Annotated in this window: 97 protein-coding genes, 1 tRNA gene, 4 pseudogenes, 2 CRISPR repeat arrays and 1 riboswitch (2 of these 105 cut by a window edge); of the genes and pseudogenes, 59 read left to right on the forward strand and 43 right to left on the reverse strand. The window is 70.7% G+C overall.

The window, feature by feature from the left end; translation table 11 throughout:
* From gpmI to MVG78_RS00835, 5 genes are all read left to right on the forward strand, one after another.
* A protein-coding gene (gene gpmI / locus MVG78_RS00815) for a 2,3-bisphosphoglycerate-independent phosphoglycerate mutase (protein ID WP_247557348.1) crosses the window boundary here: on the forward strand, positions 1-808 show its 3' portion. 722 nt of this gene lie to the left of the window's left edge; 808 of the gene's 1,530 nt are visible here — the last part of the coding sequence; its start codon lies beyond the left edge, outside the window; its stop codon occupies positions 806-808.
* Entirely contained in the window at positions 809-2,191 is a 1,383-nt protein-coding gene (locus tag MVG78_RS00820) for a murein hydrolase activator EnvC family protein (RefSeq protein ID WP_247557351.1), read from the forward strand. It begins immediately after the preceding gene.
* A 46-nt stretch (positions 2,192-2,237) separates the two neighbouring features.
* Complete coding sequence (locus tag MVG78_RS00825) at positions 2,238-3,629, forward strand: S41 family peptidase (RefSeq protein ID WP_247557354.1); 1,392 nt, start codon at positions 2,238-2,240, stop codon at positions 3,627-3,629.
* Between the two features lie 416 nt (positions 3,630-4,045).
* Positions 4,046-5,158 (forward strand): divergent polysaccharide deacetylase family protein, encoded by a 1,113-nt coding sequence (locus tag MVG78_RS00830; RefSeq protein WP_247557356.1) that lies wholly within the window; start codon positions 4,046-4,048, stop codon positions 5,156-5,158.
* On the forward strand, positions 5,155-5,649 hold the full coding sequence (locus MVG78_RS00835; protein ID WP_247557359.1) for an RNA pyrophosphohydrolase: 495 nt from the start codon (positions 5,155-5,157) through the stop codon (positions 5,647-5,649). Before MVG78_RS00830 ends, MVG78_RS00835 begins: the two co-directional genes overlap by 4 nt.
* Positions 5,650-6,063: 414 nt before the next feature.
* On the opposite strand, the gene MVG78_RS00840 is transcribed toward MVG78_RS00835, so the two are convergent.
* The 6 genes from MVG78_RS00840 to MVG78_RS00865 form a co-directional block, all read right to left on the reverse strand.
* Positions 6,064-7,185 carry an endo-1,4-beta-xylanase gene (locus MVG78_RS00840; RefSeq protein WP_247557362.1) on the reverse strand — a complete coding sequence of 374 codons (1,122 nt, stop codon included), beginning with the start codon at positions 7,183-7,185 and terminating at the stop codon, positions 6,064-6,066.
* A gap of 406 nt (positions 7,186-7,591) precedes the next feature.
* Positions 7,592-8,005, reverse strand: a complete 414-nt coding sequence (gene atpC, locus MVG78_RS00845; RefSeq protein WP_247557364.1) for an ATP synthase F1 subunit epsilon — start codon at positions 8,003-8,005, stop codon at positions 7,592-7,594.
* A 4-nt stretch (positions 8,006-8,009) separates the two neighbouring features.
* A complete protein-coding gene (atpD, locus tag MVG78_RS00850; protein WP_247557367.1) occupies positions 8,010-9,437 on the reverse strand; it encodes a F0F1 ATP synthase subunit beta in 1,428 nt (475 codons plus the stop codon).
* 55 nt (positions 9,438-9,492) lie between these two features.
* Positions 9,493-10,389, reverse strand: a complete 897-nt coding sequence (locus MVG78_RS00855; protein WP_247557370.1) for a F0F1 ATP synthase subunit gamma — start codon at positions 10,387-10,389, stop codon at positions 9,493-9,495.
* Positions 10,390-10,415: 26 nt separating this feature from the next.
* Positions 10,416-11,948 carry a F0F1 ATP synthase subunit alpha gene (gene atpA / locus MVG78_RS00860; protein WP_247557373.1) on the reverse strand — a complete coding sequence of 511 codons (1,533 nt, stop codon included), beginning with the start codon at positions 11,946-11,948 and terminating at the stop codon, positions 10,416-10,418.
* Between the two features lie 2 nt (positions 11,949-11,950).
* Positions 11,951-12,532 (reverse strand): F0F1 ATP synthase subunit delta, encoded by a 582-nt coding sequence (locus MVG78_RS00865; protein ID WP_247557375.1) that lies wholly within the window; start codon positions 12,530-12,532, stop codon positions 11,951-11,953.
* Between the two features lie 346 nt (positions 12,533-12,878).
* On the opposite strand from MVG78_RS00865, the gene MVG78_RS00870 reads away from it, so the two are divergent.
* Entirely contained in the window at positions 12,879-13,097 is a 219-nt protein-coding gene (locus MVG78_RS00870) for a hypothetical protein (RefSeq protein ID WP_247557378.1), read from the forward strand.
* A 47-nt stretch (positions 13,098-13,144) separates the two neighbouring features.
* On the opposite strand, the gene MVG78_RS00875 is transcribed toward MVG78_RS00870, so the two are convergent.
* Entirely contained in the window at positions 13,145-13,636 is a 492-nt protein-coding gene (locus MVG78_RS00875; RefSeq protein WP_247557381.1) for a hypothetical protein, read from the reverse strand.
* Between the two features lie 346 nt (positions 13,637-13,982).
* The gene (locus MVG78_RS00880; RefSeq protein WP_428480720.1) at positions 13,983-16,235 is read right to left on the reverse strand and encodes a primosomal protein N'; all 2,253 of its coding nucleotides are present in this window, start codon (positions 16,233-16,235) and stop codon (positions 13,983-13,985) included.
* Positions 16,236-16,272: 37 nt separating this feature from the next.
* Here MVG78_RS00880 and fsa point away from each other — a divergent pair, with 37 nt between their 5' ends.
* Positions 16,273-16,929 (forward strand): fructose-6-phosphate aldolase, encoded by a 657-nt coding sequence (gene fsa / locus MVG78_RS00885; protein ID WP_247557387.1) that lies wholly within the window; start codon positions 16,273-16,275, stop codon positions 16,927-16,929.
* 84 nt (positions 16,930-17,013) lie between these two features.
* On the opposite strand, the gene MVG78_RS00890 is transcribed toward fsa, so the two are convergent.
* Entirely contained in the window at positions 17,014-17,982 is a 969-nt protein-coding gene (locus MVG78_RS00890; RefSeq protein WP_247557389.1) for a CorA family divalent cation transporter, read from the reverse strand.
* Between the two features lie 143 nt (positions 17,983-18,125).
* Here MVG78_RS00890 and MVG78_RS00895 point away from each other — a divergent pair, with 143 nt between their 5' ends.
* Genes MVG78_RS00895 through MVG78_RS00905 form a run of 3 tightly spaced genes read left to right on the forward strand, consistent with a single transcriptional unit; the run spans position 18,126 to position 21,798 of the window.
* A complete protein-coding gene (locus MVG78_RS00895) occupies positions 18,126-19,508 on the forward strand; it encodes a xanthine dehydrogenase small subunit (RefSeq protein WP_247557392.1) in 1,383 nt (460 codons plus the stop codon).
* Entirely contained in the window at positions 19,508-19,975 is a 468-nt protein-coding gene (locus MVG78_RS00900) for a hypothetical protein (protein WP_247557395.1), read from the forward strand. The genes MVG78_RS00895 and MVG78_RS00900 overlap by 1 nt, the downstream gene beginning before the upstream one ends.
* Complete coding sequence (locus tag MVG78_RS00905; protein WP_247557398.1) at positions 19,966-21,798, forward strand: xanthine dehydrogenase molybdopterin binding subunit; 1,833 nt, start codon at positions 19,966-19,968, stop codon at positions 21,796-21,798. The genes MVG78_RS00900 and MVG78_RS00905 overlap by 10 nt, the downstream gene beginning before the upstream one ends.
* Before the next feature lie 164 nt (positions 21,799-21,962).
* Here MVG78_RS00905 and MVG78_RS00910 read toward each other — a convergent pair whose 3' ends face one another.
* Entirely contained in the window at positions 21,963-22,811 is an 849-nt protein-coding gene (locus MVG78_RS00910; protein WP_247557400.1) for an EcsC family protein, read from the reverse strand.
* Between the two features lie 321 nt (positions 22,812-23,132).
* Entirely contained in the window at positions 23,133-23,984 is an 852-nt protein-coding gene (locus MVG78_RS00915; RefSeq protein ID WP_247557403.1) for a LysR substrate-binding domain-containing protein, read from the reverse strand.
* A gap of 126 nt (positions 23,985-24,110) precedes the next feature.
* Here MVG78_RS00915 and MVG78_RS00920 point away from each other — a divergent pair, with 126 nt between their 5' ends.
* Positions 24,111-24,731 carry a pyridoxamine 5'-phosphate oxidase family protein gene (locus tag MVG78_RS00920; protein WP_247557405.1) on the forward strand — a complete coding sequence of 207 codons (621 nt, stop codon included), beginning with the start codon at positions 24,111-24,113 and terminating at the stop codon, positions 24,729-24,731.
* A gap of 4 nt (positions 24,732-24,735) precedes the next feature.
* Here MVG78_RS00920 and MVG78_RS00925 read toward each other — a convergent pair whose 3' ends face one another.
* Positions 24,736-25,854, reverse strand: a complete 1,119-nt coding sequence (locus MVG78_RS00925) for a THUMP domain-containing class I SAM-dependent RNA methyltransferase (RefSeq protein WP_247560563.1) — start codon at positions 25,852-25,854, stop codon at positions 24,736-24,738.
* A gap of 134 nt (positions 25,855-25,988) precedes the next feature.
* Between MVG78_RS00925 and MVG78_RS00930 the strand changes: the two genes are divergently transcribed.
* From MVG78_RS00930 to MVG78_RS00960, 7 genes are all read left to right on the forward strand, one after another.
* A complete protein-coding gene (locus tag MVG78_RS00930) occupies positions 25,989-26,645 on the forward strand; it encodes a hypothetical protein (RefSeq protein ID WP_247557408.1) in 657 nt (218 codons plus the stop codon).
* Positions 26,642-27,607 carry a tyrosine recombinase XerC gene (locus tag MVG78_RS00935; RefSeq protein WP_247557411.1) on the forward strand — a complete coding sequence of 322 codons (966 nt, stop codon included), beginning with the start codon at positions 26,642-26,644 and terminating at the stop codon, positions 27,605-27,607. Before MVG78_RS00930 ends, MVG78_RS00935 begins: the two co-directional genes overlap by 4 nt.
* A gap of 201 nt (positions 27,608-27,808) precedes the next feature.
* On the forward strand, positions 27,809-28,993 hold the full coding sequence (locus tag MVG78_RS00940; protein WP_247557414.1) for a glycoside hydrolase family 108 protein: 1,185 nt from the start codon (positions 27,809-27,811) through the stop codon (positions 28,991-28,993).
* Between the two features lie 72 nt (positions 28,994-29,065).
* Positions 29,066-29,142, forward strand: a tRNA-Arg gene (locus tag MVG78_RS00945).
* Positions 29,143-29,189: 47 nt separating this feature from the next.
* Positions 29,190-29,921, forward strand: coding sequence for a helix-turn-helix transcriptional regulator (locus MVG78_RS00950; RefSeq protein ID WP_247557417.1), 732 nt, complete (start codon positions 29,190-29,192; stop codon positions 29,919-29,921).
* A 71-nt stretch (positions 29,922-29,992) separates the two neighbouring features.
* Positions 29,993-30,349 carry a VOC family protein gene (locus MVG78_RS00955; protein ID WP_247557419.1) on the forward strand — a complete coding sequence of 119 codons (357 nt, stop codon included), beginning with the start codon at positions 29,993-29,995 and terminating at the stop codon, positions 30,347-30,349.
* A gap of 154 nt (positions 30,350-30,503) precedes the next feature.
* A complete protein-coding gene (locus MVG78_RS00960) occupies positions 30,504-31,400 on the forward strand; it encodes a DMT family transporter (RefSeq protein WP_247557422.1) in 897 nt (298 codons plus the stop codon).
* Between the two features lie 375 nt (positions 31,401-31,775).
* On the opposite strand, the gene ligD is transcribed toward MVG78_RS00960, so the two are convergent.
* The 3 genes from ligD to MVG78_RS00975 all read right to left on the reverse strand — a co-directional run bounded on the left by ligD (position 31,776) and on the right by MVG78_RS00975 (position 35,887).
* Positions 31,776-33,386, reverse strand: coding sequence for a non-homologous end-joining DNA ligase (ligD, locus tag MVG78_RS00965; RefSeq protein ID WP_247557424.1), 1,611 nt, complete (start codon positions 33,384-33,386; stop codon positions 31,776-31,778).
* Positions 33,387-33,474: 88 nt separating this feature from the next.
* Positions 33,475-34,308, reverse strand: a complete 834-nt coding sequence (locus tag MVG78_RS00970) for a VOC family protein (RefSeq protein WP_247557427.1) — start codon at positions 34,306-34,308, stop codon at positions 33,475-33,477.
* Between the two features lie 232 nt (positions 34,309-34,540).
* On the reverse strand, positions 34,541-35,887 hold the full coding sequence (locus tag MVG78_RS00975; protein ID WP_247557430.1) for an LLM class flavin-dependent oxidoreductase: 1,347 nt from the start codon (positions 35,885-35,887) through the stop codon (positions 34,541-34,543).
* A 442-nt stretch (positions 35,888-36,329) separates the two neighbouring features.
* Between MVG78_RS00975 and MVG78_RS00980 the strand changes: the two genes are divergently transcribed.
* The 3 genes from MVG78_RS00980 to MVG78_RS00990 all read left to right on the forward strand — a co-directional run bounded on the left by MVG78_RS00980 (position 36,330) and on the right by MVG78_RS00990 (position 38,246).
* Positions 36,330-37,007, forward strand: a complete 678-nt coding sequence (locus MVG78_RS00980; protein ID WP_247557433.1) for a GntR family transcriptional regulator — start codon at positions 36,330-36,332, stop codon at positions 37,005-37,007.
* 34 nt (positions 37,008-37,041) lie between these two features.
* Positions 37,042-37,104, forward strand: a riboswitch (Fluoride riboswitch).
* 81 nt (positions 37,105-37,185) lie between these two features.
* A complete protein-coding gene (crcB, locus tag MVG78_RS00985; RefSeq protein WP_247557436.1) occupies positions 37,186-37,617 on the forward strand; it encodes a fluoride efflux transporter CrcB in 432 nt (143 codons plus the stop codon).
* A gap of 164 nt (positions 37,618-37,781) precedes the next feature.
* Entirely contained in the window at positions 37,782-38,246 is a 465-nt protein-coding gene (locus tag MVG78_RS00990; RefSeq protein WP_247557439.1) for a hypothetical protein, read from the forward strand.
* A gap of 24 nt (positions 38,247-38,270) precedes the next feature.
* Here the strand turns inward: MVG78_RS00990 and MVG78_RS00995 are convergent, their stop codons facing one another.
* The 4 genes from MVG78_RS00995 to MVG78_RS01010 form a co-directional block, all read right to left on the reverse strand.
* On the reverse strand, positions 38,271-39,521 hold the full coding sequence (locus MVG78_RS00995; RefSeq protein WP_247557442.1) for a D-amino acid dehydrogenase: 1,251 nt from the start codon (positions 39,519-39,521) through the stop codon (positions 38,271-38,273).
* A gap of 265 nt (positions 39,522-39,786) precedes the next feature.
* On the reverse strand, positions 39,787-41,487 hold the full coding sequence (ade, locus tag MVG78_RS01000; protein ID WP_247557444.1) for an adenine deaminase: 1,701 nt from the start codon (positions 41,485-41,487) through the stop codon (positions 39,787-39,789).
* Between the two features lie 417 nt (positions 41,488-41,904).
* Entirely contained in the window at positions 41,905-44,001 is a 2,097-nt protein-coding gene (locus MVG78_RS01005) for a YjbH domain-containing protein (RefSeq protein ID WP_247557446.1), read from the reverse strand.
* Positions 44,002-44,134: 133 nt separating this feature from the next.
* On the reverse strand, positions 44,135-44,731 hold the full coding sequence (locus MVG78_RS01010) for a DedA family protein (protein ID WP_247557448.1): 597 nt from the start codon (positions 44,729-44,731) through the stop codon (positions 44,135-44,137).
* 124 nt (positions 44,732-44,855) lie between these two features.
* On the opposite strand from MVG78_RS01010, the gene MVG78_RS01015 reads away from it, so the two are divergent.
* From MVG78_RS01015 to ahcY, 7 genes are all read left to right on the forward strand, one after another.
* Positions 44,856-45,371, forward strand: a complete 516-nt coding sequence (locus MVG78_RS01015; protein WP_247557450.1) for an HPr kinase/phosphorylase — start codon at positions 44,856-44,858, stop codon at positions 45,369-45,371.
* Positions 45,368-46,300 (forward strand): RNase adapter RapZ, encoded by a 933-nt coding sequence (rapZ, locus tag MVG78_RS01020; protein WP_247557453.1) that lies wholly within the window; start codon positions 45,368-45,370, stop codon positions 46,298-46,300. The genes MVG78_RS01015 and rapZ overlap by 4 nt, the downstream gene beginning before the upstream one ends.
* On the forward strand, positions 46,297-46,791 hold the full coding sequence (locus MVG78_RS01025; RefSeq protein ID WP_247557455.1) for a PTS sugar transporter subunit IIA: 495 nt from the start codon (positions 46,297-46,299) through the stop codon (positions 46,789-46,791). The genes rapZ and MVG78_RS01025 overlap by 4 nt, the downstream gene beginning before the upstream one ends.
* Positions 46,788-47,087 (forward strand): HPr family phosphocarrier protein, encoded by a 300-nt coding sequence (locus tag MVG78_RS01030; RefSeq protein ID WP_027282707.1) that lies wholly within the window; start codon positions 46,788-46,790, stop codon positions 47,085-47,087. Before MVG78_RS01025 ends, MVG78_RS01030 begins: the two co-directional genes overlap by 4 nt.
* Positions 47,077-48,954 (forward strand): phosphoenolpyruvate--protein phosphotransferase, encoded by a 1,878-nt coding sequence (gene ptsP / locus MVG78_RS01035; RefSeq protein ID WP_247557457.1) that lies wholly within the window; start codon positions 47,077-47,079, stop codon positions 48,952-48,954. Before MVG78_RS01030 ends, ptsP begins: the two co-directional genes overlap by 11 nt.
* A 206-nt stretch (positions 48,955-49,160) precedes the next feature.
* Complete coding sequence (locus tag MVG78_RS01040; protein ID WP_247557459.1) at positions 49,161-49,586, forward strand: hypothetical protein; 426 nt, start codon at positions 49,161-49,163, stop codon at positions 49,584-49,586.
* 187 nt (positions 49,587-49,773) lie between these two features.
* Complete coding sequence (ahcY, locus tag MVG78_RS01045) at positions 49,774-51,186, forward strand: adenosylhomocysteinase (protein WP_247557462.1); 1,413 nt, start codon at positions 49,774-49,776, stop codon at positions 51,184-51,186.
* Positions 51,187-51,383: 197 nt separating this feature from the next.
* On the opposite strand, the gene MVG78_RS01050 is transcribed toward ahcY, so the two are convergent.
* The 9 genes and pseudogenes from MVG78_RS01050 to nudC all read right to left on the reverse strand — a co-directional run bounded on the left by MVG78_RS01050 (position 51,384) and on the right by nudC (position 60,317).
* Positions 51,384-52,307 carry a LysR family transcriptional regulator gene (locus MVG78_RS01050; protein ID WP_247557465.1) on the reverse strand — a complete coding sequence of 308 codons (924 nt, stop codon included), beginning with the start codon at positions 52,305-52,307 and terminating at the stop codon, positions 51,384-51,386.
* Positions 52,308-52,375: 68 nt separating this feature from the next.
* Entirely contained in the window at positions 52,376-53,629 is a 1,254-nt protein-coding gene (locus MVG78_RS01055) for a hypothetical protein (protein WP_247557468.1), read from the reverse strand.
* Positions 53,545-53,988, reverse strand: a complete 444-nt coding sequence (locus MVG78_RS01060; RefSeq protein WP_247557471.1) for a hypothetical protein — start codon at positions 53,986-53,988, stop codon at positions 53,545-53,547. The genes MVG78_RS01055 and MVG78_RS01060 overlap by 85 nt, the downstream gene beginning before the upstream one ends.
* Before the next feature lie 290 nt (positions 53,989-54,278).
* A complete protein-coding gene (locus tag MVG78_RS01065) occupies positions 54,279-55,604 on the reverse strand; it encodes an MFS transporter (protein WP_247557474.1) in 1,326 nt (441 codons plus the stop codon).
* Positions 55,605-55,610: 6 nt separating this feature from the next.
* Positions 55,611-56,465, reverse strand: a complete 855-nt coding sequence (locus tag MVG78_RS01070; protein ID WP_247557477.1) for a PRC-barrel domain-containing protein — start codon at positions 56,463-56,465, stop codon at positions 55,611-55,613.
* A gap of 49 nt (positions 56,466-56,514) precedes the next feature.
* Positions 56,515-57,072 carry a DUF924 family protein gene (locus MVG78_RS01075; RefSeq protein ID WP_247557478.1) on the reverse strand — a complete coding sequence of 186 codons (558 nt, stop codon included), beginning with the start codon at positions 57,070-57,072 and terminating at the stop codon, positions 56,515-56,517.
* Between the two features lie 143 nt (positions 57,073-57,215).
* Positions 57,216-58,789 (reverse strand): annotated as a pseudogene (gene purH, locus MVG78_RS01080) (bifunctional phosphoribosylaminoimidazolecarboxamide formyltransferase/IMP cyclohydrolase).
* A 208-nt stretch (positions 58,790-58,997) separates the two neighbouring features.
* A complete protein-coding gene (locus tag MVG78_RS01085) occupies positions 58,998-59,363 on the reverse strand; it encodes a phosphoribosylamine--glycine ligase (protein ID WP_247557481.1) in 366 nt (121 codons plus the stop codon).
* Positions 59,364-60,317 (reverse strand): NAD(+) diphosphatase, encoded by a 954-nt coding sequence (gene nudC / locus MVG78_RS01090; RefSeq protein WP_247557484.1) that lies wholly within the window; start codon positions 60,315-60,317, stop codon positions 59,364-59,366.
* A gap of 147 nt (positions 60,318-60,464) precedes the next feature.
* On the opposite strand from nudC, the gene MVG78_RS01095 reads away from it, so the two are divergent.
* Positions 60,465-61,172, forward strand: coding sequence for a haloacid dehalogenase type II (locus MVG78_RS01095; RefSeq protein ID WP_247557486.1), 708 nt, complete (start codon positions 60,465-60,467; stop codon positions 61,170-61,172).
* A 10-nt stretch (positions 61,173-61,182) separates the two neighbouring features.
* Here MVG78_RS01095 and MVG78_RS01100 read toward each other — a convergent pair whose 3' ends face one another.
* Positions 61,183-62,058, reverse strand: a complete 876-nt coding sequence (locus MVG78_RS01100) for a bifunctional helix-turn-helix transcriptional regulator/GNAT family N-acetyltransferase (RefSeq protein ID WP_247557489.1) — start codon at positions 62,056-62,058, stop codon at positions 61,183-61,185.
* 108 nt (positions 62,059-62,166) lie between these two features.
* Between MVG78_RS01100 and MVG78_RS01105 the strand changes: the two are divergent.
* The 21 genes and pseudogenes from MVG78_RS01105 to MVG78_RS01205 all read left to right on the forward strand — a co-directional run bounded on the left by MVG78_RS01105 (position 62,167) and on the right by MVG78_RS01205 (position 88,197).
* Positions 62,167-62,558 (forward strand): annotated as a pseudogene (locus MVG78_RS01105) (PIN domain-containing protein).
* A gap of 57 nt (positions 62,559-62,615) precedes the next feature.
* Positions 62,616-65,291 (forward strand): CRISPR-associated helicase Cas3', encoded by a 2,676-nt coding sequence (gene cas3, locus MVG78_RS01110; RefSeq protein ID WP_247557492.1) that lies wholly within the window; start codon positions 62,616-62,618, stop codon positions 65,289-65,291.
* Positions 65,292-65,347: 56 nt separating this feature from the next.
* Positions 65,348-66,984 (forward strand): annotated as a pseudogene (gene casA, locus MVG78_RS01115) (type I-E CRISPR-associated protein Cse1/CasA).
* The gene (gene casB / locus MVG78_RS01120) at positions 66,981-67,526 is read left to right on the forward strand and encodes a type I-E CRISPR-associated protein Cse2/CasB (protein WP_247557495.1); all 546 of its coding nucleotides are present in this window, start codon (positions 66,981-66,983) and stop codon (positions 67,524-67,526) included. Before casA ends, casB begins: the two are co-directional and overlap by 4 nt.
* The gene (gene cas7e, locus MVG78_RS01125) at positions 67,523-68,599 is read left to right on the forward strand and encodes a type I-E CRISPR-associated protein Cas7/Cse4/CasC (RefSeq protein WP_247557498.1); all 1,077 of its coding nucleotides are present in this window, start codon (positions 67,523-67,525) and stop codon (positions 68,597-68,599) included. The genes casB and cas7e overlap by 4 nt, the downstream gene beginning before the upstream one ends.
* Positions 68,600-68,603: 4 nt before the next feature.
* On the forward strand, positions 68,604-69,371 hold the full coding sequence (gene cas5e / locus MVG78_RS01130; protein WP_247557500.1) for a type I-E CRISPR-associated protein Cas5/CasD: 768 nt from the start codon (positions 68,604-68,606) through the stop codon (positions 69,369-69,371).
* Positions 69,368-70,068, forward strand: a pseudogene (cas6e, locus tag MVG78_RS01135) (type I-E CRISPR-associated protein Cas6/Cse3/CasE). Before cas5e ends, cas6e begins: the two are co-directional and overlap by 4 nt.
* The gene (gene cas1e / locus MVG78_RS01140) at positions 70,068-71,033 is read left to right on the forward strand and encodes a type I-E CRISPR-associated endonuclease Cas1e (protein ID WP_428480721.1); all 966 of its coding nucleotides are present in this window, start codon (positions 70,068-70,070) and stop codon (positions 71,031-71,033) included. The pseudogene cas6e and the gene cas1e overlap by 1 nt, the downstream one beginning before the upstream one ends.
* Positions 71,014-71,346 (forward strand): type I-E CRISPR-associated endoribonuclease Cas2e, encoded by a 333-nt coding sequence (gene cas2e, locus MVG78_RS01145; RefSeq protein ID WP_247557503.1) that lies wholly within the window; start codon positions 71,014-71,016, stop codon positions 71,344-71,346. Before cas1e ends, cas2e begins: the two co-directional genes overlap by 20 nt.
* A 49-nt stretch (positions 71,347-71,395) precedes the next feature.
* A CRISPR array of direct repeats spans positions 71,396-72,707; the repeat unit is 29 nt; unit sequence GTGTTCCCCGCGAGCGCGGGGATGAACCG.
* Positions 72,708-72,789: 82 nt separating this feature from the next.
* Positions 72,790-74,018 (forward strand): IS3 family transposase gene (locus tag MVG78_RS01150; protein WP_226945907.1). Its coding sequence is split into 2 segments (ribosomal slippage): positions 72,790-73,105 and positions 73,105-74,018, totalling 1,230 coding nucleotides; the frame shifts between segments, so codons are not numbered across the junction.
* A 37-nt stretch (positions 74,019-74,055) separates the two neighbouring features.
* Positions 74,056-76,646: direct repeats of the CRISPR family, unit length 29 nt; unit sequence GTGTTCCCCGCGAGCGCGGGGATGAACCG.
* Positions 76,647-76,930: 284 nt separating this feature from the next.
* Positions 76,931-79,168, forward strand: a complete 2,238-nt coding sequence (gene glgX / locus MVG78_RS01155; protein ID WP_247560239.1) for a glycogen debranching protein GlgX — start codon at positions 76,931-76,933, stop codon at positions 79,166-79,168.
* 168 nt (positions 79,169-79,336) lie between these two features.
* A complete protein-coding gene (locus MVG78_RS01160; RefSeq protein WP_247557506.1) occupies positions 79,337-79,795 on the forward strand; it encodes an HNH endonuclease in 459 nt (152 codons plus the stop codon).
* Between the two features lie 87 nt (positions 79,796-79,882).
* The gene (locus MVG78_RS01165; RefSeq protein WP_247557509.1) at positions 79,883-81,145 is read left to right on the forward strand and encodes a 3-phosphoshikimate 1-carboxyvinyltransferase; all 1,263 of its coding nucleotides are present in this window, start codon (positions 79,883-79,885) and stop codon (positions 81,143-81,145) included.
* Positions 81,142-81,657 carry a hypothetical protein gene (locus MVG78_RS01170; RefSeq protein ID WP_247557511.1) on the forward strand — a complete coding sequence of 172 codons (516 nt, stop codon included), beginning with the start codon at positions 81,142-81,144 and terminating at the stop codon, positions 81,655-81,657. The genes MVG78_RS01165 and MVG78_RS01170 overlap by 4 nt, the downstream gene beginning before the upstream one ends.
* Before the next feature lie 109 nt (positions 81,658-81,766).
* Positions 81,767-82,408, forward strand: a complete 642-nt coding sequence (locus tag MVG78_RS01175) for a hypothetical protein (RefSeq protein ID WP_247557514.1) — start codon at positions 81,767-81,769, stop codon at positions 82,406-82,408.
* 233 nt (positions 82,409-82,641) lie between these two features.
* Positions 82,642-83,559 carry a polyphosphate kinase 2 gene (ppk2, locus tag MVG78_RS01180; RefSeq protein WP_247557517.1) on the forward strand — a complete coding sequence of 306 codons (918 nt, stop codon included), beginning with the start codon at positions 82,642-82,644 and terminating at the stop codon, positions 83,557-83,559.
* A 275-nt stretch (positions 83,560-83,834) separates the two neighbouring features.
* A complete protein-coding gene (dinB, locus tag MVG78_RS01185; protein ID WP_247560241.1) occupies positions 83,835-84,896 on the forward strand; it encodes a DNA polymerase IV in 1,062 nt (353 codons plus the stop codon).
* Positions 84,897-85,127: 231 nt separating this feature from the next.
* Positions 85,128-85,334: a TOBE domain-containing protein gene (locus MVG78_RS01190; RefSeq protein WP_247560243.1), complete on the forward strand. Its 207-nt coding sequence runs from the start codon at positions 85,128-85,130 to the stop codon at positions 85,332-85,334.
* A gap of 36 nt (positions 85,335-85,370) precedes the next feature.
* On the forward strand, positions 85,371-86,051 hold the full coding sequence (locus MVG78_RS01195) for a molybdopterin-binding protein (RefSeq protein WP_247557519.1): 681 nt from the start codon (positions 85,371-85,373) through the stop codon (positions 86,049-86,051).
* A 207-nt stretch (positions 86,052-86,258) separates the two neighbouring features.
* Positions 86,259-87,173, forward strand: a complete 915-nt coding sequence (cysK, locus tag MVG78_RS01200; RefSeq protein WP_247557522.1) for a cysteine synthase A — start codon at positions 86,259-86,261, stop codon at positions 87,171-87,173.
* Positions 87,174-87,579: 406 nt separating this feature from the next.
* Positions 87,580-88,197 (forward strand): trimeric intracellular cation channel family protein, encoded by a 618-nt coding sequence (locus MVG78_RS01205; RefSeq protein WP_247557525.1) that lies wholly within the window; start codon positions 87,580-87,582, stop codon positions 88,195-88,197.
* A gap of 46 nt (positions 88,198-88,243) precedes the next feature.
* Here MVG78_RS01205 and MVG78_RS01210 read toward each other — a convergent pair whose 3' ends face one another.
* On the reverse strand, positions 88,244-89,959 hold the full coding sequence (locus MVG78_RS01210; protein WP_247557527.1) for a DcaP family trimeric outer membrane transporter: 1,716 nt from the start codon (positions 89,957-89,959) through the stop codon (positions 88,244-88,246).
* Positions 89,960-90,319: 360 nt separating this feature from the next.
* Here MVG78_RS01210 and MVG78_RS01215 point away from each other — a divergent pair, with 360 nt between their 5' ends.
* The 8 genes from MVG78_RS01215 to MVG78_RS01250 all read left to right on the forward strand — a co-directional run bounded on the left by MVG78_RS01215 (position 90,320) and on the right by MVG78_RS01250 (position 96,636).
* Positions 90,320-91,189, forward strand: coding sequence for an SMP-30/gluconolactonase/LRE family protein (locus tag MVG78_RS01215; RefSeq protein WP_247557529.1), 870 nt, complete (start codon positions 90,320-90,322; stop codon positions 91,187-91,189).
* 260 nt (positions 91,190-91,449) lie between these two features.
* Positions 91,450-92,106, forward strand: a complete 657-nt coding sequence (locus MVG78_RS01220; RefSeq protein ID WP_247557531.1) for a LolA family protein — start codon at positions 91,450-91,452, stop codon at positions 92,104-92,106.
* Positions 92,107-92,215: 109 nt separating this feature from the next.
* Positions 92,216-93,013 (forward strand): gamma-glutamyl-gamma-aminobutyrate hydrolase family protein, encoded by a 798-nt coding sequence (locus MVG78_RS01225; RefSeq protein WP_247557533.1) that lies wholly within the window; start codon positions 92,216-92,218, stop codon positions 93,011-93,013.
* Between the two features lie 522 nt (positions 93,014-93,535).
* Positions 93,536-94,219 carry a fumarylacetoacetate hydrolase family protein gene (locus MVG78_RS01230; protein WP_247557535.1) on the forward strand — a complete coding sequence of 228 codons (684 nt, stop codon included), beginning with the start codon at positions 93,536-93,538 and terminating at the stop codon, positions 94,217-94,219.
* Positions 94,220-94,240: 21 nt separating this feature from the next.
* Complete coding sequence (locus MVG78_RS01235) at positions 94,241-95,041, forward strand: exodeoxyribonuclease III (RefSeq protein WP_247557537.1); 801 nt, start codon at positions 94,241-94,243, stop codon at positions 95,039-95,041.
* 107 nt (positions 95,042-95,148) lie between these two features.
* Positions 95,149-95,778, forward strand: coding sequence for a tRNA (adenosine(37)-N6)-threonylcarbamoyltransferase complex dimerization subunit type 1 TsaB (gene tsaB, locus MVG78_RS01240; RefSeq protein ID WP_247557539.1), 630 nt, complete (start codon positions 95,149-95,151; stop codon positions 95,776-95,778).
* Positions 95,778-96,263: a GNAT family N-acetyltransferase gene (locus tag MVG78_RS01245; protein ID WP_247557541.1), complete on the forward strand. Its 486-nt coding sequence runs from the start codon at positions 95,778-95,780 to the stop codon at positions 96,261-96,263. Before tsaB ends, MVG78_RS01245 begins: the two co-directional genes overlap by 1 nt.
* A 10-nt stretch (positions 96,264-96,273) precedes the next feature.
* A complete protein-coding gene (locus MVG78_RS01250) occupies positions 96,274-96,636 on the forward strand; it encodes a DUF423 domain-containing protein (protein WP_247557543.1) in 363 nt (120 codons plus the stop codon).
* A 46-nt stretch (positions 96,637-96,682) separates the two neighbouring features.
* Here the strand turns inward: MVG78_RS01250 and MVG78_RS01255 are convergent, their stop codons facing one another.
* The 9 genes from MVG78_RS01255 to MVG78_RS01295 form a co-directional block, all read right to left on the reverse strand.
* Positions 96,683-97,876 (reverse strand): M20 aminoacylase family protein, encoded by a 1,194-nt coding sequence (locus tag MVG78_RS01255; RefSeq protein WP_247557545.1) that lies wholly within the window; start codon positions 97,874-97,876, stop codon positions 96,683-96,685.
* A gap of 406 nt (positions 97,877-98,282) precedes the next feature.
* Positions 98,283-99,083, reverse strand: coding sequence for a hypothetical protein (locus MVG78_RS01260; protein WP_247557547.1), 801 nt, complete (start codon positions 99,081-99,083; stop codon positions 98,283-98,285).
* Between the two features lie 42 nt (positions 99,084-99,125).
* Positions 99,126-99,539: a DUF350 domain-containing protein gene (locus MVG78_RS01265; RefSeq protein ID WP_247557549.1), complete on the reverse strand. Its 414-nt coding sequence runs from the start codon at positions 99,537-99,539 to the stop codon at positions 99,126-99,128.
* Between the two features lie 25 nt (positions 99,540-99,564).
* Positions 99,565-101,187: a DUF2491 family protein gene (locus tag MVG78_RS01270; RefSeq protein WP_247557550.1), complete on the reverse strand. Its 1,623-nt coding sequence runs from the start codon at positions 101,185-101,187 to the stop codon at positions 99,565-99,567.
* A 140-nt stretch (positions 101,188-101,327) separates the two neighbouring features.
* Positions 101,328-103,106: a polysaccharide biosynthesis/export family protein gene (locus MVG78_RS01275; protein ID WP_247557552.1), complete on the reverse strand. Its 1,779-nt coding sequence runs from the start codon at positions 103,104-103,106 to the stop codon at positions 101,328-101,330.
* Positions 103,107-103,159: 53 nt separating this feature from the next.
* Complete coding sequence (locus MVG78_RS01280; RefSeq protein WP_247557554.1) at positions 103,160-104,359, reverse strand: KpsE/RkpR family capsule polysaccharide export protein; 1,200 nt, start codon at positions 104,357-104,359, stop codon at positions 103,160-103,162.
* Positions 104,322-104,969: an ABC transporter ATP-binding protein gene (locus MVG78_RS01285; RefSeq protein WP_247557556.1), complete on the reverse strand. Its 648-nt coding sequence runs from the start codon at positions 104,967-104,969 to the stop codon at positions 104,322-104,324. The genes MVG78_RS01280 and MVG78_RS01285 overlap by 38 nt, the downstream gene beginning before the upstream one ends.
* Before the next feature lie 4 nt (positions 104,970-104,973).
* A complete protein-coding gene (locus MVG78_RS01290) occupies positions 104,974-105,774 on the reverse strand; it encodes an ABC transporter permease (protein WP_247557558.1) in 801 nt (266 codons plus the stop codon).
* Between the two features lie 6 nt (positions 105,775-105,780).
* Positions 105,781-106,161: an RT0821/Lpp0805 family surface protein gene (locus tag MVG78_RS01295; RefSeq protein WP_247557559.1), complete on the reverse strand. Its 381-nt coding sequence runs from the start codon at positions 106,159-106,161 to the stop codon at positions 105,781-105,783.
* A gap of 118 nt (positions 106,162-106,279) precedes the next feature.
* Between MVG78_RS01295 and MVG78_RS01300 the strand changes: the two genes are divergently transcribed.
* Positions 106,280-108,091: a capsular polysaccharide export protein, LipB/KpsS family gene (locus tag MVG78_RS01300; protein WP_247557561.1), complete on the forward strand. Its 1,812-nt coding sequence runs from the start codon at positions 106,280-106,282 to the stop codon at positions 108,089-108,091.
* A gap of 397 nt (positions 108,092-108,488) precedes the next feature.
* On the opposite strand, the gene MVG78_RS01305 is transcribed toward MVG78_RS01300, so the two are convergent.
* From MVG78_RS01305 to MVG78_RS01320, 4 genes are all read right to left on the reverse strand, one after another.
* Positions 108,489-109,865, reverse strand: a complete 1,377-nt coding sequence (locus MVG78_RS01305; RefSeq protein ID WP_247557563.1) for a capsule polysaccharide biogenesis protein — start codon at positions 109,863-109,865, stop codon at positions 108,489-108,491.
* Complete coding sequence (locus MVG78_RS01310; RefSeq protein ID WP_247557565.1) at positions 109,862-110,929, reverse strand: GNAT family N-acetyltransferase; 1,068 nt, start codon at positions 110,927-110,929, stop codon at positions 109,862-109,864. The genes MVG78_RS01305 and MVG78_RS01310 overlap by 4 nt, the downstream gene beginning before the upstream one ends.
* A 149-nt stretch (positions 110,930-111,078) precedes the next feature.
* Positions 111,079-112,437 carry an aminotransferase class I/II-fold pyridoxal phosphate-dependent enzyme gene (locus MVG78_RS01315; protein WP_247557567.1) on the reverse strand — a complete coding sequence of 453 codons (1,359 nt, stop codon included), beginning with the start codon at positions 112,435-112,437 and terminating at the stop codon, positions 111,079-111,081.
* A gap of 25 nt (positions 112,438-112,462) precedes the next feature.
* A protein-coding gene (locus MVG78_RS01320; protein WP_345892868.1) for a type I polyketide synthase crosses the window boundary here: on the reverse strand, positions 112,463-114,471 show its 3' portion. The gene runs 454 nt beyond the window's last position; 2,009 of the gene's 2,463 nt are visible here — the last part of the coding sequence; its start codon lies beyond the right edge, outside the window; it ends in the stop codon at positions 112,463-112,465.

The following is a 114,471-nucleotide window of genomic DNA, read 5'->3' on the forward strand; positions in this document are numbered from 1 at the left end:
CATGAAGGACGGCGACGGGCTGCTCTGCTTCAACTTCCGCGCCGACCGCGTGCGCCAGATCCTGGACGCCATCCTGGACCCGGATTTCACCGGCTTCCCCCGTCCACGCCTGCCGAAGCTGGCCGGCGCCGCCGGCATGACCCAGTACTCCACCGAGCTGGACCGTTTCCTCGCCACGCTCTTCCCGCCCCAGTCGATGAAGGACATCCTGGGCGCCGTGGTCTCCGCCGCCGGCATGCGGCAGCTCCGCATGGCGGAGACGGAGAAGTACCCGCACGTCACCTATTTCATGAATGGCGGCGAGGAAGAGCCCTTCCCCGGCGAGGACCGGGTCATGGTCCCCTCCCCCAAGGTCGCCACCTATGACCTCCAGCCGGAGATGTCGGAGCCGGAGCTGGCGGCGAAGGCCGAGGCCGCGATCCGCTCCGGCCAGTACGACATGATCCTGCTGAACTTCGCCAATGCCGACATGGTGGGCCATACCGGCAGCCTCGCCGCCGCCATCAAGGCCTGCGAGGCCGCCGATGCCGGCCTCGCCCGCATCGTCTCCGCCATCCGCGACATGGGCGGCGCCCTGCTCGTCACCGCCGACCACGGCAATGCCGAGCTGATGCGCGACCCGGTGACGGGCGGCCCGCACACCGCCCACACCACCAACCCGGTGCCGGTGATCCTGCTGGGCGGGCCCCGGGACTGCACGCTGCGCCAGGGCCGGCTGGCCGATCTGGCGCCGACCCTGTTGCAGCTCCTCGGGCTGAGGCAGCCGGAGGCGATGACCGGCCAGTCGCTGATCCAGGGCGGAGGCTGATTGCCGGCGCCGCCTGATCCCCTGCCGCCTGGTGAAAACCGGCGGCGGGTCGGCCCGGGCGCCATCCCGCCCCCTTGCCCGTCCCTCTGGAAGGCCCGGCTGCAAGCCGCCGCACGGGCCACCGCCCTGGCGCTGCTGATGGCCCCCGCCTCCGCCACCATCCTCGCCGCCGCGCCCCGGAAGCCGGCCGAGCGCCCGCCCGGCCGCGAGGACCTGCACCGGGCGGAGCAGGAGGCGGCACAGGCGAAGGACCTCGCCGAGGCCGCCGCCCGCGCCTCCCGCGAGGCCCGGGAATACGAGGAACGCCTGTCCGCCGAGCGCGCCGAGCTGGGCCGCCGTGCCGTCGCGGCCGAGGAGGCGCTGGACGAGGCGCAGAGCCAGCTCGACGCCGCTCAGGCCGACCTCGCCGCCGCCGAGGCCGCGCTGCGGGAACAGTCGGCCCGGTTGGCCCCCCTCCTGCCCGCGATGCGGCGCATGTCCGCCTGGCCGGCCGAGACGCTGCTCGCTCTGCCCGTGCCTCCGGAGGAGGCGCTGCGCGGCGCCCTGGTGCTGCGTGGCCTGGGGCGGCGCCTGTCCGAGGAAGCAACCGCCTACCGCATCGCCCGCGAGCAGACCGGACAGGCCCTGGCCCGCGCCGCCGCCCGGCGCGAGAACCTCGCCCAGGCCCGCGACCGCGCCCGCGCCGCCAGCCAGGCGGTGGAGGCCAGCCTGTCCGAGGCCCGCACCGCGCGCGGGCAGGCCGATCACGCCGAGGAGCGGGCGGCGCAGCGGGCCGCCAGCCTCGCCGCCCGGGCCGGCAACTTGCGCGGCGCCATCGCCCGGCTGGAGCGCGAGGCCGCCGCCCGTGCCGAGCGGGAGGCGAAGGAGAAGGCCGCCCGCGAGGAAGCCACCCGGCAGGCCGCCCAGGCAGCGGCCACGGCCCGGGAGGATGCCCGCCGCGCCGCCCGCCGCAACCGGGAGGACGAGGAGCAGGTCGCCGCCCTGCCCTCCGCCCCCGCCATCCCCCGTGGCCGGGGCCGCGCCCTGCCCGTGGCCGGCCGCGTCATCTCCCAGTTCGGCGCCGGCGGCACCACCGGCCAGACCTGGTCCACGCCCCCCGGCGCCCGCGTCGTCAGCCCCTGCTCCGGGCAGGTGGCCTTCGCTGATACATTTCGTTCCTATGGCCTGCTGTTGATCATGGATTGCGGTGACGGGTACCATGTGGTCCTGTCTGGTCTCGATCGCCTGGACGCCGGGGTGGGGCAGAAGGTCTCGGCGGGCGAGGCGGTCGGCCAGATGGGGCGTCCCTCTTCCGGGCGCCCCAGCCTCTACGTCGAACTCCGGCGCAGGGGACAGGCGGTGGACCCGCGTCCCTGGCTGGCCGGCAATGGCCGCACGGGATAGGGGCGCCTTCTCTGATTTTTTCCTTGTCTCGGGGAGCCTCGGGCGGATGCGGCGCAAGTTCCGGACAGCAACGGGTGTGGCGGTGGCCTTTGTCGCGGGGGCCGTCGCGGGACCCGTGGTGACTTCGACGGTGGTGCCGGCGCTGGCCCAGGATTCCGGCCGGGCCGACACCTACCGGCTTCTCAACCTCTTCGGCGATGTCTTCGAGCGCGTGCGCGCCGACTATGTCGATCCGGTCAACGACCGGGATGCGATCGAGAACGCCATCAACGGCATGCTCCAGGGCCTCGACCCGCACAGCTCCTACATGAACGCGAAGAACTTCCGCGACATGCAGGTGCAGACGCGCGGCGAGTTCGGCGGCCTCGGCATCGAGGTCACGCAGGAAGGCGGCTACGTCAAGGTCATCTCGCCCATCGACGACACGCCCGCCCAGCGCGCCGGCATCAAGCCCGGTGACCTGATCACCAACCTCAACGGCACCTCCGTCCAGGGCATGAGCCTGCAGGACGCGGTGGAGCAGATGCGCGGCGAGCGTGGCTCCTCCATCCGCCTGACCATCCGGCGGGAGGGCGTGACCACGCCCATCGACCTCAGCCTGACGCGCGAGGTGATCCGCCCGCAGGTGGTCCGCGCCCGGCTGGAAGGCAACGACATCGCCTATATCCGCCTCACCTCCTTCAACGAGCAGACCGATCCCGGCCTGCGCAAGACCTTCCAGCAGCTCAAGTCCCAGGCGCCGAACGGGCTCAAGGGCCTGATCCTCGACCTGCGCAACAACCCGGGTGGGCTGCTCGATCAGGCGATCCAGGTCAGCGACGACCTGCTCGACCAGGGGGAGATCGTTTCCACCCGCGGCCGCCGGCCCGAGGACGCACAGCGCTGGAACGCCCGCGCCGGGGACATCACCAACGGCCTGCCGGTGGTGGTGCTGATCAATGGCGGCTCCGCCTCGGCCAGCGAGATCGTGGCCGGCGCGTTGCAGGACCACCGCCGCGCGGTGGTGCTGGGCGTGAAGTCCTTCGGCAAGGGCTCGGTGCAGACGGTCATGCCGCTGCCCGGCAACGGCGCCATCCGCCTGACCACGGCGCGCTACTACACCCCCTCCGGCCGCTCCATCCAGGCCACCGGGATCGAGCCGGATGTGGAGGTGCTCGGCCAGCGCGTGGACGCCGCCCAGCGCGACCGCGAGGCCGATCTTCGCCACGCCCTCAAGCACCCCGAGACGTCCTCCGCCACCCCGGTGGTGCCGCTGCCGCCGCTGAACCTGCCGCAAGGCTTGCTCGACCGCATCCAGCACACGCCGCCCGAAGGCGCCCCTGCCTTCGACCCGACCAAGCCGGAGACGGACTTCCAGTTGCAGCAGGCCCTGGTGCTGGTGCGTGGCATGGCCGCGACGCCGCAGCAGGCCCCGGCGCAGCGCCGCGCCAGCCGCTGATGCGCTGACGCGGCCCGGTCCATGGCCGGAACGGGCCATGGACCGGCCGGCAGGACCGGATGCCAGCATCATCCGGCCGGCCGAAGGATGGGGAACCGGCCCTGCGCCGCATGACCCGTCCGTGGCCAACCGCCCCGGCGATGGATCACCATCGCCTCGGGAACCCCGCAAGAACCTCCGTCCTTGCAACTTCCGGCTGCCGCATCAGGGTCGTTTACCGGGCATAAACGCCAAGGACGCCATAAAATTGTGGAAAGTGGCGGACCTGCCTGGAAATGGCCTCATTGATGAGGATACTCTCAAAAAGAGAGACTGCGGCGGAAGATCCGTCGCAGGAAGCCAGAAATCTGCCCCGGACCAGCCCCGATGCGCTGTCGCATCCCGGCTTTCCGGGCCAGGGCGAACGGACGGAAACCATGCGCGAGGCGATGGCTGGCGGCCCGGAAGCCAGCGAATGGACCGATGGCTGGGCCTGGCTGAGGCGCTTCTGGGGCTTCGTCCTGACCGCCACCCTGCTGGGCCTCGGCACGCTCGCCTATCTCGGCCCGCCGCCGCCCCGGGAAGCCGCCGCGCAGCCCCCTGCCGTCGTCACCCCCGCCGCTCTCCCTGACGCCGCCGCGCCGGTTGTCCCCGCCACGGCCGAGGCCCAGGCCGCCACCCTGACCGACCTCCAAGACCCCGCCCCCCCGCAGAACCAGGGGCAGCCAGGTCCGATCCCGCCACCGGACCCGCAATTGCTGGAGGCGACGCATCTCGGCGCCCTGCCCCGCGTGGCGCCGGATGGCCGGACCTCGATCCGGACCTATGGCCGCGCCTTCGCCCGTGGCGAGAAGCGGCCGCGCATCGCCATCGTGGTCGGCGGGCTGGGCCTCCATGCGGGGCTGAGCGACGAGGCCATCCGCCGCCTGCCGCCCACGACCGGCCTCGCCTTCAGCCCCTATGCCCAGAATATCCAGCCCCTGCTGAACCGCGCCCGCGCCCGGGGGATGGAGATGCTGGTGGCCCTGCCCATGGAGCCCGCCGGCTATCCGTCCAACGACCCGGGGCCCCGCGCCCTCCTCACCACGCTTCCGGCCGCCGAGAATGCGGAGCGGCTGCGCTGGGTGCTGACCCGGATGCAGGGCTATGTCGGCGCGGTCGGCGCCCTGGGCGGCATGCGCGGCGAACGTTTCGCCCAGGCGCCGGAACTGCTGGCCGGAGTGCAGGACGTGCTGCGCGACCGCGGCCTGCTCTATCTCGACCCGCGGCCCGAGGCGACCAACAGCAACCGCGCCTGGGGCCGCACCGCCGATGTGGTGATCGACGAGCCCGCGACGCGGGAGGGCGTGGAGCGCCGCTTGCAGGAACTCGAGCGTGTTGCCAAGGAATGGGGCTCGGCCCTCGGCGTGGCCGGCGATGCCTCGCCGGTGCTGCTGGACCGTATCACCAGTTGGGCGACAGGGTTGGAACAGCGGGGGATCGTGCTGGCCCCCGTCACCGCCATCCTCCGCCGCCCTGAGATCCCGCAGAAGGAAACTGCCACGCGATGAGCGACCTGCCCTACCGCCCCAATGTCGGTGCCGTGCTCTTCAACGCGGACGGGCTGGTGCTGGTGGCGCGCCGGGCGGACCAGCCGCATGGGGAGGCCGGCGCGGGCGCCTGGCAACTGCCCCAGGGCGGGCTGGACGAGGGCGAGGAGCCGCGCCAGGCCGTGCTGCGCGAACTGGCCGAGGAGATCGGCACCGACAAGGCCGAGATCCTGGCCGAACATGATGAATGGCTGCGCTACGACCTGCCGGAGCATCTGATCGGCAGGATCTGGGGCGGCCGCTGGCGTGGGCAGAAACAGCGCTGGTTCGCCCTGCGCTTCACGGGCCAGGATTCCGACATCCGCCTGGATGCCGACGCCCATCAGGAATTCGACGCCTGGCGCTGGGCCGCGCTGGAGGAACTCCCCGGCCTCGCCGTCCCCTTCAAGCGCCCGATCTACGAGGCCCTGGCCCGCGCCTTCGCCCGCTTCGCCGTTCCCATGGCGGAGTGATCTGGCTTTACCCTTGGCTCCCCGGGGGCAAGGCTCCGCCTTTCCCCCGGCCCCCCATCCGCCAGGACCCTGCGGGCCCTGGACCCGGTTCGTTGGTTCCTGCTGCGGCCGGATCGCGCCGGAGAGCTCGGCTCTCCGGCGACTGCCAATGCCACCAGTGCGGCCAAGGCGTTTTTCTTCTTTTCGGGAGCCCCGCTGGTCCACCTGCGCCAGGGATCGGGCTGTGGAACAACGGTATCCGCCGGCGCCCACGAAAGCCCGGGGTCTGGGGACCGGCTTCGGTCCCCCATCCTGGTCATGGGCGGAGAGGGTCCGGGAGAGGCGGCGCCTCTCCCGGGGGCCAACCACGGAAGCTGAGCCTGGAATCTGGAATCGAATCGCAACGAAACCCGACGGAGTGTCTCGAACCGAGACTCACCGCTCCTGGAACGCCTCCGCCAGAGCGTTCCAGAAGGGCTTGCGACTTCCCTCCCAGTCCAGCGGCAGGCCGCGATGCTTCAGCCCGTCCTTGCGCGCCACGCCAGGGTCGGAGACCAGCCAGGAATAGCGGTCGATCAACCCCCAGGTCAGGATGGTCTTCACGCCCCCGGCCAGGGCCGCCTCGGCGAACTCCTTCACCCGTGCCGCGACCAGCGCATCCCGCGCGGGGTAGCCATCGGGCACCTTCCAGGATTCCCGCACGTCCAGCTCGGTGATCAGGAGCTGCAGCCCCTCCCCAGCCAGTTCCTTGCAGAACGCCGTGAAGGAGGGCCCGCTGAAGGGCCGGTCCATCTGGAGATGCGCCTGCATCCCCACGGCATCCAGCGGCGCGCCGGCGCGGCGCAACTGCCGCACCAGGGCCAGCAGCCGCCGCCTCTTCTCCAGGCAATGCGGCGCCTCCTCCTCCACCCCGTACTCGTTCAGGGTGATCCGCAGCGTCGGGTCGCGCTCCCGCGCCAGCCGCAGTGCCAGCTCGATATAGGACGGCCCCAGCGCCCGCAGCCAGGGCGTGTCGCGCAGATCCCCGGCGCCCTGCGGCGTATCGCTGCCCGGGGGATCGGCGATCACCTCGTTCACCACGTCCCAGTCCCGGATGCCCTCGCGCGTATGCTCCAGCACGGCGGTGAAATGTGCCTCCATCACGGCACGCGCGCGCTGCGGCCCCTCGCCCAGCGCCTTTCCCAGCCAGTCGGGCATGGCGTGATGCCAGATCAGCGCATGGCCGCGCATCACCTTGCCTTCCCGCCGCGCCCAGGCGCCCATGCCGTCCAGCGGTCCAAAGTCGAACTTCCCCTCCTGCGGCTGCACCGTGCCCCATTTGCCCTCGTATTCCGGTACGAGCAGGGCGCATTCGGTGCGATAGGCGCGGGCATAGTCCGGGTTGTCGCGAAGCATCGCCGACTGCGCGGCCGCCCCGTAGCCATAGCCCCGCGACCGGGCGATCTCGCCCAGCCCGGGACCGGCCGGCTGAGCCCGTGGCGTGCCGGCCGGCATCGCCGCCACGCCTGCCCCGGCCAGCGCCGCGGCGATCAGCCGGCGCCGGTGCAGAAGATCCACGGGCGGGGTCAGGAGAAAGCCCGCGCGCGATGGGGGCCGCTCAGGAGGATTCGGGGTTCCACCACGATCCCCAAGCCGCCGGCCTCCGGCCCGTTGGTCCGCTTCGCCATGCCCATGTTCCCCATAGGACGCCACGGCGGAAACCCGCCGCAGGTCTCAAGCCGCGCCAAACCGATACCCGGATAACGTGCTGAACCTTCATTCATCACCATGCTCGGCAAAGGATCGCCCGTCACCCACGCTTTCAGGGATGTGATCGGTTGTCAGGCTCAATCTCCAGGAGATCGCACTCCTCCCGCCCTCAGCCTCCCAGGCTGACACCGGAAGGCACATATGGAAAAGGGCCGGTCCCCGAAGGAACCGGCCCTGGTCATGGTTCGGCCCGTCCGCGATGGGACGGGGACGCTCAGGCCGCGGTCGCAGCATCCCGCATGGCGCGTGCGGCGAGCACACGGCCATAGGCCTTGTCGCGCACCGCCTCGCTCTCCGCTGCGGCGGCATTCAGCTCCGTCTCGGCCTGCGCCAGGCGGCTCTCGGCCTCGGCACGCGACAGTTCGGCCACTGGCGTGGCCTCGTCGGCCAGCACCGTCACGCGGTCCGGCGTGATCTCGGCGAAGCCGCCGGCCACGAAGAGGCTTTCCGTGTCCCGCCCGCCTTCGCGCACCTTGATGAGGCCGCCCCGCAGGGCGACGATCATCGGAGCGTGCTTCGGCAGGATGCCCATCTCGCCCTCCCAGGCGGGGATGGTGACCATCTCCACCGGGCGGGAGAGCAAAAGCTTCTCCGGGCTCACCAGCTCGAGGTTGAAGGTGTCGGCCATGGCGTCAGGCCGCCTGCTTCAGGCCCTCGGCCTTCTTCACGGCTTCCTCGATGGTGCCGACCATGTAGAAGGCGGCCTCCGGCAGGTGGTCGTACTTGCCTTCCACGATGCCGGCGAAGGAGCGGATCGTGTCCTCCAGCTTCACGAACACGCCCGGCGTGCCGGTGAAGACCTCGGCCACGTGGAAGGGCTGGCTCAGGAAGCGCTGGATCTTGCGCGCGCGCGCCACGATCAGCTTGTCCTCCTCCGACAGCTCGTCCATGCCCAGGATGGCGATGATGTCCTGCAGCGACTTGTAGGTCTGCAGCACGCGCTGCACCTCGCGGGCGACGCGGTAGTGCTCCTCGCCCACCACGCGCGGGTCGAGGGCGCGGGAGGTGGAGTCCAGCGGGTCCACGGCCGGGAAGATGCCCAGCTCGGCGATCGAGCGGTTGAGCACCGTCGTGGCGTCGAGGTGGGCGAAGGACGTGGCCGGGGCCGGGTCGGTCAGGTCGTCGGCGGGCACGTAGATGGCCTGCACCGAGGTGATCGAGCCCTTCTTGGTCGAGGTGATCCGCTCCTGGAGCTGGCCCATGTCGGTGGCCAGCGTCGGCTGGTAGCCCACAGCGGAGGGGATGCGGCCCAGCAGCGCCGACACCTCGGCGCCCGCCTGGGTGAAGCGGAAGATGTTGTCGATGAAGAAGAGCACGTCCTGGCCCTGCTCATCGCGGAAGTATTCCGCCATCGACAGGCCCGAGAGCGCGACGCGCGCGCGGGCGCCCGGCGGCTCGTTCATCTGGCCATAGACCAGCGCCACCTTGGAGCCTTCGGTGTTGCCCTCGTTGAGCTTGATGACGCCCGCGTCGATCATCTCGTGATAGAGGTCGTTGCCCTCGCGGGTGCGCTCACCCACCCCGGCGAAGACCGACACGCCGCCATGGCCCTTGGCGATGTTGTTGATCAGCTCCTGGATGGTCACGGTCTTGCCCACGCCGGCGCCGCCGAACAGGCCGATCTTGCCGCCCTTCAGATAAGGCGCCAGCAGGTCGATGACCTTGATGCCCGTCACCAGGATCTCGGCCGCCGTCGCCTGCTCGTCGAAGGGCGGAGCCTCGCGGTGGATGGTGTAGGTCTTCTGGTGCGGCACCGCGCCCCGCTCGTCGATCGGCTCGCCGATCACGTTCAGGATGCGGCCCAGCGTGCCCTCGCCCACCGGCACGGCGATGCCCTTGCCCGTGTCCACCACCTCGGTGCCGCGGACGAGGCCGTCCGTGGTGTCCATGGCGATGCAGCGCACGGTACGCTCGCCCAGCTCCTGGGCGACTTCCAGCACCAGGGTGCGATCGCCGACCTTGGTGGTCAGCGCGTTCAGGATATAGGGCAGCTCCGAGGGGAACTGCACGTCCACCACGGCGCCCAGCACCTGGGTGACCTTACCGACGTTGTTCTTCATGTCCTGCTTTTCCCCAGGGCTTTTCAGCTGATGCGATTCACGCTTCGCGACCGCATCAGACGGCCGAGGCGCCGGAGATGATCTCGATCAGCTCCGTGGTGATGTTGGCCTGACGCGTGCGGTTGTAGCTCAGCGTCAGCTTGTTGATCATGTCGCCCGCATTGCGCGTGGCGTTGTCCATGGCGTTCATCTGCGCGCCATAGAACCCGGCCACGGATTCCAGCAGCGCGCGGTAGATCTGGATGGACAGGTTCTTCGGCAGGAGCTGCTCCAGCAGCTCCTCCTCGCCCGGCTCGTACTCGTACAGGGCGCCGTCGCTGCTCGCCGCGGCCTTGGCCTCGTCGCCCGAAGGCGCCGGGACCGCGGCCGGGATCAGCTGCTGCTCGGACGGGATCTGGGCGATCACCGACTGGAAGCGGTTGTAGATCAGCGAGCACACATCGAACTCGCCGGCCTCCAGCATCGCCGTCACCGTCGCCGCCACCGCATCAGCCTGCTCGAAGCTCAGGCGCTTGACCTGGGCATAGGAGACCTCCTCGACGAAGCGGCTGCCGAAGTCGCGGCGCAGATAGGTGGCGCCCTTGCGGCCGACCGTGATCACCTTCACGGTCTTGCCCTTGGCCTCCAGCTCCCGGATGCGGTTGCGCGCGAAGCGCCCCACATTGGTGTTGAAGGCGCCGGCCAGACCACGCTCGCCCGTCACCACGATCAGCAGATGCACCTGGTCGGCGCCGGAACCCACCAGCATCCGCGGCGCGTCGGGGCTGCCTGCCACCGCCGAGCCGAGGGAGGCCAGCATGCGCTCCATCCGCTCGGCATAGGGACGCGCCGCCTCGGCCTGCTGCTGCGCACGGCGCAGCTTGGCCGCGGCGACCATCTTCATGGCCTGCGTGATCTTGCGGGTCGACTTCACCGACGCGATGCGCGCCCGCAGGGCCTTCAGATTCGCCATCGGCCTTGCTCCTTACCTCTCGGGCCTCAGGAGAAGGACTTGGCGAAGCTGTCGAGGAAGGCCGTCAGCTTGTTCTCGGTCTCCTTGGAGATCACGCCCTCCGTGCGGATGGCCTCCAGGATGCCGGGCTGCGCCGCCCTCAGCTCGGACAGCATCCGCGCCTCGAAGCTGGTGACCTTGTTCACCTCGATCCGGTCCAGATAGCCGCGCGTGCCGGCGAAGATCGACACCACCTGCTCCTCCACCGGCATCGGCGAGAACTGCGGCTGCTTCAGCAGCTCGGTCAGGCGCGCGCCACGGGCCAGCAGGGCCTGGGTGGAGGCGTCGAGATCCGAGGCGAACTGCGAGAAGGCCGCCATCTCGCGGTACTGGGCGAGGTCGAGCTTGATCTTGCCCGCAACCTGCTTCATCGCCTTGATCTGCGCCGCCGAGCCCACGCGGGACACCGACAGGCCGACATTCACGGCCGGGCGGATGCCCTTGTAGAACAGCTCGGTCTCCAGGAAGATCTGGCCGTCGGTGATCGAGATCACGTTGGTCGGGATATAGGCCGACACGTCGCCCGCCTGCGTCTCGATCACGGGCAGCGCCGTCAGCGAGCCCGCGCCGAAATCGTCGTTCATCTTGGCGGCGCGCTCCAGCAGGCGGGAGTGCAGGTAGAACACGTCGCCCGGATAGGCCTCGCGTCCCGGCGGGCGCCGCAGCAGCAGCGACATCTGGCGATAGGCCACGGCCTGCTTGGACAGATCATCATAGATGATCAGCGCATGCATGCCGTTGTCGCGGAAATACTCGCCCATGGCGCAGGCGGAATAGGGCGCCAGGAACTGCATCGGCGCCGGCTCGGAGGCGGTGGCGGCGACCACGATGGAATACTCCATCGCGCCCTGCTCCTCCAGCGTGCGCACGAGCTGTGCCACGGTGGAGCGCTTCTGCCCGATGGCGACGTAGATGCAGTAGAGCTTCTTGCTCTCGTCCGTGCCCTGGTTGATGGGCTTCTGGTTCAGGATGGTGTCCATCAGCACGGCGGACTTGCCGGTCTGGCGGTCACCGATCACCAGCTCGCGCTGGCCGCGGCCGATGGGGATCAGGGCGTCGATGGCCTTGATGCCCGTCTGCATCGGCTCGTGCACCGACTTGCGCGGGATGATGCCGGGCGCCTTCACCTCGGCCAGGCGGCGCTCGGTGAACTGGATCGGCCCCTTGCCGTCGATCGGGTTGCCCAGGCCATCGACCACGCGGCCCAGCAGGCCCTTGCCCACCGGCACGTCCACGATGGTGCCGGTGCGGGAGACGGTGTCGCCCTCGCGGATCGCGCTGTCATCGCCCAGCACCACGATGCCGACATTGTCGGATTCGAGGTTCAGGGCCATGCCCTTCACGCCGGCGCCGGGGAAGTCCACCAGCTCACCGGCCATGACGTTCTGCAGGCCATAGACCCGGGCGATGCCGTCGCCGATGGTCAGCACGGTGCCGACCTCGGAGACATTCGCCTCGGAATCGAAGCCGGCGATCTGCTTCTTGAGGATCTCGGAGATCTCGGCGGGACGGATGTCCATGTTCAGGCGGCCCCCTTCATGGCGTAGCTCAGGCGCTGGAGCCTGGACTTGATGGATGTGTCGTAGAGGCGGGAGCCGATCTTGAGGATCATCCCCCCGAGGATGGACGGGTCGATGCGTTCGACCAGCCGAACGTTGGAATAGCCCGCCTCGGTCAGGCGGGCCGCGATCTGGTTCCGCTGCGTGTCGCTCAGCGGGTGGGCAGTCGTGACCTCGGCCGTCTGCTGGCCCCGGCTCTCGGCGAGCAGCAGGGCGAAGGAGGCCGCCACCTCCGGCAGGGCGGCGAGGCGGCGGTTGTTCACCAGCACGCCGACGAGGTTGCGCACATCCCCGGTGATGCCGGTGCGCTCCAGCACCGCGAAGGCGCCTTTCTGCTGCTGCGCGGCATCGAGCCGGGGGTCGGAAACGAAGGCGCGGAACGGCGCGTCGTCGCGCCACAGCGTCTGGAGGGTTTCCATGTCCGCCGCGACCTGGTCCACCGAGCGGTGCTCCCGGGCGAGGTCGAGGAGCGCCTGCGCGTAGCGTTGCGCGAGTCCGGTAGCGCGGGGCGCGTCGGGCGAAACGGTGGTCGCGTCAGAGGCCACGTGAGTTCCCGTATCGTGAGTTGAGCCACGGCCGAGAAGCCGGGCGCGCGCTGAGGGAAACCCTCTCGCAGCGCGGGCGCCTTAACATATGGAAAGCCGTTGCGGCAACTGGGCGAGGGGGCTTCCAAGGACTTCTGACGCGGCTTTGCGGCAACAGGATGCCCGGGCCGTGGCTTCCGGGCCAGGGAAAACCTCCATCCCCGCCTCCCCGGCCCTGTCCGGCGGGTCCCGGAGGCCGGAATCGCGAATCCGGCAACGCAACTTTCCCGCGTGTAACTTCTCGCTCATTGCAGCGATTGATTCGCATGGCCCACTTGTTGACCCCTTGCCCCGAGGAGCATGCGCCATGAGCGGAACCGAGAAGAAGAGCCCATCCCGCCAGGAAGAGGAGAAACTGGACGAGACGGTGGAGGAAAGCTTCCCCGCCTCCGACCCGGCCTCCCATACCGGCGTGACCGGCCCGGTCGTGGACCCGATCGAGGACCTGCCGCCCGAGGAACGCGAGAAGGACACCCCGCACGAAACGATCCGCGACTGGCGCGGCACCTATCCCATCGATGTCTGAGCGCGAGCCAAGGCCCTGAGGCACCCGGGGCGGGAGGCCGTCCCTACTCAGGGGCGCGGCGGAAGCGAGAGGCCGCTGCCGCCCAGGGCCACCGCCGGAATGCCCGATCCGGCCCGCCCCCAGGGGGCGGCCGGGCCGGACAGGCAAGGAGCGGTTGCCCCGCCCCCTGCCGCAACCTCCCCGTCATCCGCCCGCCCTTCATTCGCCCGGTGCCCGGGCAGGCAGCCGTCCACAGCCGGCCCGCGCCCGCGCACCCCCGGCACCCGTCCCGCCATCCGCCCCGATACCCAGCCGATGCCGAAGGCACCGATCAGGCCCCCCAGCAGGGGCAAGGCGGCCACCATCCCCTGCCCCGGACCGAACTCCTCCATGGCCTGGTCCGGGATGCCGGGAATGCTTCCAGTGCCGTAGCCACACAGGAAGCCCGCCACGGCCATCGCCAGGGCGATGGCCAGCGGGAAGGTCCTGCCCGGGCCGTTCGCCCCAGGCGTATCGGCGGGACCAGGCGTATGGGCGGGAAGGGTGCGCGTGTCGGCCATTGGATCGCTCCGCTGGTTCGCGAAAGTCGGGCACGCGCCGGGCGCGCGCCGGAACCTCCTGGGATGTGGGGACCCCCAACATGCGGAGCCGGGGACCATGCTCTGATCCACCCGGCACGGCCGGGCGGTTCGGTGAAGATGCGCATCGGTGGGCGGAGCCCATGGGCCCCGCCGGGGGAAAGCCGGCAATCCTTTTCAGGAAAACCCGCGCCGGCAGGCCGGGTCCAGGCGGATCATTCCTTCCCGGTCCCAGACACCGATGCCCGCGCGCGGGGACACATATCGCAACGCAGCGCGCCGCTTCAACCGCAAATCCGGCCTGTAGGAACCCCGGGGCGGCGCGCCCTCAGAGGAAGCTCACAGGGTCCACATCCACCTGGATGCGCACCGAGGCCGGCACCTCGACCCGCCCCAGCCAGTCCCAGAGCAGCGGCTGCACCGCCACGTCGCGCCGGGCCTTCAGCAGCAGCCGCCGCCGGTGCCGCCCGCGCAGCAGGGCGAGCGGCGCCGGGGCGGGGCCCAGCACCTGCACCCCCTCGCCGCCCGGGGCGGAAAGCCCCAGGTCGCGCGCCACCCGGTCCGCTGCCCGCTCATCCTCCGAACTGACGATCAGCGCCGCCAGCCGTCCGAAGGGCGGCCAGCCGCCGGGCCGGCGGGCGGAAGCCTCCTCCGCCATGAAGCTGTCCAGGTCGCCCGAGACGAGGGCCATCATCACCGGATGGTCCGGCACCCAGGATTGCAGCATCACCCTCCCCGGGCTCTCGGCCCGCCCCGCGCGCCCGGAAACCTGATGGAGAAGCTGTACCGTCCGCTCCGCCGCGCGCAGGTCGCCCCCGGCCAGCCCCAGATCGGCATCCACCACCCCCACCAGCGTCAGATGCGGGAAGTGCCAGCCCTTGGCCACGATCTGCGTGCCGATCACGAGGTCCACCTCGCGCTCGGCGATCTGCCGTGCCGCCTCCGCGGCGGCGGCCGGGCCGGGGATGGTGTCGGAGGCCATGACCAGCCGCCGCGCCTCGGGAAAGAGCAGGGCCGCCTCCTCCTGCACCCGCTCCACCCCCGGCCCGATCGCGGTCAGACTGCCCTCCGCCCCGCATTCGGGGCAGAATTGCGGGGTCGGCTCGGTATGGCCGCAGTGGTGGCATTGCAGCCGCCGCTGCGCCCGGTGCTCCACCAGCCAGGCGGTGCAGTTCGGGCAGCGCATCCGGTGGCCGCAGGTCCGGCACAGGGTCAGCGGCGCATAGCCCCGCCGGTTCAGGAAGAGCATCGCCTGCTCCCCCCGCGCCAGGGTCTGGTTCACCGCCTCCACCAGCGGCGGTGCGATGAAGCGCCCCCGCTCCGGTGGCGTCTTGCGGAGGTCGAGCACCGTGACCTCGGGCAGCCCCGCCGCCCCATGCCGGCGCGGCAGGTGCAGGGCGGTGTAGCGCCCCGTCTCCGCATTGGTCAGCGTTTCCAGCGAGGGCGTGGCCGAGACCAGCACGCAGCCCGCCTGGGCGAAGCGCGCCCGCACCACCGCCATGTCCCGGGCGTGGTAGATCACGCCCTCCTCCTGCTTGAAGGCGGTCTCGTGCTCCTCGTCCACGATGATCAGGCCCAGGTCGGGGAAGGGCAGGAACAGCGCCGAGCGCGCGCCCACCAGCACCTTCGCCTCGCCCTCGGCGACCGCGCGCCAGGTGTTGCGCCGCCGCCGCCCGCCCAGTTCCGAATGCCACATCGCCGGTTCGCAGCCGAAGCGCCCCTCGAACCGCTCCAGCCATTGGGTGGAGAGCGCGATCTCCGGCAGCAGCACCAGCGCCTGCCGCCCCTGCCGCAGCGTCTCCGCCACCGCGTCCAGGTAGACCTCGGTCTTGCCGGAGCCCGTCACCCCGGCCAGCAGCGTCACGCCGAATTTCCGCGAATCCACCAGTTCGCGCAGCGAGGCGGCCGCCTGCTCCTGCTCCGGCATCAGGGACAGGCCGGGATGCGCCGGGTCGGGCGTGGGGAAGGCCACCGGGCGCGGCATCAGCGCCGGCTCCACCAGCCCGTGATCCGCGAGCCCCCGCAGCACCGCCGCCGAGGTTCCGGCCTCATCCGCGATCTCCGCCCCGGAGCGGATCTCGCCCGGCAGCAGCACGTCCAGGATCCGCCGCCGCCCTTCCGTCAGCCGGTATCCCGGCGCCCCGTTCCGCGCCGCCTCCCCCGCGGCGGAAAGCCGCCACCCCGCCTGCTGCCCCGGCGGGTCGAGCGCCGAGGGCACGCTCATCGCCATGCGCAGCACCGCGCCGGGCGGCGCCATCGTATAGGCGGCCACCCAGTCCACGAATCGCCGCAGGCTGCCGGTCATCGGCGGCACGATCAGCGTGCCGAGCAGGTTCTTCAGCTTGCCTTCGGACAGCGTCGGGTCCGGCGCCCCGTCCCAGACCACGCCGCGCAGCTCCCGCCCGCCGAAGGGCACCTCCACGAAGGTGCCGGGCGGGGGCACGGCCATGCCTTCCGGCACGCCATAGTCATAGGCGCCGTCCAGCGGCAGCGGCAGCAGCACCTTCACGCGCGGGCGCACCGGGCCGACAAGGGAACCGACACGCTTCACATGTCCAGGCTTTCTGCGGGGGGCCGCCATGGGCTATGCCTGCGCAACCAGAACGGGACCGTGACCCATGAAATTCTTCGTCGACACCGCGGATGTTTCTGAGATCCGCTCCCTGGCCGAAACCGGCCTGCTCGACGGCGTCACCACCAACCCTTCCCTGATCGCCAAGGCCAACCGGCCGATGCGGGACATCATCGCGGAAATCTGCGACATCACCCCAGGTCCCGTCTCGGCCGAGGTCACGGCGCTGGACTATGACGGCATGATGCGGGAGGGCGAGGTCCTCCGGAAGATCGCGTCCAACGTCGTGGTCAAGCTGCCGCTCACGGAAGCCGGGCTGCGGGCCTGCAAACATATGGTGAACGACGGCGCCATGGTCAACGTGACCCTGTGCTTCTCCGCCGTGCAGGCCCTGCTCGCGGCGAAGGCGGGCGCCACCTTCGTCAGCCCCTTCATCGGCCGCCTCGACGACACCGGCCAGGACGGGATGCAGCTGATCGCCGACATCATGCAGATCTACAAGGCCTATCCGCACCTCAAGACCGAGGTCCTGGCCGCCTCGGTCCGCCACCCGGTCCACCTGCTCCAGTGCGCCAGGCTCGGCGCCCATGTCGCCACCCTGCCGCCCAACGTCATCCGCGCCCTGGTCAAGCACCCGCTGACCGACAAGGGCCTGGAAGGCTTCATGGCCGACTGGAAGAAGACCGGCCAGAGCATCCTCTGACCGGGCATCCCTGGTCACGGGCCGCGAGAGTTCCGGCTTTCGCGGCCCGGTATCGCGCGGGGTCGGCAGGGCGGCCGCCCTGCCTCAGATGATCCGCCGCAGCCTGAGCAGCAGCAGCGTCACCACCACCGAGCCGAGCATCAGCCCCCCGGCCCAGAGTGTGCCGCCCTCCGGCTCGGCCCAGGCCATGCCGCCGGTGTTCATCCCGAAGAACCCCGCCACCAGGCTTGGCGGCAGCAGCACGGCGGTGATCACCGACAGGGTGTTGACGTTGCGGTTGGTCTCCGTCGCCTGCCGCGCCGACAGCTCGTCCTGCAAGGCCCGCCCATGCTCCTGCAGCGCCCGCAGGTCGTCCAGCGCCGAGAGAATGCGGCGCCGCGCCACCTCGTGGCTCTGCGCCAGCACCCAGCCCGGAAGCTCTTCATCCTCCTCGCGCAGCAGCCGCACCACCGGCGCGACCAGCCGCACCAGCCGCGTCGCATCGCGCCGCGCCACACCCAGCCGCCGCCCGCTCTCGTCCAGCCTCCGCTTCGGCGTGTCGGACAGCAGGTCGTCCTCGATCCGCCTTGCCTCGCCATCGAGCACCGCGGCCCGCTGCGCCACCCCCGCCGCGAAATGCGCCAGCACAAGATCCACCAGCGCCGCCGGGCTCCCCGGTGCGTGCCCGTCACGGGCCGCCTGCCAGGCGTGGTACAGCCCGTCCACCGAGCTCCGCCGCCCGGTGACGATCCGGTCCTCCCGCATGGCGAATCGCCAGTACGCCGCCTCCTGGGATTCGAGCCCGGCCTGATGCGGAAAGTCCGGCAGGATCCCCATCACCATCCCGGCGCGCGACTGCAGGCGCGGCGTCTCGTCCTTGTCGCGCATCAGGGCGAGGACATCCTCCTCCCATCCTTCCGCCTGGATCGCGGGAAAGGCCGCGGGCGTCACCAGGTCGTAGTGGGTCCAGCGCCATCCGGGCATGTCCAGAGCCCAGACACGGCCATGGGTCCGGCCGCCCTCCTCCTGAAGCGGCGGGATCATGCGGGCCGGCGGCACGCGCCCGGGCGGCACGCGGAATCCAGGGATGTCATGCGGCCCGCACTACGCCCGGCACCGCCGCGCGGCGAGTGTCCGTTCCATGACAGGAGCCAGCCCCGGTGCCGCGCCATTCCCGCCATGGCGGGCCCGGCATCCGCCTTGCTAGGCTTCCGGCCATGCCGGCCCATATCGCCTTCCACCTGAACGACGAGCCGCGGCACCTGCCGCCGGAACTCTCGCCCACCACCACCCTGCTCGACTGGCTGCGCGGCCCCGCCGCCCTGACCGGCACGAAGGAAGGCTGCGCCGAGGGCGATTGCGGCGCCTGCACCGTGGTGCTGGAGGAAGCGGACGGCGCCCGCGTGGCGGTGAATTCCTGCCTCCTCACCCTGGGCCAGATCCATGGCCGCCGCCTGCGCACCGTGGAGGGGCTGCGCGCCCCCGACGGCACCGCCCATCCCGTGCCGCAGACCCTGGCCGCCTGCAACGGCACGCAATGCGGCTTCTGCACCCCCGGCATCGTCATGTCCGCCTGGGCGCACCAGACCGAGGGCGGCGACCCGCACGAGGCCCTGGCCGGCAATCTCTGCCGCTGCACCGGCTACCGCCCCATCCTGGAAGCCTTCGCCCGCCTTCCGGCCGAACCCGCCGCGCCCCCGCCCCCGGCGCCCCTGCCGCCCGCCCCGCTCCTGCAAAGCGGAAGCCAGCGCTTCCACCGCCCCTCCAGCCTCGCGGAGCTCACCGCCCTCCGCGCCGCCCATCCCGGCGCCTGGCTGCTCGCCGGCGGCACCGATCTCGGCCTGCGCATCTCCGAGCACCGGGAGGTACCGGAGGCGGTGATCTGCCCCCTCGATGTCCCCGAACTCGCCATCGCGGAGGTCACGCCCGAGGGGATGCGCATCGGCGCGGCCCTCCCCTACCGCCGCCTTCTCGCCCTCTGCGCCACGGAACCCGGCTACGCCCCCTTCGCCAGCCTGCTCCGCCGCCTCGGCTCCCGCCAGATCCGCGGCATGGGCACGCTCGGCGGCAATCTCGGCACCGCCTCCCCCATCGGCGACGCCCTGCCCCCGCTGCTCGCCCTCGGCGCCACCCTTCGCCTCGCCAGCCCGGAAGGCGAGCGCGAGATGCCGGTGGAGGACTTCCTCACCGGCTATCGCCGCAACGCCCTGAAACCCACGGGCGAGGTCATCCGCGACATCTTTCTCCCCCGCCCGCCGGATGGCGCCCTGCTGGCCTGCGAGAAGCTGTCCCGCCGCCACGACCAGGACATCACCGCCGTCGGCCTCAGCGTCCTGCTCACCCGCGACGGCGATCGCATCGGCCACGCCCGCATCGCCCATGGCGGCCTCGGCCCCAAAGCGGCCCGCGCCCCCGGCGCCGAGGCTGCCCTCACGGGTGCCCCCTTCGCGGAGGCCAGCTTCGCCACCGCCGCCGAGGCCCTGATGGCCGAGATCGCCCCGCTCGACGACCTCCGCGCCAGCGCCGCCTACCGCAAGCGCGCCGCCGGCAACCTTCTCCGCCGCCTCTGGCACCGCTGGTCCGGGCAGGAAGCCGCCTGATGGACACGAACCCGCCCACCAACCTCACCCGCACCGCCGGCGCCCCCGTCCCGCATGACAGCGCCCTCGCCCACTGCACCGGCCAGGCCCGCTTCGCCGACGACATCCCGGACCTCCCCGGCACCCTCCACGCCGCGCTGATCCTGTCCGACACCGCCCATGCCCGCCTGCTCGGCCTCCACACGGAGGAAGCCCGCGCGCATCTCGGCGTCGTCGCTGTCATCACCCCCGCCGACATCCCCGGCGCCAACGACATCTCCCCCGCCCACAAGCCGGGCGAGCAACTTTTCGCGGAAACCGAGATCCTCCACTGGGGCCAGCCGCTGGGCATGGTCGTCGCCACCACCCGCGACGCCGCCATCGCCGCCGCCAAGGCGGTCGCCGCCGAGGTGGAGAAACTGCCCCCCGTCCTTTCCATCGAGGACGCGCTGGAGGCGGGTGACCTCCTCCTCCCCCTATGGTCATGACCACGGGCGATGTGGCGCAGGCCCTCGCCACCGCCCCCCGCACCCTCTCCGGCGAGTTCCGCTGCGGCGGGCAGGAGCATTTCTACCTCGAAGGCCAGATCTGCCTCGCCATCCCCGGGGAGGATGGCGACCTCACCCTCCATTCCTCCACCCAGCACCCGACCGAGGTGCAGCACATCGCCGCCCGTATCCTCGGCTGCGACTACAACCGCATCACCGTCCAGACCCGCCGCATGGGCGGTGGCTTCGGCGGCAAGGAAAGCAACGCCTCCTGGGTCGGCGCCGCCGCGGCGCTGGCCGCCCACCGCACCGGCCGCCCGGTCAAGCTCCGCCTGTCCCGCAAGGCCGACATGGCCGCCACCGGCAAGCGGCACCCCTTCCTCTATCGTTGGACGGCCGGCTTCGACGACACGGGCCGCCTGCTCGCCCTCGACGCCTTCATGGTCGCCGATGGCGGCCACACCCTCGACCTCTCGACCGGCGTCATCTTCCGCGCCGTCACCCACGCCCTCAACGCCCTCGACGTGCCGCACACCCGCATCGACGGCCGCGTCGTCCGCACCAACACCGTCAGCAACACCGCCTTCCGCGGCTTCGGCGGCCCCCAGGGCGTGCTGCTGACGGAGGATGTCGTCCGCCATGTCGCCCGGGCCCTGGGCTCCACCCCCGAGGCCGTCCGCGCCCGCAACTTCGCCGGTGGCGAGAACAACGACAAAACCCCCTACGGCCAGACCCTGGAGGGCGACCTCATCCGCCGCGTCTGGGCCGAGACCCAGGCCCTCTCCGGCTGGGACGCCCGCCGCGCCGCCGTGGACGCCTTCAACGCCGCCCACCCCTACAAGCGGCGCGGCCTCGGCTCCTTCGTCCTCGCCTTCGGCATCTCCTTCGGCGTCCAGAGCATGAACCAGGCCGGTGCCCTGGTGCATGTCTATGCCGATGGCTCCATCCGCCTGAACCATGGCGGCACCGAGATGGGCCAGGGCCTCTTCATCAAGGTCGCCCAGATCGTCGCCGAGACCTTCGGCGTCCCCCTGTCCCGCGTCCGCATCACCGCCACCAGCACGGCGGAGGTTCCCAACACCTCCCCCACCGCCGCCAGCACCGGCACCGACCTCAACGGCTGGGCCGCCCAGATCGCCGCCACCGCCATCCGCGCCCGGATGATCGAGGCCGCCGCCGAGCACTGGTCCGTGGACCCCGCCGAGATCACCCTGGCCGATGACGAGGCCCGCGCCGGCAACCACCGCCTCGGCTTCGGCGAACTCGCCCGCCTCTGCCACGCGAAACGCGTCTCCCTCTCCGCCGCCGGCCACTACAAGACCCCCGGCCTGAGCTGGGACCCCGTCGCCATGCGCGGCGAGCCCTTCTTCTACTTCTCCTATGGCGCCTCGGTCGCGGAGGTGGAGGTGGACACCCTGACCGGCGAGCACCGCTGCACCGGCGCCTGGCTGGTCCAGGACTGCGGCCGCTCCCTCAACCCCGCCGTGGACCTCGGCCAGATCGAGGGCGCCTTCGTCCAGGGCCTGGGCTGGCTCACCTGCGAGGAACTCTGGTGGGACGCGCAGGGCCGCCTCCGCACCCTAGGCCCCTCCACCTACAAGATCCCCGGCTCCCGCGACGTGCCGGAGGTCTTCGAGGTGCGGCTGCTGGCGGATGCCCCCGCCCGGGCGGACACCATCTTCCGCTCCAAGGCCGTGGGGGAGCCGCCGCTGATGCTGGCGACGGCGGTGTGGAACGCGCTGGCCGATGCGGCGGGGGTGGAGCGGCTGGATGCGCCGGTGACGCCGGAGCGGATGCTGGAGGCGTTCGAGGGTGGGGGTTAGGTGGCGTGGCTTGCGGTTGGCTCTGGGGGAAAGGCCCCGCCTTTGCCCCCAGCCCCCCTTATCTGCCGCATCGTTAAGAATGTTATTCTTCTAGATTAACAAATGAAAAGGTAATATCAGAATAAAATCACCCGCAGCAGTGGCCACAAGATTAAATTGCCCATTTAAATTTCGGAACGCTGTGGGTTGCGACGCTCACGCGCCTGTCTTACCAATTGATCGAAACATGCACGGACAGAGCCATCCTCGTCATCACCATATTTTCGTTCCAAACTCCGGATGGTGAAATGCACCCTAGCCATCTCTTGATAGTAGTCCATAAAAATATAATTCAGCCCCCCGCCAGCAATACTTCCAGCTATCGGCACCGCCTGCGCAAGCGCCTTTTCTGATAAAGGCACAACCAATCTAGCAGCAATACGTTTGATGATTATTTCAATAGCCGTATGCGCAAGCACAGCGCGCGTGGACCAGTAACCAACTTCGATTTCATCATCTTCTTCGCCAGGCCCCCCGAACGCCAGCACCTCCAAACAAGCTCGTTTACCATCATCCGAACTAATATCTTCTCCATGCGCTCGTGCTATTTCGGCAACCGACCGCATAATCATCAAGGTAGAAGCCGGAATATCGATAGCCATTCCAGGAGCGCCAAAAAAACCACCTGCGGCCCCTGTGATCGAAGCAATAGCTTTGTTGAACCACGACCAAGGCTCTCTTTCACCTTGAGGGTCGAGGCCCAACGTCGCAATATCATGCCCTTTCCACAGTGCTTCTTCTGCAAGCCCTTGAATTTGGTCTCGCCAACCTTCACCCAAGATCTTGTCGCCAAAGCCTGCAGCTGCGCCTCCAATCTGTTCTACAACTCCCCCCAATAAGCTAGTAATCCTCACCACTAGTCCACGCTGATCAATGAGTATACACGCAGCCGACCATAATTTTTCCCGATCTTCAGGCGACAGAATAGCACATGAATTTCCCTTATAATTTGGGTATTTGGCAGGATATGACATCTAACATCTCATCATTAAATTCCACATAAAAGCACGGCTTTATTTCAACCTCAAGTGGTGCAGTTAATAAAAACACAACCTATCTAGCATGTTAGGCTTTGGGTAGAAGTTTTGATTGAATCTTCCAAGTCATAGGGTGATCAGAGAAAAATATTGCGCTCTCAAAGTAAATATCAAAAGAGGAGACAAGCGCGAGAAAATTCACTTCTATGAGCGACAGAAAATTATTCTCGCCCTCCTTGGTTACCAATTTTGTCTCTTGTTCTTCTTTTTCTATGTTTTCTAAATCTTACAATTTTATATTTTGACACCACTTAAATCCTAATCCAGCGCCCCCGCCAGCCACGTCACGAATTCCCGCCCTGCCCCCGTCTCCACGCTGTCGGAGAACGGAACCGCCCCCCACCGCTCCGGCAGGGCCGTGAAGCCGCAGGGCGCCACCAGCCGCCCGGCCGCCACATCCTCCGCCACCAGCCGCTGCTCGGCCACGGCCACGCCCAGCCCGGCCAGCGCCGCCCCGATGCACAGATGTGTGTGAGGAAACCGCAGCTCCCCCTCCCAGGCGGCAACGCACCCGGATTCCGCTGCCCACCCGTCCCAGGCCCGGTCCGTGTATTCATGCGCGATCCGCACCGGCATCCGCAGCCGCCCCGCCTCCATCCGCACCGGATAGAAGGGCGCGCAGACCGGCCCCACCGCCACCGGCCCGAACAGGATCGCCCGTGCCTGCTCGGCCGGCGGATAGGAGCCCCGGTCCCAGGCGATCACCAGCTCCGCCCCCTCGAACCGCACCTCCCGCGCCGTGGTCATGGAAAGCCGCAGCCGCACCCCCGGATGCCGCTGCTGGAAATCCGCCAGGCGCGGCACCAGCCAGCGCATGGCGAAGCTGGCGCTGCATGCGACATGCAGGACGGGCCCGCGCGCCTCGTCCAGCAGCCGCCCCCAGCCTTCCTCCAGCCCGTCCAGCGCCCCGGCCACCACGCGCAGCAGCGCCTCGCCGCGCGCGTTCAGCCGCAGCCCCGTCCCCGCCTTGTCGAACAGCGCGAAGCCCGCCGCCTCCTGCAGGCTGCGGATCTGCCGGCTCACCGCTCCATGCGTGCGCCCCAGCTCCGCCGCGGCCCGCGTGACGGAGCCCAGCCGGGCCGTGGCCTCGAAGGCCCGCAGCGTGGACAAAGGCGGCAGACGGCGCAGGACCGGGCCTCCGTGAGCTTTCCGCACAGATCGGCGAGAAGAATTCGATAGGCCCCCGCCCTCCCCTCGTCTAGCAACACCCTGTCCTGGGAGACGGAGCGGATCGCCATGGCCACCATCGCCACGATCGAGGAACTGGAACGGATCTACGGCGAATTCGGCGCCGTCGGAGAGGCCTCGACCGCCAAGGTCGCCGACCACATCACCCCGCAATACCGCCGCTTCATCGAGGCCGCGCCCTTCCTCGCCTTGGCCACCTCCGGGCCGGAGGGGCTGGACTGCTCCCCGCGTGGCGATGTGAAGGGCTTCGTCCGCATCGCCGATCCCGGCACGCTCCTGCTGCCCGACCGCCGCGGCAACAACCGCATCGACAGCCTGCGCAACGTCGTGCGCGACCCGCGCGTCGGGCTGATGTTCCTGATCCCCGGCATCGGCAACGCCATGCGCGTGAACGGCCGCGCCACCATCGATGACGACCCCGCTTTGCTCGAATCCTTCGCCGTGGAGGGCAAGGCGCCGAGGACGGTGATGGTGATCCGGGTGACGGAGGTCTATTTCCAGTGCGCCCGCGCGATCATCCGCTCCGGCCTCTGGCGCCAGGACAGCCAGGTCGATCCGAAGACCCTGCCCACCCCCGGCCAGATCCTGGCGGAGATGAGCCAGGGCCGGGTGGGCGGTGAGACCTACGACAGCAGTTGGGCCGAGCGCGCGCGCCAGACCATGTGGTGACGCCTCAGCCGAGCACCCCGGTCCGGTACAGCACCACCCGCACGCCGCCATGCGGCACCGGCGCCTCCGTGGGCAGGAAGGGCAGGCCCGTCGCCTGCGCCAGCCGCGCCTCGCTGGTCACGATCCCCACGCGCCAGCCGGCGAAGCGCTGCCGCAGCACCTGCCCGAGCGTCTGGTACAGCGGCAGCAGCGCCCCCCGGTCGCCGAGCCGCCCGCCATAGGGCGGGTTCACCATCACCAGCCCCGGCACCGCGCCTTCCGGCACCGCCAGCGCGCCGATCACCGCCTGATGGAAGCGCGTGAACGCCCCCACCCCGGCGCGCTCCGCATTGCTCCGGCTCATCGCCACCGCCCCGGCATCCCGGTCGCTGCCGAAGCACGGGGCCGCCGGTCCCCGCGCGCTCTTCACCGCCCGCATCGCCGCCCAGGCCTCCGCGTCGAAGCTCGCCAGCTTTTCGAAGGCGAAGTGCCGCCCCCGCCCGGGGTTCAGCCGCGCCGCGATCTCCGCCGCCTCGATCACGAAGGTCCCCGAGCCGCACATCGGGTCCAGCACGCTTTCGCTGCCGGTGAAGCCGCATTGCCGCAGGAACAGCGCGGCCAGCGTCTCCCGCATCGGGGCCGCGTTCACCTCGGGTTTGAAGCCGCGCCGGTGCAGAGGCTCGCCGGAGGTGTCGAGGCTGATCGTGCAGAGATCCCGCTCGATGCGCGCCCGCACCACGAGTTCCGCCTCCTCGGAGGCCGGCGCCCCCACCGTCTCGCGGATGGCCCGCGCGATCCGCTCCGCCGCCGCCCCGCTGTGATAGATGCGCGAGCCGGTGCAGCTGGCCTCGACCCGGAACGGCACATCCGGCCGCAGCACGCGCGCCCATTCCACCCGCCGCGCCCGCGCATCGAGCTGCGCCAGATGCGTCACGCGGAACGCATCCAGCCGCGCCAGCACGCGCCCCGCCCCACGGACCCACAGGTTGGCACGCCACACCTCCGGCCAGCCGCCGCGGATCGTCACGCCTCCCGGCACCGCCCTGGGCTGCTTGAATCCCTTGCCGCGCACCTCGTCGTGGAGCACGGCCTCCAGCCCCGGCGGGGCCGCCAGGAAGATCTCGAAATCCTGGTCCTTGGTCATCTCGTCCGCCCGATGGGGAGCCTGCCGCGCGCTGGTCATTCCGCCGCCTCCTACCACCCCGGGGAGGCCGCGCCCACCGCGCCCCGCATCGCGTGCTGGCCTTCTCCGGGCCGGAAAGGCAGGATCGCCCCCAGATGACCCTGCTTCCCCACCCCGAGGAGGAGGACGAGGCCGAGCGCATCGCCGCCTGGCTCGCCGCCCGGCCGAGTTTCCTGGCCGAGCGCCCCCTCCTCTACCGCCATCTCGCCCCACCCCGCCGCGTGCATGGGGAAAGGCTGGCCGACCACATGGCCGCGATGTTGGCGGCCGAGCGCCATGCCCTGCGCGACACCGCCCGGGCCGCGCGCTCCGGCGACAGCCTTGCCACCCGTGTCCAGGGCGCCGTCCTGGCGCTGATCGGCACCCAGGACCCGGCCGAAACCATCGCCCTGGAATGGCCCACCCTGCTCGGCCTGGATTCCGTGGCCCTGGCCGCCGAGGGCTTGCCGCGCCGCCATCTCCGCCCGCTCCGCCCGGGCATGCTCGACCGCCTCCTCCCCCCGGGCCGCCATCTGCTGCTGCGCGACCGCGCCGCTGGCTGCCTGCCCGACGACATCATTCTGCATGGCGAGACGGCCCCCCTCGTCTCACGCGATGCCCTGCTGCGCCTGCCCGGAACCGGCCTGCTGGCGCTGGGCACGCGCGAGCCCGCCCTGCTGCCCCTCCAGGGCTCCGGCCGGGCCCTGGATTTCCTCGCCCGTGCCGCGGCCGCGGCTCTCCTGGCCACGAAGGAAGGCGTGGCGGCCGGATGAAGCGTCCCGTCCCTGCCCCATCCGGCACCGCCCTGTCGCCGGAATCCGCCCGGCTGGACGCCATCGCCGCCCGCGCCGCCTTTCTCGAATGGCTCGCCGGGGAACGGCGCTCCAGCCGCCACACGATCACCGCCTACGGCCGCGATCTGGCGGATTTCCTGGGCTTCCTGACCCATCACCTGGGCCGCGAACCCGACCTCGCCGCCCTGGCCGCCCTCCGGCCCGCCGATCTCCGCGCCTTCCTGGCCCGGCGCCAGGAGGATGGCGCCGGCAATGCCACGCGCGCCCGCCAGCTCGCCGCCGTGCGGGCCTTCCTGCGCTGGCTGGCCCGCCACCACGGGCTGCCGCTGGACATGCTGGCGGGGCTGCGCGGCCCCCGGCTCAAGCCCCCCATCCCTAAGGCCCTCACCGCCACCCAGGCACGCGGCGTGGTGGCGGAGATCGGCCAGGGCCAGGACGATCCCGCCCTGTCCGCCCGGGACAATGCCCTCTTCACGCTGCTCTACGGCGCCGGGCTCCGCATCTCCGAGGCCCTGTCCCTCAATGTCCGCGATGCCCCGCAACCCGGTGGCACGCTCCGCATCCGCGGCAAGGGCGACAAGGAACGCCTCGTCCCCGTCCTGCCCGCCGTGGCCGCCGCCATCGCCGAATCCCTGCGTTACCGCCCCGGTGCCCGACCGGAAGACCCGCTCTTCATCGGGGCCCGGGGCGGTCGCCTGCACGACGCCCTGGCGCGCAAGCTGATCCAGAACCACCGGCGCCTCGCCGGCCTGCCGGAACACGCCACCCCGCACGCCCTGCGCCATTCCTTCGCCACGCATCTGCTGGGCGGCGGCGCCGACCTGCGCGTGATCCAGGAACTACTGGGCCATGCCAGCCTGTCCACCACCCAGCGCTACGCGGCGGTGGATGCCGCCGGGCTGCTGGAGACCTGGCGCAAGGCGCATCCGCGTGGCGGCTGATGGGTGCTGGGCTCGATTTCCTTGACTTTATAGGATTTATATCCTAACAAGTCAAGGCCAACGGGTGAACCACGCCCGGCGGTCCTCCCCCAGACCATCCCTGCACCGGAATTCCCGGCCGTCCCAACGCGGCCGGGGATGGCCGCGCCGCCATGCCTTCGGGCCCGGTTCCGCGCGGCCGGTGCGTCGCGCGAGGCCCCCATGCCCCTTCCTCATCTGCCCCTCGCGGTGGCTCTGTTGCCGGACATCGCCCGGCGGCTTGCCACCGATGCCTCCGGCCTTCTCGGCCGCCGGATTTCCGAGGCCGTCGCCCAGGCCACCGGCGCCACCGATGCCCAGGCGGCCCATGCCACCGTGGCGGCTGATCCCGGACTCGCGGCCAGCCTCCGGATGCGCCTGGCGGAGATCCTTCTGGCGCATCCCCCGGAAAGCGATGGCGCGGCCCCCGGTCGCAGTGAGAAGCCCGCCCCCGGCCATCTGGAGTTGCCACCCCTGCAACCCCTGCCCTGGGGGCCGGCCCTGATCTCCAGCCTGGTGATCCTGGCCTTCCTGGTGGTGATGGTGCTGCTGGTCTCCTTCAACCACGCCTTTCCGCCGGAAACCGCGGCGCTGGTGAACATCACCGTGGGCACGCTGGGGGCCGCCTTCGCCTCGGTGGTGAATTTCTGGATCGGCTCCTCACAATCCGCGCATGAGAAGGACCGCCTCGCCGGCGTGCTGCAACGGGCGCAGACGGCGCAGGCCGGGGCGCAGGTGCAGTCCGCCCTTTCCACCCTGCGCGACATGGCCGCGGCACCGCCCGGCACGGCCAGTCTGGCCAGCCTGCCCCGGAACGCCGTCTCCCCCGATTCGGCGGAGGCCCGCTTCGACCGCTGCCTCGCCATCGTGCTGCAACAGGAAGGCGGCTTCGTGAACGATCCGCAGGATCCCGGCGGCGCCACGAACATGGGTATCACGCGGGAGGTGCTCAGCGCCTTCCGCGACCGGGCGGTGAGCGTGGAGGAGGTCCGCGACCTGTCCCGCGCCGAGGCGCGCGAGATCTATCGCGCCCGGTACTGGACGCCGATGCGCTGCGCGGACCTGCCGCCGGGCGTCGATCTCGGCGTTTTCGATTTCGGGGTGAATGCCGGTCCCTCCCGCGCGGTGAAGATGCTGCAAAGGGCGGTGGGCGTCACGGCGGACGGTTCGGTCGGCCCCATCACCCTGGCCGCCGCGCGCACCCTGGAATCGGAGCGCCTGATCGCCTCCTTCTCCGAAGCCCGCCTCGCCTATTACCGCTCGCTGGACGGTTTCGCGCGTTTCGGCCGAGGCTGGACCAGCCGGACGGAGGCGGTGCGGACAGCGGCGCTCCGGATGGCCGGCACGCAAAGCCAGGCCGCCGCCTGAAGGACACGGCATCCGCTCGCATGGCGCTGGGGGCTTCCCCTCCCCGGCGCCATGCGCTAGACGGGCGCTGACGGACCCGTAGCTCAGCTGGATAGAGCGTTGCCCTCCGAAGGCAAAGGTCGTACGTTCGAATCGTATCGGGTCCGCCATTTCCCTTTCATATCCGCGCTTTGAGCCGGTTGGCTTGCCAGCCCGCATGGCTGCGCCCGACACTCGGCCTCCCCATCCGGGAGTCACGCCGCTGTCCCGTTCCGCCCGCCTGCTCGACCTGCTCCAGGCTCTGCGCCGCAGGCGGCATCCCGTGCGTGGGGCCGAACTGGCGGAGGAACTCGGCGTCTCGCTGCGCACCCTCTACCGCGACATCGCCACGCTCCAGGCCCAGGGCGCCGCCATCGAGGGCGAGGCCGGGCTCGGCTACATCCTCCGTCCCGGCTTCTTCCTGCCACCCTTGCGCTTCAGCGAGGACGAGATGGACGCGCTCCTCCTCGGCCTGCGCTTCGTCGCCCAGCGTGGCGACCCGGTGCTCGACGAGGCCGCCGAGGATGCCCTGGCCAAGATCCTCGCCGCCATGCCGCCGGAGGCAGAGGCCCAGGCACGCGACGGCGCCCTGCTGTCGGGCATGAACAGCAGTGCTGGCGCCCCGCACCTCGCCACGCTGCGCGAGGCGATGCAGCAGGAGCGGCGCCTGCATTTCCGCTATACGGACAAGAAGGGCGCGGCGAGCGAGCGCACCGTCTGGCCGGTGGCCATCGGCTTCTTCGGGGAGGCCGAGGTCCTGGCCGCCTGGTGCGAGATGCGGCAGGACTTCCGGCATTTCCGCCTCGACCGCATCGCGGCGCTGCGGATCGACGCGACCCGCTACCCACGCCGCCGCCGGCTGCTCCTGGCCGAATGGCGCCTGCAACAGGATCTCGAAGCCTTGTTCTGACCGCTGCTGACGGAAACTGTCACCGCCCCCGGCCATGCTGCCTTCCGAACCGCAGATCAGGAGATTCCGGCATGCCGCAACTCGACCTCACGATCCTCCATGTCGCCAGCGCCACGGACAGCGCGGCCTTCTATGCCCGGCTGCTCGGCCAGGCACCCGAGGAAGCCTCCGCCACCTTCGCCCTCTTCCGCAGCGGGCCCGGCGCTGGCATCGGCCTCTGGCAGCGGGACGGTGTGGAACCATCCTCCGCCGGGGCACCGGGCAATTCGGAACTCGCTTTCCTGGCCCCGGATGTGGACGCCGTCCATGCCGAGTGGGCCGCCGCCGGTGTCACCATCCTGCAACCGCCCACGGATATGGATTTCGGCCGCTGCTTCACCGCGCAGGACCCGGACGGCCATCGCCTGCGTGTCTTCCGCCCCGGCTGAATCAGCCCTTCCCCCGGAACATGGCCACGAAGAATTTCTCGTGACAGGGCTGGCCCCGGGGCGGCGGGGCTGACATTGCGTGGCGGACCCGGCGCCTCCGGTGCGCCATCCCCACCCGGTGCCATGATGACCACAGCCCGCCGACGCCCCCGCCATGGATAAGCGTGTCCTGAACGGCGTGCTGCTCGCCTTCCTCGCCTATGCGTCCTATGCGCTGAGCGATGCCTCGATCAAGCTGATCGAAGGCGCGCTGGACCCCTTCGAGGTCGCCTTCTTCGGCGCTGTGCTGGGGCTGGGGGCGGTCCCCTTCATCCTCGGCCCCGGTGACCGGCTGACGGATCTGGTGGTGTCGCGCCATCACGGCCTGTGGCTGCTGCGCGGCGTCTTCGCGGTGGTCGGCAGCCTGTCCAGCATCATCGCCTTCACCGCCCTGCCGATGGCGGAGGCCTTCTGCCTGATCTTCCTGCTGCCCGTCTTCGTCACGATCCTCTCGGTGATCTTCCTGAAGGAAGCCGTGGGATGGCGCCGCTGGTCGGCGGTGATCGTGGGCTTCCTGGGCGTGCTGATCGTGCTGCGGCCGGGCTTCCGGGAACTTACCGCCGGGCATCTGGCCGCCATCATCGGCGGCTTCTCCGGCGCGGTGACGATCATCATCCTGCGCGCCCTGGGAGGAAAGGAGAAGCGGATCTCCCTCTACGGCGCTGGGCTGATCGGACCGATCCTGGTCAGCTTCCTGCTGATGCTGCCCCGCTTCGCCTGGCCGAGCGGCGAGCAGTGGCTCTATCTCGCCGGCTACGGCCTCCTCGCCGCGGGCGGCAATGTGCTGATCATGCTGGCCTCGGCCAAGGCCCCCGCCAGCCTCGTGGCGCCGACGCAGTACAGCCAGATGCTCTGGGGCGTCGGGCTGGGCTACGCGGTCTTCGGCGACCAGCTGGACGGCTGGATGTTCCTCGGCATGGCGGTGATCGTGGGCTCCGGCCTCTTCACCTTCCTGCGCGAAACCCGCCGCACCACCTGGTGGCGCCGCGTACCGCCGGTCCATCCGCAATAGGCGCCGGCCGGGAAGGGCAAGGCCTGTCTGCCGGCCCGCTGCCTGATATCCCCGGGAGAGGCGGCGCCTCTCCCGGACCCTCTCCGCCGGGGACCGAAGCCGGTCCCCAGACCCCGGGCTTTCGTTGGCGCTGGCGGCTGCCGCCAGTCTGCGGGCCGATCCCTGAAAACAGGTGGATCGGCGGGGCGCCCGAGAAGAAGAAAGCCGCGGGGTCCGTGCTGGTGGCACCCGCAGTCGCCGGAGAGCATGGCTCTCCAGCGCGCCCCGGCCGACAGCAGGAGCCAACGAATGGGGCCCAGGGCCCGCAGGGTCCTGGCGGATAGGGGGTCCGGGGGAAAGGCGGAGCCTTGCCCCCGGAAAGCAGCGCCCGGCGGATCAGCGCAGCCGTTGCAGTGGCGGCAGAGGCCGGACCGCCGCCTCCATCCCGCCCCAGGGGTCCGGCGCCTCCAGCCGGGCCGGGGCGGTCGCGATGGTGAAGTGCCGGGGGTCGAGACCTTCCTTCACCTCCTCCCAGCCCAGCGGCATCGCCACCGGGGCGCCGGGCCTGGCGCGGGGCGACCAGGGCGCCACCGCCGAGGCCCCGCGCGCATTGCGCTGGAAATCCAGAAAGATCCGCCCTTTCCGCCCGGCCAGGGCGGATTGCGTGGTGAAACGCTCCGGTGCTGCCCGTGCCAGCCCTTCGCAGATCGCCTCCGCCACGGCGTGCAGCCGGTCCCAGCGCGCGCCCGCGGCCAGCGGCACCACCACATGGAGGCCCTTGCCGCCCGTGGTCTTGCAGAAGGGCACGAGATCCAGCGCCAGCAGCCGTTCCCGCAGCGCCAGCGCCGCCGCGACCACCGCATCGAAGGGCAGGCCCTCGGCCGGATCAAGGTCCAGCACCATCCGGTCCGGCTGCGCCAGACGGACGCTGCGGGCACCCCAGGGATGGATCTCCAGCACGCCGGACTGGGCCAGGGCCATCAGGGATTCCACCGAATCCACCTGGATCAGCGGCCTTTCCTCGCCGCGCGGCCGCACCGTGCCGACCAGCGGCGAGAGCCCCCGCGCGGCATGGCGCTGCACGAAGCGCGCCCCTTCGATCCCTTCCGGGGCCCGCACCAGGGTCAATGGCCGCCCGGCGATGGCCGGCAACAGACGCGGCGCCACCTTCTCCAGATAGAGGGCAAGGCCATGCTTGGTGACCGGCTCCTCATCGCCGGAAGCGGGCCAGTAGATCCGCTCCGGATGCGTCAGCACCACGCCGGCCACCCGGGGCGAGCGCACCCCGCCGCGCCCGTCCTCCGGGGATGGCATGGTGCCGGTCCTGCGCGATGCCGTCACGCTCCGCTTCCGGCTTCTGCCGCCTTCCGGCGGTGCATCCTCCAGTGGTTCACGCCTGGGCTTCGGCGTCTTCCCCGGCCTGGGCGGCGCACCACCGGCGATACCCGCCAGGTCGCGCCCGGACACGATCGAGGTGGTCGCATCCTCCAGCAGCGCATCGCCCGAACCTGGCCGCGCCTCGTCGTCCCGGTCCTTGATCAGCAGCCAGTTCCGCCGTGTGCCACGGCTCCGCATCAGCACGAGGTGCCAGTCGCCTTTCAGCCTCTGCCCATGCAGGCGGAAATGCAGGCGGCCCTTGGCCAGTTCCTCCTCCGGATCGTCGGAAAGCGGCTCCCAGCGGCCGCGATCCCACAGCATCACCGTTCCGGCGCCATAGCCGGAGCCGATCTGGCCCTCGAAGCCGCCATATTCGATGGGGTGGTCCTCCACCTCCACCGCCAGCCGCTTCTGCTCCGGATCGAGGCTCGGCCCACGCGTCACCGCCCAGGATTTCAGGACCCCGCCCATCTCCAGCCGGAAGTCGTAGTGCAGCCGGGTGGCGTCATGCTTCTGCACCACGAAGAGTCCGCCGCCCGCATGCGCGCGCGGCTCTGCACCGGCGGGTTCCGGCGTTCGGCGGAAATCGCGCTTGCGGCGATAGGAGGCGAGCGGAGCGGGTTCGGCCATGGCAACGGGAAAACGCCCATCCCCGGCCCGGGTTCAGCCGTCTGGCGGAGCGGGCTTCCGCTCCGCCGTCATTCCCGGGGCGGGACGCTCACGCCGTGAAGGCCAGGGCGAGGCCGGCCGCCTCGGCCGGCGGCACCACCAGCCGCGTGCCGTGCTGCGAGGTGGGGATACCCTGGTCCGAGAGCAGCGACGCCGTGCCCTCCAGCGAAGCCGTGTGCAGGGTCAGCGCCACCATGCGGTCCCGCCCTTCCTCCCGCGCAGGGATCTCACCGAAGCGCCGCGCGGCGGCATCCGGATGCAGGACGAGCACCGAGGCCGGCCCGGCCGGCAGGCAGAGGCCGCCCTCCGTTTCCCGCACCGATTCCGGTCCGAAGAGGCGGCGGAACAGGCCGCCCATCCGCTCGGGAGCCTCGGAGGCAAAGACGAATTCCGCCACCCCGGTCACGCCATTCGGGTGCCGGCGCCATTCGTCGCGCCAGACCAGTTCGGGCGTGTAGTGGTAGCAGAAGAAGATCCTTCCGCTCTGCAAGGCCGGGTCGGTGACATAGGCGGTGCGGAAGCGGGCATCCCGCGCGCCCTCCGGCAGGCTCACCGGCCGGCTGAACTCCCGCGCCTCGCCGACCGGGGCGCCACGGGCCCGCAGCCGCTCGGCGAAATCGGGCGCGCCGGGCTTGAAGACCAACCCGCTCAGCCCTGGCGGCTCGCTGTGCAGGCCGGCCTGCTGCGGTGCCCGGCCCGGCTCGTAGCCCAGGAGCTCCAGGTAGTCCTGGCCGAAGATGGCGAGATGGTTGCTCGACCCCAGCGTGTGATGGCCACGCTCCGTCATGTCGAAGCCGAGGCGGGCATACCGGTCCCGCGCCTCGTCGAGCCGGTCGGCCACGGTGATGACCACATGGTCGATGGCGGGAGAAAGATCGGTCATGGCGCCCCTCGGATCAGGCCGGATTCCAGCCCCCTATCTGACGCCCCTGCCCCGGGCCGGTCCATCCCGATATCGCGAAAATCGGATAATGATAATCACTTGCATTTAACGTCAGGCCGTGCTTAAACCTGTCCCGCGGGCAGCACTACCCCGCATCCCATCGAATGCCTCCTGCATTCAGACGTCGGAAACTCCCTCAGCCCGGTCGGCAACGACCGGGCTGCTTTTTGGGTCAGCGCTCCGGAAGGACGGCCCCGCCATAGCGGCTCGCCGGCACCGGCACGCCCAGATTCCCCCGCAGGGTGCGAGAGGCGTATTCCGTGCGGAACATCCCGCGCCGCTGCAGTTCCGGCACCACCTGCGCCGCGAAATCCTCCAGCCCCACCGGCAGGGCGGCGGGGCAGATGTTGAAGCCGTCCGCCGCCTCGGCCTCCACCCAGGCCTCCATCTCGTCTGCGATCTGCCTCGCCGTGCCGATCAGGATGCGCGAGCCGAAGCCCGCCGCGATGGTGGTGTAGAGCTGGCGGATGGTGAGGTTGTCGCGCCGCGCCAGCTTCAGCAGGTTCTGCGCGATGCTGCGCACCTTGGGGTCGTTCGGCTCCGGCACGGGACCGTCCAGCGGATGGGCGGAAAGGTCGCCCATCTGGCCATAGAGGTAGGACAGCCCCAGTTCCGGCGCGACCAGCGCGTTCAGCAGGTCGTATTTCTCGCGCGCCTCGGCCTCCGTCCCCCCGATGAAGGGGGTGATGCCGGGCAGGATCTTCATCCCCTCCGGGTCCCGCCCCTTGCGCGCGGCGCGTTCCTTGAGGTCGCGGTAATAGCTGCGGCCGGTGTCGATCTCGTGCGGCACGGCATAGATGACCTCGGCGCTCTCCGCTCCGATCTCCATGCCGGCTTCGGAAGCGCCGGCCTGCACCAGGACCGGGCGCGCCTGCGGGCTGCGCGCCACGCTGAGCGGCCCCTTCACCTTGAAGTGCCTGCCCTGGTGGTTCAGCACATGCAGCTTCGCCGCGTCGAAGAAGATGCCGCTTTCCTTGTCGCGGACCAGCGCATCGGCATCCCAGGAATCCCAGAGCCCCTTCACCACCTCGACGAACTCGGCGGCGCGCTCGTAGCGGGTGTTGTAGTCGAGATGCTGGTCGCGGTTGAAGTTCTGCGCCTCCGCATCCGACCAGGAAGTGACGATGTTCCAGCCCGCGCGGCCGCCGCTGATCCGGTCCAGCGAGGCGTATTTGCGGGCGATGTGATACGGTTCGTTGTAGGTGGTGGAGGCCGTGGCGACGAGGCCGATCCGCGTGGTCATCGGCGCCAGGGCGGAGAGCAGCGTCAGCGGCTCCAGCTCCGCCGTCTGGGCGGAGCGGCAGAGCGAGCCCGGAGGCTCGTCCTTCGCGCGGATGCCGATGCCATCGGCCAGGAACACCATGTCGAACTTCGCGGCCTCGGCGAGCCGCGCGACGTTCAGGAAGTGGGCGAAGTCCGAGGCCCCGCCCGGATCGACCTGCGGATGGCGCCAGGCCGCGGCGTGATAGCCCAGATAGCGCATCGACAGGCCCAGGCTGATCATCTTGCGGGCGGGCATGGCGGATCTCCTCGGGCGGCGCCGCGTTCCGGCACGCCGTGCGGGTGCCGATCAGCGCGCGTGTATCGCCGTGGCGTGGGCGGGTGAAGACCTGCCCGGCCGGCCCGGTCTCCCGCAGCCTGCCGAAATGCATCACCGCGATCCGGCGCCACAGGCAGCGCGCCAGATGCCGCAGGAGGCGGCCGCCACCGGCTCATGATGACCCGGCGCGACCGTGCGCCGGGAAAGCCCGGCGTCAGGCAGGGTCCTGGCCACGATGCCCGTTCCCGGCGATAGATCGCGAAAGATTCTGCCATTCGGTATACAATATCATTGTTCTTGCTTTGCAAAATCCATCTTGGCCGTAAGAGTTCCTGGAAATTTCGGGGGCATCGCTGCTTCTCTCGACAAAGGTACGGATTTCGGCATACCCAACCCTGATACCAACCGAGGAGATGCGGGCATGGACGAGATGGCCACCCTCCCCGCCGACAGCAGTACGGCTCGCAGCTCCGATCTCTACGCCGCCATGAAGGCGGAGATCGTCTCCCTGCGCCTCGCCCCCGGCACACAGTTGCAGGAGGTGGCGCTGGGGCAGCGCTTCGGCGTCAGCCGCACGCCGGTGCGGGAGGCATTGCAGGGCCTGTTGCATGACGGGCTGGTGGAACGCTTCGGCCGGTTCTATCGCGTCATCCGCATGACGGAGGCCGAGATCCGCGATGTCTGCGAACTGCGCGAGGCCCTGGAATGCATGGCGGTCGGCCTGGCGGTGGAACGCGAGCCCGGCTGCACCGCGGTGCTGGAAAGGCTGATCGCCGAACAGGAGGCGGCCTTCGCCGCGGGGGATCTCGATGCCTTCCATGCCCTGGACGGGGCCTTCCACCTCCGCATCGGCCAGGGCGCGGGCAATGCCGCGCTGTTGCGGCAGTTGGAGATGCTCCACGACAAGGCGACGCTGGTGCGCGCGATGGAGGGCAGCCGCCCCCACTGGGCCGGGCAGGTGGTCGCCGAGCATCGCCGGATCCTCGATGCCATGCGGCGGCGGGAGACGGGCATCGCCCAGGCGGAGATGCGCTATCACATCCGGAGCGTCGTCATGCTCCGCTCCCGGCAAGCCCCTCCTGAGCCAGGGGCTTCCTGAGCCGTTGCCTTCGGCGCGCCCTGGACCTATGTCTGCCCCCGATGGGGATGGAGCTCCCCCGAAACCTCCCGGACGGGCTGATGGCTCCTACCGCGAACACGAAAAGCGGTAGGGGTGCGTCCGGATCACCTGCCGATGGGCGGGTTTTTTCATGCTCGCCCCGACAAAAGGAGCGAGCATGTCGTTCACCACCTGCCTGCTGGTCATGATCGGCGGTGCCCTCGGCACCCTGGCGCGCTATGTCGTTTCCGTGCTGGCGCTGCCCATCAGCCGGGACCTGCCCTGGGGCACCATCATCATCAACCTCACCGGCTCCTTCGTCATCGGCTTCTTCGGCACGCTGACCCTGGCCCATGGCCGCTACCCGTTGTCGGAGAACATCCGCCTCTTCGTGATGATCGGGCTCTGCGGTGGCTACACCACCTTCTCCTCCTTCAGCCTCCAGACGCTGGACCTGTTGAGGAGCGGCGCCGTGCTGCGGGCCTCCATCAACATCGGCGCCTCCCTGCTGCTCTGCCTCGGGGCGGTGGCCCTGGGCCATGCCATGGCCGCCCATTTCAACGGTGGCGCCCGGCAGATCGCCCAGATCGCCCTCGAGGAGGATGCGTGAGGGTGGAAGCCCCATGCGCCATCGCGTGGGGCATGCCGCCGCTTGACCTCGGCCCCCGTCGCGGCCCAGTGGAACCCTGAGAGGTTCCCCGGATGGAAGAGCTCACCCGGCAAAGGCCATCGGCCGCCCCGAAAGAGGACAGAGGGCAGGAAACAGGCCGCGCCGTGGCCTGTCCGCGGACCCTGACCGATCTCGAGGCCGATCCCCTGGCCGTCATCGCCGAAGGGCGGGAGGCCGATCCCTTCCTGAGCTGGAAGGGCATCATCCGTCCGATCGACCGGGTGATCGACCGCGACGCCACCGCCCGGCACGCCGCCCGCCGCGCCGAGATGACCTCCTCCCGCTGCGTCGCCCAGCTCCTCCGGGCCGCCCGCTTCATCGAGCAGGCGCCCCCCAGCCGCATCGTCAACCCCAGGCGCTCCACCTATGGCTGGAAGCATGTCGCGGAGCGCTTCCACAAGGCCATGGACCCGGCGGGCGACTGCTATGTGGGGGAAGGGATGTTCATCCTCGCGGCCCGGGCCATGGGCCTGGTGGTCCATGTCGATCGCCACGAGGACACCTATGTGAACCTGTCCGAACGCGCCGCGACAGGCTGGGGCGACAGCGGGGACAGCGGCGCCCCGTAGGGCGCGGTGCTCCCGTCCCTTCCCTTACGCCGCAGCGGGTACCTGCTCCGGCCGCTCGATCAGGGCCGCCAGGCGCCGGCCGGAACCGGCCGCCATGGTCCAGCCGGTATGGCCATGGCCGGTGTTCAGGAACAGGCCGGGGATGCGCGTCGGGCCGATGCGGGGCCGCCCATCCGGCACCATCGGCCGCAGCCCGGCCCATTGCACCGCGCCCTCCGCCCTCTCCGCACCCGCCATCGCCGGGAAGAGTTCCGCCACGCTGCGCATCAGCGCCCCGATCCGCTGCGGGGACGGCGTCGTGTCGTAATCGGCGACCTCGGCCGAGCCGACGATGCGGTAGCGGTCGCCCAGCGGCGTCAGGGCGAATTTCCGCATGTCGTCGAGGATGGCGTTGCGCGGCCCCTCCGGCCAGACCCGGCGCGGCACGGTGACCGAGAGGCCCTTCACCGGATAGACCGGCAGGGCGATCCCATGGCGGCGCAGGAAGATCGGGCTCTGGCTGGCCAGCGCCACCACCACCGCGTCGCTCGCGATCTCACCCCTGTCCCCACCGGCACGGGTCCGCACCGCCGCCACGCGCCCCTCGCGCAGCACCAGATCCTCCGCCGTGGTGCCGTAGTGGAAGCGGGCGCCGCGCGCCGCGCACCAGGCGGCCAGCCCCTGGCTGAACTTGTTGCAGTCGCCGATCTCGTCCTGCGGGAAGTACAGGCCGCCGGCGATACGCTCCGCCACCGGGCCCAGGGCCGGCTCCCGCGCCACGCAGGCGGCGCGGTCCAGCCGCTCCGTTTCCAGCCCGAAGGGCGCCAGTGCCTCATGCGCCCGCGCCGCCTCCTCCAGCGTCGCGGCATCGGCGAAGGTCTTCACGACGCAATGCCCGGCATAGTCATAGGCCACGCCGGTGCGGGCCCGGATCTCCGCCATGCAGCGCGCGCTCTGCAGCGCCAGTTCCAGATTGGCGACGCAGGTGTCCCGATAGCGCGCCGGGCGGGCCGCCATCATGAAGCCCAGCCCCCAGCGCCACATGCGCGGCAGGGCGGAGGGGCGCAGCAGCATCGGCGCATCCTCCTGCCCCAGCCAGCGCAGCACCTTCATCGGCACGCCGGGCGCGGCCCAGGGCTGGACGGAGCTGACATGGATGATGGCGCCGTTGCCCCAGCTCGTCTCCACCCCCGCCGCCTCGCGGCGCTCCACCACCGTGACCTCGTGCCCGGCCTCCAGCAGCCAATAGGCGGTGGCGACGCCGATGACCCCGGCCCCCAGCACGGTGACGCGCATGTCGCGAAGCTCCCCGATCCAGCCGCCCCTGTTTCGCGCCAGCGGATGCCGCCTGTCCAGCCATGGCGGGCCACCATTCCCGTCCCGGCTGGAATCCGCGCCTCAGAGCCCGATTGAGAATGGCCGCGGGTCGGTCTGGCGGGTCTTTTCCGCGCCGGGGGCGTCAGGCCCTTGCCCCGATGCCCCGCATCGGGGCGGCGGACCTTCCTGCCCGGCACGAAAAATCCCTCGCCAGCCCTCCGCCGCCCCATTCTCAAACGGGCTCTCAGCCGATCAGCGCGAACCGGTCCACATCCACCAGGCCGCGATCGGTGATCTTCAGATGCGGGATCACAGGCAGGGACAGGAAAGCGAGTTGCAGGAAGGGTTCCTCCAGCGCGCAGCCCATCCCCTGCACCGTGTCGCGCAGCCCGTGCAGCGCGTGGCGCACCGTCTCGAAGGGATCGAGGCTCATCAGCCCGGCCAGCGGCAGGGCGAGTTCCGCCAGCACAGCGCCGTCGCGCACCGCCACGAAGCCGCCGCCCAGCGCGATCAGCCGGTTCACCGCCACGGCCATGTCGGCATCGCTGGCGCCCAACACGCAGATGTTGTGGCTGTCATGCCCGACCGAGGAAGCCAGCGCCCCGCCGCGCAGGCCGAAGCCGCGCACGAAGCCGCGTCCGACATTGCCGTTGCGCCCATGGCGCTCCAGCACGCAGACCTTCAACAGGTCGCTGGCCGGATCGGCCTCGCACTGCCCGCCCCGTACCAGGGGCGCGGCATCGTCGATCCGCGCGGTGATGATCTTGCCGGGAATGATGCCGATCGCCGGCAGCGCGGCGGCGCTCTCCGGAACACGGAACACCTCCGGCCCGACCGGGGCGAGGCGCACGGAATTGCCGCCCGGCGGTGCCGGCAGGGCGCGCCCCGCGAAGCTTTCCGCTGTCACCGGCACGCCCTTGCGCAGCACGAGGCTGACGGCGCAGCTCTCCAGCTCCTCCAGCAACAGGATGTCGGCGAGGTAGCCCGGCGCGATCAGCCCGCGGTCGCGCAGCCCGAAGCCGCGCGCCGCCGACCAGCTCGCCGCGCGATAGGTCGCCGCCACCGGCGCGCCGAGCGCGATGGCCCGGCGCACGAGATAGTCCATGTGCCCCTGCTCGAAAATATCGAGCGGGTTGCGGTCGTCGGTGCAGAGGCCGAGGAAGGGCGAGGTGAATTCCCCGATCAGCGGCGCCAGCGCGGTCACGTCCTTGGAAACGGTGCCCTCGCGGATCAGCACCTGCATGCCCTTGGACAGCTTCTCCAGCCCTTCCTCGTAGCTGGTCGTCTCGTGGCAGTTGCGGATGCCACAGGAGAGATAGGCGTTCAGCGCCCGGCCGGAGAGCAGCGGCGAATGGCCGTCGATATGCCCGTCAGCGAAGGCCGCCAGCTTGTCGAGGCAGACAGGGTCCTTGTTCAGCACGCCGGGCACGTTCATGAACTCCGCGAGGCCGATCACCTGCGGATGGTCGCGGTACCGCACCAGCTCCGGCGCGTCGAGCCGCGCCCCCGCCGTCTCCAGCCCCGTCGCCGGCACGCAGGAGGACAGTTGCACCCGCAGGTCCATCACCGTGGCCAGCGAGGAATCGAGGAAGTAGCGCAGCCCCTCCTCGCCCAGCACGTTGCAGATCTCGTGCGGGTCGCAGATCGCCGTGGTGGTGCCGCGCGGCAGCACGCAGCAGTCGAACTCCCCCGGCGTGACCAGCGTGCTCTCGCAATGCACATGGCTGTCCACGAAGCCCGGCACGGCGAAGCGCCCGGCGGCATCGATCTCCCGCACGCCTTCATAGCTCTCGCGCATTCCCACGATCCGCTCGCCGCAGATGGCGATGTCGCCGCGCCGGACCGTCCCCGTCACCAGATCGAGGATCCGGGCGTCCCTGATCGCCAGATCGGCCTTCTCGCGCCCCAGGGCCTGGTCGATCCGCCTCTCCAGCACACGCCGCATGACCGCAGCCCCTTCTTCATGAGTGCCCCGATGCTCCCGGACCATAAGCCTTTCCGCAAGCGCTTTGCCCCTGGGTCCTGAAGGTGGCGCCCCCGTGGGAGGAGCGCCGCCTCTCCCACACCCTCTCCGCCGGGAACCGGAGCCGGACCCCGGGCTTTCATGGGTTCGGGTGGAAAGGCTGGTCTGACGTCTGATCCCTGGGAGCGGGTGGGCCGGCGGGGCTCCCGGAAAGCGGGGCTCCCGGAAAGAAGAACACCTTGCCCGCGTTGGTGGCGCCGGCCGTCGCCGGTGTCAGCGAGCACCAGCGAACCGGGTCCGGAGCCCGCGGGGTCCTGGCGGATAGGGGTCCGGGGGAGAAGGTAGAACCCTATCCCCCGGGACATCGCCACGCCAGACGTGATGCGCGGCCTTCGTCGCTCATCGTGCGAAGCCGGTGATGCTCCGTTCGAACGCCTCGTCCCGTCCGTCGCGCGTCAGCCCCCAAAGGGGGTTGTCCACCATCAGCCGCTGCCCACCGTCGCGCTGCACCGGGCGGATCAGCGCCTGGGCGGTGCTGCGGGTCTGCGCCCCGAAGAGGTCGAGTGGGATGCGGAGATAGATACCCTTGTCGAAGGAACCCTCGCCGAACTTCTCGAAGGAGACGTTGGTGAAGGTGGCGAAGCCGCCGACCTCGATGCCGTTGGCGAAGCGCCGGCCCAGCTCGACCGTGCCGCCCCAGTCCCCGGCCAGGTAGCGCCCGGCCCGCAGCACGCCGTAGAGGTTCCAGACCGGCAGGTCGGCATAGAACGAAGCCTGGCCGGTCACGGCGCTGTAGTTCCGGAAGCCCAGCATCCCGTCATGGTCGCGCTGCCGCACCCAGTTCAGGTCCAGCCCCACCGCCCAGGACCGCTCATGCGGGCGGTACAGCACCTCGCCCGAAACGCCGCCGAACATCGGCTCCAGCCAACCGGCCGTGGCCCGCGCGAAGACATCGGGGGCGAGGTTCCAGATCCGCTCGGCATAGAGCGCCGGGATGGAAGTCTCCCCCTCCCTGGCATAACGGGCATAGTCGCTCCGCACATGCGGCAGCCGGCTGTCGGAGGGCAGGCCGCCGCCGATATTGCCCAGCAGCCTCTGCTGCACCGATCCGGCCAGGGCGAAGCCGGCCCCCAGATCCAGCCGCGCCGTTCCGGCGATGGCCGCCTGCCAGCGCAGGCTGCGGGTGGGATCGCCCAGGATCAGCCCCAGCCTCGGCTCCAGCCCATAGGAGAGCCGTTGCGGCGGGGCGCGGCTCTCGCCAGGCCAGGAGTCACCGGCCGCGGGCAGAAGGGTCACGGCGGCAAAGGCTTCCTCCGGACTGACGCGGCCGCGCGCCGCGTCGGCCAGGATGTCGCGCGGCGCCAGCGCCCGGGCGACCTCCGCCCCGCCCAGCCACCAGGACAGGCGCAGCACCTGCACTTCCGGCGGGAGCAGCCCCTCGGTGGCCCGGACGATCCGCGCCAGCACCTGCGGCAGGGTGCGGAAGCGCCCGCCCGACACGGCGATCCGCGCCTCTCCGCCCTCCAGCGCGAAGGCCCTGGGCTGGAAACCCGCGGCAGCCAGGGCCGCGAAGACCCGCGGCGCCAGCGCCCCTTCCCCTTCGGCCTGCGCGGCCCGGGCCGGCACCGGCGGCGGCGCGGGGAGCGGAATGTCCGGCATCCGGTTCGGGTCCAGGCGCAGGGAAAGCCGCGCCAGCAGATCGGTCCCGTTCACGAAGGCCAGCCCCGCATCCAGCCATTCGTTGGACCATTGCAGGCCGGCATTCAGTTGCGACCGGGCCCGGCCCCGCAGCCCGGTGGTCCGGCCAGGATAGCCGCCGCGCTCGTCACGCAACTCGTCGCCCGACCATTCCAGCTTGGCCCGCAGCCCCTCCACCGCGCCCCAGGGCGTGGGCAGAGGCGGCAGGCTGTATTCGACACCGCCGAACGGCGCGACATCCGCGCCCTGAAAGAAATCCGTGCGCAGCGTGCCGCCGCGTCCGACATCGCGCTCCCGCTCATCGAAGCGGCCGGAGATCCGCCGGAGGGGGTTGCGCAGCCCGCCGGCGGAACCCAGCCGCCCCCAGCCGAGACCCAGGCTGAAGTCCCAGCCGTACCAGCGCTTGGAAGCGACAAGATACTCGCCGCCATAGATCCCCGTGCCGATCAGGTCCTGCAGCCCGACCGCCACGGCCGGCAGCCAGGCGCTTTCCTCCACCAGCCGCAGCTTCAGGTCGAAGGAACGGTCCGTGGTGGTGCCCTGCCCCGTCGTGCCGTTCAGCCTCTCGCTCAGGCGGAAGGTGGTTTCCAGGAAGGGCAGTGCCTGGAAGTTCAGGAACCAGAAGCGCCGGTCGGTGCGCAGCGATGCCCCGGCTTCCAGGACCCCATCCTCCCGGAAGCGCGCATTGCGTGTTTCCAGCAGCCCCATCCCGCCGAAATCCCCGCCGGTGGCGGGCAATTCCTCAGCGATGGCAGCACTGGAGAGCAGAAGGAGGAGAAGGACGAGAAGACGGGACACGGAGCAGGCTTCGGGCTCCGCGATGACGCACACACGCCATAAAAGAGTTCAATACCGCCCCGACACCTCATGCGGGAATTTTCCCGCACGATACCATTTCAGCACAGAAGCGAACCGGCCATGACGCCTGGCGTCAGCGCCGCCGCAACAGGCTCCAGCCCCCGATCACCGGCAGGGCGATCAGCAGCAGGATCATCCAGGCACCCGGGCGCAGAAGGATTCCGCCCAGGATGTCCAGCAGATAACCCGGCATCACCAGCAGCGGTGCCCAGACGATGGCAGAGCACAGGTTGGCGATCTGGAAATGGCTTTGCCGCATGCCCGACAGGCCGGCGATGGCCGGGGCGAAGGCGCGGGCCGGGCCGACGAAGCGGCTGAGGAAGACCGCCATCCAGCCCCAGCGGCGGAAGAACAGCACCGCCTTGGCATAGGTCCGCCACTGGCCGCGCGGCAACCAGCGCCGCAGCAGGCGCCGCCCCTGCCAGCGGAAGACCCAGAAGCCCACGGCATCGCCCGCCACGCCGCCCACCACGATGCCCAGCAGGACCGGCCAGGCGGGCAGCGTGCCATTGCCGATCAGCAGGCCCATCCCCAGCAGCAGGGCCGTCGAGGGCACCAGGAGGCTGATCACCGGCAACGATTCGGAAAAGGCCAGCAGCATCGCGGCCCAGGGCGCCCAGGCCTCGTTCTCCCGGATCCAGGCCTCGAAGCCGCTGATCAGCGCATCCATTCCAGGTGGGCTTTAGGGCGCGCCATCCCGGCCGGCAAGCGGCGCCCGGCGGCCCCCTGGCCTTTCCTTCCCGGACGCGAGGCCCTTTTCCCCGCTTGTCCTTTTCGTCATGATCGGCTTCCAGATGGACGAGAACGGGGAGTGGCGGCTCCAGCACGGCGGCTGCGCCGCCTATCGGGGCATGGGGGTCCTCCTGCTCGGCCCGTCCGGGGCCGGGAAGTCGGACCTTCTCCTGCGGCTCCTGGATCGGAGGGGATGGAAACTGGTCGCCGACGACCAGATTCTGTTGCGTTACCATGACGGTGCCCTGCTCGCCCAGGCACCGCCCGCCCTGAAGGGCATGCTGGAGGTTCGTGGGCTGGGTGTTCTGGAAGGCTTCGAAACATTGGATCAGGTGACGGTCGGCCTCGCGGTGGCCTGCGTCCCGCGCCAGCGGGTGCCCCGGTTGCCGCTCCCGCAGCTCTGGGGGCAGGCCGCCGGCCCGGCGATCCCGCCCGGCGGCGCGGTGCCCCTGGTGGCGCTGCACCCCTTCGACGCCTCGGCGCCCCGCAAGGTGGAACTCGGCCTGCTCGCCGCCCGGGGCCTGCTGTCCTGCCATGCCGGGGCCTTCGCCCCCCCGCCGTCTCCCGGGGCCGCATGAGCGCCCTGCGTCCGGTCGTCATCGTCACCGGCCTTTCCGGAGCCGGCAAGGCCTCCATCCTCCGCGTGCTGGAGGATCTGGGTCACGAAACCGTGGACAACCCTCCCCTCTCGGTGCTGGGCAGCCTGCTCACCGATGGCGGGGAGGATTCCGGCGGCTCCCCTGACAGCCCTCCCCTGGCGGTCGGCGTGGACACGCGCAGCCGGGGCTTCGACGCCCATATTCTCGCCGCCGGCCTGCAGGCCCTGCGCCTCCGGCCGGATATGGACCTGCAGATCGTCTTCGCCGCCGCCGATGCCGACACGCTGATGCACCGCTATTCCGAGACGCGGCGGCGCCATCCCCTGGCCCCCGAGGGCAGCGCCGCCGAGGGCATCGCGCGCGAGGCGGAGCTGCTGGCCCCCCTGCGCGACGCGGCGGACTGGGTGGTGGACACCACCGGCCTGCCCCTGCCCGATCTCCGCCGGATGGTGGAGGCCCGCTTCCGGCCCGACCGGGCGCCGGGCATGTCGGTCTCGGTGAAGTCCTTCGGTTTCCCCAAGGGCCTTCCGCGGGACGCGGATCTGGTTTTCGATCTGCGCTTCCTGCGCAACCCGCATTACGACCCCATATTGCGTCCCATGACAGGGAGAGACGCCCCCGTGGCGGCCTTCATCGAGGCCGACCCGGATTTTGCCCCGTTCTGGGCCCATCTGACCGGGCTGCTGGACCCGCTGCTGCCGCGCTATCAGGCCGAGGGCAAGAAGTACCTCTCCATCGCGCTCGGCTGCACGGGCGGCAAGCACCGGTCGGTGCTGACCGCCGAGCGGCTGGCGACCCATCTGGCCCGCCAGGGATGGCGGGTCGATCTCTCGCATCGCGAACTGCGCCTGACGGTCGAGCCCGCCGCGCCTTCGCCTGGGCCGGAGGCCCGAGTGCTCTCACCATGATCGGAATGGTACTGGTCACCCATGGACGCCTGGCCGAGGAACTCCGCCTCGCCATGGAACATGTCATGGGCCCGCAGAAGAACGTCGCCTGCCTGTGCATCGGGCCGGACGACAATGCCGAGAACCGCCGCGAGGAGTTGCGCGCCCGCGTGGCCGAGGTGCGGCAGGGCGACGGCATCGTGGTGCTGACCGACATGTACGGCGGCACCCCCGCCAACCTCGCCACCTCGATGCTGGAGGAAGGCGATGTGGAGGTGGTGGCCGGCGTCAACCTGCCGCTGCTGGTCAAGCTCGCCAAGCTGCGGGGCGTGGAGCCGATGCACCAGGCGGTGCAGCATGCGGTCATGGCCGCGCGCAAGTATCTCGGCACGGTGGCCGAGTTGCGCGGTACCCTGCCTTACGCCGCCAAGAGCGAGGAAGGGGCGGCCCAAGGGATACCCCAGGGGATATCCCAGGGGATATCCCAGGCCGCGCAGGGAGGAAGCCGATGAGCACCGAAACCGTCCAGCCCGGCACGCCGGTCCTGCGGCGCAAGGTCACCGTGGTCAACACGCGCGGCCTGCATGCCCGCGCGGCCGCGAAGCTGGTGACGCTGGCGGAGCGCTACTCCGCCTGCCTGAACATCGTCCATGACGGCCAGAGCGTCCCGGCCTGTTCCATCATGGGCCTGATGATGCTGGGGGCCGGCAAGGGAAGCACGATCACGGTCGAGGCCGAGGGCTGGGATGCCCGCGAGGCCCTGGACGGGGTCGCCGGCCTGATCGAGGCCGGCTTCCATGAAGACTGAGAAGGCCGAGGCCAGAACCGAGGCCAAGCTCACCGAGGCCAAGCCCGCGGAGGCCCGGTCCGAGGCCAGGCGCGCCAGCCGCCGCACGCGGGAGGTCACGCTGGAAGGCCTGCCGATCGCGCCGGGCGTGGCGATCGGGCCGGTCTACGATACCTCCGAGCCCCCGGCCGAGGCACCCCGCCGCACCATCCAGCCGGCCGAGTTAGAGGAGGAGAAGGCCCGCCTCACCACGGCGGCGGCGACCTCCCGCAAGCAGGTCAGCAAGCTCAAGAAGCGCCTCTCCGTCCTGCCGGAGGAGGCGCAGGAGGAGCTGGAGCCGCTGCTCGACGCCTATGCGATGATGCTGGGCGAATCCCGCCTGCTGCGCGGCGCCCGCAAGCGCATCGAGACTGGCCTGCTTTCCGCGGAAACGGCGGTGGCCGACGAGGCGGAGGCCATCGCCGCCGCCATCCTGGCCGCGAAGGACGACGACAAGCCCGGCCTGCGCCGCCGGGCCGGCGAGGTGCGCGAGATCGCCCGCCGCCTGACGCGCAACCTGACGCAGACCGGCTTCCGCTCCTTCAAGGACGTGCCCGCCGGTTCCATCCTGGTGGCGCAGGAGCTGACGCCCGCCGATGCGGCGCTGATCGACCCCTCCCGCATCGCCGGCGTGGCCACCGAGGAAGGCGGCGCCGACGGCCACACCGCCATCATGCTGCGCGCCCTGGGCGTGCCCTCCGTGCTGGGCTGCGAGGGGCTGACGGAGGCGGCGCGGCGCGACGACCTCTGCGTGCTGGATGGTGGCACCGGCATGGTGGTGATCCGCCCCAACGAGAAATCCCTCGCCCTGGGGCGCGAGGCCCTGGCCGGCTATGCGCGCGAGCGCACCCGGCTGAACAAGCTGCGCCGCCTGCCCTCCGTCACCACGGATGGCGAGGAGGTGGACCTCCAGGCCAATATGGAGATCCCGGCCGAGTTGCCGCTGATCGCCGGCGCGGGCGCGCATGGCATCGGCCTGCTGCGCACCGAGTTCCTCTTCATGAACCGCGATGTCCCCCCTGACGAGGAGGCGCATTTCGAGGTCTATCGCCAGATCGTCGAAAGCATCGCGGGCGATGGCGTGACCATCCGCGTCCTCGACTGGGGCGGGGAGAAGGACATGGAGGCCCTCGCCCAGACCATCGACTACGCCCAGGGCGGCGCCAATCCGGCGCTGGGCCTGCGCGGCATCCGCATGCTGCTGCGCCGTCCCGAACTCCTGGAGGTGCAGTTCGCCGCCATCCTGCGCGTGGCGGCGCTCGGCCCGGTGCGGGTGCTGCTGCCCATGGTGACGGTGCCGCAGGAGGTGCATCAGGCCCGCGAGATCTACGAACGCGTGGCCAAACGCCTGCGCCGCCGCGGCGGCGTGGCGCTGCCGGACAAGCTGCCGCCGCTGGGCGCGATGATCGAGACGCCTGGCGCCGCCCTGGCCGCCGACGCCATCGCGCTGGAGGCCGATTTCTTCGCCATCGGCACCAACGACCTCGCCATGTACACGCTGGCGGTGGATCGGGCGGAGGCGGAGGTCTCCCACCTCTACGACCCGCTCCACCCGGCGGTGCTGCGGCTGATCCAGTTCTCCACCGAGGCGGCGCTGCGGCTGCGGATGCCGGTCTCGGTCTGCGGCGAGATGGCGGGCAACCCGCGCCTCGTGCCGCTGCTGCTGGGCCTGGGGCTGCGCAGCCTCTCGATGAATGCCTCGGCCGTGCCACGCGTGAAGCAGGCGGTGCGCAGCCTCAACATCGACGACTGCGCCCGCTTCGCCCGCCGGGTGATGGAGCAGTCCGATCCGAGCCGGATCCAGGAGCTGGTGCTGAATTTCGAGGAAGGCGCCGACTGGCGAAGCTAGGGCAGCCCCGCTTCACCCAGCCGGCCCTTTCCAAATATTCATAACGATAACGAACTTAAATCGCGTAGGTTGCTGCGGCGGCCGTTCCCGTGCGCCCGGTTGCCCGCGGGCCCAGACCGGAGCCTGAACCGGAACCCAGCCTGACGCCCGTCGCCCCGTCCAAGGCCGGAGGGAATGGCGCCGCCCAGACAAGGGAGGGCCGGATCATGGCCGGCAACACGGACTTTCTCGCTTCCGCCGAGACGATGCTGGAAGTGGCCAAGTTCTTCCACGAACTGTCCCACCGCAGTGATGAGGGCCAGCTGCCGGACAAGGATGCGAGGCGCCAGGCCGGGAGCCTGGGCCTCCTGGTGCCAGCCAGCCTGGGACAGGCTCCGATCCAGTTGCTGGAGGCGGACAAGGCCACCGGCACGACGGATGCGGGAAATGGCAACTGGCAGATCACGATCCGGCTGCCGCCGGAAAAGCTTCCCGCCGGCAGGACCGCTCCCCCGTCCCCCAAATGCTACCAGACCTGCAAAAGCGGCCCCTTCGGCCTCGGTAAAGTCTGCTTCAAGATCTGTGTCAGTTGCACGTTCAAGAGGACCAGCGTGTCCTGCGAGGTCACGATAGGGACCACCGTCAGTATCTGAATGCGGGGCCGCCCCGGCAGTTCCGGAGGTGATGGGTGCCGCCCATGCCTCCGGAAGCTGCCGGCCCCGCAGGACCGCTTCACGCTTCCCAAACCCGCTCAAATGACATAAAGATATCTTGATACTTGACCCAGCCCGGTTCCGCCGGCGCCATGGTCTGCCCACAAGCCGGAGTTCCGGACGACCCATGCCCGATACCAACGTGCCCGCCACCGACTACAAGGTCCGCGACATCACCCTGGCCGACTGGGGCCGCAAGGAACTGGCGATGGCCGAGGACGAGATGCCCGGCCTGATGGCGCTGCGCCGCGAATTCGGGGCCGAGAAGCCGCTGAAGGGCGCCCGCATCTCCGGCTGCCTGCACATGACCGTGCAGACGGCCGTTCTGATCGAGACGCTGACCGCCCTCGGCGCCGAGGTCCGCTGGTCCTCCTGCAACATCTTCTCCACCCAGGACCATGCCGCGGCCGCCATCGCCGCCACCGGCGTGCCGGTCTTCGCCGTGAAGGGCGAGACGCTGGAGGAATACTGGGACTACGTGTACCGCACGCTCGACTGGAACGGCGACGTGCCGAACATGCTGCTGGACGACGGCGGCGACATGACGCTGCTGGTCCATTACGGCCTGCGCGCCGAGAAGGGCGACACCGCCTTCCTCGACAAGGCGACCAACGAGGAGGAGACCGTCTTCTTCGCGCTGATCAGGAAACTGGTCGCCGAGAAGCCGGGCTGGTTCGCCAGGCTCGCCGCCTCGATCAAGGGCGTGTCCGAGGAAACGACCACGGGCGTGCACCGCCTCTACACCATGGCCAAGGAAGGCAAGCTGCTCTTTCCCGCCATCAACGTGAACGACAGCGTCACCAAGTCGAAGTTCGACAACCTGTACGGCTGTCGTGAATCGCTGGTGGACGGCATCCGCCGCGGCACCGACGTGATGATGGCCGGCAAGATCGCCTGCGTGGCCGGCTTCGGCGATGTGGGCAAGGGCTCCGCCGCCTCGCTGCGCAATGCCGGCTGCCGCGTCATGGTCACCGAGATCGACCCGATCTGCGCGCTGCAGGCGGCGATGGAGGGCTATGAGGTGGTGACCATGGAGGATGCCGCGCCGCGCGCCGACATCTTCGTCACCGCCACGGGCAATGTGGACGTGATCACCATCGACCACATGCGCGCCATGAAGCACCGCGCGATCGTGTGCAACATCGGCCACTTCGACAGCGAGATCCAGGTCGCGGCGCTGAAGAACCTGAAGTGGACCAATGTGAAGCCGCAGGTGGACGAGATCGCCTTCCCGGACGGCAAGGCGATCACGCTGCTTTCCGAGGGCCGCCTCGTGAATCTCGGCAACGCCACCGGCCATCCGAGCTTCGTGATGAGCGCCTCCTTCACCAACCAGACGCTGGCGCAGATCGAACTCTGGACCAATGGCGCGAAGTACGAGAAGCAGGTCTACACCCTGCCGAAGCACCTGGACGAGAAGGTCGCCGCCCTGCACCTGGAGAAGGTCGGCGCCAAGCTCACCAGGCTGAGCCAGCAGCAGGCCGACTATATCGGCGTGCCGCAGGCCGGCCCCTTCAAGGCCGAGCAGTACCGCTACTGACGAGCCTCACCCGGGGGGATGAGGACCGTGGCAGGCCGCCTGCCGGGCATGGTGCCCGGCGGCGCGGGCCCTCCCGCCACGGAGGCCATCCCAGGATGGCCACCCCCGGGACCATTTGCGCGAGAGGCCCGGCCATGTTCCGCCGGGCCTCCCTGCCCCCCTGGCCGGCCAGGGCCGGTCCTGCTCTCCCGGCGGCATCACTCCGGTGCGGCTTCGGCCGGCATGACCCTGGCCGGCCGGAGGCCGCCGGTCACGAGATCCAGCAGCCTGCGCGCCGCACCGCTGTAGCGCCGCTCCCGATGGCTGAGGACGTGATAGGCGCGTTCCGGCAGGGGAAACGGCAGTTGCTGCAACAGGCCCGCCTCCAGGCTGGGGGCCGCCACCGAGGCGGAGATCACCGTCGCCCCCATGCCCGCCTCGACCGCCGCGCGGACCGCCTCGTTGGACGGCAGTTCCAGCGCCACGCGCAGGCGCTCCCGCAGGCCCGTGCCGGTCAGCAGGGCCTCGAAGGCCGACCGGGTGCCGGAGCCGGGCTCGCGCAGCACCCATTCCCCCTCCGCCACCAGCCCGGCCAGATCCTTCGGCAGGGCAATGGTCCAGGGATGGCCGGGCGCCACCACCAGGACGAGCTGGTCGGTGGCCACGTCGCGGCTGGCGAGCACCGGGTCCTCCACGCGGCCCTCGACGAAGCCCAGCTCCGCCAGCCCGTCATGCACCGCCGCGGCGACCTGTGCCGTGTTGCCGATGCCGAGGCGGATCTCGATCCCCGGATAGGCGCGGCGGAAGGCCACCAGATGGCGCGGCAGCCAGTAGCTGGCGATGGTCTGGCTGGCCTGCACGGTCAGCACGCCCCGCTCCAGGCCGCCCAGCTCCGCCAGGACGCGTTCCGCCGCCTCGGCCCGGGCCAGCACGGCGCGGGCCTCGGCCAGGAAGATCCGCCCCGCCTCCGTCAGGGCGATGCCGCGCCCCAGCCGGTCGAAGAGGCGTACGCCATGGCGCGCCTCCAGCGTCGCCACCGCCGCGCTGGCGGCCGACTGGGCGATGTGCAGCGCCTCCGCCGCCCGGGTGACGTGCTGGCGCTCGGCCACGGCCACGAAGACACGCAGCTGCTCCAGCGTCATGCCATCCCCTCAGCGCCCCCACCGGCCCGCATGATAGGGCGGCACGGCATGAAAGCCACCTCGCCCCGTCAAGGCGATGCGGTGGCTGGCTTCCCAGGCTGGCAGGCCTCGCCATCCCGCCTGAACACCTGCAACCCATCCACCACGGCGATCTGCCGGTAGAGCGCCCAGACCGCCGCGAAACCCGGATCGGCCTGCGCCAGGACGCTGGGATAGTTGATGTCCTCCGCCCCGCGGCGGCCATCCACCACCACCAGGTCCGGACAGCCCCGGATGAAGTCCTGCGCCACCCAGAGATGGATCGGCCATTCCGCCGGCGGCCTGCCGTCCAGCCGCGCCCGCCACAGCTCTCCCCGCAGCGCCCACATGGAATCGAAGCGGCTCGCCCAGGTGACGCCGGTGTCGTCCACGATCGGGAAGCCTAGCCCGATCCATTCGGAGAAGGCCACATAGGTCCTGGCCTTCTCCTGCCGGATCAGGCGCTCCAGCTTCACCTCCGTGGAAAGCTCCGGCTCCATGGCCAGCACCAGCCGGTCCTCCAGCCGCCCGCCCAGGCTCTGCGCCTGGATCGCCAGGGGCATCAGCGCCACCAGCATCAGCACGGGAAAGCGCCAGCCCCGGAGGCCGCCCTGGCGGCGGAGGGCCGCCGCCTCCGCGCACCAGTAGATGAGGGCGAGCGTCACCACGATCGAGGCCGGAATCCGGTGGTAGAACCAGTTCTTGCCGTCCAGGAACATCACGGCCGTGGCCGCGACGGCGAAGCCTGACAGCACCGCCATCACCCGCCGCGCCGTGCTGCCCCGTGGCATCGCGAAGGTCAGCGCCACGGCCAGGATGATCGCGACCATCAGGCGCCAGGAATCCGCCAGCAGGGACAGGAAGCTGGAATCGGTGCCGCCATACAGGGTCAGGGCGAGGGGCACCGCGCGATCGACGAAGCTGGGATAGAGGAACAGGATGGCCGCGGCATAGAGCCCCGCGACGCCGAAGGCGACGAAAGCCGGCAGGCGGGGGCGGAAGCCGCGCTGCATCCAGCCCACCACCTCCACCAGCCCCAGGCAGAGCAGGTAGCGGGGCTTGAGCGCCGCGCCCAGGCCCGCGAGCACGGCACTGCCGGTGGCCATGCGCCAGCCGGTCGCCTGGCCTTCCAGGGCGCGGATCAGGACGGCCAGATGCGGGAGGACGGCGATGGTCAGCAGGTGCTCACGCTGCCCGAACTCGATCCCCGGCATCAGGATCAGGACGCAGGCGATGGCCGCGAAGGTGGCAGGCAGGCTGCGGAAGGCCGGCCCCACCCCCGCAGCAGCCGTGCCGTCATCCATGCGGAGCCCAGGGCGGCGGCGGCGAAGAGGAGCAGGGCCAACGGTTTCGCGGACACGCCCAGCGCGTCGCCGATCAGCACCGGGATCGCGCTGATCCAGATGATCAGCGGCGGATTGACCTCGATGACATCGACATAGAGGCTCTTCCCCTTCAGCCATTGCCGCGCCACCCAGAGCAGCCAGGCGATGTCGTCCTTCATCGGGGTGCGCAGCAGCACGAAGAGCATCAGCCCGAGGGCCGCCAGCACCAGCGCCGCGCAGATCAGGCCAGTGCGCGCGCCGCTGCGGAAAATGGCGGGAGGAGACGAGACATCGCCGGGATATTCCGGTCCGGGTTGTCCGGGCAGGCTGTAGTTCAAGCGGCTTTGTTCCCTTCGGATGACGGATGCCGGCCGGCCGCACGGCCGCGCCGTGCGCCCTCCGCTGTCCCGCCATCCTGGTTGCTTCCCGATGCCATCCGGTGGCCCGCCGTCGTGGAGAAGGGCAGGTTCCTACACCCAAGAGCCGAACACAATTATCCGTGAGGCGTCTTCTCTTTGTGCAAGGCCGCATAATGGCCTGGGCAACCCGGATCCAACATCCAAAGGTTGCTTATCTGTTTGTTTTTCGACCATGAAGGGCAAAATGGCGGGGTGGCGCCCGCCATGTTCTAGATGTTCCGCCTCGGTCCAACCCCTGCCCCGATATCGCGGGCCAATTCTGCCCCGGCTTCCGCGGAATGATGCTGCTCCGGCAGCTCCGTGGCCGGTGGCGGGGAGGTGCGAATCAGGCCGCCGGAATCGGTGTTCCCGGTTTCCGGCATCATGAAGAGCACCAGCAGGAAGGACAGCAGGCCGACCACGGCCAGAAAGCCGAAGGCGACGCCGGAACCGAACCAGGTCGCGGTTGCCCCCGCCACCGTCGTGCTGAGCGTCCCGCCGATGCCCACCGCGAGGCCGAAAATGCCCATGCACAGGTTGAAGCGGTTCGTGCCGCGCGTCAGATCCGCCGAGAGCAGCGGCAGCAGCACGCCCAGCGACGCGGCGCTGACGCCATCCAGGGCCTGAACCAGGATCAGGACCTTGGGATCGGACACGACGGCGAGGAGCAGGCCGCGCAGGGGAAGGGCCGCGAAGCCGATCATCAGGGCCACGCGCCGGCCCCGCCGCTCGGCCAGGCGGCCGATCCAGGGGGAGATCGCCGCCACCACGAGCTGCGGTGCGACGATGCAGGCGGCGATGATGAGATTGGCCTCGTCGCCCGTGTTGCGGGTGACCTCGGAGCCGGCCAGCGGCAGCATGGCGGCGTTCGCGAGGGTGAAGAGCAGGCAGCAGCCGGAGAAGACCAGGACGCCACGGTTGCGGAGCAGCGCCAGCAGGCCGCCCCGTCCCTTCGCGGCCTGTTCCCGCTGCACCATGGTGACCAGGTCGGCCTGCCGGATCATGGCCAGGGAGATCAGGCTGGGGATGGCCAGGGCCGCCGTCAGCCAGAAGACCGCCGCGCTGGAGATGTAGGTGCCCGCGAGCCCCAGCATCCCGGCGGCCACGCCATTGCCGATGGCCGCGAAGCGGGCGTTGCGGCCGAGGCGCTCCCCCAGCGCCGCCCGCCCGACCAGGCCGAGGCTGATGGCCGCGATGGCGGGCGCGAGGACGCAACTGGCGATGCCATGGAGGATCTCGGACAGCATGACCGGAAGCTGGCGCGGCTCCACCGCCACCAGCAGCAGGGCGCTGACGGGCATGCAGAGGATGGCGACCAGGGCCGCCAGCTTCTTGCGCGGCGTGGCATCCACCAGGGCGCCGGCGGGGAGCTGGCTGACCATGGCGGTGAAGGTGCCGACGCTCAGGGCGAGGCCGATCTCGAACTCGGTCCAGGCCTGGGCGCTCAGATAGACGGCGATGAAGGGACCGAAGCCGGTCTGGATGTTTGCGACAAAGAAATTGAGCAGGTCGAGCCCGCGCGCACTGCGCGCCGACCCGGTTCGACCGGATGACATGGGCGCTTAATCCGGCTTGCCACCGGGAGTTGCGGGGGCGGCCGCGGAGGGCGGCGATTGTGGCGCCGGGGCCGTGCCGGATGTGGCGGGGGCCGGATCGGCCCCGGGTTTGGCGGTGCCGTCCTGGCCGGCATCACCCTGGGGGCTGCCGCTGCCTGCACTATGGCCCTTCGCATCGCTGTCCGGGGCGGCACCTTGCGGGGCGCCGCTTCCTGGAGAGGTGCTGACCGGAGGGGTGTCACCCTGGGGGGCGCCGGTTCCGGGGGCATTGCCCTGGGCAGGGCTGGATGACGGAGGAGCGGGCGCCTGGGCAGACTGGGGGGAAGCAGCCTGGGGCGGGGTGGCCTGGGTTGGGCTAGGCTGGGCCGGGGCAGGCTGGGCCGGGGCGAGTTGAGCGGGGGCGGGTGCCGCCTCGGCCGCGGGGTGGGGTGTGGGTTCCGGGACGGGCTCGGCGGGGGCGGGGGCCCCTTCCGCTGGCGGGGCGGCGGCGAGGATCGGCTTGCCTTCCACGAAGTCCGGGAAGCCCTTCAACTGGTCGCGGGTCAGCAGGAAGGTGATGCCGTCCGGCGTGAAGGACAGGGTTTCCCAGGTCACGGCGATGCGGCGGCGGCCGACGCCGAGGAAACCGCCATAGTCGAGGATCGCGGCCTTGGGCTCCCCGGCCTCGTTGACCAGGACGTTGACGATCTGCGCGACCACGGTGCCCGAGGCGCTCTTCACGTCGCGGCCGAAGACGCGGAGCGTGTCGGTGGCGGGCAGCATCTGCTGGGTGGCGAGCGGCGGCGGCGGGTCCGCGGCCAGGACCGGGGTGGCGGCGAGGATCAGGACGAGGGCCGCCGGAAGGCGGCTCGGGGTGGTCATGCGGCTGTGGCTCCGGCTGTCCTGAAGACGGGTCCGGGGGCGTCGGGTTTCAGCCGGCAAATCCGCCTCCGTCGAGATAGGCCCGCTCCTCCGGCGTGGTGACGCGGCCGAAGGCCAGGTTGCGATGGGGGAAGCGGCCGAAGCGCCGGATCAGTTCCTCGTGCAGGAGGGCGTAGCGGAGGGATTCCTCGTCGCCGGTCTCGTCGCGGTGGCGGGTGAAGAGATGGACCGCGCGGGCCTGGTCGCGCGGATCCTCGGAATGCTCGAAGGGCAGGTAGAAGAAGGGGCGGAGCGTGGGTTCGGTCGCGCGGTCATGGCCCAGGGCCAGGGCCTCCGCCGCGACGGCGCGGGCCAGGGGATCGGTGGCGAAGGCATGGGCCGAGCCACGGTAGAGGTTGCGCGGGAACTGGTCGGTGAGGAGGAGGAGGGCCAGGGCGCCCTCGGCCTCGTCCAGCCAGGAGGACAGGGCGCCGCGCGCGGCCTCGTGGTGCAGGGGCTCGAAGCCTTCGCGGATGGCGGCGTCGAAGGCCGCGTCCTTGGCGAACCAGCGGGCGGGACCGGCCTCCCGCCAGAAATGGGTGATCGCCCGGATCTGCGTCATGTTCATGGTGGCGGCCCTCCCGGATGACGCGGCGCATGTGGGGCGCCGGATACCGTCCGGCCAGGGTGCGCCCCGGGATGGGCCGGGCGGCGTCCGCGATGGAACGCCCTCCCCCGCCGCCCCCGGGATGGGGATGTCCGCCGCCGGGCTCAGTGGCGGAAGTGCCGCATGCCGGTGAGGACCATCGCGAGCCCGGCCTCGTCGGCGGCGGCGATGACCTCATTGTCGCGCATCGAGCCACCGGGCTGGATCACCGCCGTGGCGCCCGCCGCCGCCGCGGCCTGGAGGCCGTCGGCGAAGGGGAAGAAGGCATCGGAGGCAACGACCGAGCCCTGGGCCAGCGGAGTGGCGAGGCCGGCGGCCTTGGCGGCTTCCTCGGACTTCCAGGCGGCGATGCGGGCGCTGTCCACGCGGCTCATCTGCCCGGCGCCGATGCCGACGGTGGCGCCGCCCTTGGCATAGACAATGGCGTTGCTCTTCACATGCTTGCAGACCCGGAAGGCGAAGAGGAGGTCAGCCAGTTCCTGCTCGGTCGGGGCGCGCCTGGTGACGACCTTCAGTTCGGCCTGGGTGATGCGGCCGGCGTCGCGGGACTGGGCGAGGAAGCCGCCGCTGACGGAGCGGATGATGGTGCCGGGCGCCGCCGGGTCGGGCAGGCCGCCGGTGAGGAGGAGGCGCAGGTTCTTCTTGCGGGCGAAGACGGCCTTGGCTTCCTCCGAGGCGTCGGGGGCGATGACGACCTCGGTGAAGATGGCCGCGATCTTTTCCGCCGCTGCGGCGTCGAGCGGGCGGTTGGCGGCGACGATGCCGCCGAAGGCGGAGACGGGGTCGCAGCGCAGGGCCTTGTCCCAGGCCTCCGCCAGGTCGGTGCCCAGGGCGACGCCGCAGGGGTTGGCGTGCTTGACGATGACGATGGCGGGGCCGTCGAGCTCGGCCACGGCCTCGTAGGCGGCGTCCGTGTCGTTCAGGTTGTTATAGGAGAGTTCCTTGCCCTGGACCTGCCGCGCCGTGGCGATGCCGGGGCGGTTGGTGCCGTCGATGTAGAAGGCGGCGCGCTGGTGCGGGTTCTCGCCATAGCGCAGCGTCTGCTTCAGCGTGCCGGCGATGCTGAGGCGGTTGGGGAATTCCTCGCCCTCCTGCCGGGCGAACCAGGCGGCGATGGCGGCGTCATAGGCGGCGGTGCGGGCATAGGCGGCGGCGGCCAGCTTCCGCCGCAGGGCCAGGGTGGTGCCGCCGGAGGACAGGGCCTGCGCGACTTCCGCGTACTGGGCCGGGGAGGTCAGGACGGCGACGTGGTCGTGGTTCTTGGCGGCGGAGCGGATCATGGCCGGGCCGCCGATGTCGATGTTCTCGATGCAGTCCTCGAAGGGCGCGCCTTTCGCGACGGTGGCCTCGAAGGGGTAGAGGTCCACGCAGACGAGGTCGATCGGGGCGATGGCGTGCTGTTCGGCCTGGGCCACATGGGCGGGCAGGTCGCGGCGGAAGAGGATGCCGCCATGGACCTGGGGCACCAGCGTCTTCACGCGGCCATCGAGGATTTCCGGGAAGCCGGTGTGGTCGCTGACATCCTTCACCGGCAGGCCGGCGGCGCGGATGGCGGCGGCGGTGCCGCCGGTGGAGAGGAGTTCGGCCCCGTGCGCGACGAGGGCGCGGGCGAAGTCGATCAGCCCCCCTTGTCGGAGACGGAGAGAAGGGCACGGCGGATCGGGAGGGCATCGCTCATGCCGCGCGGATTAGGCGCGGGCTGGCCCTGGCCGCAAGGGGAATGGGCGCAGGGCGGGTATCCGCCGCGTTCAGGCATGGGGACGGTCACGGCCAGGCGTGGCGCAGGCGGAAGGAGACGCAGAGCCGCCCGGCCGGGACGAGTGGGAGTTCGGCAGCCGCCCGGAGCATAAGGGTTGGCCGCGGCGACAGGGGCCGCGGGCGGCCGGTCAGCGGAGCGACCGGTCGTCCGGCCCCCCCATGCCGGGCTGGCGGACGGATTCGACACCGCCGCTGATCGGCTGCCCTCCGGCACGGAGGCAGTCGTTGGTGGCGCGGAGCTGGGCATTGGCGACCTCCGCTTTCCAGCGCTGGTACCAGGTGATGTTGTCGATGGGGGGCTGCTGGCGCATCAGCGCGACAACCTCGGGCCGGCGGGCGGCCTCGCGGCGGCAGGCGGCCTCCTCCGGGCTTTCGGCGCGGGAGACGGGCTGGACGATGGCCCCGCCGGGGTTGCAGGCGGCCAGGAGCGGCAGGGCGGCCAGGAGGGTGAGCGGCAGGGTGGCGCGGGTGGGGCGCGGGGCGAAGGCGGGCATTCAGGCGTTCTCCAGCCAGTCCTCGATCAGACGGCGCGCGATGGAATCGGCGCGCGGGAGGCGCAGGCCGAGGGCTTCGATGTTGCGGATCTCGTCCCGGGTGAACCAGCGGGCGTCGCGGATCTCGTCCGGGTCGATGGTGATGGCGTCGGTCAGGGCCTCCCCATGGAAGCCGATCATGACGGAGGCGGGAAAGGGCCAGGGCTGGGAGGAGTGGTAGTGGACCTCGCCGACGCGGATGCCGGCTTCCTCCAGGACTTCGCGGCGGACGGCTTCCTCCAGGCTCTCGCCCGGTTCCACGAAGCCGGCCAGGGTCGAGTACATGGTGGTGTCGGGGAAGCGCGGGGAGTTGGCGAGGAGGCAGCGGTCGCCGTGGAGGATCAGCATGATCACGGCCGGGTCGGTGCGCGGGAAGTGCATGGTGCCGCAATTCGCGCAGCGGAGCGTGTTGCCGGCGGCACGGGGCTCGCAGGCGCCGCCGCAGACGCCGCAGAAGCGGTGGCGGCTGCGCCAGTGGAGCATGCCGCGGGCATGGGCGAGGAGGCTGGCCTCGCCGGGCGGCATCAGGGCAGCGACGGGGCGCAGGTCGGCGAAGCGGCCCATCTCCGGCGGCAGGAGGGGAAGCGGGTCCCCGGCGGTGGAGCAGTCCACGGCGAAGACGGGGCGGCCCTTCAGGGGGCCTTCCTCGAAGAGGCCGAGCAGCACCCAGGGCGCGGGCACCGGGCCGGCGGTCATGCGGACGGCCTCGGCGGCCGCGGGGGTCAGGAGGACGGCCTCGGGCTCGCCGGCCGCATTGTCGCGCAGCAGGGACTGGCTGCGCCAGACGGGAATGAAGAGGGCATCCTCGCGCGCCAGTTGGACGGCGACGAAATCCTCCTCGTCCCGGCGGCCGGACACCCGGTCGAGGGGGCTGCCGGTATAGGCGTTGGGGCGGCTGGCGGGGATGGAGAGCATGCGGCTGGCAAATTGCCACGGGCGTAGGGGGTGGTCCACCGAGGAGGGTCGAGTCCTCCCCGGGGGTTGAGCGCCGGGTGTGTTTCCCGGCGGGAGCGGGGCGTGCGAGAAAGCCGGTGCCGGGGGGCATCGGCAGGGAGGACGAGGATGCGCGCCGCGCTCTTCGACGTGTTCGGGACAGTGGTGGACTGGCGTGGCGGGGTGATGCGGGAGGTCTCGGCCTCCTTTCGGCGCCGGGGCATCGGCGGTGTCGATGCGGGGCGCTTCGCGGATGCCTGGAGGCGGCGCTATTCCCCCGCCATGGAGGAGGTCCGGAGCGGACGGCACCCCTTCGTGCCGCTGGACCTGCTGCATCTGGAGAACCTGCGCGACACCCTGGCCGGGTTCGGGATCGGGCCGGATGGCTGGCCGGAGGAGGAGCTGGAGACGCTCAACCGCGCCTGGCACCGCCTGGACCCCTGGCCGGATGCGGTGGAGGGGCTGGGCCGGATGAAGGCCGGGCTGGTGATCGCGCCCCTGTCGAACGGCAATGTGAGCCTGCTGCTCGACATGGCGAAGCGGGCCGGCCTGCCCTGGGATGCGATCCTGGGGGCGGAGGTCGTGCGGGCCTACAAGCCGTCGCCGGACGCCTATCTGAAGACCGCGGCGCTGCTCGGCCTGCCGCCGGGCGACATCGTCATGGTGGCCGCCCATAACGGCGACCTTTCGGCGGCCCGCCGCTGCGGGATGCGCACGGCCTTCGTGCCCCGCCGGACCGAGCACGGGCCGGGGCAGGTGACGGACCTGGAACCCCTGGAGGACTGGGACTTCGTCGCCCCGGATTTCGTGGAGCTGGCACGGCAACTGGCCGCCTGACCCGTTTCCTTCAGAGCCGCTTCTCGAAGAAGGTGTCCGGATAGGGGTCGTCGTTGAAGCGCGGGATCTCCTTCCAGCCGCTGCCGCGGTAGAGCTGCATGGCCTCCGGCAGTGCGCGGTTGGTGTCGAGGCGGAGGACGGCGATCGAGAGTTCGCGGGCGGCGGCCTCGGCGGCCTCCATGAGGCGCCGCGCGACGCCCAGGCCGCGCGCGGCGGGCGAGACCCAGAGGCGCTTGATCTCCGCCCATTCCTTGCCCGTGCCCTTGAGCCCGACGCAGCCGAGGGGAAGGCCGTCCGACATGGCCAGGAAGAAGCCGCCCCGGGGCCGGATCATGTCGGTGGCCTCGGGGTCGCGGGAGAGCGAGACGTCGAAGCCCCTCTCGAAGCGGCGGCCGAGTTCGGCATAGTACTCGCCGAGGCAGTGACGCGCGGCCTCGCCACGGGGGTCGGCTTCCTCGATGACGAGATCGTCCCGGCCCAAGGCGACGGCGACGATGTCCATGGCCTGGAGCAGTGCCTCGGCCCTCGGGGTGCGGGCGAGCAGGGACGCGGCCCGGTCGTTCGAGATTTCCTCATAAGCCGCGAATTCCTGCTCGCCCGCCCCGGTCAGCCGGGCGATGCGGCGTCGGGCATCGGCGGGGTGCGGACCGGTGGTGACGAGGCCCTCTTCCTCCAGGCTGCGGAGCAGACGGCTCATCAGGCCGGAATCCAGGCCCAGATAGTCGCGGATCGCGGCCACATCCGTGCGGCCATGGCCAATGGCGTTGAGCACGCGGGCCGCGCCGAGCGGGCGGCCACGGCCGAGAAAGGACGTGTCGAGCGCCCCGACCTCCCGGGTGACGGCACGGCTGAAGCGGCGGAAGCGGCTGATCGGGTCGAGGGGCATGATGTCTGACTTTAGTCAGATAAGTTCCGGCGTCAATCGGGCTGGATCGAGGTGACGCTCCGTGGCTGGCCATTGGTCGCTCAACCCCATCATCGGCTCCTCCTTCCGCTGCCATCCTGGGGCCGAGACGTTGCTGGGCGGCCGCTCCGCCGTCATCCCGGGCTCGACACCAACCTGCGCATCCGGGTGCTGCGCGACCACCTGGCCGGCCTGCGGGAGCGCTTCAACGCCGAGGCCGAGGCGCTCTGCACGTCGGACGTGGTGCTCTACGGAGCGGAATGCTCGGCCAGGCCCGCGGAAGTACGCAGGGAGGTGGAGCGCCTCGCGGCCCGGCTGGGCGTGCTGCCCTTCGACGGCGATGCGGCGGGGTGATCGGCCCCTATGACCTGATGGTCGCCGGCCGTGCGCGCAGCCGCGGGCTGGTGGTGGTGACGGGCAACCTGGGCGAGTTCGGCCGGCTGGAGGGGCCGCGCTGCGAGGACTGGTTGGCAGGGGCGTGAAGATCCCTAACCCAGATCGCAACGGACAGGTTTGTTCCCAGGGTGTTATTGTCACTCATGAAGCTTTCATCACTCTGGGGAAAAGCTCGTCCTGCCCTCGGCGCGGCCGTCGCGGCTCACCCCCTTCTGGCTCACTCCCTTGATGTCGCCGCCGTCGCGATGCTCCTGCCGGACGCAGATCGGCTGAGTATCGACAGACGATGCCTGGGCTTCCTTGTGGCCCTGCACGACATCGGAAAGATCTCGCGGGCCTTCCAGGCGCAAGCGTCCGATCATTGGCCCGATGCTCTCCTTGGTCCTCTGCCTGGATCTGTTCCGGGCTTCCCACACGACGCCATGGGCCTGCACCTCCTTGCCAGCACCTTGCGGGCGGAACTGACGCCAGCCTTCCTGCCAGACGCCAAGGGACGGCGAAGCTGGCCCAATCCCCTGTTGCATGCCCTGGCAGGGCATCATGGCCGTCCAGCCGATCTCGCACGCACTCCCGGCGAAACCGAACTCGGACCCCAGGCGACCGCCGCGGCGAAGGCTTTTGTTGTCGCCATGCTGGATGTCTTCCGGCCGCCACCTCTCCCCTGGCCGGGCGGAGATCGCGCCGTGGAACGCCTGGGCTGGCAACTGGCCGGCCTCGTCACCCTGTCGGATTGGATCGGTTCCCGGCAGGAGTGGTTCCCCTATGCGGCGCCAGAGGCGCTGGACGATCCAGCTGGCTACCTTTGGAATCAAGCTCTGCCGCGTGCGGCGCGTGCGATCGAGGTGGCAGGGCTGGGCAGCGCCAGGGTGGCACCCTTCGGCGGCGTGCGACGCCTGTTCCCTGGCATCCACCAACCCACCCCTGTCCAGGCTTGGGCGGAAACCGCGCCACTGCAGCCCGGCCCGCTCCTGGCCGTGATCGAAGACATGACGGGCAGCGGCAAGACCGAGGCGGCGCTGACCCTGGCTCATAGGCTCATGGCGGGCGGGCGGGCCGACGGACTGTTCCTCGCCCTCCCGACCATGGCGACCGCCGGGGCCATGTTTGGTCGCCTGGCCGGGGCCTACCACCGGCTCTTCGCGGTCTCAGCGCAACCCTCCCTCGCCCTGGCGCATGGCCGTGCCGATCTCGATCCACGCTTCCGCGCCGCCATCGCCCGCGAGGACGACATGGCCGCAGCACCCGACCGTGGCCGCGCCCCCTCCGATCCCGCAGACGAGACAGCCGAGGCACATTGCGCCGCCTGGCTGGCTGATGATCGCCGCCGCGCCCTGCTGGCCCAGGTGGGGGTGGGAACGATCGACCAGGCCTTGCTGTCGGTGCTGCCGGTGCGCCACGCGGCGCTGCGGCAGCGCGGACTGGCCGGCAAGGTGCTGATCGTGGACGAGGCCCATGCCTTCGACCCCTACATGAATCGCGAATTGCGGGCATTGCTTCGCTTCCACGCGGCGTTGGGCGGCTCGGCGATCCTGCTCTCAGCTACCCTGCCGAGGGCGGTGCGGCAGGGGCTTGTGGACGCCTTCCGCGAGGGGCTGGAGGCGTCGCGCACCGCGCTCTCCGCCACGGCCTACCCGCTGGCAACGCTCGTGAGCGCTTCGGATGCTATCGAGACGCCCTGCGCCCCGCGCGAAGGCCTGCCGAGGCGTGTCGCCATCACCCGCCTGCCCGATCAGGCAGCATCGATCGTACGGATCGCGGAAGCCGCGTCGGCCGGTGCCGCCGTGGCCTGGGTCCGCAATACCGTGGACGATGCGATCGCGGCGGCGGCCACGCTGCGCGCACAGGGCCTCGACCCGATCCTGTTCCACGCCCGCTTCGCCATGGTGGACCGTCTGCGGGTGGAGGCAGAGGTGCTGCGCCGCTTCGGCCGCGACGGTGACCCGGCGGGGCGGCGCGGTGTGCTGGTGGCGACCCAGGTGGTGGAGCAGTCGCTCGACCTAGATTTCGACCTGCTGGTGACGGATCTCGCGCCGATGGACCTGCTGATCCAGCGCGCCGGGCGGCTATGGCGGCATGATCGCGGCCCACGCCCGGTGCCGGGACCGGAACTGCTGGTGATCTCGCCCGAGCCGGTGGCGGAACCGCCCGTCGGGTGGCTGCGCGACGCCCTGCCGGGCACGGCGGCGGTGTATCGCGATCCAGCCTTGCTGTGGCGTACGGCGCGTGAGGTGTTCGGGCGCGGTGCGATCGTGACGCCCGATGACATGCGGCCGCTGATCGAGGCGGCCTACGACCGGGATTCCCCCGGCTCCGTCCCGCCCGCCCTGACCCGTGCCGCGGAAGAAGCGGAGGGGAAGGCGCATTCCGCCACCGGCCTGGCAGCGCAGAACGTGTTGGACGTGTGGAAGGGCTACAAGCGCGAGCACGGCGCCTGGGAGCCCGACACCCGAACGCCGACGCGGCTGGAGGAGCGGGAGACGGTGACGCTGCGCTTGGCGGTGGTCCGGGACGGGGTCGTGGTGCCCTATGCCGACGACCTCGACCTGCGAAGGGCATGGGCACTGTCGGAAGTCAGCGTGGCGCGCCACCGCGTCGCGGCCTGTCCGGTGCCGGTGGGGCTGGAGGCAGCGGTTGAGAAGGCAAAAGCGAGCTGGGGGCGGTGGGAGCGGGAGTCGCCACGGCATCTGCTGGCGGTGTTGACAGAGGATGGCTGCATTGATGCCGTTTCAGAGGCGGGCGCCTTGGTCAGCCTGCGGTATGGAAAAACCTCGGGCCTGACGTGGGAGGGTGCTGGAAGGAATGATTCCGATGCGGATTGACGTTCCGTAATTCGCTCTCCAGCCTCTACAGGAACGGCGAATCCTGTGGAGGAACAGTGGAGCCCCAGAACACAGCGTTCCCAGCCACGCTTTTCAACCTCCTCGCTGCCACTTGGCTCCCGGTCCTGCGCCGCAGCGGCGCGCGGGACACCATCCGCCCTGCTCAACTCACAGACCGCATAGCCGAGGACCCCGTTGTGGCCCTCGACTGGCCGCGTGCCGACTTCCGCGTGGCCGGGCTGGAATTCCTGATCGGCCTGCTGTCCACCGCCTTCCCACCCGCCGAGCACAATGACTGGCTGGACGGCTGGGACACACCGCCGACGCCGGAGGAACTGGACGCGGCCTTCGCGCCGATCGCGCACGCCTTCGATCTCGACGGCCCTGGCCCGCGCTTCCTGCAGGACCGCGAGGAACTCGTCTCCGATTCCGAGCCCGTGGAACGGCTGCTGATCGAGAGCCCCGGCGGTAGCACCATCAGCAAGAACACCGATCTGCTGGTGCGCCGCAACCGCTTTGCCGCGCTCGGTCGCCCCGCGGCGGCGATGGCGCTCTACACCTTTCAGTCCTGGGCGCCGGCGGGGGTGCCGGCAACCGCACCGGGCTGCGCGGTGGCGGCCCGATGGTGACGCTGGTGGCGCCCGGCAAGGCGGAGACGCTGTGGCACCTGCTCTGGGCCAATGTCCTGGTGGGGGAAGCACCGGCACCGGAGGACCTGCCGCGCGTCTTTCCCTGGCTGGCACCAACCATCACCTCCGAGGGCGCGACGGTGGTGGTGCCCGAGGGAAACGCCCATCCGCTGCAATGCTGGTGGGGGATGCCGCGCCGCATCCGCCTGGACTTTGCTGCCAGTGCTACGCCGATGCCCTGCGGTCTGACCGGCGCGCCCGACGCAGTGCGCGTCACCGGCTGGCGGCAGCGGCCGCGAGGGCCGAACTACGCCGCCTGGGGCGGCCGCCACCCCCTGACACCACACTACCAGCTCAAGCCCGGCAGTGAGGTACTGCCCCTGCACCCGCAACCCGGCGGCATTGGCTATCGTCACTGGCTCGGCCTGGTGACGGAGGGTGATGGCGGGCTGCGTACCCCGGCTGCGGTCGTCACCGCCTGGCGACGCACGGGTCGGCGTGCCACTGACCTCAGCCCGCACACCCGACTGCTCGCCGCCGGCTACGACATGGACAACATGAAGGCCCGCGGCTTCGTGGAGAGCGAGATGCCGTTGCCCGGCGCCTCTGATCCAGAGGCGCAGGACGAGCTCGCACGGGCCCTGGTGCGCTCGGCCGACCTCGTGGCCGGAGCGTTGCGGAACGCGGTGCGTCAGGCGTTGTTCTCGGCCGGCGCCACGGTGAAGCTCGATGCCGAACTCCTGGCCAGCCAGCGGGAACGGCTCTGGGAGCGTACCGAGCCCGCCTTCTTTGCCGCGCTGCTGCACCAGGGCGAGGAGCCGGAGGCAGACGCGAAGACCCGGTGGCTGCGCCTGCTGCGCGAGGTGGCGCTGAGCCTGTTCGACGAGGCCGCACCGCTTCGTCCCGAGACCAGCATGGCATCGGCCGCTCCACGCATCGCCGCCGCGCGCCGTCGCCTGCTCTTCGCCCTGACAGGCTTCGGCAAGGACGGCGCCGCGCTGTTCGGGATCCTTGGCCTGCCCCTGCCGGTTCCGGCGGCCCAGAAGAAGAGGAATGCCCCGTGACCCGCGATGAGAAGGTTTCCGCCGCCACCGCCTGGTGGCGTGACCTGCAACCCGACCCGCCGCGCCGCGCGGGTGACCGTGGTGCCCTGGCTCGCCTGCGCCGCTGCGGCAGCGTCGCGGACGCGATGAACGAGACCGCCACCATCGACCTCGCCCGTCGCTGCGACGTCCGCCACCCTGATGCCCTGGTGGAGGTGGCCTTGACCGCCGCCGTGCTGGCGCATCTGCGGGAGGACCGACCAGGAATGACCGTGGCGCGGCAGATCGGCCCGCAGGGCGGGCCGGAGGCGCTGGAGACCGCCCTGATGAAGCCGCTGCGCTTTCAGCGGCTGATGACGGCCGTTACGCCGGACGAGCGGCTGGCCGCGATGCGGCGCCTTGTCGCGCTGGCCGGCGGCGCGCTCAACCTGCGTGACCTGTCCGCGGCACTGCTCGACTGGACAGAGGATCGCCGCCGCCGCTGGACCTATGACTACTGGGGCGTCGGCCAGCCCGCCGCCCGTACCCCGATGACCGCGCCCAACAAGGACGATGCCGCATGAGCCGCTTCCTGCAGCTCCACCTCCTCACCTTCTTTCCGCCCGCCAACCTCAACCGCGACGACACCGGACGGCCCAAGACCGCCGTGGTGGGTGGCGCCACGCGATTGCGCCTGTCCTCCCAGGCGCTCAAGCGCGCCTGGCGCACCTCCGAGGTCTTCGCGGAGGCGCTGGCGGACCATATGGGCCACCGCACCCAGCGCCTGGGTGAGGATGTGCTGGACCACCTCAAGGCGGGCGGCATGGCGGAGGACAAGGCGGTGGCCGTCGCCCGTGCCGTCGCCGGCGTGTTCGGCAAAGTGAAGGACGCGAAGGACAAGAACCCCGCGCGCATCGAGCAGCTCGCTTTCGTGGCGCCCGAGGAGCGCGCGGCCGCTCTGGCGCTGGCCGACCGTGCCCTTGCCGGGGAGAAGGTGGACGAGGCTGCTGCGAAGGCGGCCGGCCTGCTGCGCCGCACGGATACGGCGGCCGACATCGCGCTCTTCGGCCGCATGCTGGCGGACAGTCCGGACTATAACCGCGAGGCCGCGGCGCAGGTGGCGCACGCCATCACCACCCATCGCGTCACGGTCGAGGACGACTACTACACCGCCGTGGACGACCTGAAGCGCCCGAGCGAGGATGCGGGCGCCGGCTTCCTCGGCGAGGCCGCCTTCGGCTCCGGCGTGTTCTACCTCTATCTCTGTGTCGACACCGCGCTGTTGGCGCGCAATCTCGGCGGCGATGCGGCGCTGGCCGCCACTGCCCTCGGCGCGCTGGCCGAGGCGGCGGCGACCGTCGCGCCCCGCGGCAAGCAGAACGCCTTCGCCGCGCATGGCCGCGCCGGCTACGTGCTGGCCGAGCGCGGCGCTCGCCAGCCGCGGACGCTCGCCGGCGCCTTCGCCAGCCCCGTGGAGCCGGAGGATAGGCACGGCCCTGACAGCATAGGCGGCATCATGGGCGCCTCGATCGCCCGGCTGCGCGCCTTCCGCGCCGCCCTCGACAAGGCCTACGGCAGCGCCGCCGAGGCTTCGGCCGAGATGGTGGTGGGCGGCGAGGGCACGCTGGCCGACATCATCGCATTCGCGCGCGGCTGAGCCGGTGTCCGCTTATCTCACCTTCGCCCTCGTCGCGCCCCTCGCCTCCTTCGGCGGCATCGCGGTGGGGGAACGGCGCGGAGGCTGGGACCGCCCGGCGCGTTCGGCCGTGCTCGGCCTGCTTGGTGCCTGCCTCGGCGTGGAGCGCGAGGACGATGCGGGACAGGCGGCGCTGGCCGCGGATTACGGGCTGGCCCTGCTCTGCCACGCCCCTGGCCAGCTCCTGCCGGACTATCACACGGCCCAGATGCCGCCCGCCGCGCGCAACCGGCGCTTTGCGACCCGGGCAGAGGAACTGGCCTCGCGGGACCTGAACACGGTCCTGTCCCGGCGGGACTACCGCAGCGGCGCCTGGCATCTCGGCGCCCTGTGGGCTCGGAGGGAGGAACCACGCTGGCCGCTGGAGCGGCTGCGGGAGGCCATGGAACGGCCGGCCTTTGTGCCTTATCTCGGCCGCAAGTCCTGCCCGCTGGGCCTGCCGCTCGCCCCTGAGGTGACGGAGGCGGAGAATCCCGTGGCGGCACTGGAGCACCGCCACGCCGAGGGGCCGGAGGCGCGCTTGCTCCTGCCCCAGACCGGCTGGCGCGAGGTTCCCCTCCGCGGCACGCTGGCCGACCAGCCCGCCGATCCGCTGATCGTGCTCGACGCGGCCGATGCGGGAGATGGCCCGCGCCTGCTGCGGGTCGAGATGCGGCGCGACCAGCCGCGTTCCCGCCGCCGCTGGCAGTTCGACCTGCGGCCGGAAGCCGTGCTGCGCGGGACGGCGACATGAGCGGGCCCCTGGGGGAGCTCTGGCTGTCCCGCATCCGGCTGCGGCAGGAAGCGCCGGTCGCGGCGCTGGCGCGGCTGCTGGTGCCGGAGGGAACGGGACCGCGGGCCGCGGCAGGGCACCATCTGATCTGGTCCGTCTTCTCTGACGGGCCGGAGCGTCGCCGCGACTTCCTGTGGCGGGAGGAGGCACCGGGCCGCTTCCTCGCCCTCTCCGCCCGTCCTCCCGAGGACGCCACCGGCCTCTTCGCGCTGGAAAGCCGTCCCTTCGCGCCGGTCCTGGCACCCGGCGACCGGCTGGGCTTCGCGCTGCGGGCCAACCCCGTGGTGTCCCGCCCCGCCGGACCGGGCCGGCGAGGCCAGCGGCACGACGTGGTGATGGACGCTCTGCGCCAGGTGCCGCCAGGGCCGGGGCGAGCCGAAGAGCGGCCTGCGAAGGTCATTGAGGCTGGGCGTGCCTGGATGGCGAGGCAAGGGGATCGGCATGGCTTCCGCCTGAATGGGGATGTGGCGGTGGATGGCTACGAGCGCCGGCAGGTGCCGCGAGAGGGGGTGGAGCAGCGGTCTTCGGCGTGTTGGAGTTCGAGGGCACGCTGACGGTAGAGGACCCGCCGCGCTTCCTCTCTGCCATTGCCACCGGCTTCGGCAAGGCTCGTGCCTTCGGTCTCGGCCTGATGCTGATCCGCCGCGCCAGGCCCTGATGTCCATTACGCGTCCAATCCCCGGCCTGCCACCGCCCCGGCCCATCCCGATCCGCGAGCGTGCCTCCATTCTCTTCGTCGAGAAGGGGCGGCTGGACGTGCTCGATGGCGCCTTCGTGCTTGTGGACGAAAAAGGTGTGCGCCTGCACATCCCGGTAGGTGGACTCGTGTGCCTGATGCTGGAGCCGGGCACCCGTGTCAGCCACGCCGCGGTGGTGCTCGCAGCCCGCGCCGGCACGCTGCTCATCTGGGTAGGGGAGGCTGGCGTGCGCCTCTACGCCGCCGGCCAGCCCGGGGGTGCGCGGGCCGATCGGCTGCTGCTGCAGGCTCGGCTCGCGCTCGACGACGAGGCCAGACTGCGGGTGGTGCGCAAGATGTACGCACTGCGTTTCGGTGAGGACGCGCCAGCGCGTCGATCGGTGGAGCAGCTTCGCGGCATCGAGGGCGTGCGGGTGCGCGAGACCTACAAGCTGCTGGCGCAGCGGCACGGCGTCGCCTGGGAGGGACGGCGCTACGATCCCCAGGCATGGGATGTCTCGAACACGGTGAATCGCTGCCTTTCCGCCGCGACCGCCGCCCTCTACGGCGTGACCGAGGCGGCGGTGCTGGCGGCAGGCTATGCTCCTGCCATCGGCTTCCTGCACACCGGCAAGCCACAGAGCTTCGTCTACGACATCGCCGACATCCTGAAGTTCGAGACGGTGGTGCCGGAGGCCTTCCGCGTCTGTGCCGCCTTTGAGGCGGGACGGCCGCTGGACGGACAACCGGTGCGCGATCCCGTGGCCGAAGTGCGCCGCCGCTGTCGCGACGCGTTCCGGCGGAGCGATGTGCTGGGAAAGTTGATTCCTCTCATCGAAGAGGTTCTTGCAGCCGGGGGCCTGCCACTGCCGGCCGCACCCGAGGAAGCGATGCCTGTGGCCTTCGAGGCTCCGCCGGGTTTGGGTGATGCTGGTCATCGTGGTTGAAAACGCGCCGCCTCGCCTGCGGGGAAGGCTGGCGGTCTGGCTTCTGGAGATCCGGGCCGGGGTCTATGTCGGCACCTATGGCCGGCGCGTGCGGGAAATGATCTGGGAGCAGGTGCAGTCAGGTATCGAGGAAGGCAACGCCGTCATGGCCTGGGCCGCTCCGACCGATGCCGGATTCCTGTTTGAGACATGTGGGCGAAATCGGCGTGTGCCGACCGACATGGACGGGTTCCGGCTGGTCGCCTTTGGCCCGGAAGCGGCATACCCTACCTTGCCGCCCACATCTGACCAGAACAGACGTTCCAGGCGGTAGCTTCTTTGACAGCAGAATAAAACCATCGAAACAGCCACTTACAGGAAGAGTGTTCCCCGCGAGCGCGGGGATGAACCGCTAAGATCATCGCCAATTCGTCGCATGGACTTGTGTTCCCCGCGAGCGCGGGGATGAACCGCGTAAACGCCAAGTCCAGAAGGCTCATGCGCTGTGTTCCCCGCGAGCGCGGGGATGAACCGCATATAGACCATTTCTTCATAATCGGCAGAGTGTGTTCCCCGCGAGCGCGGGGATGAACCGGAAGGTAAAATGATCAACTTTCTTCGCCGCATGTGTTCCCCGCGAGCGCGGGGATGAACCGGGGCCGCCAGCGAGTTCGTGCGCTGCATCGAAGTGTTCCCCGCGAGCGCGGGGATGAACCGGCGTCTTCCCCTTTGTTCGTCTCGATCTTGAGGTGTTCCCCGCGAGCGCGGGGATGAACCGACGGCGGGCCGCGTGGCGGGTACGGCAACCCTGTGTTCCCCGCGAGCGCGGGGATGAACCGGATCTGTTCACGTTCCTGGCCACGCATGGGTGGTGTTCCCCGCGAGCGCGGGGATGAACCGCTGGGTGCCACGGTGGCGCTGGAGCCGCTCTCGTGTTCCCCGCGAGCGCGGGGATGAACCGGTCTCCGGCGGCGGTGCAATTGCCGTGGGCTTGTGTTCCCCGCGAGCGCGGGGATGAACCGCCCACCACCGGGATGCCATGGGCGGTCCTGGTGTGTTCCCCGCGAGCGCGGGGATGAACCGCCCAGGATGGCCATCTCCAGTTTGCCCCGCCAGTGTTCCCCGCGAGCGCGGGGATGAACCGGTGGTCGTAATAGCCCCGGTAGCTCAACAGGTGTGTTCCCCGCGAGCGCGGGGATGAACCGGCGAAATACGGCAACCCGGCGCCGGTCGCCGCCGTGTTCCCCGCGAGCGCGGGGATGAACCGGTTGACCCCCTTCTCCTCCGGCGGTTCCGCCGGTGTTCCCCGCGAGCGCGGGGATGAACCGGCTGATATCGGGCTTGCGGTGTACAGGGACGCGTGTTCCCCGCGAGCGCGGGGATGAACCGACGGCTTCCTGCCAGATGCGGGTTTCCGTCCTGTGTTCCCCGCGAGCGCGGGGATGAACCGGGAAACAGAGATGAATGCCAGGGCCGACCTGGGTGTTCCCCGCGAGCGCGGGGATGAACCGGCATAGGGGTTGTTCCGCACCAGCCACCGGGAGTGTTCCCCGCGAGCGCGGGGATGAACCGGGCCATGTAGCCGAACAGGTTCTGGAGGAGGGGTGTTCCCCGCGAGCGCGGGGATGAACCGGCTGGAGCAAGGCCCTCGGCAATCGCCTGCTGGTGTTCCCCGCGAGCGCGGGGATGAACCGGGCTCCAGGTCGGACACCTGATCCATTGGCCCTGTCCCGCTGTGACGGACACCTCTGATAGGCTGAAGGGCCTGGAGGTACGGATGGCAGAGGGTAGCGGAAAGCGCCGGTTCTTTCCGGAGGCGTTCAAGCTGGAGGCGGTGGCAGCGGTCCGCGGTGGGCGGTCGGTATCGCAGGTGGCGGCCGAGTTGGGCCTACCGGACCGGCTGGTGCGCAGCTGGCTGCGCTGGGCGCCGACGGGCACGGCGGTGGGGAGCGGCGCGCCGGCGCTGGCGGTTCCGACACCACCGGCGGCGCCGGCGCGTCGCGTCGGCCCGAGCCCGGCCGAGCAGGCGGCCGAGATCGGGCGGCTGCGGCGCGAGGTCGAGCGGTTGCGCATGGAGCGCGACATCTTAAAGCGAGCGGCGCTCATCTTCGGCCAGGCGACGGACCGGAGGTGAGCTATGGCTTCATTCGCGATCACGTCGCCGTCTTTCCGGTTGCCATCCTGTGCGAGGTGCTGGGCGTGAGCCGCAGCGGCTATTACGACTGGGCTCGCCGGCCGGAGAGCAGGCAGGCGGCGGCCGACCGGGTCCTCGCAGCCGAGATCCGGGCCACGCACGCCGACAGCCGTGGCCGCTACGGCAGCCCGCGCGTGCATGCCGCGCTGCGCGCCCAAGGACGGCGGGTTGGCCGCAAGCGGGTGGCGCGGCTGATGCGCGGCATGGGGCTGTCGGCACGGCGTGGTCGCCGGTTCCGGTGCACCACCGACAGCCGGCATGCCTTCCCGGTCGCCCCCAACCTGCTCGATCGCGACTTCACGGCCGCCGCGCCCGACCGGGTCTGGCTGGCCGATCTGACCTATCTGTGGACCGCCGAGGGCTGGCTGTACTTGGCCGTGGTGCTGGACCTGTGCACGCGCCGCGTGGTCGGCTGGGCCATGGCGGACCACCTCGGCCACGAACTCGCCCTGGCCGCACTCGACATGGCGATCGCCTGCCGACGGCCCGCCCCTGGCCTCCTGCACCATGCGGATCGCGGCGTGCAATATGCCGCCCATGGCTATCGCCGCCGGCTCGCCGAGCACGGCATGCTCTGCTCGATGAGCCGCAAGGGGAACTGCTGGGACAACGCGCCGATGGAGAGCTTCTATGCCACCCTGAAGGGCGAACTCGTCGAGCAGCGCGACTACCTCACTCGCGACGAGGCCAGGGCCGACGTGTTCCAGTATCTGGAGGGCTTCTACAATCGACGCCGCCTGCATTCGGCGCTCGGCTATCTCACCCCCGAGCAGAAGGCAGCGACATTCCAAACAGCGGCATCAGCCGCGTAACAGTGTCCGTGAAAGTGGGGCAAGGCCACATGATCTCGTGTTCCCCGCGAGCGCGGGGATGAACCGAACCCCATCCGTGCCAGCGAGAGGCTAGGGGAGTGTTCCCCGCGAGCGCGGGGATGAACCGGGGAGTTTCGCCATGATCATGCTCCAGCGAGGGTGTTCCCCGCGAGCGCGGGGATGAACCGGCCCCCTCAGGCGGGAACCTGAGAGGGCCAGTGTGTTCCCCGCGAGCGCGGGGATGAACCGGGAGCGAAGGGCGATCAGGGGACGCAAGGCATGTGTTCCCCGCGAGCGCGGGGATGAACCGGTCTGGAGAACGGGCCGCTGGTGCGAGACCCTGTGTTCCCCGCGAGCGCGGGGATGAACCGACCACGGCACCCGTGCCGCCGAAGCCGGACCCGTGTTCCCCGCGAGCGCGGGGATGAACCGGGCGTGGATGCCTTCGGCGGCGGCGGCCCGAGGTGTTCCCCGCGAGCGCGGGGATGAACCGCTGACTTAGCACATCGACGCAATCGCCATGGAGTGTTCCCCGCGAGCGCGGGGATGAACCGGTGGCCGATCCGACCGACGCGGACGGGATGGAGTGTTCCCCGCGAGCGCGGGGATGAACCGCCTGACCGGCAGGCGGCGCTGGCGCTAACCAAGTGTTCCCCGCGAGCGCGGGGATGAACCGGTCAGCCCCGGCATCAGCCCGCCCTCCCTGGCGTGTTCCCCGCGAGCGCGGGGATGAACCGGTTCGGCGAATCATCCTGGCCGGAGACATGGAGTGTTCCCCGCGAGCGCGGGGATGAACCGTATTTCTCCGGCGGCTTCCTGGCGCTGACCGGGTGTTCCCCGCGAGCGCGGGGATGAACCGACCGAGCGCGGCCGGAAATACCGGGTCTGGGAGTGTTCCCCGCGAGCGCGGGGATGAACCGAGTGACCAAGCACCATATGCCAGCCCAGGAGGGTGTTCCCCGCGAGCGCGGGGATGAACCGAAACAGGGAAGAAACATATCCTCCCTCGCTTCGTGTTCCCCGCGAGCGCGGGGATGAACCGGATACCGGCGCCGCGCTGCGCACCTATGTGGGGTGTTCCCCGCGAGCGCGGGGATGAACCGCGCGGCGGTCAGCTTCGTCGACCCGATCTTCAGTGTTCCCCGCGAGCGCGGGGATGAACCGCACCTGCCGGAGACCCTGAAGCTGGCGCGCGAGTGTTCCCCGCGAGCGCGGGGATGAACCGGATTTCAGGCTTTTTCGGTGCGGATCGGGACGGTGTTCCCCGCGAGCGCGGGGATGAACCCGCCACGGCCGCCTCGGCCATGGGATTGTCCCGGTGTTCCCCGCGAGCGCGGGGATGAACCGCCGCCAAAACGCCGACAGTCATTCGGTAATTCGTGTTCCCCGCGAGCGCGGGGATGAACCGGCGATGCGCGGTGAGCCGTAGGCCACCGCCTGGTGTTCCCCGCGAGCGCGGGGATGAACCGGCGGCATGAGGGAAAAATTCCTGCTCCACGCGGTGTTCCCCGCGAGCGCGGGGATGAACCGGGCTTGCGGCACATGAGGCAGTTGCGGCGCGCGTGTTCCCCGCGAGCGCGGGGATGAACCGATGGGTGAGGTTCCTCGCGGTAAATGCGAGGAGTGTTCCCCGCGAGCGCGGGGATGAACCGGTCCATCCCGATGATACAGCGCTGCCCCTCGAGTGTTCCCCGCGAGCGCGGGGATGAACCGCGTGGTCATTCGACATCGATCGGTTAACTGGGGTGTTCCCCGCGAGCGCGGGGATGAACCGCCGCTCAAAGGCGGCAAGCGTCGCGGAATCCAGTGTTCCCCGCGAGCGCGGGGATGAACCGGCGGCGTCGTGAACAAAGTTCGGGAGGGAGGAGTGTTCCCCGCGAGCGCGGGGATGAACCGCCTTATAGACCACGCGCGCGGACACGCCCTCAGTGTTCCCCGCGAGCGCGGGGATGAACCGGGCGCCGCTCCGGTCGGAGGGCGCCCTGGGGTGTGTTCCCCGCGAGCGCGGGGATGAACCGCCGGGGTATCACCGAAGATGCTCTCGCAGGTGGTGTTCCCCGCGAGCGCGGGGATGAACCGGCTTGCAAGCCAGCCTCAACCATCGCGTCGGTGTGTTCCCCGCGAGCGCGGGGATGAACCGGCGACACGCGGGCCGGCCGGGGCGCCGGCCCGGTGTTCCCCGCGAGCGCGGGGATGAACCGCCGACCCAGGTGCCCGCCATCACGGACCTCAAGTGTTCCCCGCGAGCGCGGGGATGAACCGGTGCCGCTGGAGGTGCTGGAGGCGATCGCGGCGTGTTCCCCGCGAGCGCGGGGATGAACCGCAGTCCCGTGCGTTGGTCCGGCGCCTGCAGGGGTGTTCCCCGCGAGCGCGGGGATGAACCGCTGTCGTCGTCGATGTCGATCACCACGTGGCCGTGTTCCCCGCGAGCGCGGGGATGAACCGCTGGCGGAGGGGATGGACCCCGCCGAGCCGCTGTGTTCCCCGCGAGCGCGGGGATGAACCGGGCCTTACCATGCAGCAGGCCGCCGACCGCATGTGTTCCCCGCGAGCGCGGGGATGAACCATGGCCGGCGGCTGGAACGTCGCCTCCGCCGTGGTGTTCCCCGCGAGCGCGGGGATGAACCGGCCGGAAACGGCCGGCGCGCCGTCGTTGTAAACGAGCGCACCGTGAAAGCATTCGAGTACACAAAAGGCGGAGCCTTCCCCTCGGACAGCGTTGTTGCAGCGCCACAGAAGATGGACCGAAGCGGAGAGGCTGAAACTTCGTGGGGAGGGCCGGGGTTCTGGAGGGGCCGCCGTCGATCCGGTGGCGTTTATGTTCTCCTGACAGCAGGTTCGCCCAGCGCATGTCCGACGTTCCGCCCGCCTCTGGCCACGCGAAATTCGCGGCGGCCGCCATTCAACGCGAGATGCGGCTGCGAGAAGGCCGCCCTTTTCCTCTCGGGGCGACCTGGGACGGGTTGGGGGTGAATTTCGCGCTGTTCTCCGCGCATGCGACCAAGGTCGAGCTCTGCCTCTTCGACGCCAAGGGCGAGCGGGAGCTGGAGCGGATCGTGATGCCGGAATACACGGACGAGGTCTGGCACTGCTACCTGCCGGATGCGCGGCCGGGGACGGTGTACGGCTATCGCGTGCATGGGCCGTATGAGCCGGAGAACGGGCACCGCTTCAACCCGAACAAGCTGCTGCTGGACCCCTATGCGAAGGGGCTGGTGGGCGCCCTGACATGGGACCCGTCGCATTTCGGCTACCAGATGGAAGGCGGCGACGATCTGAGCTTCGACGAGCGCGACAGCGCGCCCTTCATGCCCAAGAGCCGCGTGGTGGACCCGGCCTTCACCTGGGGGCAGGACCGGCGGCCCAACATCGCCTGGGCGGACACGATCTTCTACGAGACGCATGTGAAGGGCTTCACGAAGCTGCATCCGGCGCTGCCGGAGGAGCTGCGTGGCACCTATGCGGGGATGGGGCAGCCGGAGATCGTCAATTACATCAGGTCGCTCGGCGTCACCTCGGTCGAGCTGTTGCCGGTGCATTCCTTCGTGCAGGACCAGCATCTGACCGACAAGGGGCTGGCGAACTACTGGGGCTACAACACCATCGGCTTCTTCGCGCCGGAGTTGCGCTATTCCGCGAGCGGGTCGCTGGCCGAGTTCAAGGAGATGGTGGCACGGCTGCACGATGCCGGGCTCGAGGTCATTCTCGACGTGGTGTACAACCACACGGCCGAGGGCAACGAGAAGGGGCCGACGCTGTCGTTCAAGGGGATCGACAACGCCTCCTACTACCGGCTGATCCCGGACCAGAAGCGCTACTACATCAACGAGACGGGCACCGGGAACACGGTGAACCTGTCGCATCCGCGCGTGCTGCAGATGGTGACGGACAGCCTGCGCTACTGGGTGCAGGAGATGCATGTGGACGGGTTCCGCTTCGATCTCGCCACCATCCTGGGGCGCGAACCCTATGGCTTCGACGAGGGCGGCGGCTTCCTGGATTCCTGCCGGCAGGACCCGGTGCTGAGCTCGGTGAAGCTGATTGCGGAGCCCTGGGATATCGGGCCGGGCGGCTATCAGGTCGGCGGCTTCCCGCCGGGCTGGGCGGAATGGAACGACAAGTTCCGTGACACGGTGCGCGAGTACTGGAAGGGCGACGAGGGCAAGCTGCCGGACATGGCCACGCGGCTGACGGCCTCAGGCGACGCCTTCAACAAGCGCGGGCGGCGGCCGTGGTCGTCGGTGAACTTCGTCACCGCGCATGACGGCTTCTGTCTGCACGACCTCGTTTCCTACAACGAAAAGCACAATGACGCGAATGGCGAGGAGGGGCGCGACGGCCATTCCGACAACAAGAGCTGGAACTGCGGCGCCGAGGGACCGACCGACGACCCGGAGATCAACAAGCTGCGCGAGCGGCAGAAGCGGAACTTCCTGGCGACGCTGCTGCTGAGCCAGGGAACGCCGATGATCCTGGCGGGCGACGAGCTGGGCCGGACGCAGGAGGGGAACAACAACACCTACTGCCAGGACAACGAGCTAAACTGGGTGAACTGGGAAGGGATCGGCGAGGACGGCGAGAGCCTGATCAACTTCACCCGGAAGCTGATCACGCTGCGCAAGTCGCTGCCGATCCTCCGCCGGGGGCGGTTCCTGACCGGGCGGGTGAACGAGGAGCTGGACGTCAAGGACGTCGCCTGGATCTCGCCGACCGGCAAGCCGATGGAGGACCACGAGTGGGAGGATGCCAGCGCCAAGTGCCTGGGGATGCTGCTGGACGGGCGGGCGCGGGCCACGGGGCTGCACCGGCCGACCATGGACATCACGGCGCTGCTGGTGGTGAACGCGCACCATGACGTGGTGGGCTTCACCCTGCCCGAGGTGGTGGGAGGGACGACCTGGCACTGCCTGATGGACACGAACCTGCCGGAAGGCGTGGAGATCGAGAGCTTCGAGACCGGGCAGGAATACCTGGTGACCGGGCGCTCGGCGCTGCTCTTCGCGCTGGAGCCGGAGGATGGGGATTCCATCGCGCTGCGACAGACGCTGCGGGCCTTGCGCGGGCTGACGGAGCGGCCGGTGATGGGGCTGCCCTCCTCCCCTGCCCCGGCGGCGGAAGAGAAGGGCGAGGAAGAGGGCGAGGCTTCCTGACGGTCTGATGGGCGGTGCCGGGGTCTGGCGAAGTGGGGCGCTGCCCCCACGGCGCTTGCGCTCCGGCCCCGCTTCCCGCGGGTGGCGAAACGCTCTGCACAACACCATGTGAAGGGGCTGCCGGGCATGCCATGCTCGGTGCGCCCTGCCCCATCCACCGCCAGACCGATGCGAGACACCCCCAGCTTTCTTCCCGACGCGACCGACCCTCCTGACGCTTCCGAAGCGGAACGCGAGGCGGAGCGGCTGCGCCGGGAGCGGGAGTGCGAGGCGGCCTGGGCGCGGCACCGGGGGCAATGCTATCCGACCAGCAGCGCGGTGAACGACTGGGAAGCCTACCACCGGGCGCTGCTGTCGGAGGAGGCGCGGCTGCACGGCTTCGTGGACTGGAACTCGCCACGGTTGCGCGAAAGGCTCTCGGCGGAGCAGAACCACCGCTGCTGCCATTGCGGCAAGCGGATGTATGCGGATGCGCCGGACCCGGACGACCGGCCGAGCTTCGAGCACATCCTGCCGCGCAAGCAGGGCGGCGGGAACCGTCCCTGCAACCTCGCCGTCGCCTGCCGCCGCTGCAACGTGGACCGGGCGCACAAGCTGGGCTGGTGCCGGGGGAAGCCCAAGGGCTAGGCACCCCATGCGCGGCGCCAGGATGGCGCGGGGGTGCTATAGGCCCCCCTCCCCTACTCTTCGCGCCATCGACCGGAGCGGACCCCAATGACCGAAGCCCTGACCATCCTGCCCCCCGGCCAGCCCCTGCGCGGCCGGGTTTCGCCCCCGGGGTCGAAATCCATCACCAACCGGGCGTTGCTGCTGGCCGGGCTGGCGGCGGGGGAAAGCCGGCTGACGGGCGCGCTGAAGAGCGACGACACGCGGCACATGGCGAATGCACTGCGCGCCATGGGGGTGGCGGTGGAGGAGCCGGAGGAGACGGGCTTCGTGGTGCGGGGCAGCGGGCGGCTGCGCGCGCCGGCGGAACCGCTCTTCCTGGGCAATGCGGGGACGGCGGTGCGCTTCCTGACGGCGGCGGCGGCGCTGGCAGGGGGAGAGGTGGTGCTGACCGGGGACGCGCATATGCGGAAGCGCCCGATCGCGCCGCTGGTGGAGGCGCTGCGGAGCCTGGGGGTGGAGGCGGAGGCGCCGACGGGATGCCCGCCGGTGACGGTGCGCGGGCGCGGCGGCGCGGGGGGCGGCTTCGAGGGGCGCGAGGTCGTGGTCGATGCCGGGCTGTCGAGCCAGTATGTCTCCGCGCTGCTGATGCTGGCCGCCTGCGGGGCGCATCCGGTGCGGGTGGCGCTGCGCGGCGATGCGATCGGGGCGCGGGGCTATATCGACCTGACCGTGGCGGCGATGCGGCGCTTCGGCGCCTCGGTGGAGACGGAGGGCGGCTCGGCCTGGGTGGTGCAGCCGGGCGGCTACCGGGCGGCGGACCTGCATGTGGAGCCGGATGCCTCGGCGGCGACCTATCTCTGGGCGGCGGAGGCGCTGACCGGGGGGGCGATCGACCTGGGCGTGGCGGCGGGGGATTTCACCCAGCCGGATGCGGCGGCCTCTCCGCTGATCCGGGATTTCCGGGCCATGCCGCCGGTGATCGACGGGTCGCAGATGCAGGATGCGGTGCCGACCCTGGTGGTGGTGGCGGCCTTCGGCGCCGCGCCGGTGCGCTTCACGGGGATCGCCAACCTGCGGGTGAAGGAATGCGATCGGGTGCATGCCATGGCGACGGAGCTGTCGCGGCTCTCGCCCGGGCTGGCGGTGGAGGATGGGGACGACCTGGTGGTGACCCCGGCACCGCTGGAAGGGTTCCGGGCGGCGCGGATCGAGACCTATGGCGACCACCGGATCGCCATGAGCATGGCGCTGGCCGGGCTGATGGTGCCGGGGGTGACGATCCTCGACCCGGGCTGCGTGGCGAAGACCTATCCGGATTTCTGGCGGGATCTGGGGCGGCTGGGGGTGGAGATGCGGGCGGAGGGGTGAAGGCCCGTGCCCACCCCTCCGGAAACTCGATTGGGACAGGACGCCGGCGAAGCCATGAAAGACCGAGCCACATCGCACCGGGGAAACGTCACCTGAACGACTCACCATCGCTCGGCATCTTCTGGTTTCTCGCCGATGCCGCCAGGGCTGTGCATCTGCTCGCGCGGCCCTATGCCCTGGCCGAGGCCGAATCCTATGGCGATTGTGACACGTCGCCCGATGGGCATGCCGATATCTGGGAAGCTTGGCAACGGCGCGTCCTGACGCTGCCTCTGCCCGCTCTCCAGGCTCTTGTCACGGGCACCGAATACGATGCCTGGCCTCGTGGGCGCATCGTGCATGAGCGGGCTGCCGGACGTTTCGTCCTGTATGCCGACCGGCAGCTCATGACGCCGGGGCGCCTTGTGCGCATCCATGCGGCCTTCGCGCTGCCACCGGAGCGTACGGTGGTTCGCGGCGATGCGCACTATAGCAGGGCACAACGCCTTCCACCTGATCTTCCAGGGCAGTGAGATCTTCGGATCATGCGCCACCACCAATGCAATATCCATCGACCATTGCAGGATGCGAATGGACCTGCTGCGATGATCTGCGGGAATACACAAGGACATTGATACCGTCGTGACGCCCGATGACATCGATGCTGAGTACAAGAGGCTCGGTTACCGGCTTGGCTGGTCCTTCATGGCGACTCCGGCGGCCCGCATGAACGATGCTGAAGTCTGTCTCGTCGGCCTCAATCCTGGCGGCTCCCACGAAGGGCTCGGCCTATGGTCGAGCGAGGCCGGCAATGCCTACCATGAAGAGAAATGGCGTGGCTCCGAAGGCACGGAGTTTTATTCGCCGCTGCAAAATCAGATCCATGCCATGGAGCAGTTGCTAGGGTTGTCACCGGATGGCTATCTGGCAGCTCAGTTTATCCCCTTTCGCAGCGCGGATTGGCAGCGCCTACAGAACAGGGCGGAAGCTATCGCTTTCGGTCAGAAGCTCTGGCTCTGGGTATTACAGCAATCACCGGCGCGCCTCTTTCTGTGCCTAGGCATGGAAGCGGCGCGCGGCCTCGCCCGTGTCACGCAAGCCGGAGCCGAGGAAACCTATCCTGCCGGCTGGGGGAAGGTGACCATCGGACGTTCGGTGAGTGCTGACGGACGAGTTGTTGTGCGTCTGCCGCATCTGAGCCGCTACGGCATTTTTGGTAGACCGAGCGGGCTGAGCACAACTGCGACGGCATCGCTACGGCTGGCATGCCGACCAGCCGGATGATGGAACGACTCCGTCGATGCTGCCATCGAGGGAGCGAGACATTGCAGGCTCTATGAGACAAGCGGCACGCCCCGTCCGGGTCTGACACGGCAACCTTTCCCAGGCCCGGGCGCAACCATGAGAACGAATTCGCTGCGCGGCGGCCATGAAACCATCACGGAACCGTCGCATGGGCGGTCGTACGGCCTATCTATAGCTCATCCATCTCACGGAACCATCACCAGGGCGGCGGAATGAAGGGGCAGGACGAGGAGCGGCAGCAATCCTGGCTGCGGCTGGAGATGCAGGACGACATGGACGAAGAGTTCGAGATGGAGCTCGACGACGACCGGCTCCCCGAGGCGCTGCGGCAGATCCGGCGCGAGCGGAAGAAGGGAACGATCGACCGGCCGCTCTATTTCCGGGAGCTGCTGCGGCTGCAGGGCGAGCTGGTGAAGCTCCAGGACTGGGTCACGCGGAACGGGCTGAAGGTCGTCGTGCTGTTCGAGGGGCGCGACAGCGCCGGCAAGGGAGGCGCCATCAAGCGCATCACCCAGCGCGTCAACCCGCGCATCTGCCGCGTCGTCGCCCTGCCCGCGCCATCGGACCGCGAGCGGACGCAGTGGTACTTCCAGCGCTATGTCGCGCATCTGCCCGCGGCGGGCGAGATCGTGCTGTTCGACCGGAGCTGGTACAACCGGGCCGGTGTCGAGCGCGTGATGGGCTTCGCCAGCGAGGCGCAGGTCGAGGACTTCTTCCGCGACGTGCCGGAGTTCGAGCGGATGCTCGTCCGGTCCGGCATCATCCTGGTGAAGTACTGGTTCTCCATCACCGACGAGGAACAGCAGCTCCGCTTCCTCATGCGCATCCACGACCCGATCAAGCAGTGGAAGCTCTCGCCCATGGACCTGCAGTCGCGGGTGCGGTGGGAGCAGTACACCAAGGCGAAGGAGGAGATGTTCGAGCGCACGAGCATCCCCGAGGCGCCCTGGTACATCGTAGAGGGCAACGACAAGAAGCGCGCGCGGCTGAACGTCATCGCGCATCTGCTCTCCCTGATTCCCTATGAGGAAGTGCCGCAGGAGCCGGTGGCGCTGCCCGAGCGCGTCTTCGACCCGAACTACGAGCGCCGGACCCTGCCGCCGGAACTCTACGTGCCGGAACGCTACTGAGGGCACGGGCCGGGGCCTTCCGCCGCCGGCCGGGACGGTTGCGGTTGGCGGCGGCCCGGTCGCTGGCCTATGCTCGTTCCCGGATTGTTCGTGCCGCCACCCTTTCTGCCGGCGTGGCGGGGATGGGCGGGTGGAGGAGCGCGGTGCCGGACATCGTGCCGGAGATGGCGGAGGCGGAAGCGGCCCGGGGGGAAAGCGCCAGGGCCGGAGCCGGGGACAGCCGTGGCGGTGGGCCGGCCGGCCGGGCGGTGGTGCGCAAGATCATCCATATCGACATGGACGCCTTCTATGCCTCGGTGGAGCAGCGGGACGATCCCGCGCTGCGCGGGTTGCCGGTGGCGGTGGGCGGCGCGCGGGAACGGGGCGTGGTGGCGGCGGCGAGCTATGAGGCGCGGCGCTTCGGCGTGCGCTCGGCCATGCCCTCGGTGGTGGCGCGGCGGAAATGCCCGGAACTGGTCTTCGTGAAGCCGCGCTTCGAGGTGTACCGGGCGGTGTCGCAGGAGATCCGGGCGGTCTTCGCGGAATACACGCCGGTGATCGAGCCGCTGTCGCTGGACGAGGCCTATCTGGACGTGACCGAAAGCCTCCAGGAAGGAAAGCTGCGGGGCATCGGCTCGGCGACCGAGATCGCGGAGCGCATCCGGGCGGAGATCCGGGCACGGACCGGGCTCACCGCCTCGGCGGGGGTGTCCTACAACAAGTTCCTGGCCAAGCTCGCTTCCGACCAACGCAAGCCGGACGGGCTCTTCGTCATCACGCCGCGCATGGGGCCGGGCTTCGTCGAGGACCTGCCGGTGGGGCGCTTCCATGGCATCGGGCCGAAGACGGCGGCGCGGATGGAAGGGATGGGCATCCAGACCGGGCGCGACCTGCGGGCGCAGAGCCTCGAATTCCTGCAGGCGCATTTCGGCAAGGCCGGGGCCTATTACCACGCGATCAGCCGGGCCGAGGATGAGCGGCCGGTGCGGGCGGACCGGCCCCGGAAATCGGTGGGGGCGGAGACGACCTTCGCGCGCGACCTGCATGCGGAGGCGGAGTTGGCGGCGGCGCTGCGGGTGCTGGCGGCGAAGGTGTGGGAACACTGCGCACGCCACGGCACGCGCGGACGGACGGTGACGCTGAAGGCGAAGTTCAGCGACTTCCGCCAGGTGACGCGCAGCCAGAGCTTCGCACGGGCGGTGCCGGAACTCGCGGCGCTGGAGGAGAGCTCGCTGGGGCTGCTGCGCGGGCTGTTGCCGCCGGAGCGGGGAATCCGGCTGCTGGGGGTGACGCTTTCGGGGCTGGAGGGGGCGGAGACGGAGGCCGGGGACAGGCCGGTGCAGATGGCGCTGCTGTAGGGCCGGCGACCCATTCCTTTGGGACATCCGCGCCAGCGCCGGGGCCGCCGCGGAGGGGCCGCGCCTTCCGGCCGCCTCTTGCCTACCCCGGTTCGCCACCCGGTTCACCCACTCCGGAGGCGAAGGCACGCGAATGTCACGCGCGGGGCGGTGGGCAGAACGTTATATCCGTTCCAGCATGGCGCGTCGGCCCGCCCCCTTCCGGGCCGGGCGAAAGAGGATGTCCGGATGATCAAGCTGAGCGCCAGGAACCAGATCAAGGGCAAGGTGGTGTCGGTCGAGAAGGGCCAGACCACCGGGCATGTGCGGATCGATATCGGCGGTGGCGTGGTGATCACCGCCTCCATCACCAACGCGGCCATCGACGACCTCGCGCTGGCCGTGGGCGACGAGGCCGTGGCGGTGATCAAGGCCTCTGACGTGATGGTCGGGAAGTAGGCGATGCGCGGCGTGGGCCGGGGGCCGGGCCCCGGGATGGTCCGGATTCTGTTCGGGGCCCTGGCTCTGGCCTTTGCCGTGCCGGCGGGCCTGGCGATGGCCGGGGAGACGGTGACGCGCCCGGCGCAGGCCCGGCCCCAGGGCGCCATGGGCTCGGTGATCCAGGCCCAGGCCGGAACGGCGGCCGCCCCCGCCACCGTTCCGCCGGAGGGCGTGCCAGGGGGCATATCAGGGGGCATACCAGGGGGCGTACTGGTCGGGCCAAGGGGTGGGGCGATGCGGCTGCTGACGCCGGAGGCGCTGGCGCGGCTGCCGCAGCTGCGGGTGGAACTGCCAGGTCATGCTTCCGCCGCGAACGCCCCTCCCCCGGCACCGGTGGTGCTGGAAGGGCCTTCGCTCTGGTCGGTGCTGGCGGAGGCAGGCGCGGTGAACCCGGCGCAGCCGCGCGAGCAGGTGCGGCGGGTGGTCCTGGCCACCGGGCGCGACGGCTATGTGGCCGTGCTGGCGCTGGGCGAGATCGCACCGGATTTCGCGGGGCGGCCGGTGCTGCTGGCGCTGCGGATGGATGGGCGGGCACTGGACCCGGTGGCCCTGCGCCTCGCCGTGCCGGGCGAGGTGCGGGGTGGGCGCAGCGTGCGCGACCTGGCACGGCTAGAGATCCTGGAACCCGGGGATGGGCCACCTGGGGCCCCGCACGGGGGTATCGGCCGGCACTGAGGAGAGCAAGGGGTGGTGGGATGGAGAATTTCGCGATGGCCGCCCGTTGTTCCGGTTGAATTCCCGCTCGCCCCCGCCATGATCGGACACGACGCCAGACCAGGGTGCTGGAGCAGGCCCGGGAAGAGCCCAGGCCGTTTCGCCACCCCCGCCCCGGGATGCCACCGGATGCGCATCACGGGGCCGGAAAGCCGAGGAGAAGGGCCCATGAAGGCCGAGAATGTGCTGCAGACCATCGGCAACACGCCGCATATCCGCCTCGCGCGGCTGTTTCCGCAGGCCGAGGTCTGGGTGAAGTCGGAACGCAGCAATCCGGGCGGGTCGATCAAGGACCGTATCGCGCTGTCCATGGTCGAGGCCGCCGAGGCCGAGGGCAGGCTGAAGCCGGGCGGGGTGATCATCGAGCCGACCTCCGGCAATACCGGCATCGGGCTGGCCATGGTCGCGGCGGTGAAGGGCTACAAGCTGATCCTCGTGATGCCGGAATCCATGTCGGTGGAGCGGCGGCGGCTGATGCAGGCCTATGGCGCGAGCTTCGACCTGACACCGCGCGAGAAGGGCATGAAGGGCGCGATCGCGCGGGCCGAGGAGCTGGTGGCGCAGACGCCCGGCGCCTGGATGCCGCAGCAGTTCGAGAACCCGGCGAATATCGACGTGCATGTGCGCACCACGGCGCGGGAGATCCTGGCGGATTTCCCGGAGGGCCTGGACGTGCTGATCACCGGCGTGGGCACGGGCGGGCATATCACCGGCTGCGCCCAGGTGCTGAAGAAGGAATGGCCGGGGCTGAAGGTGTTCGCGGTGGAGCCTTCGGCCTCGCCGGTCATTTCGGGCGGCTCGCCGGCCCCGCATCCGATCCAGGGCATCGGCGCGGGCTTCGTGCCGAAGAACCTGCACACCGATCTGCTGGATGGGGTGATCCAGGTCTCGGCGGATGAGGCGAAGGACTACGCGCGGCGCTCGGCCAGCGTGGAAGGGCTGCTGGTGGGGATCTCCTCCGGCGCCACACTGGCGGCGATCGCCAGCAAGCTGAAGGAACTGCCGGCAGGGTCGCGCGTGCTGGGCTTCAACTACGACACCGGCGAACGCTACCTGTCGGTGCCGGAGTTCCTGCCGGGCTGAACCGTCCCGCGTTGCGCTGTCCCCGGGGGCAAGGCTCCGCCTTTCCCCCGGCCCCCCTATCCGCCAGGACCCTGCGGGCCCTGGACCCGGTTCGTTGGCGCTTGCTGTCGGCCGGATCACGCCGGAGAGCCCTGCTCTCCGGCGACTGCGGGCACCGCCCGCGCGAACAAGGTGTTTTCTTTTCGGGCACCCCACTGATCCACCTGTTCCCAGGGATCGGGTGTCAGACTGACGGCCACCACCAGCACCCACGAAAGCCCGGGGTCCGGGGACCGGCTTCGGTCCCCGGCGGAGAGGGTGTGGGAGAGGCGGCGCCTCTCCCACGGCGGGCCGCCACGAAGCGGAAGTGGCGAGGTGTGGCTGGATGGGCCATGAGGGAGGCCGGAACGCTGCCAGGAAGGCCGAGATGCTGCTGCATGTCCTCTACCTCGTCGCCATTGTCGCGGAAGCGATGACCGCCGCCCTGGCGGCCGGGCGGCGGCGCATGGACTGGGTGGGGGTCTGCCTGCTGGGCTCGGTGACGGCGCTGGGCGGCGGGTCGTGCCGCGACGTGCTGCTGGGGCGGCATCCGCTGTCCTGGGTGGAGAATCCGGCGCTGCTCGGCGTCACCGCGGTGGCGGCGATGGCGACCATTCCGCTCGCGCGGTTCATGTACCCGCTGCGGCGGCTCTTCCTGCTGCTGGATGCGGTCGGGCTGGTGGTCTTCACCGTGATCGGCTGCAACATCGCGATGGCGATGGGGCTGTCCGTGCCGGTGGCGATCGTGTCCGGCATGATCACCGGCTGTGTCGGCGGCGTGCTGCGCGACGTGCTTTGCAACGACGTGCCGCTGCTGTTCCGCAGCGAGCTCTATGCCAGCGTCTCCGTGCTGACCGGCGGGGCCTATATCGGCGGGATGGCGATGGGGCTGCCGCATGATGCGGTGCTCTTCGCCGCCATGGGCTTCGGCCTCGCGCTGCGGCTGCTGGCGCTGCGCTACAACTGGAACATGCCGCGCTTCATCTACACGCAGGAACTGCACTGAGACGGGCGGTGGAACCCGCCCCGCGGCGATGCGGGGCGGGCCCTGGTCAGAAGCGGACGATGGCGGAGGCCTGGATGCGGTCGGCCTTGCCACCCTTGGCACCGTAGATGTCCTGCGCCTGCAGGGTGCGCTCGACATGGGTGTATTCGATGCCCAGGTCGATCGGCTTCACCGGGCTCCAGATCAGGTTCACCACCGTGGCCCAGATATCGCGGTTGATGCCGTCGCAGACCGCGCTCGAGGTGGCGGTGGTGCCGACGCAGCCCGAGAAGTTGCGGACATAGCTCGGGTAGTTCAGGCGCACCCCATGCAGGCTGACATTGGAGCGGATCGAGTCCGTCCACTTGTACTGGGCGCCGACCAGCCCGCCCATGACCTCGACCATGTCGATCTCGGTGCCGCCGCCCTGGGCGTCGGTGAGGCCGTAATTCGTCACGGCGCTGAAGCCGGCGGAGGAACCGTCGAGGTAGCGGCCGAGGCCCTTGCCATAGTTCACGCTGCCAGCGAGGACCAGGCGCTTGTTCAGCAGGTTGACGGCGCCGGTGGCACCGACACCGAAGCCGACATCACTGTCGCTGTAGCGCTGCGACGGGATGGTGGCGCCGTTGTTGCTGATCCGGACCTCGCGCAGCACGCCGCGCAGGGCGGCGAAGCCCCAGTCGCCCTGGTAGAGGGCCTGCACCGTGAAGTCGGGCACATGGCTCATGCCGAAGCCGGCGCCGCCATTGCTGTCGGGATAGCTGGTGCCGGAGGTGGCGGTGACGTCGCTGTAGCTGTTCTCGACCGCGGCCGAGATGTTGAAGCCGCTGGTGAAGCGGTGGGTGTAGCGGAGCTGGGCCTGGCGGATGCTGCCGACGCCGACCGCCGTCCAGTCGTTCAGCCATTGCAGCGGCAGCAGCGAGCTTTCGGAGAAGAGCGAGTTGGACTGGCCGACCAGCACGGTGCCCCAGCCGCCGGGCTGGAATTGGCCGAACTCGGCGAAAGCCTGACGCAGGCGCGGCGTATAGGCGTTGCTGGTGGCCTGGGTGGTTAGGTCGGTGTTCTGACCCGCGAAGTCCACCTCGATCTGGGTGCGGATCTCGCCGAAGGCCTCGCTGAAGGGCGTGCGCGTCTCGATGCCGATGCGCGAGCGGCGGGCGCTGGCCTGGAAGTCGCCATCCGAGCGGGCGCCGTTGGCACCGTGGGACAGCGGGATGGAGGAGCCGGTCGTGGTGTCGGAGCGATTCCGCGGCCCGAAGTCGCCGGACATGTTCAGCTTGGCGAAGCCGTAGAGGCGGACCGAGGTATCGGTGCCCGGAATCCGGAAGGAGCCGGGGAAGGAGCCGCGCCACTGCGCCAGCGGGTCCTCGCCAGCCTGCGCCTGGACAGGAATGGCGGAGGCCACCTGGGGCGGAGCCTGGTTCGTGGTCTGCGGGAGGCCCTGGGCCTGCTGGGACTGGACGGAGCCGGGCGCGGTGGCGGCGCCGAGCGGAGCCTGGGGCTGGGCCTGAGCCTGCGTCTGGCCACGGGGCTCAGCGCGGCGGGCGGTCTGGCGGGCCTCGGTCTCGCGGCGCGCGGCGCGGCGCTGCTCCTGCTCCAACTGCTCGATACGGCGTTGCAGGAGGTTGAGCTGCGCCTTCAGATCCTCGACCGACTGGGCGCGGGCCGGGGCAGCAGCAAGCAGGGAGGCGGCGCAACCGGCCAGCAGCAGGAAGCGGAAGCCATGGCGGGCCGTTGACGTTCCGATCCCGGTCCGGACCGGCTCGGGTGAAGTTGAAGTCATGCCGCGGTTATAATTAGCATACTCACTATACGCGTGGCGTTTCGATGCGGTGTTCGTTCTTTCATCCATCTGATGATCCCCCTTACCGAGATGGGCATACGCCCCCGCATGCGGGGGCGGAACACGCGTCACTGCACACAAGATCGTGAATGCAACTTCTGGTCACCTGCCGTTCGCGCTTCCCCCAAGAACCGGCAGGACGGCTGAAACTCCGGTGTCGTGATGTCACGGCAACCGGAAACACGAGCGCGACTCCTTCGCAGCGACACGTCTCCGGCGCATCCTGGCAGGATTACGAGAGCTCGCACGTTAACATCGCGAGATCTTGACCTGGCACGAGGGGACAGGAAGGCCGCCACCATGACCGAACCGAAAATCCGTATCCTGGACGTGCCGCCGGCCACCACCACAGGGGAGAGCCCGGTCTGGGACGCGCGGACGGGGCATCTCTGGTGGGTCGATATCCAGAGCCCCGCCATCCACCGCACCGATCCGCGCCGGCAGAAGATCGAGAGCTGGAGCATGCCGTCCGATGTCGGTTCCATGGGGCTGTGCCGCTCGGGGCGGGTGCTCGTCTCGCTGCGCAACGGGGTGCATGTCTTTGACCCGGACAGCGGCAGCCTGGAGTTGCTGGCCGATGTCGAGCCCAACCATCCCCGCAACCGGCTGAATGACGGCAAGACCAGTCCGGAGGGGCGCTTCCTCGTGGGCTCGATGGATGACACGCCGGACAAGGTACCAGGGGCGGCGCTGTATTCGGTCGCCCCCGATGGCAGCCATCAGACGCTGCGGGAGGGGCTGACCATCTCCAACGGCCTGGCCTGGAGCCCGGACGGGCGGACGCTGTGGCATTCCGACAGCCGGCAGGCGCGGATCTGGATCAGCGACTACGACCCCCGGACGGGGCAGGTCGGCCCGGCGCGCGAGGTCGCGCATGTGGCCAACGAGACCGGACGGCCGGACGGGGCGGCGGTGGATGCCGAGGGCGGCTACTGGTCCGCGGGCGTTTCGGCCGGGGTGCTGAACCGGTGGCTGCCGGACGGGACGCTGGACCGGAGCATCCGCCTGCCGGTGAAGTCGCCGACCATGCCCTGCTTCGGTGGCCCGGATCTGCGAACGCTCTACGTCACCAGCCTGCGCAAGGATGGGGACGGACCGGTCGAGGGCAGCCTGCTGGAGATCGAGGGACTCGGCGTGGCGGGAACGCCGGTGGGCCTCTTCGCCGACTGAGGCGGGGGGGGGGGGGCGGCCTTTCCCGATCCCGCATGCCTGGTGTCCGGCCCCGGTGGAGGCGCTGCCTCCACCGGTCCCCGGACCCCGGGCTTTCGTTGGTCCTGGCGGATGGGGGGTCCGGGAGTGAAGGCGGAGCTTCCCCCCGGGGACAGAGCAACGCCGGAGCAGCGTCTCAAGCCCTGCATCCACCGCATGTGACGCATCGCCGTCATGGCGGGGCCCTTTTTCCGCCGCGCTTCTTCCGCCACATGCGGAGGATGTCGCGACGTCGCCTGCTGCTCTCCGCCCCTTTCCTCCTTGCCACACCGCTGCTGCCGGGCCTGGCCCGGCCCGCGCTGGCCCAGGCCGCGGCTTTGTCCGCGCGCGATCAGGCGGATCTCCGCCGGGTCGAGGCCTATTTCAACGCCATGACCACGCTGAAGGCCCGCTTCCTGCAGGTGGCGTGGAACGGGGCGAGCGCGGAGGGCACGGCCTGGATCTGGCGGCCGGGGCGGATGCGGTTCGACTACGACCCACCCGAGCCGTTGCTGCTGGTGGCAAGCCACGGCCAGTTCATGCAGTTCGACCGGGAGCTGGGGCAGCCGACCGTGGTGCCGACCTCGGCCACACCGCTCGCCTTCCTGCTGCGCGCCGATCTGAAGCTGTCGGGGGATGTGACGGTGACGCGGGTGGAGCGCTCCGGCGGCTTCCTGCGCATCACGCTCTATTCCAGCCGCTCCCCGGCCGAGGGGACGCTGACGCTGGTGCTGGCGGAGCAGCCGATGGAACTGCGCCAGTGGGTGGTGGTGGACGCGCAGCGGCATGAGACGCGCGTGACGCTGTCGCAGATCGAGACAGGCGGCCGGTTCGATCCGTCGCTGTTCGAGTTCAACGATCCGCAGTTCATGGAGAAGGAGCAGATGCGGCGGCGATGATGGCAGGCATGACGTTTGCTTGGTTCTCCCTGGCGCGTCCGGTGGCAGGATCGCGGGATGACGCCGCGTGCCGCCGGGGTTGGCGGCCGGACCCTGTCGAGGAGACCCCATGCGCCCGCTGATCGGCATCTCCTGCTGCGTGAAGGCCTTCGGTGTCTTCGCCATGCCCAACCACGCCGCCTCCGCGCATTACCCGGAGGTCGTGCTGGGACCGGTGGGCGGGGCGCCGGTGCTGATCCCGGCCTCGGGCGAAACGGCGGGGCTGGAAATCCTGCCGCATCTGGATGGAATCCTGCTGACCGGCTCGCGCTCCAATGTCTGTCCGGACCTTTATGGCGGGCCGGCGCATTGCGAGGGGACGCCGGAGGACCTGCACCGCGACTCCACCACCCTGCCGCTGATCCGCGAGGCGCTGGCGCGGGGGGTGCCGCTGCTGGCGATCTGCCGGGGCTTCCAGGAGCTGAACGTCGCCATGGGCGGCACGCTGGACCAGCGCATCCAGGACCTGCCGGGGCGGATGGACCATTCGACTCCGGCAGACCAGGCGCTGCCCGGGGTGCGGACGGGCAAGGCGCATGCGGTGCGGGTGGAGCCCGGTTCGGGGCTGGCGCGCATCTGGGAGGGGCTGGCACCGCCGCTCGCCACCATTCCAGTGAACTCCCTGCACAATCAGGGCGTTGCGCGGCTGGCGCCGGGATTGGTGGCGGAGGGCTGGGCACCGGACGGCACGGTGGAGGCGGCGCGGGTGCGCGAGGCGGCCGGTTTTGCCTATGGCGTGCAGTGGCATCCGGAATATGACTGGCGGGAGGATGCGCTGAGCCGGCGGCTCTTCGAGGCCTTCGGCGCGGCAGCCGCGGCCTATCGGCGGCAGCGTGAGTCGCAGGGGCGGTTGCTGGCGGCGGAGTGACGGCCCCCCCGGACCCTTTCAGGCCCCTTTCCGGCCTCCGCAGAGTCATGCGGCGGGGAACGCCGGATGGGATGGATGCGATGCTCGGCGGAACGCGAGCCCTGCGGAGGACGCGTGAGTCAGAAACTCCTTTTGCATTCATGGCCTGAAACGGGCTAGAGTGTGACCGCTGGCACCTACTCGCGCCAGCGGCAGCTGGTTCCCCCTACCGGCTCGCCCGACCATGACTCCGATCGGAAGTTATCAGAGTAACGGCGCCCGGCCTCCCCCTTTGGCCGGGCGCCACTCTCTCCCCCGGTACTGAAGGCATCCTGCGTCTGCGGGCGAATTCCGTATGCCCGGATGCAGGCCGTTGGAGGCTTCTGGCGCGCCTGGGACTAGGCCCGCTTCCCCTGCTTTCGCCGCAAAGGCTCCCCTCGTCCTCGGGGCGCAGATTCATGCGTCCGGGCGATGCCGTCCTCCGGCGATCTGCTCTAAGCTGGTATCTTCCGTTCCTCCGCTCTCGCAGGAGCCTGCCCACTGATGTCCGATTTCGTCATTGCTCCGCCTGCCCAGGCCAGCCTCCCGGTTCGGGGCGGCGGGTCCTTCCCCGTGCGCCGGATCTTCTGCGTCGGGCGGAACTATGCGGAGCATGCAAGGGAGATGGGGTCAGACCCCGATCGTGAGCCGCCCTTCTACTTCACCAAGCCCGCCGATGCGGTGCTGGTGGGGGGCGCCGACCTGCCCTACCCGCCCGCGACCAAGGATCTGCACCACGAGATGGAACTGGTGGTGGCGATCGGCACGGGTGGCAAGGACATCGCCGAGAGCGACGCGCTGACGCATGTCTGGGGCTATTGCGCGGGGCTGGATATGACCCGGCGCGACCTTCAGAACGCCGCCAAGAAGACCGGCCGGCCCTGGGACATGGGCAAGGGCTTCGACCATTCCGCGCCGATGGGCGAGCTGGTGCCGGCGCAGGGGATCGACCCCGGGCGCGGGCGCATCGAGCTGAAGGTGAACGGGCAGACGCGGCAGGTCTCCGATCTCGGCCAGATGATCTGGTCGGTGCCGGAGGTCATCGCCAACCTGTCGCGGCTGGTGGAACTCGCCCCCGGCGACCTGATCATGACGGGCACGCCCGAGGGCGTGGCGGCGGTGGCGAAGGGCGATGTGCTGGAGGGCTCGATCGAGGGCGTCGGCACGGTGCGCACGGTCATCGCCTGAGCAGAGAGCCCTGATTCGGCCTTGAGGATCGTCACCTGGAACATCAACAGCGTGCGCCTGCGGGCGCCGCTGTTGCGGCAGCTCGTCGATGCGCTGGAGCCGGATGTGCTCTGCCTGCAGGAGACGAAGTCGCCGGACGAACATTTCCCGCATGAGGCGGTGGAGGCGCTGGGCTTCGGCCACCGGCTGATCCGCGGCATGAAGGGGTACAACGGCGTCGCGGTGCTGTCGCGCCGCCCCCTGCGGCTGCGGGAGGGCGAGCCGAACTGGTGCTCGCGCGACGATTGCCGGCATCTCGGCGTGGATGTGGAGGCCGAGGGCGGGGCGGTCGAGCTGCACAATTTCTACGTGCCCGCCGGCGGCGACGTGCCGGACCGGGAGGCCAACCCGAAATTCGCGCACAAGCTGGATTTCATCCGGGAGATCACGGACTGGACCGCCGGGCGCGGGGCGGCGAAGCGGGCCGTGCTGGTGGGCGACCTGAACATCGCGCCGCTGGAACACGATGTCTGGTCGCACCGGCAGATGCTGGGCGTGGTGTCGCACACGCCGGTCGAGGTCGAGGCGATGGCCGGCTGGCAACGGGCGGGCGCCTGGCATGACGCGTTGCGGCATTTCGTGCCGCCCGAGGAGAAGCTCTACACGTGGTGGTCCTATCGCGCGCGCGACTGGGAGGCGGCGAATCGCGGGCGGCGGCTGGACCATGTCTGGGTCAGCCAGGATCTGGCGGGGAAGCTGCGCTCGCACACCGTGCTGAAGCCGGCGCGGAACTGGGCGCAGTGCTCGGACCATGTGCCGGTGCTGGTGGAGCTGGATCTCTGAGGGGCTGAGAGGGCACGAAGCGTGGCGTTGCGGCTCCGGCGGGGGAAGTGCCTATAAGGCGGCGTCATGACAAAGCCCCTCCCCTTCCCTCCCTCCGGTGCCCGCCGATGAGGCTCCTGGCCCTCGATGGCGCGCTGGCGCGCTGTTCCGCCCTGGTCTGCGAGGATGGGCGCGTGCTGGCCCGGCGGGTGCAGGACGGGCCGCGCGGCCATGCCTCGGTTCTGCCCGCCCTGGCGCGGGAGGTCCTGGCGGAGGCGGCCGGCGGGGGTTGCGACGCCGTGGCGGTGACGGTGGGGCCGGGCGGCTTCACCGGGCTGCGGGCGGCGATCGCGCTGGCGCGGGGCTTCGCGCTGGGTTGGGGCGTGCCCTGCCTGGGAGTGACGCTGGGCGAGGTCTTCGCCGCCAGCCTGCCGGACAGCGGGCGGGACGGGCGGGCCCTGTGGGTGGCGGTGGACACCAAGCGCGAGCGGATCGCGCTGGAGCGGCCGGATGCCGCGCCGGCGGTCTTCGCCGCCGGGGAATTGCCGCGGCCCGCCGGGCCGGTGCTGCTGGCGGGCGATGCGGCGGAAGCGGCGGCGGAGGCACTGCGGGCGATGGGGGCGGATGCGCTGCTGACAGCGTTGCGGCTGCCGGAGCCGGAAGGCGTGGCGGCTGCCGCCACCCGGCGGCTGCGGGGCGAATTGCCGCCGCGCGAGGCGGAGCCGCTCTATCTGGAACCTCCGGCGGTGCGTGGTTGATGCGGCTGCGCGATGTGGGCGCGGAGGAGGCGGCGCGGCTGGCGGCGCTGCATGGCTCGGCCTTTCCGCCCGATGAGCGCTGGGGCGAGGTGGCCATCCGCAGCATGCTGGAAATGCGTGACGCCTTCGGCATCCTGGCCGGGGACGAGGCGGGCGAGGCCGGCTTCATCCTGGCGCGGGCCGTGGTGGGGGAGGCCGAGATCCTGACCCTGGCGGTGCGGCCGGAACGGCGGCGCGAGGGTGTGGGCGCCGCGCTGCTCGGCGCGGCGGCCGTCGCGGCGGCGGCACGGGGGGCGGAAGCGCTGTTCCTGGAAGTGTCGGAGCGGAACGCGGCGGCGCGGGCGCTCTATGCCGGGGCGGGCTGTGCCGAGGTCGGACGGCGGAAGCGGTACTACGCGGATGGATCGGACGCGCTGGTGCTGCGGCTGGGGCTGACGGCGCCCCCGTTTGCAGACCCGTTTGCAGATGGGGCGGGATCGGCCTAGCCCTGTCGCCATGGCACGCATCTGGATCGCGCTCGGCGCGCTGTCGGGACTTCTGGCCGTGGGGCTTTCGGCCTGGGCGGCCCATGCCCCCTTCGCCGCCGCGCCGGAACGCGCGCGGCTGCTGTCCCAGGCCCTGACCATGCAGGGCTGGCACGCCCTGGCGCTGCTGGCCGTCGGGCTGCTGGCGGAACGGCGGGGCGGGTTCTTCCTCAACCTCGCCGGGCTGGGCTTCGTGGCGGGCTCGGTGATGTTCTGCGGGGCGGTGTGGTCGGTGGCGGTGCTGGGGCGCTCCCTTGGCGCGGTGGCGCCGACCGGGGGCGTGCTGCTGATGCTGGGCTGGGCCTGCCTGATCGTGGCGGCTCTGCGCCGCTGAGGCAGCCAGGTCCCCGGGGAAGGCTCGCCTCCCCCAGGGCGGCGAATCAGGGCGCCGCGCCCATCTCGGTGGCGACGAGGCTGACCCAGTAGCCGACGCCATAGGGGATGGCGTCGTCGTTGAAGTCATAGGTCGGGGTGTGCAGGCCCTCGGAGGTCGCGCCGCCCGCGCCCTGGCCCATGAAGACGAAGGCGCCGGGCCTGGCTTCCAGCATGGCGGCGAAATCCTCGCCGCCGGTGACGGGGGGCGTGTTGCCGTCCACCTTGCCCGCGCCCACCAGGGCGCTGGCGGCGGAGACGGCGATGGCGGTCTGTTCCGCGTGGTTCACCAGGGCGGTGCCGCCGCGGTTGTAATCGACCTCCGCCGTGCAGTGGAAGGAGGCGGCGAGGCCGGTGGCGAGCTCGCGCATCCGGCGTTCCATCGTGTCCCGCACCTCCCTGGTGTAGGAGCGGCAGGTGCCGCCGAGTGTGACCTCGGCGGGCATGACGTTCAGCGCCCCGGGCGAGCCGCCCTGCACGGCGCCGACGCTGATCACCGCGGAATCCACCGCCGCGACGTTGCGGCTGACGATGGTCTGCAGGGCCAGGATGAACTGCGCCTGCAGCACGAGGACATCGGTGGAGAGGTGCGGCGTGGCGCCGCCATGGCCGCCGGTGCCGCGGAAGGTGACGTTCCAGCGATCCCCGGCCGCCAGGGCGGGGCCGACACGGGTCATGAAGGTGCCGAGCGGGTGGCCGGGCTCGTTGTGCAGGCCGTAGACGGCATCGACGGGGAAGCGGTCGAAGAGGCCGTCGGCCAGCATGGCCTTGGCGCCGCCGCGGCCCTCCTCGGCGGGCTGGAAGATGAACTGCACCGTGCCGCCGAAGTCGCGGTTCTCGCTGAGGTACTTCGCCGCGCCCAGCAGCATGGTGGTGTGGCCGTCATGGCCGCAGGCATGCATCAGGCCCTTGTTGGTGGAGGCATAGGGCTTGCCGGTCTGTTCCTCGATGTAGAGCGCGTCCATGTCGGCGCGCAGGCCGATGGCGCGCTGGCCAGGGGATCTGCCCTTCAGCGTGCCGACCACGCCGAAGCGGCCGACGCCTTCCGTGACCTCCAGCCCCCATCCGCGCAGCTTCGCCGCCACCAGGGCGGAGGTGCGGTGCTCGTCCATGCCGATCTCGGGATGGGCATGGATGTCGCGGCGGATGGCGGTCAGCTCGGGCTGGAGCTGGCGGATGCGGTCGAGAAGGGTGTCGTTCATGCGGCGATTCCGTGCGGGAGGGGGCATGGCAGGAGACGGCGGTACGGGACCGCGCGCAAGGGTTGGCGGTCCTCTCCGGTCCAGCCCCGGGGGAGAGGCGCTGCCTCTCCCGCCGCCCCCCTCACCGCTGGGGACCGAAGCCGGTCCCCAGACCCCGGGCTTTCGTTGACGCTGGCGGCTGCCGCCGGTCTGGGGGCCGATCCCTGAGAGCAGGTGGATCGGCGGGGCGCCTAAGAAGACAAAGCCACGGTGTCCGCGCTGACGGCATCCGCAGTCGCCGGAGAGCCATGCTCTCCGGCGTGATCCGGCCGGCAGCAGGAGCCAAGGAACGGGGTCCAGGGCCCGCAGGGTCCTGGCGGATAGGGGTTTGGGGAAAGGCAGAGCCTTTCCCCAAGGGCGGCCGCCCTCAGCCCGGACCGGCGAGCTTGGGCTGGGTGCCGTGGCGCTGGCGCAGGGCGTCGAGGCGGTCGGCGAGGCTGGTGGGGGCGGGCAGGACGCCGGCGGCCTGGTTCATGGCAGCGGCGATGTTGGGGTCGTCCTTTTCCGGCTTCGTCGGGGTGAGGAGCTTGGCCTTGGCACTGGCGGCCTCGGCCTGGGCGAGGTCGCGGGCGGCGGCGTCCTGCATCGCCTTGAGCGCCACGCTGAGGCCGCTGGTGGCGCCGGACAGGCCGGCGGCCTGGCGGGCAGCTTCGGCGCGCTGCTCGGCCATCTCGCGCTGCTGGCTGGCCCGGGTCATGTCGCGCTGGGCGCGGGCCAGCGTGTCGCGGGCGGTGCGGAGCTTCTGGCCGGCCTGGTCATAGGCGCCCTGGAGCATGTCCACGAACTCCTTGGCGTCCACCGCGTCCTGCTTCTCGCGGTCCACCTCGGGGGCCATCTCCTCCAGCATGTTGAGGAGGGTGGCGAGGGACTGCTCGATGCCGGCCTTCTTCGCCGGGTCGGTCTCGGCGGCGGACTGGCGCTGGAGCAGCTCGGCGGCGGCCATGCGCTGGTCGGAGAGCTGCTGGATGGCCTGGGCCTCGCGGGCCTCCTTCTCATAGGCCTGGCGGGCCTCGGCGACCTGGACGCCCAGGCGGTCGAGATGCTGTTCCATGGTGCGGAGCTCGGCCTCCGTGGCCGATTTCGGATCCCAGCGCACGATGGCCTCGATGGCGCTGTTGACGGCCTGGTCGGTCTTCACGCCGACGAGGTTGCGGATGAAGGCAAGCATGGCGGTTCTCCCAGGAGGGTTACGGCAGGTGCCCCGGCCGCCTCAGCCGGCCATGGCGCCGGCATTGAGCAGGGCCACGGCGATCTGGGCGCCGACCAGGGCGATGGCGGCGGCGGTGTTGCCGGTCTCGATCGCGGCGCGCAGGCCGCGGAAGATCCAGGCGACCAGCAGGAAGACCACGAGCTGGATCACCAGGGCGACGAGGCCCCAGACCAGGATGTCGAGAGTGAGGCGGCTGGTGGCCAGGGTGGCGGCGAGGGGGATGGCGAGCGAGACCAGCGTGCCACCGAGGACGACCCCGGCGGCGGTGTTGCCCGCCCGCATCAGCGCGACCTCGTGGAAGGGCGTGATCGCGATATAGGCGGCGGCACCGGCGGCCAGCAGCAGCAGCGTCACGCCGAACTGCACGATCAGCACGGGGATGCCCGCCGCCAGGGTGTTCAGGATCGCGTCCACGGGTGGCTTTCCTCCGGGATGGCTGTCAGCCGGCGAGGCCGAGCGAGGCGGGGTTGATGTCGATGCCGGCGCGGACCTCGACCCAGGCGGCGTTGCCTTCCTCGATGCTCTGCACCAGCACGTATTCGGTCTGCGGCGCGGGGGTGGGGGCGCCGGTCGGGGCGGCGTAGAGCATGGCGAGGCAGCGGCGTTCGCGCGTGCCGGCGGTGGTCTCCAGGCTCTCGCGGAGCTCGCGGGGTGGGACGGGCTGGGTGCCGGGTTGCCAGAGGCGGCTGTAGCGCCGGCCGTCCTTGGTCTGGAACTCGGGCCAGCCGATCATGCCCTCCCGCGGGTCCAGCCACACCTGCCATTCGGCCTCGTCGGCCGGGGTGATCTCGTCCAGCAGGGTGAAGTAGCGGCATTCCTCCGGCGTGCCGCCGGGGCCGGGATGGAGTTGCAGCATGGGCGAGGCGTCGCCCGGCAGATAGAGGCGCAGCAGGGAATCCCCGGGCGCGGTGCCCGTGATGCGGCCGAGGCCCTCGACGCTCAGGCGCTGCGCCGCCTGGGGTGCCGCGGCCTTGAGGCCGCCGCCGGCCAGGAGGAAGGGCGTCGGGTCCAGCGTCACGGTCATGCCGAGGCGGTAGCGTTCGGGCGTGTAGCCCTCGCCGGACATCTTGTGCCGCAGCATGTCGCCCGCGCTGGCGATGCTGCCCATGGTGCCGGTGCGCGGCATGCCGCCCCCTCCCCCGCTGTTGCCGCCCGCGCCGGGCCGCCGGTTCCTCGCCATGGCCAGGGCACCGAGCAGGCCGCCACCGACCACCACCACGCCCAGCACCATGCCGATGCCCGCGCCATGATGCTCCGCCGGCGTGACGGCGTCGCGGTTGGCGGTGGCGACCTCCGGCGGCACGTCGGGGGGCAGGTAGTCCGGGTCGCGCGGCTGGCCCTGCTGCTGTGCCAGGGAGCGGTCGAGCTGGTCGAGCTGGGCGCGGATCTGCGGATCGTTGCGCGCGGCCTGTTCCGCCTGGGCGCGCCAGTCGCGCAGGGCGGGGTCGTCCTGGTGGTTGCGGAAGAAATCCGTGTGGCCGGGGCGGTTCAGCGTGCTGAGCAGGAACCAGAGGAAGGCGGCGTCCCACATGCCGAAGCCGCGCGGGCCGGCGAGAACGGGGCCGCTGGGGTTCCAGCCCCGGTCGCGGTACCAGTCGGGGCCGCCATAGGTGCCGCGCGGGGCGGGAGCGCGGCCGGTGTTCCAGTTGCCGCCCCAGGAGCCGCCCCAGCCACCGCCCTGGTTGCCCCCTTGGCTGTTGCCGCCGGGAGCGGGGGCCGGAAGGCTGCGGCTGGCCTCGCGCTCCCGCATCCGGCGCAGGGCGTCGCCAGCGGCCTCCCGGTTGTAGGAACGGTCCGAGGCCGAGCCACCCATGCTGGGGATGCGGCCGAAGCCGGAATCGGGGCGGGCATAGCCACCGCTGGACGGGGTGCGGGAGGGGGCCGCGTGGCCGCCGAAGGAAGGGGTGCGGGAGGGCGCGGCGGAATAGCCCGGGCGCGAATAGCCGCCGCTGGACCGCGCCGCACCGGGCCGGGCCAGAGCATCCGCCACCGGCAAGGCGAGGAGGAGGCAGGCAAGGGCGGCGGACAGGAGGCCCGGGCGGACCTGTCGGAGACAGGACATGCCGCCATGCATAGGGGATCGGGCGCCCTCCGGCGAGGGGACAACGAAAATGTCACCCGGCCCCGAGGGGCGGGCAGAGGGGCAGGCGAAGGGCCGGGCGCCAGGAGGTGGCACCCCGGCCCTCCGCCGTCAGGAGAGGCTCAGCGGAAGTAGTAGGCCGCCACGGCGGACTGGTAGATCAGGCTGAGCAGGTCGCGGCCGATCTGGAAGTATTTCGGATCGAGCCGGGGCATGGCGATCAGCTCGTCGCCCGGGCTCGGCCCCACCGCCGGGTCCAGGATGATCTCGCCGCTGGCCTTGCGGATCATGATGTTGCGGATGTCGCCGCGGTCGGCGAAGCCGCCGGCCTGGTCGATATACTGCTGCACCGTCATGCCGGCGCGCCAGACCACGGTGGTGGGGGAGAGGACCTCGCCCGCCACCATCACCGTCTGGCTGCGCTCCGGGATCACGATGGTGTCGCCATCCTCCAGCCGCACATCGGCGCAGCGGCCGTTGCGGTCGGAGACGACGAGGCGCCCCTCCGGCTTGATGCGGCGGCCGCGCTGGATGTAGCCGAGCACGAGCTGCGCCTCCGTGTTGCGGATCTCCGCCACGCCGGTGGTGGCGGCGGTGGACATGAAGAGCTGCCGTTCCAGCCGGTCGAGGGATTCGTTCAGCGCGCGCTGCTGCTGTGCGGCGATGCGCGGGCGCAGCAGGTAGACCGAGGCGGTGTCGGCCAGGCGCGGGTCCACCGCCACATAGTCGAGGAGCTGGCAGAGGCCGACATCGCGTTCCGCGATCAGCACGGAGGGACCGATGCGGCTGCCCTCGATGTTCACGCGCACCGTGGGCGGCGGAGCGTCGGTGATGAAGCTCACCACGTCCTGGTCGCTCAGGGAGATGCTGCGAAGCTGCGCCGTGGTGACGTAGCGGGCATAGGGCTGGCCATTGCGGGTGCCGCGCACGACCACGTTGGTGGCCGCCGGCAGGGGCGCGGCGAGGTCGATCAGTTCGGCGCCCGACATGGCGCGGCCCGGCACCTCGAAGAGGTAGTTGTTGCGGACCGAGCCGTTGACGCCCACCAGCGCGCCCTGCTTGGCCACGATGATGGTGTCGTTGTCCTGCATGATGATGTTGGGAAGCTGGCCGCGCAGCAGGAAGGCGTAGAGGTCGATCTTCGCGACGGTGCGGCCGCCGCGCTGGATGGAGATGTCGCGGAAGGAGCCGCGCACCGGATCGACGCCGCCGGCGCGCACCAGGAAGTCCAGCACCGTCTCGGCGCCGGAGCCGGTGTGGCGGCCGGGGGTGCGGACGAAGCCGGTGACGAAGACGCCGATGCGGTTGGCGTTCAGCAGCACGGCATAGACCTGGACCTGCTGCGTGTAGATGCGGCGGACCTCGGATTCCACGACCTTCTGCAGGTCGCCCGACCGGGTGCCGGCGACGCGGATCGGGCCGATCGAGGGCAGGAAGAGGTTGCCGTCGGGATCGACCTGCCCGACCGCCTCGGCCTCCACCGCGCCCCAGACGCGGACGCTGACGCGGTCGCCGGGGGCGATGCGGTAGTTCGGCGTTGGCGCGTCGATGGCGCTGGGGGAGTTGCGGGTGAAGAGGGAGGCACCGAAGACCGCGCGGGTGGGACCGGGGAAGCGGTCGGGCTCCGCCAGCGGGCCGGTGGCGTTGGCGCCGCCCTCCGCCTCGGTGGCCGAGCCCTCGCGGTTGATCTGCGTCTCGTTGCCGAGGAGACGGTCGATCTGCGACGGGGCCAGCGAGTTGTCCGCCCCGCCGCCATTGGCGCTCTGGCCGGACAGGCGGCCAGGCACGGCCTGCCCCACCGTCTGCTGCGACTGCTGCAACATCTGCGGCAGGGTCTGTGCCCCGGCGGCAGTCAGCGACAGCGGCACCAGCAGGGCCGCGGCCAGGATCAGCGCACGCATCTCATGCATCCCCCAAATAACAGTAACGCCACCCTCGTCCCCCTCCCCGGGGATCAGGAGGCGTGTTCCCGAACGCCGGCGACGACGAGCCAGCCCATCGCGTAGAGCACGCAGAGGATCGCGAAGAGGCTGCCCAGGATGAATCCGGCCTTCGGATACTCGGCCTCCTGGGCCATGTTCGGCTCCACCACGCGGGCCAGGAAGAGGGCCTGGCGCTGCGCGTCCACCCGCGCCGTTTCCAGCGAGGCGGTGGCGGAGGCGAGCTGCTTGTCGGCGAATTCCCGCTCCAGCAGCAGGCGCTCATAGCCCGCGAGCTGCTGCGGCAGCGCCTGCTGGCCATCGGCCGTGATGCGGGCACGCTCGATGGCGATCTGGCGCTCCAGCGCGTCGATCCTGTTCTGCACGTTGCGCAGCTCCGGATTGCCGGGGCGCAGATAGGCGGTCTTCTCGATCAGCTCCGCGCGCGCCTGGGTCAGCGCGGCTTCGAGCTTGGCCACGATCTCCAGGCTGGCCTTGGCCTCGCTGGCGGGATCGACAAGGCGCTCGCGGACACGGAAGCCGGTCACCGCCTCGCGCGCCGCGATCACGCGCTGCTCGGCGCGGGCGACCTCGGCACGGGCGACGTTCAGCGTGTTCTCGCGCGCCCGGTCGCCGAGCTTGTTCACGAGCTCCTCGGACAGGGTGAGCAGCGCCTCGGCGACCGCCTGGGCATCCTCGGACCGGAAGGCGCGCACGCTCAGCGTGACCGTGCCGGAGGAGCTGTCATGCGACACGCTCACCATGCGCTTGTAGTATTTGAGCAGCCGCTCCGCCGGCGGGTCGCTGTCCCAGAGCCGTGCCACGAAATCCGCCTCGGGGCGGCGCCAGATCTCCACCAGGTTCAGCTTCTGCTGCACGCCATCCAGCGCGTCGCGGGACTTGATGAAGTCCACGATCGCCAGCGCGTCCTCGTTGGAGGAGGTGAATCCGGCCGAGGTCAGCAGCGAGCCGAGCGCGCTGGAGGCGGTGGGGCCGCCGGAGCGGGTGCGGACCAGGAAGCGCGCCTCGCTCTGGTACTGCGGCGTGGCGACCAGCAGGAAATAGGTGGAGGCGATGAGCATCGGCAGGCCGATGACCAGCAGCACCATGCGGTAGCGGTGCAGCAGGGCCTGCAGCCGCCCCCGGCGGCGCGGCAGCGGCGGCAGGACGTTGCTGCCCTCGAGGCCGCCTGTCGCGTCAAAGGGACTGATAGGCGGCGATAGCTTCATCGACATCCTCGTAGAAATCCAGGCGGCCCTGGCGCAGCACGCCGGCCGTCCGGCAGAAGAGGCGGACCTGTTCCGGGCTGTGGGAGACCATCAGCAGGGCAGAGCGGGACAGGCGCTCCTCCATGGCCTGGTGGGTGCGGTCCACGAAGCGGGCATCGCCGGCGCCCACCGCCTCGTCCACCAGGTAGCAGTCGAAGTCCACCGCGAAGGAGAGGCCGAGCAGGAGGCGGCTCATCATGCCGGCGGAATAGGTACGGACGGGTTCGTGGAAATAGGGACCGAGCTCGGCGAAGTCCTGCACGTAGTCGAGGACCTGCCGCACCGGGATGCCATAGATGCGGGCGATGAAGCGGGCGTTGTCGGCCCCGGTCAGGCTGCTCTGCACGCCGATGCCGGAGGCGAGCGGCCAGCTCACCGACATGTCCTTCCAGACCCGGCCGACGGTCGGCATCTCCACGCCCGCGAAGATCCGCAGCAGGGTGGATTTGCCGGCGCCGTTGCGGCCCAGGATGCCCACCGCGTCGCCCGGGTGGACGGCCATGTTCACGCCCTGGAGCACCTGCTTCACCCCGGAGCGGGTGTGGTAGGCCTTCCAGACATTCTCCAGCACCAGCATGGCGTCAGTACATGCTCAGCTTGCTGCGCACGGCGCGCAGCGCGAGCATGCCGGCGACGTTGCTGCCGACGATCCATTCGAGGACGTAGACCGTGTCGTAGTAGGAGGGAAGCTGGCTGCCGAACTGGCCGTCGCGGATCATCTCGTGGATGTTGATCAGCGGCATCCAGAGCAGGATCTCGCGCCATTCCGGGGAGAACCAGTGCAGCGCGAAGAAGGCGCCGGAGACGGGCATCAGCAGGTAGGTGACGGGATGGACCAGGCGCTCGAAGCCTTCCCAGCGGCCGCCGGCCGAGGCCAGCAGGAGAGAGAGGCCGTGGCTGAGCAGGATCATGCAGGCCACGCCGAGGATCAGCAGGCCGGGATTGGCCGGCGGCATCTCCGCGACAAAGGAGCAGACCGCGACAATCACCACGATCACGCCGAGGATCGCGCTGGATTCCAGGATGTTCCGCGCCAGCATGATGTCCAGCAGCGTCACGCGCTGGTGGTAGAGCAGGGTCAGGTTGGAATGGATGGCGGTCGGCGCGCGGGTGACGACGGCGCGGAAGACGAAGAAGGGCACATAGCCGAACATCGAGAAGATGAAGGGGTTAATGCCCCCCGGCAGGTCGTGGCCCGACAGGGAGTGGAGCATGCCCACCGCCGTGCCCAGGGTCAGCGGTTCGAGGAAGAGCCAGAGGAAGCCGATATTGTGGCGCCCGAAGCGCGTGTGCAACTCGCGCATGAACAGGGCCCCCACCACGGCGCGCTGCACGCGGAAGGATTCGAGAAGGCCCGGCTTTTCCCCGTAGGAGATGCTCACGTCAGGTCACAACTGCCCGAAGGTTCCGCCGCTGAGCAGCGGGCGGGTCGGCACCCAGCCGAGGGCCGGGTCCTGGCAATAGATGCGGCTGCCGGGCGCGCCACCGATCTGCACCTCGCGGCAGGGGCGGCCCGAGGCGGCGTCATAGGCGCGCACCACCCGCACGCTGGCGACGCGGCCGCCATCGGGCAGAGGCAGGCTGGCCTGCTGGCCCGGCTGCGCCTGCCCGACGAAGGCGCCGACCGCATCCGCCTGGCGGGCCGGCGGCATCGGCAGGTTGGGGCTCGCGGCGGAGGCCGCGGCCGGCGCGGGCTCCCAGGTCAGCCCGATGCCACGACCGCCGCACCCGGCGAGCAGGAGCGGGAGGAGGAGCAGAAACACTCTCATACCGCGAAAATCCGAAAGGTTACCCGGCATTTCATCTACCTAAGGTAGCCGATACCGCAACTGCGAGTAAAATGGTTAACGGATGAAATTGACCACGCCCCTCACGGTTACGGACGCGATGCTGGCTTCCTGGCCACACCTGCGCGGGTTCTGGCCGGATACCGTGCTGGTCCGGGAACGGGACGGGGTGGGGCCGCTGCTGCTGCGGGAGGGCGATCCGGTGCCGCCGGGCTGGGCGGGGCTGGTGCAGCGCGTCTCCCCCTCCCCCTTCGACCCGCCTGGCTTCGCCGGGCACCGGGCGCCATTGGTGCTCTTCGCAGCCGGGCTGGCGGGGACCGCCGGACGGGAGGAGCGGGACGAGGCGGCGGCGCTGGCGCGGCGACACCGGCTGGGCGGGCCACCGGGGCTGCCCGATCCTGGCGGGAAGGTGCTGGGCGATGCATTGGGCGATACGCTGGGCGGGGCGGGGCGGGGCCATGCGCTCTGCTTCACGGAAGAAGCGGCACAGCAGGTCCTGGCGGAAGGAGGCCGGGCGGTGCTGGCGCGCGATCCCTGGACGGGGTTCCTGCCCGGGGCGATCCCGGGTGTGCCTCGGCTGGAGCGGCGCGTCTCGCCCTGGAGCCTGATCGATATCGCCACCGAGATGCGCGGGGCGGGGCGGGCCATGGCGGTGCTGGCGCGGATCGCGGGCCTGCCCTGCCCCGACGTGCCCCCCGAGGCGTTCCCTGGGGACATGGCGGGCGATCTGGCGGAGGCGCGGGCGGCGGACCCGTTCCGGCGCCGCCCCCTCCCCCTGCCCGAGGCGATGGAGCTGCTGCGCTTCTGGCGGGAGCGGGAGCGGGAGAACCGGCGCGTCTCGGTCTGCCTGGGCATCGCGCGCTGGAAGCGGGCGCAGGTCGGGGCGCTGCTGGGGCGCGACGACGGCTCGGCCCCGCGCTTCGCGGAAAGCGCGGAGGGCGCGCTGCGGATGGCGCGGGCGGCGCGGGAGCAGGGCGAGGCCGGGGGGATCGCCGTCTGGGCCTCCCGCGAGAAGCCGGGGCTGCGCGCGGAGGGGCTACCGGTGCTGGCGCTGGAGGATGGTTTCCTGCGCTCGCGCGGACTGGGCGCGCGCTTCCTGCCGGGGGCGTCCTACTGCCTCGACGCGCGGGGGGCCTATTACGATCCGGCACAGGCTTCGGAGCTGGAGCTGATCCTGCAGCGGGGGGTGACGGACCGGGCGCTGCTGGCGCGAGCGAAGACCCTGCGCGCGGCGATCGTGGCCCGGGGCATCGGCAAGTATCACCTGGGCGGAGAGGTCCCGCCCATCGCGGCGCCGGCGGGGCGGCGGGTGCTGCTGGTGCCCGGGCAGGTGCAGGACGATGCCTCCGTGCGCTGCGGCGGCGGGGAGATCCAGTCGAACCTCGCGCTGCTGCGGGCGGTGCGGGCGGCACGGCCGGAAGGGTTCATCGTCTACAAGCCGCATCCGGACCTGGAGGCGGGGTTCCGCAAGGGGCGGATCGCGGCGGCGGAGCTGGCGGCGGTGGCGGACCAGGTGGTGCTGGGGGCGCCGCTCTCCGGGCTGTTCCCGCTGGTGCAGGAGGTGCATACGCTGACCTCGCTCTCGGGCTTCGAGGCACTGCTGCGCGGCGTGCCGGTGGTGACCTATGGGCGGCCCTTCTATGCCGGCTGGGGGCTGACCGAGGACCGGGCGCCGGAGGGCTTTCCCGCCGGGCGGCGCGGCGTGGCGCGCTCGCTGGAGGAGCTGGTGGCGGCGGCGCTGATCCTCTACCCGCGCTACATCGACCCGGTGACGCTGCTGCCCTGTCCGGCCGAACTGATCCTGGAACGGCTGGAAGACCCCGGTGCCTGGAAGCTCTCGCCCCTGACGCTGCATCGCGGGCTGGAAGGGTGGGTCCGGCGCTGGGTCTCGCGGCTGGCGGGACGGCGGTAGGGGCCTCTCCTCCCCGGCCGCGTCGTGCTGTCCCGGGGGACAAGGCTCCGCCTTTTCCCCTGCCCCCTGATCCGCCAGGACCCTGAGGGTCCTGGACCTCCCGTTCGCTGGTGCTGACCGCGGCCCGATCACGCCGGAGAGCGATGCTCTCCGGCGACGGCCGGTGCCGCCAGCGCGGACAGGATGTTTTTCTTCTTTTCGGGAGCCCCGCCGATCCACCTGCTCCCAGGGATCAGCCCGCAGGCCAACAGCCACAACCAGCGCCCACGAAAGCCCGGGGTCCGGGGACCGGCTTCGGTCCCCCATCATGGTCATGGGCGGAGTGGGGGTCCGGGGGCGAGGCAGCGCCTTGCCCCCGGGGCCGGACACGAAGCGGAACGCCCGGAGCGGGGTCCGGCTATCGCGACGGGACCGGAACCGGCGCCTCGGCCCGGTGCGGCAGGGATTCGGCGAGCGGGTTGGTGGCGGCGCCGACAGGCGGGGCGGCGAGGGGTGGCAGGGCGGGCGCGGCGGTGAAGTCCAGCACGGGGGCGTTCAGCAACCCGTGGTGCAGGCGGTGGGTGGCCTGGCGGACGGCCACGGCGAGACCTTCCTTCGCGTAGTAGACACCGCGGATGTGCAGGCAATGGGCGATGCCGCGCAGGAAGCCCTCGCGCAGCGCCATGTCGGGGCGGGGCGGGTCGCGCCAGAAGGCGTCGAGCGGCCCGGCATGGGTGAGGCCGGGGATCTTGTAGATCGCCTGGCCCAGCGCGTGGGTGGGCAGGTTGTCGATCAGGGCACGCAGGCCGACGGTGCTGTTGACGGTGACCACGCCCTGCACGCTTTCCGTGATGTGGCCGAGATTGCCGCCGCCCAGATAGAGCACGCGGTCGCCAACGCCATGGCGGCCGGCGATGCGGCGGACACGGCGCTTCCAGCGCTTGATGCCGGGATCGAGCGGATGGACCTTGACCAGCAGCTTCGCCCCGGCGGGCGCGCAGCGGGCGAAGGATTCCACCACCTCCTCCATCGCCGTGTCGAGGTCGGGATAGTGGGAATAGGCCCGCAGGGAGAAATCCGTCTCCATCTGCATGGCGAAGAGGAAGAGCGTCGCCTTGCCCTGCAGTGCGCGCACGATGGCATCGGCGCGGCGGTTGTCGTGGCGGCGGGTCAGCAGGCGCAGCAGCGTGCCCGCATAGACCGGGATCGGGTGGTAGAGCTGGTGGCTGCGGTGGTGCGGAAAGGGCCAGCGCAGCATCGCCGTGAGGTGATAGGCGATGTCCCAGGCGGCCTGGCGCGGGAAGCTGTCGCGGTGATGCACGACGAGATCGGGCGGCGGCAGGTTGCGACCCATCTCGACGATGGTTTCCGGATCGCGCGGGAAGCGGCTTTCGGCATTCATGCCGTCGCGTTCCAGGACGATCCAGTCGGGGCGGATATAGCCGAAATCCGTGGCCACGACTCGCATCCCGCGGCGGCGGGCGATGGCGATGGCGGCCTTGTGCAGGGGGCGCTGCTCGCCCAGCAGCACGAGGTCGGTGGCCTGCCGCTCCTCGCAGAGCGCCTCGAACCAGGCGGGCCAGTCCGCGGGGCGGCCACGGTAGTTCACGGCGTCGGGGCCGCGCCAGATCAGCCAGTCGCCGGCATTGAGGTTCACGCGCAGCACGTCATGGCCGAGGGCGCGAAGCTCCGCGCCGACCATGCGGAAGAAGGGGCTGATCGGCCCTTGCAGGAACAGGAAGGACTTGTGCCCGGGCGGCGGGGTGCCGGCGCGGGCGGTGGCGATGGCGTTCATGCGGGAGGGGCTGCCTCCAGCGGCGCATGCCAGACGCGCCAGCGCCCGGTCACGGGGGCGCGCAGCCGCGTCATCGCGGCCAGCATCGGAGCGTTGTCCTCCAGGACCCAGGAGACTTCGAGGCGGTGCCAGCCACGGCGTTCCGCCAGGGCGATGGCCTCGGACAGCAGCGCGCCGACCGCCATGTGGGAGACCTGGCTGCGGCGGAAGGCGCGGCGGATGCCGAGCAGGGGGATGCGGGCGGAGGCGGTGCGGCCGGCGAGGGCACCGGCCATGCCAAGCCAGCCGGAGGGCCAGAGGCGGCCACCAAGCCGGTGGGAGACTTCCTCCAGGTTCGGCACCACGGCGCAAAGGCCGATCGGCTCCCCGTCCCATTCGGCGAAGAGCACGCGGCCGGAGGCGAGCAGCGGGCGCAGCAGGCGGCGCATCGTGTCCGCCTCGGCTTCCGTGACCGGCTGTGCGGCCCAGTTCTCCGCCCAGGCATCGTTGTAGAGCGCGCGGATCAGCCCGACCTCCTCGCCCAGCCGCCAGGGGTCGTGCGGGCGGATGCGGAGCCGGGCGCGTTCCGGCCAGAGGGCCTGGAGGGAGGCGAAGCGGGCGCGGTGGGTCTCGGTGGCGACGTCCAGCGTGCAGGCGAGGACGTCCTTCTCCCGCCGCAGGCCGAGCGGGACGCCGGCTTCCTCCAGCAGGGGCGGCAGCCAGGCGGGGTTGCGCGGCATGCGCAGCATCGGTGCCTCGCCGCCTTCGACGCGCAGCCCGATCTCGTGGTTCACCGAGAAGGAGAAGGGGCCGCGCAGGGCGGTGGCGCCCCAGGCGGCGAGTTGTGCGGCGGCGGCCCGGAGCAGGGCGCCCAGGGTGGCGGGGTCTTCCTCGCAGGCCAGGAAACCGAAATGGCCGATGCCGCCGGTGGAGCCGTCACGCGGCAGGGCGGCGCAGATGCGGCCCACCGGCTCGGGGTCAGCCAGGGGGCCGCGCAGGGCCAGGAAACGGGCGATGCGCCATTCGCCCAGGGCGGTGTTGAAGCCGGGGTCGAAGACGCGGCGGCTCTCGAAGAGCAGGGGCACGCTCCAGCCCGCCGCCTCCCCGCCCAGGCGCGCGGGCAGGTCGAGCCAGGTGGCGGCTTCCGGTGCCGAAGCGACCTCGGCGACACGGAGCGGGGGCCGCGCCTGCCCGGTGGCGGGCCGCGTCCCGGCCAGCGATGTGGCGAACGTGGTCAGCCCGGGACCTCCAGCGGCGCGAGGCTGGCCATGGCATCGGCCAGGGCCTCCAGCGCGCGGTCCAGATCCGCCGCCTCGTGCTCGGAACAGAGGAAGAAGCGCAGGCGGGCGGCCTGTTCCGGCACGGCGGGAAAGACAATGGGCTGCACGTTCACGCCACGCTCGAACATCGCAACGGACAGGCGCGCGGCCTTCACCGAGGAGCCGGTGATGACGGGCACGATGGAATGGCCCTCGGAGGAGCCCGTGTCGAAGCCCATGGCGCGGGCACGGTCGCGGAAATAGCGGGCGTTGTGCTGGAGCTTCTCCACGCGCCAGGGCTCGGCCCGCATGATGCGCAGGGATTCGCTGGCGGCGGCGGCCAGGTTGGGCGCCAGGCCGACGGAATAGACGAAGCCCGGCGCGGTGTGGCGCAGCCATTCGATCAGGTCGCGCTGCGCCGCGATGAAGCCGCCGCAGCCGGACAGGGTCTTGCTGAGCGTGCCCATCCAGATATCGACGCCGGAGGGATCGACGCCCTGCGCCTCGAAGATGCCGCGGCCGGTGGGGCCGAGCACGCCGAGGGAATGGGCCTCGTCCACCATGAGCCAGGCGTCGTGGCGGCGGGCGATCTCCACGAAGCGGGCGAGGTCGGGGACGTCGCCATCCATGGAGTAGTGCCCCTCGATCACCAGCAGGGCGCGGCCTGCGGCGCAGCGGGCGCCGGAGAGGGCACGCTCGGCGGCGCGCCAGTCGTTGTGGGCGAAGGGGATGCGGCGGGCACCGGAAAGGCGGGCGCCCTCGGTGCAGGAATTGTGGATGGCCGCGTCGTGGACGATGACGTCGCGCGCGCCCATCAGGTGGCCGATGACGGTGACGTTGGTGGCATGGCCGGAGACCATGCAGAGCGCCGCCTCGGCGCCGTAGTTCTCCGCCAGCAGGGATTCGAGCTCGGCATGGACCGGGCGCTCGCCGGACACGAGGCGGGAGGCGGAGGGGGAGACGCCGTAGCGGTCGATCGCCGTCTTGGCCGCGCCGGTGACGCGCGGATCGCCGTTCAGCCCCAGGTAGTTGTAGGAGGAGAAGTTGAGGTAGCGGCCATGGCCGATGGTGGTCCGGGCGCCCGCCACGCCGGCATGGGGGCGGAAGAAGGGGCTTTCCAGCGCCAGCGCCTCCACCGCCGTCTGCATCAGCGCGAAGTCGCGCATGCCGGGCAGGTCGGCGAAGCGGCTGCGGGGCATGGCCCCCGGCTCCTTCCCCGTCCCATGTGCCGCCCCCTGGCCACCCCGCGTCTCGTCCTGGTGCGCGCGCCGCTTGGCCAGGCGCTGCAGCAGCGCCAGCCGGGCGGTGGTGGAGAGGCCGAAGGACTGGGTCATCGGGCGGCGGTTTCTCCCTCGGTGGTCAGGGGCTGGCCGCCGGGGGCGCCAAGCGGCGCCTCGCCGGCGGGAAGGCCGCGATGGGGGTGGGGGATGGCGCCGGCGGCGCGGCGGATGCCGCCGTGCCCGGCACCGCATCCTGCACAGCATCCTCCGGAAGCCGCGAGGGCTCGAAATGCTCCAGCAGCATGGCGACCTGGGCTTCCTCGCCGCCGCCGCGCAGGCCATCGACCACGCGGGCGGCGAGGGAGCCGAGGGTCAGGTCGTCGGTCACGCCGGCCAGGGGGACGGACAGGCCCAGGCGCTGCTCCAGCGCGCCGCGCAGTTCCAGCCCGCCCAGGCTGTCCAGCCCCAGCCGCGCCACGGGCGTGTCGGCGGCCAGGGATTCGGGCGGCAGGCGCAGGATGCGGCCGAGTTCCTCGGCGCCGATGCGGACCAGCAGGGCACGGGCTTCCTCGGGCGGCAGGGTGGCGAGATGGGCGCGCATGTCCCCGACCTCGGCCCCCGTCCCGCCCGCCTCCCGCACCAGGGCGAAGGCGGGCTCGCGCAGCACCGGCAGGGCGGCGCCCAGGCGGCGCCAGCCGAGCCGGGCGAGATGCACCACGGGCCGCTCCCCGGACAGCAGCGCCGGCAGGCTGTCCAGCGCCTCGCGCGACGCCATGGGCTCCACGCCCAGGCGGCGGGCCAGGGTGGCGGCGGTGTCGGATTCGCGGGCCAGGATGCCGGCATCGGCGATGGGGCCCCAGCCGACCGCCAGGGCGGGCAGCCCGGCGGCGCGGCGGGCGCGGGCCAGGGCCTCCAGCCCGGCATTGGCGGCGACGTAGTTGCCCTGCCCCGGATTGCCGAGCGGCGTGGTGGCCGAGGAGAAGAGCAGGAAGAGTTCCAGCGGGTCGCGCCGCGTCAGCCGGTCGAGGTTCAGCGCCGCCCGCAGCTTGGGGCCCAGCACGGCGGCGAAGCGCGGCGCGCCGAGCGAGGCCAGGGCGCCGTCGTCGAAGACCGCGGCGGCATGGACCACGCCGGCGATGGGGCCTTCCCGCCGCAGCATGTCCAGCAGCGCGGCCAGGGCCTGGGGATCGGCGGCGTCGCAGGCATGGGCGGAGGCGCGGGCGCCCAGGGCACCCAGGGCCACCAGCGCGGCCTCGATGCCCGGCGTGGCGGGGCCGCGGCGGGAGACGAGGGCAAGGCGCCCGGCGCCGCTGGCGGCGAGCCACTTGGCGCATTCCAGGCCGAAGCCGCCGGTACCGCCGGTGACGAGGATGATCCCCTCCGGCGGGGCCCAGCCGGGCTTCTCCTCCGCTTGGTGGCGCGGCGGCAGGATCACGATCTTGCCGATCTGCGCGCTGGCCTGGAGCAGGCGGAAGGCGTCCTCCACCTCCTCCGCCCGGCGGGTCAGGCGGGGCAGTGGGATCAGTTCGCCGCGCGACAGGCGGTCGCGCAGGCTCTCGATCAGCCGCTGGGCCTCGCCCGGCCGGGCGGCCGGAAGCTGGTCCACATCCACGCCGAAATAGCTGATGTTGCGGCGGAAGGGACGGAGCGCGATGCGGCGGTCCTCCGCATAGTCGCGCTTGCCCAGCTCGACGAAGCGGCCCCAGGGGCGCAGCAGGGCGATGGAGCGTTCCATCGCCTCCCCGGCCAGGCTGTTGAGCACCACGTCCACCCCGTCCGGCCAGTGGCGGCGGAGGTGGTCGGCGAAGCCGGCATCGCGGCTGTCCAGCACCAGATCGGCCCCGGCGGCGCGCAGGAAGGCGCGCTTGGCCTCGGTGCCGGCGGTCATCGCCACCTCGGCCCCGGCGGCGCGGGCGACCTGCAGCGCGGCGAGGCCGACCGCCCCGGCGCCGCCATGGACCAGCACGCGCTCGCCGGGCTGGAGGCGGGCGCAGGCCTCCAGCGACCAGAGGGCGGTGAGGAAGGCCACGGGGGCGGTGGCGGCGGCGGCGAAGCCCATGCCCTCCGGCATCGGCGCCACCGCCTCGGCCCGGGTCACGGCATGGGAGGCGAGCGCGCGCGGGGCGAAGCCGAAGACACGGGCGCCGG

This window comes from Roseomonas gilardii subsp. gilardii, assembly GCF_023078375.1.
GTDB lineage: Bacteria > Pseudomonadota > Alphaproteobacteria > Acetobacterales > Acetobacteraceae > Roseomonas > Roseomonas gilardii.

Coding starts and splice junctions, on each gene's coding strand:
- MVG78_RS00955 (WP_247557419.1), top strand. CDS start 29,993: ATGCCGCAACTCGACCTCACGATCCTCCATGTCGCCAGCGCCACGGAC.
- MVG78_RS01260 (WP_247557547.1), bottom strand. CDS start 99,083: ATGCTTGCCTTCATCCGCAACCTCGTCGGCGTGAAGACCGACCAGGCC.
- MVG78_RS00900 (WP_247557395.1), top strand. CDS start 19,508: ATGGACACGAACCCGCCCACCAACCTCACCCGCACCGCCGGCGCCCCC.
- ade (WP_247557444.1), bottom strand. CDS start 41,487: ATGCGGCGTGTGCTGGAGAGGCGGATCGACCAGGCCCTGGGGCGCGAG.
- tsaB (WP_247557539.1), top strand. CDS start 95,149: ATGAGGCTCCTGGCCCTCGATGGCGCGCTGGCGCGCTGTTCCGCCCTG.
- MVG78_RS01245 (WP_247557541.1), top strand. CDS start 95,778: ATGCGGCTGCGCGATGTGGGCGCGGAGGAGGCGGCGCGGCTGGCGGCG.
- MVG78_RS00835 (WP_247557359.1), top strand. CDS start 5,155: ATGAGCGACCTGCCCTACCGCCCCAATGTCGGTGCCGTGCTCTTCAAC.
- MVG78_RS01195 (WP_247557519.1), top strand. CDS start 85,371: ATGGTCCGGATTCTGTTCGGGGCCCTGGCTCTGGCCTTTGCCGTGCCG.
- MVG78_RS01040 (WP_247557459.1), top strand. CDS start 49,161: ATGGCCGGCAACACGGACTTTCTCGCTTCCGCCGAGACGATGCTGGAA.
- fsa (WP_247557387.1), top strand. CDS start 16,273: ATGAAATTCTTCGTCGACACCGCGGATGTTTCTGAGATCCGCTCCCTG.
- dinB (WP_247560241.1), top strand. CDS start 83,835: ATGGACGCCTTCTATGCCTCGGTGGAGCAGCGGGACGATCCCGCGCTG.
- MVG78_RS01165 (WP_247557509.1), top strand. CDS start 79,883: ATGACCGAAGCCCTGACCATCCTGCCCCCCGGCCAGCCCCTGCGCGGC.
- MVG78_RS00950 (WP_247557417.1), top strand. CDS start 29,190: ATGGCTGCGCCCGACACTCGGCCTCCCCATCCGGGAGTCACGCCGCTG.
- MVG78_RS00960 (WP_247557422.1), top strand. CDS start 30,504: ATGGATAAGCGTGTCCTGAACGGCGTGCTGCTCGCCTTCCTCGCCTAT.
- MVG78_RS01160 (WP_247557506.1), top strand. CDS start 79,337: ATGCGAGACACCCCCAGCTTTCTTCCCGACGCGACCGACCCTCCTGAC.
- MVG78_RS00940 (WP_247557414.1), top strand. CDS start 27,809: ATGCCCCTTCCTCATCTGCCCCTCGCGGTGGCTCTGTTGCCGGACATC.
- atpC (WP_247557364.1), bottom strand. CDS start 8,005: ATGGCCGACACCTTCAACCTCGAGCTGGTGAGCCCGGAGAAGCTTTTG.
- MVG78_RS01255 (WP_247557545.1), bottom strand. CDS start 97,876: ATGAACGACACCCTTCTCGACCGCATCCGCCAGCTCCAGCCCGAGCTG.
- MVG78_RS01270 (WP_247557550.1), bottom strand. CDS start 101,187: ATGTCCTGTCTCCGACAGGTCCGCCCGGGCCTCCTGTCCGCCGCCCTT.
- MVG78_RS00880 (WP_428480720.1), bottom strand. CDS start 16,235: ATGGCGGCCCCCCGCAGAAAGCCTGGACATGTGAAGCGTGTCGGTTCC.
- MVG78_RS00910 (WP_247557400.1), bottom strand. CDS start 22,811: ATGTCATATCCTGCCAAATACCCAAATTATAAGGGAAATTCATGTGCT.
- MVG78_RS00930 (WP_247557408.1), top strand. CDS start 25,989: ATGACCCTGCTTCCCCACCCCGAGGAGGAGGACGAGGCCGAGCGCATC.
- MVG78_RS01225 (WP_247557533.1), top strand. CDS start 92,216: ATGCGCCCGCTGATCGGCATCTCCTGCTGCGTGAAGGCCTTCGGTGTC.
- ahcY (WP_247557462.1), top strand. CDS start 49,774: ATGCCCGATACCAACGTGCCCGCCACCGACTACAAGGTCCGCGACATC.
- MVG78_RS00875 (WP_247557381.1), bottom strand. CDS start 13,636: ATGGCCGACACGCGCACCCTTCCCGCCCATACGCCTGGTCCCGCCGAT.
- MVG78_RS01015 (WP_247557450.1), top strand. CDS start 44,856: ATGGACGAGAACGGGGAGTGGCGGCTCCAGCACGGCGGCTGCGCCGCC.
- MVG78_RS00925 (WP_247560563.1), bottom strand. CDS start 25,854: ATGACCAAGGACCAGGATTTCGAGATCTTCCTGGCGGCCCCGCCGGGG.
- MVG78_RS00975 (WP_247557430.1), bottom strand. CDS start 35,887: ATGCCCGCCCGCAAGATGATCAGCCTGGGCCTGTCGATGCGCTATCTG.
- MVG78_RS01295 (WP_247557559.1), bottom strand. CDS start 106,161: ATGAGAGTGTTTCTGCTCCTCCTCCCGCTCCTGCTCGCCGGGTGCGGC.
- MVG78_RS01095 (WP_247557486.1), top strand. CDS start 60,465: ATGCGCGCCGCGCTCTTCGACGTGTTCGGGACAGTGGTGGACTGGCGT.
- MVG78_RS01085 (WP_247557481.1), bottom strand. CDS start 59,363: ATGCCCGCCTTCGCCCCGCGCCCCACCCGCGCCACCCTGCCGCTCACC.
- cas1e (WP_428480721.1), top strand. CDS start 70,068: ATGTCCATTACGCGTCCAATCCCCGGCCTGCCACCGCCCCGGCCCATC.
- MVG78_RS00935 (WP_247557411.1), top strand. CDS start 26,642: ATGAAGCGTCCCGTCCCTGCCCCATCCGGCACCGCCCTGTCGCCGGAA.
- MVG78_RS01305 (WP_247557563.1), bottom strand. CDS start 109,865: ATGAACGCCATCGCCACCGCCCGCGCCGGCACCCCGCCGCCCGGGCAC.
- MVG78_RS01010 (WP_247557448.1), bottom strand. CDS start 44,731: ATGGATGCGCTGATCAGCGGCTTCGAGGCCTGGATCCGGGAGAACGAG.
- cas7e (WP_247557498.1), top strand. CDS start 67,523: ATGAGCCGCTTCCTGCAGCTCCACCTCCTCACCTTCTTTCCGCCCGCC.
- MVG78_RS01210 (WP_247557527.1), bottom strand. CDS start 89,959: ATGACTTCAACTTCACCCGAGCCGGTCCGGACCGGGATCGGAACGTCA.
- MVG78_RS00870 (WP_247557378.1), top strand. CDS start 12,879: ATGAGCGGAACCGAGAAGAAGAGCCCATCCCGCCAGGAAGAGGAGAAA.
- rapZ (WP_247557453.1), top strand. CDS start 45,368: ATGAGCGCCCTGCGTCCGGTCGTCATCGTCACCGGCCTTTCCGGAGCC.
- MVG78_RS01075 (WP_247557478.1), bottom strand. CDS start 57,072: ATGAACATGACGCAGATCCGGGCGATCACCCATTTCTGGCGGGAGGCC.
- cysK (WP_247557522.1), top strand. CDS start 86,259: ATGAAGGCCGAGAATGTGCTGCAGACCATCGGCAACACGCCGCATATC.
- MVG78_RS00920 (WP_247557405.1), top strand. CDS start 24,111: ATGGCCACCATCGCCACGATCGAGGAACTGGAACGGATCTACGGCGAA.
- MVG78_RS00895 (WP_247557392.1), top strand. CDS start 18,126: ATGCCGGCCCATATCGCCTTCCACCTGAACGACGAGCCGCGGCACCTG.
- MVG78_RS01030 (WP_027282707.1), top strand. CDS start 46,788: ATGAGCACCGAAACCGTCCAGCCCGGCACGCCGGTCCTGCGGCGCAAG.
- MVG78_RS01300 (WP_247557561.1), top strand. CDS start 106,280: ATGCTGGCTTCCTGGCCACACCTGCGCGGGTTCTGGCCGGATACCGTG.
- MVG78_RS01285 (WP_247557556.1), bottom strand. CDS start 104,969: ATGCTGGTGCTGGAGAATGTCTGGAAGGCCTACCACACCCGCTCCGGG.
- MVG78_RS01100 (WP_247557489.1), bottom strand. CDS start 62,058: ATGCCCCTCGACCCGATCAGCCGCTTCCGCCGCTTCAGCCGTGCCGTC.
- MVG78_RS01215 (WP_247557529.1), top strand. CDS start 90,320: ATGACCGAACCGAAAATCCGTATCCTGGACGTGCCGCCGGCCACCACC.
- MVG78_RS00825 (WP_247557354.1), top strand. CDS start 2,238: ATGCGGCGCAAGTTCCGGACAGCAACGGGTGTGGCGGTGGCCTTTGTC.
- ptsP (WP_247557457.1), top strand. CDS start 47,077: ATGAAGACTGAGAAGGCCGAGGCCAGAACCGAGGCCAAGCTCACCGAG.
- MVG78_RS01055 (WP_247557468.1), bottom strand. CDS start 53,629: ATGGATGACGGCACGGCTGCTGCGGGGGTGGGGCCGGCCTTCCGCAGC.
- MVG78_RS01065 (WP_247557474.1), bottom strand. CDS start 55,604: ATGTCATCCGGTCGAACCGGGTCGGCGCGCAGTGCGCGCGGGCTCGAC.
- atpA (WP_247557373.1), bottom strand. CDS start 11,948: ATGGACATCCGTCCCGCCGAGATCTCCGAGATCCTCAAGAAGCAGATC.
- cas3 (WP_247557492.1), top strand. CDS start 62,616: ATGAAGCTTTCATCACTCTGGGGAAAAGCTCGTCCTGCCCTCGGCGCG.
- ppk2 (WP_247557517.1), top strand. CDS start 82,642: ATGAAGGGGCAGGACGAGGAGCGGCAGCAATCCTGGCTGCGGCTGGAG.
- MVG78_RS00830 (WP_247557356.1), top strand. CDS start 4,046: ATGCGCGAGGCGATGGCTGGCGGCCCGGAAGCCAGCGAATGGACCGAT.
- MVG78_RS01220 (WP_247557531.1), top strand. CDS start 91,450: ATGTCGCGACGTCGCCTGCTGCTCTCCGCCCCTTTCCTCCTTGCCACA.
- MVG78_RS01050 (WP_247557465.1), bottom strand. CDS start 52,307: ATGACGCTGGAGCAGCTGCGTGTCTTCGTGGCCGTGGCCGAGCGCCAG.
- MVG78_RS00995 (WP_247557442.1), bottom strand. CDS start 39,521: ATGCGCGTCACCGTGCTGGGGGCCGGGGTCATCGGCGTCGCCACCGCC.
- MVG78_RS00980 (WP_247557433.1), top strand. CDS start 36,330: ATGGACGAGATGGCCACCCTCCCCGCCGACAGCAGTACGGCTCGCAGC.
- cas2e (WP_247557503.1), top strand. CDS start 71,014: ATGCTGGTCATCGTGGTTGAAAACGCGCCGCCTCGCCTGCGGGGAAGG.
- MVG78_RS01205 (WP_247557525.1), top strand. CDS start 87,580: ATGCTGCTGCATGTCCTCTACCTCGTCGCCATTGTCGCGGAAGCGATG.
- MVG78_RS01250 (WP_247557543.1), top strand. CDS start 96,274: ATGGCACGCATCTGGATCGCGCTCGGCGCGCTGTCGGGACTTCTGGCC.
- nudC (WP_247557484.1), bottom strand. CDS start 60,317: ATGCTCTCCATCCCCGCCAGCCGCCCCAACGCCTATACCGGCAGCCCC.
- MVG78_RS01315 (WP_247557567.1), bottom strand. CDS start 112,437: ATGACCCAGTCCTTCGGCCTCTCCACCACCGCCCGGCTGGCGCTGCTG.
- MVG78_RS01070 (WP_247557477.1), bottom strand. CDS start 56,465: ATGACCACCCCGAGCCGCCTTCCGGCGGCCCTCGTCCTGATCCTCGCC.
- MVG78_RS01025 (WP_247557455.1), top strand. CDS start 46,297: ATGATCGGAATGGTACTGGTCACCCATGGACGCCTGGCCGAGGAACTC.
- MVG78_RS00855 (WP_247557370.1), bottom strand. CDS start 10,389: ATGGCGAATCTGAAGGCCCTGCGGGCGCGCATCGCGTCGGTGAAGTCG.
- ligD (WP_247557424.1), bottom strand. CDS start 33,386: ATGGCCGAACCCGCTCCGCTCGCCTCCTATCGCCGCAAGCGCGATTTC.
- MVG78_RS00905 (WP_247557398.1), top strand. CDS start 19,966: ATGGTCATGACCACGGGCGATGTGGCGCAGGCCCTCGCCACCGCCCCC.
- MVG78_RS01275 (WP_247557552.1), bottom strand. CDS start 103,106: ATGCGTGCGCTGATCCTGGCCGCGGCCCTGCTGGTGCCGCTGTCGCTG.
- MVG78_RS00970 (WP_247557427.1), bottom strand. CDS start 34,308: ATGACCGATCTTTCTCCCGCCATCGACCATGTGGTCATCACCGTGGCC.
- glgX (WP_247560239.1), top strand. CDS start 76,931: ATGCGGCTGCGAGAAGGCCGCCCTTTTCCTCTCGGGGCGACCTGGGAC.
- crcB (WP_247557436.1), top strand. CDS start 37,186: ATGTCGTTCACCACCTGCCTGCTGGTCATGATCGGCGGTGCCCTCGGC.
- atpD (WP_247557367.1), bottom strand. CDS start 9,437: ATGAAGAACAACGTCGGTAAGGTCACCCAGGTGCTGGGCGCCGTGGTG.
- MVG78_RS01280 (WP_247557554.1), bottom strand. CDS start 104,359: ATGTCGATGAAGCTATCGCCGCCTATCAGTCCCTTTGACGCGACAGGC.
- MVG78_RS01230 (WP_247557535.1), top strand. CDS start 93,536: ATGTCCGATTTCGTCATTGCTCCGCCTGCCCAGGCCAGCCTCCCGGTT.